Here is a 115,343-nt window from a genome sequence, read left to right as displayed (position 1 = left end):
CAGTTCAGATTATGAAGTGTCCAAGTTAACTCTTGTGGAATCAAATGTTGTAAAACAGGTTGCAGTGCCTCAGCATTATTACCGCTGACATAACATTCAATACGTGCAACATTCTGACCTATTTGGTCACATAATAACTCATTTTTTATTAAAATACGGGCTGTTTGTCGGGCAACTGCCAATCCAGAATCAACCAGTGTGAATTGGTTATCAAAAAGATGATGAATTGCTTGATTTAAGAAAGGATAATGCGTGCAACCGAGCACTAAATAATCTGCACCTTGCTCAGCGGCAGGCTGTAAAACCTCTTTTAATGCCGTTAAACACGCCTCTCCCATTTGCTGTCCCGCCTCTACACAAGGAACAAGTTCAAGGCTGGTTAAGGTCATCACTTTAACACCCGCCGGAACAGCAAACTTCTCGACAACATCTTTAATGAGTTGGCCACGAAAAGTAGCAGGCGTCGCCAATACAGCAACCACTTTAGAACGAGTCTGTAATACAGCAGGTTTTAATGCTGGAACCAATCCAACAATTGGAAAGTGTTCACCATAATGCTCACGCAAATGATCAAGGCTAAATGCGGAAGCCGTATTGCAGGCTACGACTGCAATTTTACAACCTTGACGATATAGCCAATCAACAGCACGAGCCGTGAGTTCCCTGATTTCTTCATCCGAGCGTGGTCCATAAGGAACGTAGGCAGTATCGGCATAATACACAATACGTTCATTTGGTAAATATTTGGCAATTTCTGCTGCAACTGACATCCCTCCAATTCCCGAATCAAAAATACCAATTGGGGCATCTGCTGATGCTTTAGGCATAGGTTCTAGCTCGGAAAATAAAGGTTGTATGGCGGTCATAGCTGTACTGAAGTGTCAGAAAATTTCACTCCCTAAAGCTTAAACCTCAAGTGCCTAATTGCAAGAGCAAATTACCACTTTTTAGCTCTAAAATGGTTTCACCTTTATCGTTTTCAATCAGTGTTCCATAGTTCACCAAATGATAGAAAGCCTGACGTTGAATCAGCGCATTAATCCCAAAACGGACATGCACATAAGGACGCAACTCTCCTGCATATTCACGCATAAAAATAGGATGTTCTGCATCAACCAAAATTACATCTTGGTTGGTGGTGGTCAGTTGTAAAAACTGCTCACCTGAAATTTCGACCTGATCTGCCTGATTGACTAATAAAGGTTCATCTTCAACTTCGATTTCAATTTGTTCTACAGGGGTTTTCAGGTAGAATTTGCCTTCTTCTTTCCATAGGACTTTGGTAAACAGATCTAATAGAGCTTGGCGCTTGATTAATTGACCTTCGTGCCACCATTCTCCATTGGATTTCACCGTCAAATCCATTTTGCCGCAATGCTTTGGATGCCACTGCTCTAAAGGTGGAATTGACCTTTTGTGACTTTGCTGTACACCTTTTAAGTATTGTGCAATGTTCATTAAGTTTTTATCATCAGATAACGGTATTTTTCCCATATCCGATGGTGAATTATTTTGATTTACCATAGTTTATGCCTTGCTGACGAAAAAATGTTACGACTCAGCCAATTGGCTAGATCATGGTTTAAAACTATACTAGCCCAAACGATAAAAGGCACAATAGCATATTTGCGCCTATGGATTAAAACACTCACGGCAGCACCGAATTATCTGAATATGACGGTTGCCACCTTTAAGTATTGAGGAGTCCTACATGGAACACATCGAACGTGAATCGATGGAGTTTGACGTTGTCATCGTAGGTGCAGGACCTGCAGGTCTATCTGCTGCGATTAAGATCCGTCAATTAGCGATTGAAAAAAACTTACCCGATCTTTCTGTTTGTGTAGTTGAAAAAGGCTCTGAAGTAGGTGCGCATATCTTGTCTGGTGCTGTGCTTGAGCCACGTGCCATCAATGAACTTTTCCCGAACTGGAAAGAAGAAGGCGCGCCTCTTAATGTCCCTGTAACTGAAGACAAAACTTTCTTCTTACTCTCAGACACCACTTCTAAAGAAGTACCTCACTGGATGGTTCCTAAAACCATGCATAACGATGGTAACTATGTGATCTCTTTAGGTAACGTAGTTCGCTGGTTAGGGCAAAAAGCTGAAGAGCTAGAAGTTTCTATCTTCCCTGGCTTTGCTGCATCTGAAGTACTTTACCATGAAGACGGTACTGTAAAAGGTATTCAAACTGGTGACATGGGTATTGGTAAAGATGGCGAACCAACGCATAACTTTACTCCAGGTTATGAGCTTCACGCTAAATATACCCTCTTCGCAGAAGGTTGCCGTGGTCACTTAGGAAAACGCCTAATTGCGAAATACAACCTTGATAAAGATGCTGATCCTCAGCACTACGGTATCGGGATTAAAGAGCTTTGGGAAATTGACCCAGCAAAACACAAACCGGGCTTAGTCATGCACGGTGCAGGTTGGCCTTTAGCGGAAACAGCTTCTTCAGGTGGCTGGTGGTTATACCACGCTGAAAACAACCAAGTGACTTTGGGCATGATCGTGGACTTGTCTTATGAAAATCCACATATGTATCCATTTATGGAAATGCAGCGCTGGAAAACTCACCCACTGATTAAACAGTATTTAGAAGGTGGTAAACGTATTTCTTACGGCGCACGTGCTGTAGTGAAAGGCGGTTTCAACTCTCTGCCTAAATTAACTTTCCCGGGCGGTTGCTTGATTGGTGATGATGCAGGTTTCTTAAACTTTGCAAAAATCAAAGGCTCACACACTGCCATGAAATCAGGCATGTTATGTGGTGAAGCTGTATTTGAAGCGATTGCTGCGGGTGTAGAAAAAGGCGGTGATCTTGCGATTGCACGTGTTACTGAAGGCGAAGATTTATTCGTTAAAGAATTAACTTCATACACTGATAAATTTAACAACAGCTGGTTAAAAGAAGAGCTTTATAACTCTCGTAACTTTGGCCCAGCGATGCATAAATTTGGTCAATGGATGGGTGGTGCATTTAACTTTATCGACCAGAATGTCTTTAAAGTACCATTCACTTTACATGACTTGAAGCAAGACTTTGCTGCATTGAAAACTGTTGATGCAACAAGCTTTAAGCCAAACTATCCAAAACCGGATGGCAAACTTACATTTGACCGTTTATCTTCAGTGTTTATTTCAAACACTGTACATGAAGAAAACCAACCAGCTCACTTGAAGCTTACAGACCCTTCAATTCCAGTGAATGTGAACTTACCGAAATGGGATGAGCCTGCACAGCGCTATTGCCCTGCTGGTGTTTACGAAATCATGGAAAATGATGATGGTTCTAAACGCTTCCAGATTAACGCAGCGAACTGTGTTCACTGTAAGACCTGTGATATTAAAGACCCATCTCAAAACATTACGTGGGTAACGCCTGAAGGCGGCGGTGGTCCAAACTACCCTAATATGTAATAAAAAAGCCCCGATTGTTCGGGGCTTTTTTATTAGTATCCACTTATTGAAAAGGCGGTATTTTTGCTACGTTTAAATTAAAATTCTTTTTATAGAAAATAAATGTGCCTAATAAAAATAAGCCAAGAAAACCAAAGTTTCGCGCTAAATCGTAGTACCAAACCGATTTACCAAATAATAAATCAAGAATTAACATCAGTCCGATAAACCTTGTATGCAAGATCAAACTCATCTTTATCTTTGGTTCAGGAGCAAAAGATGTATTTCTATAACCGAGGAGAATAGAACCTAAAACGATGAGAATACATATAATAATGATAGCAACAGTTTCAGATAACCAAGAGATCTCTAAATGTAATAAACCAGCAATAGTGAAAAACCAAAGACAGATTAATAAGCTTCGTTTCACAAAATAATCATTCATTTTTATACGTCATTTATATACTTAATTTTATAAATTATATAACGATTCTTATTTGTAAAAAATTATCATTTCAAATTAAAGTTAAATTATTCATGGCTTCTAATCGTCTTTATTAGAAGCCTTATTATCCTATTAACCTTTCTTCACTAAATAATGAAATTCTTTATGACCATTTTCATCTAAGCGTTCTTCTTGTAACAACAACTCATGGCCTAAATGCATACAAAATTTAGGAATATCCCAAGAGGTCGAATTATCTGTTGCAAAGACTTCAACCACATCCCCTGACTTAGATTTGCGGATGGCTTGATGCAACATCATGACAGGTTCCGGACAACGTAAACCACGCGTATTGAGTTGTACAGTAGGTGAAATGGGTTGCTCTGACATAACAAACTCGAACAAATAGAATTTTCACATTTTAGCATAAACAAATTACTGAGCTGTTAACTGTAACTGGCTTTTACATAACAATATACGTTTTGTCTTTTAGCTTGTTTTATAGATGCATAAGCATCTTTTCTTCGGTATGATCTGTGTATTCATTTGATACATTGAGTCTTTAGGAAAGATCATGCAAGAGGAACCAAGTCCGTCGTGGGGAATGCGAGGCTTACGAAAATGGTTAGGTACAGCGCCAGAAACCCGTGATGAATTATTAAAATTAGTCCAAAATTCACGCCGCTTTTTAGAACCAGATACTGTTGCTATGCTTGAAGGCGTTCTTGACCTTCCAGCTACAAAAATTCGTGAAGTCATGACGCCACGAACAGCAATGATCAGTTTGCAAGAAGATGATCAATTACTTGATATTCTTGATGTACTGGTTGAGTCTGCTCACTCACGCTTTCCAGTCTTCTCTGCCGATCAGCCTGACAATGTTGTCGGGATTTTGCTCGCAAAAGATTTGTTGCCGTTTCTAACTGAACCGAATACCAAAGTTGATATTCGAGTTCTTATGCGCCAACCATTATTTGTTCCTGAAAGTGCACGTTCCGATCAGGTACTGCGCATGTTAAAACATACTCAGACTCACATTGCGATTGTGATTGATGAATATGGTTCAACAGCCGGTCTTGTTACGCTTGAAGATATTCTTGAAGAGATCGTTGGCGAAATTGAAGATGAGCACGACACGGTCGATGAAGATGCTCAGTACATTGTTCCTGACAATGACCATACGGTAGCAAATGCGTGGATGGTGCAAGCACTTACACCAATCGAACATTTCAATACTGTTTTAGATGCTGATTTTTCTGACGATGAAGTAGAAACTGTCGGCGGTTTATTGCTTCAAGAGATTGGTCTGGTAAGTGATTTACAAGGTCAAACTGTTGAGCTTGGAAATTGGTTATTTACAATCGTTGAAGCAGATGCCCGCACTATTCATCTGATTCGAGCTGTACGTCAATGAGAGCATACTTTGAAAAGCTGTTAGATTCTTCGCAACAACAAAAACAGCTTCCTTTAATTTTTCCTTTACTCATTGCTTTATTTTCAGGTGCCGTGTTCAGTTTTTCACTGGCACCTTATTATTGGTGGTGGTTGGCAATTTTATCTCCAGCCCTACTCTATGCAACATTACATAAGCGCTCAGCTAAACAAGCCTTTGCTATTGGTTGGAGCTATGGCTTTGGTTTATGGTTTGTAGGTGCTTTCTGGCTCTATACTTCCATCCATGTATATGGCGATACCAATGCATTTCTAAGCGTGTGTATGATTGCTGTTATGGCCTTTGTGATGGGTTTATTTACAGCATTTCAGACATGGGTTTACCGACGATTCTTCCCTGAAACACCACTTACTTTTGCCCCGCTCTGGATTGTTTTCGAATGGGCAAAAACTTGGGTATTTACAGGTTTCCCATGGTTGTTTGTAGGTTACGCTTTTACTGAACGTTTACTCGATGGTTATGCACCGCTATTTGGTATTTATGCAATTTCCTTCGTCGTCATTGTATTAGCATGTGCTTTAGTTGAAGTTCTGCGTAAACGTATTTTTTGGGTTATCCCTTCTGCCCTATTGGTTTTGGGTGCTTGGGGAGCATCATATATTCAGTTTGTAAAACCTAAAGCTGCTAAGCCGCTTAGCGTTTCACTCATTCAAGGTAACATTCCACAAGATTTAAAATGGCTAACCGAATATCAAGTTAGAACATTAGAAATTTATGCTGGTTTGACTCAATCTGAATGGGGTCGTGACTTAATTGTATGGCCTGAGTCTTCAATTCCGCTTTTCCAAACCGATATTGAACCGTTTTTGGATGCAATGGATGCACAAGCGAAAAAGAACCATACGGCTTGGGTAACTGGCATTCCTTATTGGGATGTTGCGAAATCACATCAAGTTGGTAGCCCGCTGTATTACAACAGTATTATGGCTTCTGGCAGTGATTCAAGCGGACTCTATAAAAAGCAGCGTCTTGTTCCATTTGGTGAATATATCCCTCTTTCAGGTTTACTCTCTTGGGTATTACCAGCCATGCAAAATGATATCAGCATGAGCGGTTTTACACGTGGTGAGAGTGACCAAAAACCACTTTTAATTAAAGGGCATGCGCTTGCTGCTGCAATTTGTTATGAAGTGGCTTACCCGAACCTGACAAGACGTAATGCAGAAGACAGCGACTTCTTGGTTACTGTATCGAATGATGCTTGGTTTACGGGTACTGCTGGGCCGTGGCAACATTTACAAATGGTGCAGATGCGCGCGAAAGAAAATGGCCGCTGGTTTATTCGTGCAACCAACACAGGTGTAACAGCGTTTATTGATCAAAATGGTCATATCACTGAACAAGCACCAATCGATAAAGAGTTTGTCTTGAGAGGTGATTTACCTGCTATGCAAGGTCAAACTCTTTATAACCGTTTAGGTGATTATCCAATTTTAGGATTTGCGGTCTTACTGCTGATTTTAGGTTGGGTTTATCGTCCGCGTAAAGTTGACGTTTCTTTTAAATCTCGTCGCTAAATCATAATAACTTTGTACCCAGAGGAACTTCAAACTCTGGGATACAAAGTGCGACATCACCATCTGCGTTATGAAACCCTGTCACCAAACATTCTGACTGGATAGGTCCGATTTGTTTTTTAGGGAAATTTACTACGGCAACAACTAATTTACCCACCAAATCTTGTGGCTGATAAAGCTTAGTAATTTGTGCACTTGATTTACGCACACCCAATTCTTCACCAAAATCTACATGTAAAATATAGGCAGGTTTACGCGCTTTTTCAAAAACCTCGGCTTGAATAATTTTACCAACACGCAGCTCTACTTTTAAAAAATCATTCCACTCGATTTGTTCCATTTCATATTTCTCATTTTCTTAAATTGCTGATTTGAAGCATATAATATGTACAAATGAAGAAACACCCTGTTTTTAAGTCCAGTTAAAAAATAAAACATAGATGTTTAGTCTACGTTTTATCTAAAATTTGGTTTTAAAATATTATTAAAAAGTGATCGATAATTGCAAAGATAAATAAGCAACTAAACTCGATAAAAAAACCATGGGTACATAACGGTAAGCTTTAAAAAGGAATTGCTCATATTGAGTAGAGATTTGTTTAGCTTGCCAGACGCTCGCTTTTAATGCAGTAAAGAAGCTCACCATTAACCATGCGCTCACAATACTTAATGCGAAGAAACCAATCATGATTTGGCTACTTCCCTCTGTACTCAGCCATAACTTTAATGAAACCTCAGCAATCGGCAATAAACCCAAAATCAATAGGACAGACTTGAGCATTACCCAATGAAACTGAGTCAGTTCATCTAATATGAGAAATGCTTTCATTTAATCTCTCCTTTTAATTGAATAAAGTGCTTTTTATTTATTATGCAAAGCTTTTATTTAAATATATAGCTTATTTTTCTCTACATTTTAACTTTCTTGTAACTATTAAATATGGGAATAATTCTTATTATAAATCTCAAACATTAATATTAACTTTAATTTATATTTTTCAGTTAGTTATTATATTTTTCTGATTGAGAGAGATTATCAATTCGTATTTATCATTTTAACTTTTCAACTGAATTGATAATCTCCATTACATTTTAATTAAGGTTGATAATAAATATCTGCATCATTACCTTCACCGCCTTCTTTGCCATCCGCTCCAAATGAGTACAAGTCAAAAGCTCGACCATCTGCCCCAGGAATGACATATTGAATATCATTTTTCCAGCTGTCTTTAGGATAACCACCTTTTACATAACCACCTGGCATCCAGTTTTTCGCTGTAGCAGGCTGGTTAACCAAAGCATCTAATCCACCTTCTTGCATGGTTGGGAAATGGCCATTATCAAGCTTGTACTGATCTAAAGCACCCGCTACCCCCTTTAATGCAATTTGAGTCGTATCAATTTTAGCTTTTTCACTACGCCCCATGACATTTGGTACGATTAAAGCTGCTAACACACCTAAAATTACAATCACGACCATGACTTCAATGAGGGTAAAGCCTGAGGCACGCTTCATTCGAGCACCGCTCGAACGTGCCGCAAGTCCGAAAGCTACGCTTGAGTTTTTTTGAGCATCCTTAACGTGCTCTTTTTGTTTCATGACCATCTTCATCATTATCTCTAATATCAAAGTTATTAAATCATATTGTTCATATTTACGATTGGCAGCATAACCGCGATTACAATAACCAGTACAATGCTTGCCATTAAAACCAGCATAAGCGGTTCAAGTAATGCCAGTAAGGTTGAAATAAATGTCGTCACCTCACGGTCTTGCATGGTCGATGCTCGTTCTAACATCCTGTCAAGCTCGCCTGATGCCTCTCCACTTCGAATCATTTGTACCATCATTGGTGGGAAATAACCACTGCGCTCCAGTTGCGTACCTAAGTTCCCCCCCTCTGTCACTCGCTCAGCCGCATGAGCAATTGAATCGCGGATAACCCAGTTGTTAGTCACTGCTGCACCAATTTTTAAGGCATCCACCAAAGGGACACCTGAACGGGTCAAAATAGATAAGGTACTGGCAAAGCGCGCAGCATTAATACCACGTGATAGTTTACCGAATAATGGCAATTTGAGTGTTAATCGATCAAAAGCATAATGTCCAGCAGTGGTTTTTAAAAACCGTATGAATGCGATAACACCCACCACTGCAAAAAGAATAATAAACACCCACGCATGTCGAATAAAATCGCTGACTTTCATTAAAGCGACTGTAATCCACGGGAGAGCATCTTTATTTTGATCAAAAGTTTTTACAATCTCTGGCACAACATAAGTCATTAAACCCATCACAATACCAAAAGACATCAGCATTAAAATGATTGGATAAATCATGGCACCCTGAACTTTCTTTTGCATGGCAAAGCGGTTTTCAGTGTAATCCGAAAGCTGATCTAAAATGAGATCTAAATGTCCCGAGCGCTCGCCAGCCGCCACCGTTGCAATATAAAGGTCTGGGAAACGTCCAGACTGCTGCATGCCTTGTGCAAGTGAATGCCCTTCTAAGACTCGAGAACGAACAGATAATAAAAGATTTTGTACATGTGTTTTTTCACTTTGCCTACTCACGGCGCGCAAAGCTTCTTCAAGTGGAATAGCAGCGGCAACCAAGACCGAAAGTTGTCTGGTCATGAGCGCTAAATCGTAAGCACTGAACTTTTTTTGGAATAACCCCTGACTCTGATGTTTATCTTTTTGTTCAACAGGGTCAACACTAATTGGTGTCCATGCTTTATCGCGTAATTGTTGGCGAATCTGGCGCGCTGAGTCTCCCTCAAGCACCCCTTTTTGCTGCTTCCCTGAAGCATCAATGGCAGTAAATTGATATGCAGGCATGGTAATGTTCTAATTTTCCAAAAATAATAGTCGCTGCTGTTGCATCTATGCTACGCAATCATTCATATTCGTTCTATAGCCTGTGTAGAATACCCAAGTCCTCTTCACGACGCTATGCCGTTTTTTAAAATTGACGAAATGAGCCTCTATGACCATAACGCCAAAGCCTGATTCAGTTGTTTATCGTGTGCGTGTAGCCGTACCTGTACATCTGTACGACACTTTTGACTATACACTCACCCAAGCACAATATGAACGGGCTCATGTAGGCTCACGCGTCGCTATTTCATTTGGGCGCCAAAATCTGATTGGCATCATTACTGAAAAAGTTGATCCAAGTGAATCATTTACAGGCACCTTTCAGCTTAAAGCCATTTCTGACCTTTTAGACAAACAACCTATTTTAGATGAACAAGTTTTAAGTTTATTGACATGGTCAGCTCAGTATTACCAATTTCCAATTGGTGAGGTCATGCAAACTGCCCTACCCGCGTTATTGCGTCAGGGCAAACCGATGGATGTTTTGTTCCATCTTTGGAAAATCACACCATGTGATAATGTTGAAGCACTTCTTAAACGCTCTGTTAAGCAACAAGACGCGTATCAAATTTTAAAATTACACCCTGCCGGAACTACAGAGAATATTCTTAATTTAAGTGGTGTAGAAACGGCTACGCTTAAAGCACTTCAAAAGAAAGGACTGGTTGACTGTACGCTTGAACCGCACGACTTTAGCCCATCGCCTGTTGAATTGGCACAAATGCCGCTCACGCTAAATGAAGACCAAAAGAAAGCAACCCAGCACGTCGTAAACGCACAGCATCAATACCAAGCCTTTTTATTAGATGGTTTAACAGGAAGTGGTAAAACTGAAGTTTATCTGCACATCATGCATGAAGTGCTAAAGCAAGGTAAGCAAGTACTGGTGTTAGTCCCTGAAATTGGTCTAACCCCTCAAACGATTTCTCGTTTTAAATCACGTTTTAACTGTGATATTGCTCTATTACACTCGGGCTTAAATGACTCCAAACGCTTGCAGGCATGGCAACAGGCCCAGACTGGCAAAGCATCTATTATTTTAGGAACGCGCTCTGCCATCTATACGCCACTGCCACGTTTGGGCCTCATCATCTTAGATGAAGAACATGATCTGTCTTATAAGCAACAAGAAGGCTTCCGCTACCATGCACGTGATGTCGCTCTTTATCGAGGCCACTTACAAAACTGCCCTGTTATTTTAGGTTCAGCAACACCGAGCATAGATAGTTATTATTTGGTCGAAACTGGTAAATTAACTTCACTGCAACTTAATCAACGTGCAGGCCATGCGCTTTTACCTAAAATGCATTTGATTGACCTTAAAATTGTCAAAAAACAGCATGGAATTAGCCAGCCTTTAATCGAACAGATTAAAAATACCCTAGCTAGAAAAGAACAGGTTTTAATCTTTTTAAACCGTCGTGGCTATGCACCTGTACTGGTCTGTGAAAGTTGTGGATGGCAAGCAAATTGTCCGCATTGTGATGCGCATTTTACGTTGCACACTCAGCCTTATTCTTATTTACACTGCCACCACTGCGGTACTGTTCATCGCTTGCCAGACCATTGCCCTGAATGCCAGCAAAAAAGCTTAAAAACCTTAGGGGCAGGAACTGCCAAGGTTGAAGAGCACTTACAAGAACTATTTCCAGACTATGATGTGATTCGGGTTGACCGTGACAGCACCAGTCGTGTCGGTAGCTGGCAAAAAATCTATGATCGGATTCATCAAAACAAACCAACAATTTTGCTTGGCACTCAAATGCTGGCAAAAGGTCATCATTTCCCACACGTGACTTTGGTTGCCATTTTAGATATTGATGCGGGGTTACTTAGTGTCGACATTCGCGCGCCAGAACGTACTGCGCAGTTAATTGTACAAGTCGCTGGACGTGCAGGCCGTGGTGAACATAAAGGCCATGTTTATTTACAAACCCTAAGACCAGATCACCCTTTACTAACCACACTCATCGAAAAAGATTATCGGGCGGTTGCTAAACAGACTCTTGCGGAACGTAAAGTCGCATTGCTGCCACCTTATCGTTATGCAGTACTGATACGTGCAGAATCTAAAGATCGTGACTATACCTTACATTTTTTAAATGAAGCGGCGGAACAATTACGCCAAATTGCAGGTGAAATTGTTGATATTTGGGGTCCGATTCCAGCCCCTATGGAGCGTAAAGCTGGGCGCTACCGCGCCCACATGGTGATTTTATCTGCTGACCGTGCTCGCCTACACTTTTACTTAAGGCAATGGTGGTCACAATTGGTTCATGCACCACGGCAGCATCAACTTCGGCTATCAATTGATGTTGATCCGCAAGAATTTAATTAGATGATTTGAATATCATGGTGTGAAGAAGCCTTTTTGGCTTTACACTTAAAAGAGACTAATACATTCGAGGCAATGAATGTCATTCTTACTGCAAGCAACAATTTTTCTTGGAGCTTCTCTGATTTTAGTCCCTCTTGGCAAGCGCCTAGGGATAGCAACAGTTTTAGGTTATTTATTTACAGGAATACTTCTGGGCCCTAGTGTTTTAAATATTGCACATGACCCTGAAGCGATTATGGAACTAGCCGAATTCGGCGTTATCTTATTAATGTTCCTGATTGGTTTAGAGTTGCGCCCACAACGTTTATGGGAAATGCGTAACTCTATTTTTGTAATGGGAAGTCTGCAAGTCCTCATTAGTGGGACCATTCTTATGCTGATCGTACTATTACTGTTTCAACAGCAGCTTTCTGTCAGCTTTGTGATTGGTTTTGCCCTTGCGCTGTCTTCCACCGCTTTTGTATTACAACTTCTGACCGAAAAGCAGCAACTCAATACGACTTATGGTCAGCAGTCTTTTTCCATTTTACTTTTCCAAGATATAGCGGCTATTCCTTTACTTGCCATTATTCCATTATTGGCAGGAACAGAATCAACCCATCATGGGGTAGCTTATTTTGCGGCTATCATTGCAACCTTTACTGGTCTATTTCTGTTTAGTCGCTATGTGATGCGTCCATTCTTCCGCTTTGTTGCCAAAAGTGGAGCGACTGAACTTATTACAGCAGTAGGATTATTTATTATTCTTGCTGTTGTCTTACTTATGGACACTTTAGGAATTAGCACCACATTAGGTGCATTCCTCACAGGTGTATTATTAGCAGATTCAGAATTTCGCCATGAAGTTGAAGCGAGTATTGCACCATTTAAAGGTTTATTGCTTGGCTTATTCTTTATGACCGTTGGCATGACCACACAGCTGTCACTGCTCATTGAAATGCCTTTGCTTATTATTGGTGGTGCAGTCGGCTTATTGCTCATCAAAACGCTGATATTGACCGCCATCGCCCGCTATAAAAAATATAGTTGGAATAACAGCTTGCTTTTAGGTACATGCTTGGCACAAGGCGGAGAATTTGCTTTTGTAATTTTAAGCCTTGCAAAAAGTGAGAAAGTTTTAACTCAAGCTATATTAGAACCAGTGACCCTGATCGTAACGTTGTCGATGGTACTTACTCCAGTAATTTACTGGATTATGGCAACTCAGATTATTCCTTTGTTTAATAAAGAACGTCCACCTGAGTATGATGAAATTCCACAGCAGGATAATCCGATTATCATTGCTGGCTTTGGTCGATTTGGACAAATCATCGCGCGTATTGCTCGCCTACAACATTTAGGCTTTACTGCAATCGACAACAATCTTCATCAAGTGGACTTTGTTCGTCGCTACGGCGGCAAACTCTATTATGGCGATGTGACCCAACCCGATTTACTGCGTTCTGCCGGTATTGAAAAAGCCAAAGTATTTATTTTAGCAATCGATGATGTTGAAGACTCTATGAATGTCGCGCGTCATCTCAGATTAAACTATCCAAACTTAAAGCTGTTGGCTCGTGCCCGTGACCGCCACCATGTCCATCTTTTAAGAGATTTAGGTGTTGAATATATTTGGCGTGAAACGTATTTATCTTCATTAGGTATGGCTTATCGCGCTTTACGAGAACTTGGAATCTCTGATGAACAAGCCTATAACAATATCGAAATCTTTCGGGATTATGATGAGAAATTACTCATACAGCAGCAAAGTATTTATACTGATGAACAGAAGATTTTTGAAACACATCGTAATGCCTTAGCCGAACTTGAACATTTGTTTGAAAGTGATGCGCAGCAACAGGCTACATCAAAACATGATGTTAATTTAAAGCGTCATTTACAACCAAATCGCATCGACATTACAAGAGATCATCTAGAATAACTTGAGATTTCAGAAAATGGCTATATTAAGGACTTATTCACATTGCCTAAATAATTGGACAATGGGCACAAAGCTGCCCCTGTCCGGCTTGCGGCTTAGCTGCATTTCCTGAGCTTGATTAAAACGAAATAGTTATACTCTGCTTAGGGCCCTGGAGAATATTATGTCTGATTTACGCCAACGCTTTTATATAGAGAACTTTCCAGTACGTGGAGAAGTAGTTCATCTAGAAGAAGCCCTACAAACTATATTAGCTCAACGTGACTATATGCCTGCGGTTAAAATTCTGCTAGGTGAAATGTTGAGTGCGACTGCATTACTTGCAAGTACATTAAAAATCAAAGGCCGTATCAGCTTGCAAATCCAGGCTAGCGGCACCTTCAAATGGGCGATGGCTGAATGTAACCATTTAGGAGAGGTTCGTGCTTTAGCGGACTATGAAACCGACCCTCGCTTTGTTGAAGCAACAGACAGCAGCACAGTTCTTGGCGCTTTAGTTAATCCGGTTTTATTTATTAATATTGAACCGGAATTTGGCGAACGTTATCAAGGGATCGTGCCGCTTGATCAAGTGACTTTAGCGGGTTGCTTAATGCAATATTATGATTTATCTGCACAAATTCCAACTCGTATTGTGTTGGCAAGTACAGATAAGCGTTCTGGCGGTTTACTGATTCAACTCTTACCACGTCATGATGAAGAAGAGCAAAACTTGGTCGATGAAGATTTATGGCCACGTTTGACGATGTTGACCGAAACATTAAAAGCTGAAGAACTTACCAATTTAGATGCAAATGAAATCTTATATCGTTTATATAACGAAGAAGAAGTTCGTTTACCAGAAATTGAAGCATTAAAATTTGGCTGTACATGTTCAAAAGAACGCTGTGCAAATGCCCTGATTCAAATTGGTGTAGACGCTGTTCATGAAACTCTAGAACAGCAGAACCCGATTCGTATGGACTGTCAGTTCTGTAATACGCAATATACCTTTACCGCTGAAGAAGCTTTAGCGTTATTTGGTGAACATTTAAGTTAATATTTTAACTTTATAAAAAGGCGGTTATACCGCCTTTTTATTTACCTGTATTTTTTGATGATAATTTTCAACATGTTAATTTAAATAGGATAATATAAGGCTACTTTATAGCCTAATAAATAAGATGCCTAAATACCATGAATTATTTTGATTATTTTCTCTTTATTTTTAGCGTAGTTATCATGATCGCAACCCCTGGCCCTGTCATGATTTTAGTTGCAAGCGCTGGACTTAAAGGGGGCTATAAAAAAGCACTGGAAACCATTTTTGGTACAAACCTAGCATCCCTTGTTTTAATTTTTATTTCAGTACTGGTTTTAAAAGGAGTACTGAGTGTTAATGATAGTTACCTCAATATCATTCGTATTTTAGGCTGCCTATATATTGGTTATTTGGGTTTTAGTATTCTCAAAGAAGTGATTCAGGCACCTCACCCAGAAGCGATACAAACAGTTTCAGCACAAAATGGTGGCTTTAAAAAGGGCTTTCTTGTCGGTATTTCAAACCCAAAAGATATTATCTTTTTCTCTGCTTTCTTTCCGCAATTTGTCTCTATTACCCCTCAGTTAAATTTAAGTTTAACCCTACTTACTCTGACATGGATTGTTTTAGACTTCCTCACACTATCTTTGGTTTATATCTTTTTCCGCCGCCTTTCTAACAGTCATTTATATCCAAAAATATTAGGCCTCTGCGGTTTATTACTTCTACTTATTGCTCTGTACGGCTTATATCAGAGTTTCATCTAATTCATTAGAGGTATAGTCTAATTTTTCTATACCTCTTTATTTCGTAATAGAACAACTCTTATACAATCTAGCTTATTGAAAACTCTAAAAGTCGTTTCATAATGAAATAAACAACACCATCGTGATAAAACATTATGGCAAAAAATTATTATGAAGAATTAGGGGTTACACGCAAAGCCTCTGCTGATGAAATTAAAAAAGCTTATCGAAAATTAGCCCGTAAATATCATCCCGACATCAGCAAAGAAAAAGATGCAGAAGAAAAAATGCAGGCCATTAATGTTGCCTATGACACATTAAGCAATGCAGATAAAAAAGCCGAATATGACCAAATGTTAGATCATCCTCAAGGTTTTAATAACTTTGGTCAAGGTGCTGCACAAGGTGGTTTTGATGGAGCACAGTTTTATCGTCAAGGCTTTACAGGCGGTGAACAAGCAGACTTTAGCGGTTTTGAAGATTTATTTGGTCGCTTTGGTGCAGGCTTTGGCGGTGGCCAACAACAATATCAAAGACAACAACGTAGTTATCGCGGTGAAGATCAACATGCCAGCATAGAGGTTGATCTTGATATTGCCTATCATGGTTCAACCCAGCAAATTACTCTGCAAATTCCAACCATGAATGCTTATGGTGAGCCTGAAGTTCAACGTAAAACTTTACAGGTAAAAATACCAAAAGGCATGAAAGAAGGTCAGCAAATCCGCTTAAGCGGGCAAGGCCAAAGTGGGATTAATGGTGGTGCTAACGGCGATCTTTATATTGAAATCCAGTATAAAGATACAGACCGTGTTCATGTCGAAGGCAGTGACGTATATCTGACTGTAGATGTAGCTCCATGGGAAGCAGCATTAGGCCAAGGTATTGAAGTAAAAACACCAGCAGGGCCTTTAAATGTTAATTTACCTAAAAATGCAAAACAAGGACAACAGCTACGTTTAAAAGACAAAGGGATACCAAATAAAACGCCAGGGCATCTGTATTTAATTTTAAATATTGTATTCCCCCCTGCAAATTCTGAAAAAGAAAAAGAAGCGTATCAGCAATTGGCAGAAGCCTTTGCTTCATTCGAACCTCGTTCATCTCATTAGGGAGCAAGATCATGACAACCATTCACTATCGAGAAATTGTATATGACGGCCATACCTTTAGTGCAGAGGTCGTTGATGAACAATCGACATTTGATTTACAACAATTTGCCCAAGCTTGCGGCCAAAGTCCTGACTGGATTCTTCAGTTAATTGAATATGATATTTTATCAGTCGAGAACACACCTGAAGCACACCAGTTTATGGGCGAAGATGTCGCACGCGCACGTAAAGCGTATCGTTTACAACGTGACTTTGACGCAAGTTTGGCGGCAGTTGCTGTGATGTTAGATTTGATTGATGAAGTGCAACAACTTAGAAAACAGTTGAAGCATTTTCATTGAGATTTTTTCTTCTAAATAACCATTCAAGCAGGCATGAACTAAGGTGATGGGCGGCAGGGATGCCGCCTTTTGGACTGCGGTAACATGGATGTACCGTCAGTCCAATAAAGGGTTTTGTTACTTTTGCCCAGTCAAAAGTAAGGACAAGCCTATATAAAAAATATCTAATTAAACCCTATAGTCGAGGCAATGCTAACCAAACAATTTTGCCATTTTTGGAAGTCTTTATTACTTTAATCGAGTAATCTTTTCCACTTCCTTCAAAGTTTGTTTAATCGGTTCATATTCCAAAAACCAGAACAAATTCATCCGATCTTGGCGATGTTGTTGAGCCAATAAATCAATCACACTTTTTTCACCGCGGCCGACCAAATGTTGTCGATAAAAATAATACAGCAATAAAACAGTACTGAGCAGCATGACACCCAGCATAATCCAGAAACCTACTGGTGATTTAAGCCCTGGAATGAATTCAAAGTTCATTCCATAAATACCCGTTAAAAGCGTAAGTGGTGCAAAGACAGCAGTAATAATGGCAAGAATACGCATATTCTCATTGGTCTGGTTTGCAATTGCCGAGAAATGCAAATCAATCGCCGACTGAATGGCACTACGTAAACGTAAAGTATGTTTTTGAATACGTTCGACATGACTCATTAAATCATTCAAACGAACCAACAGAAGATCTTGAGAACTATGTGTCTTCTCACCAATAACATGATGATAGTTTTCTACAATTTCATCTCGAAACTCTTGTAAAGTTTCAATTTGCTCTTCGCATAAATTTTCAACCTGCTGAAAGGCCATGTTTTCATGAAACAGCTGATGCCATTGTTTAAAACGGCGATTACCTTGCAGCAATTGCTGTTGCCAATGCTCGACCCTTCTAGTCAAAGGTGAACGGATATCAAGGTAGCCATCCACCATACTATTAAGCAGTCGTAAACATAAATCTACAGGTGAATTAGGAAGCTTACGGGTTTTGTTTTGTTCTTCCAAAGTTTTACATAAAATATTTTCGAGACGTTGAATATAGTTTTCAATCGACTTATTGCCCTGCTCACGAACACTAATCAGAACTTTAGGAGTAAAAATAAAGCTAATCGGCGTGGTTGCTAGGCCAAATACACTCTCATGGGATTCCCCATTTTTAATTTCATCATCAGGTGTAACGAGCTTTCTAAAAATAAGCAGGTCATATTCTTCAAGCGTATCAAATGCACAAGGATGCTCAATATTCGCAATATCTCGCATATGAAATTCATTAATCACCACGCCTGAAAGCTGCTGAATCTTTTGTTGCCATTCTTCGTTATGGTTCACCACATCAGCTCTGACACTATCAATCCAGAAAAACTCCAGAATGTGTTCATTATGCTGTTCACGGCTTAAAAAGACATAACCGTCAGCTTGATGGCGATAAAAGTAATAAACCTGCATACCACAATGATCTGTTTTTGTATTACTTGCATCATGCCATAAAAAAAGTCCGCATCAAGCGGACTTTTTCATGTCACTAGAACAATTATGCTTGTTCAATGTCTTTCATAGTCAATTTAATACGACCACGATTATCAACATCAGCAACTTGTACTTTCACTTCCTGACCTTCTTTAAGAACATCAGTTACGTTCGCAATACGTTCATTTGAAATTTGCGAAATGTGAAGAAGACCATCAGTACCCGGCATGATGTTTACAAACGCACCGAATTCTACGATACGGATTACTTTACCGTCATAGATCTTACCTGGTTCAACTTCAGCAGTAATTGCTTGAATCTTAGCAATTGCAGCTTTAGCAGCAGCTTTAGTTTCACCAAATACGCGAACAGTACCGTTGTCTTCGATATCAATTGCAGCTTTAGTTTCTTCAGTAATTTGACGGATAGTTGCACCGCCTTTACCAATAACATCACGGATCTTGTCTGGGTTAATGTTAATAACTTCAAACGTCGGAGCATGAGCACTGATTTCAGCACGAGCACGTGAAATGACTTTATTCATTTCGTTTAGAATGTGCATACGACCAGCAAATGCTTGGTTTAATGCAACTTCCATGATTTCTTCAGTAATACCTTCAATCTTGATGTCCATTTGAAGCGCAGTAATACCGTTTGCAGAACCTGCTACTTTAAAGTCCATATCACCTAAGTGATCTTCATCACCCAAGATGTCAGAAAGTACTGCGAAACGCTCGCCTTCTTTCACTAAGCCCATTGCGATACCCGCAACTGGTGCTTTAAGCGGAACACCTGCATCCATAAGTGATAATGAAGCACCACATACAGAAGCCATTGAAGATGAACCGTTAGATTCAGTAATGTCAGATACAATACGAATTACATACGGGAAGCGGTCAGCAGCAGGAAGAACTGCTTGAACACCACGACGTGCTAAACGACCGTGACCAATTTCACGACGCTTAGGACCAGATTCGCGGCCTGTTTCACCTACAGAGTATGCAGGGAAGTTGTAGTGCAACATGAAGTTGTCAGTTTTAGTACCAGCAAGGGTATCAACCATTAATGCATCACGAGTATTACCCAAAGTTGTTGTTACCAACGCCTGAGTTTCACCACGTGTAAATAATGCAGAACCGTGTGCACGATCTAATACGCCAACTTGAACGTCGATAGCACGAACAGTTTTAGTATCACGGCCATCAATACGTGGCTTACCTGACAAGATGTTGTCACGTACTGTACGGTATTTAAGGTCTTCGAATAATTCGTTTACTTCATCAGCAATACCAGTTTCGTCATTTTCTGGAACGAACTGAGCTACAGCTTCTGCATAAAGTGCATCAAGTGCTGCATAACGATCTTGTTTAACCGCAATTGTATATGCTTCAGAAATTTTAGCTTCGAAAGCTGCTTTTAATTGCTCAAGAAGAGCTTCGTTTTTAGTTGGAGCAACCCAAGTTGATTCAACAGCACCAGCAGCGGCAGCAAATTCTTTGATCGCTTGAATTGCGATTTGCATTTCATCATGACCGAAAAGAACAGCACCCAGCATTTGGTCTTCTGAAAGTTCTTTCGCTTCAGATTCAACCATCAATACAGCAGATTCTGTACCTGCAACCACAAGGTCAAGGTCACTTTCTTTCAACTGTTCGAAGTTCGGGTTAAGAACATATTCACCGTTGATTAAACCAACACGTGCGCCACCAATTGGACCACGGAAAGGAGTACCAGCAATAGACAATGCTGCTGATGTACCAAGCATTGCTGCAATGTCAGCATCCATAGTTTTGTCAGAAGAAACAACAGTTGCTGTTACTTGGATTTCGTTGAAGTAACCTTCTGGGAACAACGGACGAATTGGACGGTCAATAAGACGTGAAATTAAAGTTTCAGCTTCAGAAGCACGACCTTCACGCTTACCGTAACCACCAGGGATACGACCAGCTGCATATTGTTTTTCTTGATAGTTCACTGTTAACGGGAAGAAGTCTTGACCCGCTTTTGCTTTAGGTTGAGCAACAACTGCAACTAAAACAGTTACGCCACCCATAGTGATTAAAACTGTGTTTGCTTGACGTGCAACGCGACCCGTTTCTAAAACGACTTGATGTTGACCGAATTGGAATTCTTTACGAACGATATTAAACATTGACATGTATTGTATTTTCCTAATTTTATTCTAGTGAGACCCCTAAGGTTTGGCATTCAGACTACACCGATTGGTAGATAAATGACAAAGCTTAGAAGCCATCACACTAGATCAATTATTTAAAATAAGTTAAACGCAAAGAAGGAGCGCACAAGCGCCCCTTCTAAAAATCACTTAACCTAACATTAAGTGAAACTCTCTTTTCAGCGATAAAGCATTGCGACATGCGAAATAGCGAAAACAAAGTAAAAATCGAATTAACGACGTAAACCTAAAGCACCGATCAAAGCAGTGTAACGACCGTGGTCTTTACCATTTAAGTAGTCGAGCAATTTACGACGTTGGTTAACCATACGGATCAAACCACGACGGCTATGGTGGTCGTGTTTGTGAGCTTTGAAGTGACCTTGTAAATCATTGATTTGAGCAGTCAATAAAGCTACTTGTACTTCTGGTGAACCAGTGTCATTTTCAGCGCGAGCAAATTTAGCAATGATCTCTGCGCGGTCTGCATTAGTTAAAGCCATTCGATTTCTCCGAGATGCTTAAAAAAGTAAACGATATGAATCAGTTGAGGCAACTGACTGCCGTGCATCACTACAGCAAGTCGCCTATTTTAAGGTATCTATAGGTGGATTGCAAAATAGTTTTCAGTAACTTGTCATTTTAGACACTGACATGAAGACCTTAACCCTGCACACTAGCCTCGAATAAAAAGAAAGAAGCGCGAGGGACGTGTGAAAATTTTTTCAACCAACACTTGTCCAGTACCGGACAATATTGAGCAAGTCATTCGACAAAAAGATGAAGTTGCTGCTGAACAGGGTGGAATGAGTGATCACCAGATTCAAAAAATCTGGAAAAGTATAGAAGGACTATATAAAACCGGAAACTATCCACTCATTACCTTTTGTTTACGCAGACAAGGTAAAATTTTACTCAATCGAAGCATTGGATATGCTCAAGGGAACTCTCCAGCAGGCCTTCAAGAAAATGCCCTGATTGCAACACCTGACACACCTGTTTGCCTATTTTCAGCATCAAAGATGATTACAGCCATGTTGATTCATCTATTAGATGAAAAAGGCGAAATCAACTTGCTTGATCCCGTGAGCTATTATGTTCCTGAATATGGGGTAAATGGTAAGCGTCGTGCAACGATCTTTCATTTATTAGCACATCGTGGCGGCATTCCTTATATTGATGGCGATGTCACACCAGATTTATTATTTGATAAAGACGAAATTTTAAAACGTTTATATGCTGCCCGACCTGTGTCTCCTGCTGGCAATCACCTTGCCTATCATGCTGTTACGGCAGGTTATATTTTAGGAGAAGTCATTGAACGGGTGACTGGGCAGGATTTACGTGAATTTGTACATCAAACTATCGAAAAACCAATGGGGATGCCTTATTTCAATTATGGCTTAAAACCAGAATACCGTTCAGAAGTCGCCTTAAACTGTGCAACAGGTCTGCACCCACGCCTTGGTACCGATCACTACCTGAATCATGTGTTAGGTGGCGGTTTACAACTTGCAGTTGATGTGACTAACGATAGTCGTTTTATGGACACCATTTGCCCAGCTGGAAACATCTATACCAGTGCAGAACAAGCCGGCCGCTTCTTTGAAATGCTTTTAAGTGGAGGAAGCTACGGCGGTCAGCAAATCTTTAGTGAGAAAACAATTTTCAGAGCAACACTGCCAACCACAGGCGTTAACATTGACCGTACTTTGCTGATTCCAATGCGCTATGCTCTGGGGCCAATGTTAGGTAGCAATCCTGTAGGTCTTTTTGGCCCAATGACAGGACAAGCATTTGGTCATTTAGGATTCTCTAACATTTTATGTTGGGCCGACCCTGAAAGAGATATCAGTGTTTCCTTATTAACAACTGGTAAATCTGTAGTGGGTACTCACCTACCTGCTTTAGCTAAAGTGCTCTATCAAATCTCAACCCAATGTCCACGTATACCGAGAGATCAACGCCGTTCGTTATTTGGTAGTGATTCTCATGAAACTGACTTAGTGTAGAAACAAATAAAAAACCCAAGCATTTCTGCTTGGGTTTTTTGCGCTGTAGTTTTTGTTTATCGTGTTATTACTGTTTTTATTGTCGTTGGTGAGATGCTAGTCACATCCTTCTTGTTGTTTTAACTCACTTCCGATGTTTTCGTTTCTATTTCCTTATGTGATGTATTGTGACATATCCAATTATGAAGAAAAGTAGTATTTTTCTTATCATCATGTAAGTGAAAACGTACAGGTCTGTATAATATTTGGTAAATAGCCATTTTTTACCTTTAACGTACAGTTCTGTATAACATATAACTTAACAATTCACAGGAAAAATGCCTGTTTTGAAATCATATTATAGATAAATATATTGATATTATTGATTTAAATCTTTAGACAAAAACAGAGTGAAGATAGTGTTAAAAACGAAACGTTCGAATGCTTTTTGAAACATGGTGAAAAGTAGAATATAAAAAAGCCCTGTAGTCTCTCCCAAAACTACAAGGCTTAGCGGCTGTAAGTTTCCTCTTTATACACCTACTTCATTGTAAGTTCGCAGTCTCTCGACTTAAGTTATTATTATTGTGCGATTTTGCCCGACATTCCGTGCCAAGCTCGTTGTGCGTTTATAATCTCAAAAACACAGGGTGTACTCTAGCAGCAAATATCTCGAATCTATGTAAGCTTTTTCTTACAAGGGTAAAAATATTAAGTTTGTCTTAACGAACTAACCGATTAACTTTTTGAACTAAACCGCTTTTTCGTGTAGTACGAACTGTAAATGCTTGTAATAAAGCCTCTTGATGCACTAAAAGACTGACTACTTTCTTAGCTCGTGTAATCGCAGTGTAAATAAGTTCTTGGCTTAATAAGTTCTTGGCAGCCTGATCTAAAACGACAGCAGTATGAGTAAATTCAGACCCTTGCGATTTATGAATTGTTAAGGCGAATGCACTTTGAATACTTTTAGGTAATCGATTTGCAGCAACCCATTTGTTCAAACTTGGAAAATATACTTCAAACTGCTGTGGCTGAGTTCTGTGCTCAAAACACAAACCAATGTCACCATTTGAAATACCGAGCTGATAGTCGTTATAAGTCATCATTACCGGACGACCGACATACCATCCCCCTGCTGTCACTATTGAAAGTTGTTGGTGTATCCAACGCTGCGCATATTGATTTAACTGCTGCAACCCAAACGGACCATGACGAACAGCCGTTAAAATACGGTAGTCATCAAATGCTTTTACTACGTTTGGGACCTGTTCAATCGAGCGTTCTTCTTTTAAATAATTTTTTAGGCTTTTTACATATCCTTGGAAACCGAGCATGAGCTTCTGATAATAAATTTCAACTTCTGCGTGATTTCCTTCTGGTAAATATTCAAGCTGAACAACATCAGGCATATCTGTTTGTAAAAGTATGGGCTTTAATTCTGAAACCTGAACAATATCAATTTCAAATCTCTGCAAAACTTCTACATGATCTTGTTGATGAGTTTGCGCCTGAATAAATTTAGCAACTTGCCCAATCAGTGCCCCTTCAGCAAAACGGCGACTGGTTTGTAATTGTACTCGGTTATCAGCCAACGCCTGTATTTGCTGCAAATCTGCAAGAACCGCCCCGACATCAACGGAAGCAAGCTGATTTGCATCTCCTAATAAAATAATTCGACAAGACTCAGGCACAGCTTCAAATAAAAGAGTAGCCAGATTTAAATCCAGCATGGAAGCTTCATCCACGACAATCACGTCATAAGGCAAAGGCTGTTTTTGATTAAACCGTGGTGTCTGGCTATGTCCCATGCCCAACAAACGGTGAATCGTTTGTGTTCCCTGATTTCTGAGCTCTTCACTCACTAATCCGGACTCAAGCAATTTAGGGTCATTAAACGAGTTCTGTAAAGCCTCTTGCATTCGCTGTGCTGCTTTACCTGTTGGAGCAGCCATCGCCACACGAATATGTGGAATTGCTTGACTCAGCACAGCAATAATACGTGCCAGCGTATAAGTCTTACCTGTACCCGGCCCACCCGTAATAATACTCAGGCTCTGCCGAGCAACCATTTGTAAAGCTGCCTGTTGATGAGGATCGGTAAGCAGGTCTAAATAGTCATCACAAGAGACAGGTTGAATTAATTGTTGCTTTAATCGACAAATTTGTTCTGCAAGTCGTTGCTCTAGGTGCCAATATCGGTATAATGCCAACCCCTGCTCATCGTAGACGCACGGCGCAACTTTTAAGGTTGCTTGATCGGCAGATATAGCAAGCTGACCAAGTGCTGCAATTTGCTCTGAACTGATATCAATACAACTATCGCCTTGTAAGCTCGCTTCAATAAGCTGCCGCAAGTAAGAAGTGGCTTCTGACACTTGCGATTGCTCAGTAAATGGAGCCTGATTTAAGAAGTTACTCCACGTTGTTAACCAGCTTAAATCGGCCTGTTCAGAGCTATTTAGATTGTCCACACACTTATCCACCTAGTTTTCCACACGCTTGTCCACATGGTTATAGACAGGCTTATCCACATGCCAAGTATTTGTTAATCTTCAGATTACGCATTTTATCAGCATTTTTCATGCTATTTTATCCTCAGCAAAATACCCCAAAATGGCATCAAGACGAAGAATAAACTCGACGCTAGGTTCCCAATAATAGTACCCCTGCTCTGCTTCACCATTCATGCCACGTAAATAAAGATAAGTTGCCCCACCTAAGTGTTGCTCAATCTGGTAATCCTGCATTTTGACTTGCAAATAGCGATGTAACGCAACGAGATATAAACCTGCTTGTAGCCAGTAACTTGCCAAAGACATGCTTTGAGCAATGCTATCACTACGATAATCTGCAAGATCATCCCCTAAGTAATTACTTTTATAATCGGCAATGTGGTAACGCTGACCATCAAAATAAACCAAATCGATAGAACCATTAAGGTAACGCGCTGAACGAGCCTCAAGTAACTCCGGCATATTCAACCCATACTCAGCGAAGAGCTGCTGAATACGTGTCATTGCTAAAACCCGATCTGAGAGTGCCAAATAAAAAGGAAACTCTGACAAATACTGATCTTGTTGGAGCTGGTTTAATCGAAAGCCTTGAGAAAGCGGTGTTCGCAAAATATCTTTTAACCACTCTGCAACTGACTGGTAAAGCAGATTTTCTGCATCTTCCTCTTCTGGGAAACTCTCGTTATATTTATTAAGTAAATCTTGCCAAAGGCTGCTATAGTCATTTTTAAAACGACGACGTATTTCTATGACCCAGTCATCTGAACATTGAAAATCAATATGCTCAAAGATTTCATGTAAGAAATTACCGGCAAGCGTTCCTCGCGGAAAGTTACTCTTTATCCAGCCAATCGGCTGAGCACTGCTTACTTCAGCAGTGTTGATTAAATCCAGCTCATCTTCAGCTAATACAGCATCATTACTCTGACTCGCCAATAAATCTGTGCCTGCCTTATGTTTTAAATGCTGTGCCAAGTAACTGAAACTGGTTTTACCTCTTGAATAAAAACGTTGTTCCGGAAACCGTTGTGCTTGTATTTCAATAATACTGGTTTGTTTGGCTAAATGAATTGCTTGTGGAATCTGTTCCAAAACCATTTCATCCGTACAGCAACGATGTTGAAAGGGTTCAGTTCTATTTTTCCAAAATGCGAGACCTGATACTGACTTGCCATCTACATCTTGTAAAAGTGCATAGACGCGGTGGCTTGCTCGCGTTAAAGCGACATACCAAAGTCGATTCTGTTCAGCGAGCGCTCGTTCTTCGTGCTGCTTAAGTTCAATCTCATTCAAATAAGTCTTGTCAGCAATCGCAACGACACGTTGAGTCAAGGTCTGGCTTGAGTCCGGTTTGATAATATCTTGGGTCGAAAAATTGAGTGTTTTATTATTTTCGCGAAAGGGCTTGTCTGCACCTAATAAAAATACAATCTTAAATTCCAGCCCTTTTGACTGGTGAATGGTCATGAGCTGAACACCAGCTTCGCTCGATAATTTACGCTCTAACTCCCAATCACGGTCAAGAGGAGAGCGCAACTGTTTGAGATACCAGTGATAGAGGTTTTGCACACCTGAGTATTTCTCGCTGTGCTGACTCAAAATTTCAGTTAAATGACGCAAGTTCACCACAACCCGTTCATTATCTTTACTTTGGGCAGCGACCAAATTTTGCCATATATCAAACTGGATTAAGCATTGTTGCCATGCCACTAAAAAGCCTTGAGCGGACCACAACTCTCTAATAGTGTCAAAACCAGTCATAAACTGGCTTAACCCTTCGGCTGTCTGCTCAAGCTGCAAGAGTTGTTTTAAATCCATAGCAAATAGACGGCTAATTAAAGCTCGCTTCACTTTTGCCTCATCATAAGGATGAAGTATGGCAGTCAACAAAGCACCAACGTCTTGAGCAACTGCGCAATCGAAAACACTTCGTTTTGAAGGCCTGTTAACTCGTATTCCTAAACGTTCTAGCTCAAATTGAACTTTATCAAGTCCATCATGATTACGAGACAATACCGCAATATCATCTTCGTTTAAGACTTGAGTCTGAGCATCTTTTTGAAAATATAGTTGTCCAGCATGTGACTGGTTAAGTAGATCTCGAATCTTCCATGCAACTTGCTGAGCCTCTGTTTCTTTATCTTTGAGCATTAACCAGCGTAAAGGGTGAGGATTATGATTATTCTGCTCAATCAGTACAGGATGAGGCCGAGTGCCTGCTCGAATTGGGTCATATTGAACTTCTTCACCAAAATCAATTTGTCGTTGAAATAAGGCGTCGACCACATCAACCAGATCAGCAACAGAACGATGGTTATGAATTAACTTATATTCACGACCATGTTTGGCTTGAATATCTTTATAGGCATTTAAGAAGGTGAGCATATCCCCACCGCGGAAACCGTAAATTGCCTGTTTACGGTCACCTACCATAATCATGCAGCCTTTGTGGTAGCGCTCTGGATGGCGCCAAATGCTCGCCAGCATGTCGTCTTGATCTTGGTTGGTATCCTGAAATTCATCGACCAAAATTAAGGGATAACGCGCCTGCACAAACACAGCGAAACGCTGTCCCTGTTCACCTTTTAAAGCTTCAGAAAGTGTTCGAATTTGCTGAGAAAAAGTAGTTTCACCTTTATTTTGTAAAACTTGTGGTAAACGTTTTTTAACCTCAACACATAAATAGGCTTTTAAAAAAATATGAAGCTGGTCGAACTGCTCAGCGTAGTTTTTCAGCACACCAAATAGCTGTTGAATCTGTTGAATACAAGGATGTTGATAGAATCTATCTGAAATTTCAGCAGGACATTTCTTGAAAACTTTCTGATCGGCAAGTTGACCTAAAAACTTAAAAACAAGCTCACGTTGTGCAGTCAAAGACCCATCAAAAACCAAAATGCTGTCGCTTTGCTTTAAAACTTGTAGAAGCTGTGGCAAACATTCACTAAATAGTTTATTAAATGCCCCATTACGAAATATTGTGCCGCTCACATGTTTATAGTGCTCTCCATCAAGCAAGTAATATGCTTCTAAAAGACTGATATCAATTTCTGTCGCTAATTGTTTGAGCTGCGTAAGTTCTTCAAATTGAATGGTTGGTTTTTCAGGAAGTTTAAAATGAGCAGAACTAAAGTTAAGTGAGTCTTCAACAAGTTTGACAAAACTATCGACACTTTTTAACTCACCTGCCAGATACAACGCATCAATCACGGTCTGAGGTTGAGACTGTATCCATTCACGCAAAACATCATGAATCAGTTGTCGACTATAAGTTTTAGCATCATCGGTAATTTGAGCGCGTTCAATTTTGCCACTCTCAAAGGCAAACTCACGTAATAGTTTTTGGCTAAAGCTATCGAGTGTTCCGACAAATAACTCGTCTAACTGATCTATAACCAATTTTAAACGTTCACACGCATAGGCAATACGCGTCGCAAAATGCTTTAGAATATGCTGGAGTAATAAGTCAGGTTCTTGCTCTGCCTGCGTAAGTAATTCTTGTTCTGTAAAACTACGCTTGGCATCTAAATAACGGTACGTTTCAACCAAACGTGCACGAATACGGCTTTTTAACTCGGCAGCAGCAGCACGGGTAAACGTGGTCGCAATGACTTGTCTAGGCAAATATTTTTCAAGAAAGATACGGACCATCAAACTTGATAAGGTATAGGTTTTTCCTGTACCTGCCGAAGCTTCAATTAAGTGCAAGCCACTAAATTCAATATCAATAATAGGTTGATAAGACACCTGTACTCTTGAGTTCATGCCTTACTCCGAATGTTGAAATTGAAAAACCGGATGATATAGATCATACGCAAACTCATCACAAGCATGTTGAAGCAAAGCCTGTGCATCTTGTTCTTGTAAAATAAAGCTCCAGTCTTGATGCAACTTACAAGCTTCATTTTGAGTCATATCCATCGTGGTAAATGACCCTGTTTCATTCCAGTATTTTAGCAGCTCAGCATAGCTCTTCTCATCCAGTTTTGCTTTTTCTGTCTGATTTGTTGTTTCCCACTGATATGCTTTAGCTTTTTCTAATGGCTTTAATAATAAGGCTGCTGGTAAAACCAATGGTTGTTGCTGTGCATGGCGCCAGATTTTAAACCATGGTTGTAAATATTGCCGAGCTTGCTCAGAACTAATCCCACTACAAATCACAGTTTGATCGCTAAAAACCACAATACGGCGCTTTTCAGCTCCTGCACTACCCTCATTCAAATAAGCTAACCAGAGCAGATATTCTAACCAGACTTTAGCACGTCTTTTTGCGCGAGCGCTTGAAGGTTCCATACTCACCCAGTCCCGAGTTTCAGACTTCGGAACGGTAATATTCATATGAAGCTGTTTAGCAATTCGCCAAATACGCTGAGTTGTTTGTGTCACTGCTGGTGCATAATGGTGAAGGCGTTCAAGCAAACATTCTTGCTCAAACACACCTTGTTGCCATGCACTATATTTGACTTTACCGACAGGTAACTGATCAATTAATACTTCAGGTTGTGCTTGCTGTTCAGATTGTTGTAAAAAATATCGAATCGCATAGCGCCCTAAACCATCTAATAATAAAGGTTCATTTTGGTCGAGCACTCCGACACTTCCTAAGTTTTCTACCCCTAAAGTTTTTAAATATAACCGTGCAGGGAATGTCACATCCTGTATCCATTGCTGGCTATCTAAAACCAACATGTCAGGCGCTTGTAGCGGATAGGTCGTATTCACCCAAGGTTGGCGACTTCCTGAAATTTGCTGAATTTGTGAAGCGACCTTAAACCAGTGATCTTGGTAGCGAATAACACTTTTTTCTACAGTAAAACCTTTCGGGTCGAAGGGCTGTAAATCATGTAAGTGATAGAGTTGTTTTAACTGTGATGGAATTTCAATCCCTTCAATAACGACACTTTCAGGTACATCGTTTTCAGCTTTCACAATCAAGGCAAGATGTTCACGGAACTCCTGAAGAATACTGGAAGGTTCGCGTACCTCGCCATCGTTCACATCAAAGCCGTTATAAAACAGCCATAAATTTTCTTGGGCTAATAATAAAGCATCTAAAAAAGCACCTTGATCATCTTCAAGTCGAGAGCGGTCACCTAACTGTTGACGCAGTGCATCCATTAAATCAAATGGAACGTGTGTATCACGGTTTGGAAATTGTCCGGCATCAAGATTTAGCATGACCATTAAACGATAAGGTAACGGTCGAATGTGTCCAATTTGAGCAAAGGTAATTTGCCCTGTCGGTTCAGCTTGTGCACTTTGGCTTTCTAATGTCCGTTGAATTTCTTCAATAATATAAGGCAGAGGCAAGGTAATTTTGCGCAAAGTTTCAGTTTCTGTCTCGGCGTAATAACTTGCGAGCGTTAACATTCGTTCTTGTTTTTTAACAATTTCCCGCACAGCTTTTAAAGCAGCAACACCGACCTGCTCAAATTCAACAATATCTTTGCCCAGTACCTGAAGCCAATATTCAACCGTATAGACTTTTCCTTGTTCATGCAGAGTCAGCCAATCACGGCGCTCATTCAAATCTTGATAAATCTGAATGAGTGTACCAATCAGCTCGAAATCGCTCGGCTGAACTTTGGCATAACTCAACACCTGATTAAACGTCGCATGTACAGGTACGGCAATACCAAGAGCCAATCGCTCTAAGGCAAATTTAAAACTATATCGATAATCATCATCACCGTCACATAAACTTCGCTTGAGATGCTCTGCATCTAGCCCTCGTTTAAAGCCCGCATCGGCAAGTAAATTTAAAATTCGCTCGACCTGAACATATTCAAGTTCGTAACGTTGCTGGGTCGCATGCAAGCTTAACCAATCAGCAAAATCATCAAAGCTAAAACGGCCCTGCATCAGTTGAATACGCCCAATTACGGCACGCCAAGCATTAAGTGCATCAAGTGATGCAACACCTGCAATTTTCACTGGCAAATGTACACCTTGCTCAGTGGCAGTAGCGGGAAATACACTTCGAATTAAAGGCTCTATATCAGCCAAATTAGGAACTAGAACTAAAATATCGTTTGGACGGCGCGGCTGTTCATGCGGTTTAGCCAACCAACCAATCAATTGCTCTTTTAGTACTTCAAGCTGACGTAAAGTCGAATGACAAACATGAATCTGAATAGAGTCATCGTCTGGAGCGAGTTCATATTGCTTAGCTTGCGGTTCTACCAAATGCAAAATATCTGACTGAACTTTACCGAGTAAACTTTCTGGGAAATCATCTACAAAAGCATCAACCCACTTACCTTCCTCACCTGTAGATAAATTCGATAATAAAGAAAAGTGGTCGCGGGCTTGTTTACCCAATCTGGTTAAAAGCGGATGTCTAGACTCACGCGCTTCAGCATTAAAATTGAGTGTGAATTTATTAAAGAAATCGCTAATTTCAGCATCAGTAGCCTTTGGATTTTTCGCAATAAAACGCTCTTTTACCCCTAAGTCATAACGCTGTTTCCAGAGTGGATCGACACTATCGGCCCAATATTCTTGTGAAGGGTTATAGTGCAAAATCAGCACATCAACGTATTGCCCTAAACGGCGCAAAAACTGTAATTGGCTTGGTGGTAAATCTAACAACGTAAAGATCACCACTTGATTAGGTAATCTTGAAATAGCACGCTTACTGCGGTCTGGATGATCTAACTCTTGCCAAAACAATGCATCAATTTGCTGCATCTGCAAAAAGTCATCATGAAAATGTTGTTGCCATAACCAACGCTGCCAACGTTCTAGCTCCTCAGTTTGATGTAATGCAAAAGCAGTCACTTCTTCATCTTTTTGCACAATATATTTTTCAATATCTAGTGCTCGGCCCTGCCCCCAAGCAGACAACCAGTTTTCCGGACAGGTACAACTATTTTCACAACCACGCTGACACTGCCCACGATAAATCATATAGTTACTAAATAGATCGGCAACCTGCTCAGCGACCCAGTACAGCATTTTTTGTTTTTTTAATTGTTTATCTATGCCTTGTTCGAGTCGATCTGCGCTGTCATAAATACGCTGAACAATAGAATGTAAAGGATGCGACGTATCGATGCTTATCGTGTCAGGTTGAATAAATTCGTGCAAAGCCTGATGCACCCGCCATTTAAAAATCAAACGCGGGATGTTCGCTTTACGAACCTGCTCTTTATGCGCAGTTAAAACTTGCTGATAGGCAAACCATTGGAAACCTCGTACACGTTGGTGAAACTGGTAATTGGCACTCATGCCTTGCTGTTCTGCAAGTTTTTGTATCAGCCACTGCTCGACCGCAGGACTTGGAACAATAAAATGTTGGGTTTTCAAAACCTGTAATGGATGCGTTGAAGCTTGAGATGTAGACGCCAATACACCTTGCAACAACACATCAATACGTTGACTTTGAATAACATGGATCCCCATTTATTTCATTTCCTGCTTGCATAATTTATGCACAAAATCATAAACATTCATTACTATACAACTGAATCTGACTATGTCACGTTGGTTTAAACACAGCATAATTTAACTTAAGGTGTCACTTACACTTGGTTTGAATGACGCCATCAAGAACTTATACAGGTAGACATTATGAAAATTGACAAGATTCCTGACTATATTGATCCTAGCCTAAATCTGGAACAAATTCGCGATGAGTGCCATGATCTCATCAAAAAAAGAGCTTACGTCTCAGCCGGAGCGGCAATTGTACCGATTCCTTTTTTTGACGTGGCGGTAGATTTGGGAATTTTGTCGCACCTGATTCCAGATATCAATTCCCGTTTCGGTTTAGCACCTGAGCACGTGAGCGTTTACGACCCAAAAACTAAAACAATTCATTGGGATGAGTTACGTAAACGCGGTTTTGAATTTTCAGGTTTTGTAGTCGCACGTACTACCGTTAAAAAAACATTTAACGGCTTTTTAGGCAAAATCGTAACAAAACAGGTGACTAAATTTATACCGCTAGGCGGACAAATTGTAGCAGCAAGTTTAGGCTATTTCATGATGAAAAAAATAGCAGAAACTCATCTGAATGACAGTTATAACCTTGCAAAACGTATTCAGCAAAAAAGCCGTAGCACCATTGTAAATTAATGTTTGCCTTGTAGCTGAGAGCTTAGTCTGCTCTCAGCTGTTTTAAAATGGCCTTCAACACCTCCAGACGGGCCGTATATTTATCATCAGTTGCAACGATATACCAAGGTGCATATTCAGTACTGGTTCGCTCAAACATATCGGCTGCTGCTTTTAAATAATCATCCCACTTATCACGATTACGCCAATCTTCCGCAGTGATTTTAAAGCGTTTATGCGGTGTTTCTTCTCTGGCCTTAAAACGCTGCTCTTGCTCATCTTTACTAATCGCTAGCCAAATTTTTACCACAATCGTTTGACTATCAAATAAATCTTTTTCAAAGCGATTTATTTCATCATAGGCACGCTGCCATTCTAAAGGCGAAGCAAAACCTTCGACACGTTCAACGAGTACGCGCCCATACCATGTCCGATCAAAAATCGTGATTTTTTCAGCTTCATTAATGCGGTTCCAAAAGCGCCATAAGTAAGGATGTCGAGCTTCAAAGCGTTCAGGTGCACCAATACAATGAATATCATATTCACGCGGGTCTAAGTTTTTAACGATTCTCTTAATGGCCCCACCTTTACCAGCAGCATCCATGCCTTCAAAAGCAATCACGACATTGCGTTTATCAAAACGCATGGCATCGGCAATTTTTTTACTCAGTTTATCGAGCTCTTTTTTATATTCAGCTTTTTCAAGTGGTTCATTAGAAGGTTTTAATAAACTCTCTGGAATTTTAGCTTGCTGCCATTTTCCTTTAACTTCAGTTTCATGCTCTGGAAGTTGACGCATGTGTTGTAAAAGATATTGAGCAAAAAACTGATCACGCTGCTTTTCATCTTCGCCATCAATAATGTACCAATCATCGGTAAAACGACGGCGTAACTTTTGCAAAGTGTCATATTGTTTTTTATTACGCCAGTCTAGACCATGCAGCTTATGCCAGTGTTGCTCTGACGGATCTATTTTATCTAAACGTTTTTGCAGCGATTTCCATGATAGATCGAACCAGACTTTAACCACATCGACATAGTTATTTTTTAAATCTTGCTCAAATGCCCGCATATTTTCAACGTATTCATCAAAACGCGAATCATCTAAAGGCTCGGAAACATGCGTTGCGGTGACGAGCAAATCGCTATACCAGTTGCCAAACATCACCACAATTTGTCCTTCAGTCGGAATAAACTCCGAGTAAGATTGCCAAAATGCTTCTGTATCTGTCAGCACACGTGGCGCGTCTGCTTTGACTCGTAAATATCGTGGATCTAGCCATTCACGAAGTTGTTTAACGGCCTCGCCTTTTCCAGCCAGTTCAATACCACTCATTAATATCAGTGTGCTTTTAGCGTTAGGTTTGCCCCGACTTTCTTTTAACGCATATTGTGCTTCAATCAAATCGACTGAAAGCTGTTCTTCATCACGAATCTCAAATTTTGGTTGTTGTTCACTCATAGTCCACGACTCTAATCTTTTATTGTTTAATTTCGATGATCTTTAACTTATGCGGTTAAATGATGAATTGCTATACAAATTATGTCATTGCAATAAAATTCTGTTTAAAAATTGACGCATGAATCATTTTTTTTACATCTACTCGCCATAGTACAAGGTTACAATGCCTTTTATGATTTTTTGCAAATAGCCCAATATTAGAGCCTTAAATGTCTAAACTCGCTGCTTTTGATGATCTTTTACAACAATATAAAACATTTAATTATCACGATAATCCTGTGCTTGCCCAACGTTTGCAAGATGTACAAACATGGTTAAAAGAGCGGATGAAAGATACGCATCATGACTTTTTTAATCTGCCAGCGCACAAGCTCATGTCAGAGTACTTTTTAAATCGTTTATATGGTGGCCCAGAATTTGATGCTCTTGCAGCTCAAATCGAACGCTTATTGAAATATGCGCATAAAGCAGAAAAAGTCTTACCTGAGAATGCAATTAAAACAGGTACTAAATCAGTAAGTTTGGCTGTACTTGCAACCCAACTTGATGAGCAAGTAGCAATGCAACTTCTTGAGGACTATCCGGCAGATACAGTACTCACTGATGAGATTATGCGTTTAACCTTAATCAAGCTCGATCAAGCAGAAGTGCGTTATCAACAGCTTGCCCTTCTTGATGATTTAGGAGCAGCGCTCGATAAATACATGCGCTCATTTATGATGTTTACTGCTTTTAAAATGTGTAAAGGTATTGCCCAAAAATATCACTTCGAATTGATGTATGATTTCATTCAAGATGGTTTTAGTGCGATGAAACCGTTAAAATCAGCCGAGATCTTTATCAAGACTTTTACTGAAAAAGAACGCCAGATTATTGAAAATGTACATTCAGGGCATCCGAATCCGTTTAGAGTGTGATAAGGTCGGCACATAGAAAAACTCAACCTCACGAAGTTGAGATTTTATTCATTATATTTGCATGATGATGCCTGTAAAAATAGACAAAATCTGTCATCATGCAGAACTTATTCCGTTTCACTTGAGTTTGAGTCTAGGAGAGACAATATGTCTAACGAAAACCAAAAGCCAACATCTCCAACTGAGCAGGCACAAAGTTCAGACAAAGTTAGCCCATTCCTAAGCTCACCTTTACCGCAAGGTACCCCTCAAGGGCAACAACAAACTTTACAGCAAACCTTAACAGACACGCCTGTGAATGGTTCTGTACCGAAATACAATTTACCTCGTGGTGCTGGTAATACTGGCAACGTTGGTGAAACCACACACTTTGGTTACTCAACTGTTAGAACTGAAGATAAAGCACAAAAAGTTGCAGAAGTTTTCCATTCAGTTGCAAGCAAATATGACTTGATGAATGACTTGATGTCATTTGGTATTCACCGTTTGTGGAAACGTTTTGCAATTAACATGTCTGGTGTTCGCCGTGGTCAACACGTGTTAGACATTGCGGGTGGTACAGGCGACTTAGCAAAAGTATTTAGCCGTGAAGTTGGTCCGCAAGGTCATGTTGTACTTTCAGACATTAACGAATCTATGCTCAATGTGGGTCGTGACCGTCTAATTGATGCAGGCTGTACCAATGTTGACTTCGTTCTTGCCAATGCAGAAACATTAGAACCTTTTGCAGACAACAGCTTTGACCTTGTAACAATCAGCTTTGGTTTACGTAACGTGACAGATAAAGACGCAGCACTTGCATCTATGTTCCGTGTGTTAAAACCAGGTGGCCGTTTACTGATTCTTGAATTTTCTAAACCTGTATTTGAGCCATTCTCAAAACTTTATGACCTCTATTCATTCACTGCTTTACCGATTATGGGTAAATTAGTTGCAAATGACTCAGAAAGCTATAAGTATTTGGCTGAATCAATCCGTATGCACCCAGACCAACGTACTTTAAAAGGTATGATGGAAAATGCTGGCTTCCAGAACTGTGACTATCACAACCTTACTGCTGGTATCGTTGCCGTTCACCGTGGCTTCAAACTGTAAGGGATAACGATATGTGGTCGATTCTGGCACTCGGTGCAGTCGAACGTATCATTCATCATCTGATCGATCTGGATGCGGTTACTCGTATTCAGCTTAATCAGTTACAGGGCAAAATGTTGCGTGTTGTGATTGATAGCCCGCAGCTTTCTGTCGATGTATTCTTTGACCAAGAAAAAGTACGTCTTGAACCTACTGCAACAGGGCACAGTGAAAAACCTTCTATTTTTGAACAACGCCCTTTTGATGCGCAATTCAGAATTTCTGAAGCAACTGCAACTTTGCATGTTAAAGATGTCATTGAACTGATTAAATTATTGGTCAGCGATCCAGACCAGATTGGCAATATCCCATTGCAAGGTGATTACCACCTCCTACAGGATATTCAAAAGATTATGCAGCAAGCTGAACCAGATTTAGCTGCGCATTTATCAAGATGGGTGGGTCCTCAACTCGCTCATGAAATTGGCAAGATTCAACTTGCACCAAAACATTTAAAACGCTCCGTGCAAAGCCATCTGTTTTTTGCTGAAGACGCATTAAAAGAAGATAGCGGCCTATTTGCCCCTCGCTGGGAAATGGACGACTTAACTCAAGCAACGCGCAAGCTTAATCAAGACATTGACCGTCTTGAAGCAAGATTGCAGCAACTCAATGCACAACTACAACCCTCTCAAGACTAGGTAAGACTGTATATGATTCCGCACGTTTCACGTTTACTCGAACTTTGGCGTATTGCAGCGCACTATAGACTCGATACGTTGTTCCCTGCGGATGAATTACCAGTTAAAGCTCAGCATGCATTAAATATTATTAAAATGCACCCTGCTGCATGGTCGAGTCGTGAACGTAAAAATCCTTTAAAGCTCAAAGAAGCTTTAGAAGATATGGGACCACTTGCAATCAAGCTCGGTCAATTACTGTCTACTCGTCGTGACTTGATTCCACCTGAGGTGCTCGCTCAGCTGGTTTTACTTCAAGATCAAGTAAAACCTTTTGATGGAGATGTTGCTAAACAACGTATTCAAGATTCGTTAAAAGCTGACGTTAATACATTATTTGCTCGCTTTGATGACCAGCCATTAGCTGCCGCATCAATTGCCCAAGTGCATACTGCTGCATTGCATGATGGTCGCGAAGTCGTTGTTAAAGTCACTCGCCCTGACATTCGCAATCAAATCTTACAAGATTTTGAAATTTTGGCATGGTTAGGCAATACGCTAGAAAGCCGCCTTGAAGCTGCCCGTGCGTTGCATCTCACCGAAATTATTCAAGACTATCGCCAGATCATTTTAAATGAACTGGACTTGAGTATTGAGGCAGATAACACCCGCCGTATGCGCCATTACTTTACTGGCTCAACCATGATGTATGTGCCAGAAGTCTACATGGACACCAAAGATGTCATGGTGGCTGAGCGCATTACTGGTGTGCCTATTTCAGACACGGCAACCTTTGACCGTCTAGGTATGGACCGCGCACAACTTGCAGAAAAAGGTTTAACCATTTTCTTTACGCAAGTCTTCCGCGATAACTTTTTCCATGCAGACATGCATCCCGGTAATGTCTTTGTAGAAACCATTAATCCAAGCAATCCACGCTTTATTGCACTGGACTGTGCGATTATGGGTGAGCTATCTAAACACGACCAGATGACGGTTGCCCGCATGTTGCTTGCTGTCATGAACAGCAACTTTATGCAGCTTATTCAAATTGTGCATCAAGCTGGCTGGATTCCACCGGGTACTGACCAAGATGCTTTAGCACGTGAAATGCGCCGCACTGTTGGGCCAATGGTGTCTAAACCAATGGATCAACTTGATTTTGCGGGTATCTTAATTCAAGTCATGGATATTGCTCGACGCTTCCATCTTGAGATACCACCACAGCTCATGCTGCTACTCAAAACTTTAGTGCATGTAGAAGGCTTAGGTACTGATCTTTATCCGCAGCTCGACATCTGGAAATTGGCAAAACCAATTTTGACGGAATGGGTCAAATCCAACATGAACCCAGTCAAAAATGTAAAAGAGCTTGGCCAGCAATTACCTGACCTGCTTTTAGGCGCTCAAGATTTCCCAAGCTTAATTATTGATAGCTTAAATGGTTTAAAAAATCAGTCGGCTTGGCAAGACCGTCAGTTACGCGAAATTCAGCAACTTCGTTTGCAAATGGAACACCAACAACGCCGCAGTTGGATGTTCGGTAGTACCATGCTGATTTTGCTGACTATTGCAATTATTAGCCCTTGGTTTGTTTCGATTATTCTAATTGTGCTGAGTAGTTTACTAGCGCTTTGGCGTGTATTGAAATAAGTTCAAAATCCCTTGCCAGTGCAAGGGATTTTTTATGATAAAAATTTAATATTTTAAAAAATTTATAGATCAGCTATTCGTTCATTGCTAAATTGAACCCATAAATGCTTCAAAAGAACAAACAATGAAAACACCTCATTTTGCCATTATCGGTGCTGGTACAGCAGGTTTAGCCACAGCGATTTTACTCGCCAACCAAGGCAATAACGTTACTATTTTTGAACAAGTTGATGAGTTATCTCCAGTAGGTGCCGGTTTATTACTACAACCTGCGGGCTTAGCTGTATTTGAACACTTAGGTGTGCTCGACAAAGCTTTAACATTAGGTGCAAGAGTCACAGGTCTAGAAGGACAACTTCCAGACAAGCGTCTTTTAGTTAACAGTCACTATCACGAAGCATCAGCAAATCTTTATGGCCTAGGTATACACCGAGCTACTTTATGTCATGTGCTCACTCAAAAGCTTAGTGAATATTCAAGCCAAATTACTTGGCGTATGAACCACTCTGTTGAAAGCTTCGAAGAACATAACAATGAAGTTCAGCTATTCGGAAGTCATCAAAATCAAAATTTTGATGCTTGCTTTGATGCTTTACTTATTGCCAATGGTGCTCGTAGCCAATTACGTCCCAAAGCATGGGTAAAGGTTGACCAAGCCTACCCTTGGGGTGCGGCGTGGAGTATTGTGCCTGAATGCCAAGTTCTCGATTCTGAAATTTTGCATCAATTTTATGATCGCTCGAAAATTATGATGGGAATTCTTCCTACAGGAGCCATTCCAACAGAACCTCAACAACGCCTTTCAAGTGTTTTTTGGAGTTTACCTACACCACAACTACAAAGCTTTTTACAAGATGAGCAGGCTAAACAAGCTTGGTTAAAGCAAGTCTCTGAGCGTTGGCCCAAAGTTGCAGAATGGCTGAAAGAAATTTTGTATAACAGTCAAACTCAGCCCAAATGGTTATCTGCAAACTACCGTGATGTCGTTATGACTCAATTTGGTCAAGGTCGAATTGGGGTCATTGGCGATGCAGCTCATGCAATGAGTCCACAGTTAGGTCAAGGTGCAAATATGGCATTATTGGATGCTTGGGCTTTCTCTCAATCATTGCAACATGCTCAAAAGAACCAGAATATTGACTGGTCCTTGCTCTGGCAGCACTACCACCAGCTTCGCCGTTCATCCACCCAGTTTTATCAATTTCTTAGTCGCTTATTAACACCACTTTATCAATCTGATCATTGGTGGGCTGGAGGTTTAAGAGATTTAGTTTTTCAGTGGATGTATCAAATCCCTTATTTTCGAAAAGAAATGGCAATTACGATTTCAGGCTTAAAGATTGGTCCATTCCAGCAACTTGACTATGATCAGGTAGCTCAATTACCTAAAGAAAACAGTGTTTTTAATTTAAAAAGCGAATCTCTGTCTGACTATTAACCCCACCAAATAATAGTGATAACACATGAAAATCAGCCATCTTGATCATCTTGTTTTAACTGTCTCAAATATTGAATCTACCTGTCATTTCTATCAAACCGTATTGGGGTTTGAAATCATCACGTTTAAAGATGATAGGAAGGCTCTAAAGTTTGGAAATCAAAAGATAAATTTACACCAGCAAGGCAACGAGTTTGAACCGAAGGCATTACAGCCGACTCCCGGATCTGCCGACTTGTGTTTTATTTCAGACACTCCCATTTCAGAAGTGGTTGCGCATCTTAATCAGTTAAATATTCAAATTGAAGAAGGTCCGATTGAACGTACTGGTGCAATGCATCCTATTCTTTCAGTTTATATTCGCGATCCAGACCAAAATTTGATTGAGATTTCAAATATCCTCACGCCTTAGTCATTTGAATAGGATACAGATTGGTAAGTGTTACAAGCTATTCATTACGCTAGCAAAGACAAAAAGGACAAAGAATTTTTCCGCAAAGCGACGTTGATGCCGTACACTATACAAGCTATTTTTTAGCATCAGATTGAAATCAATTTATAGTTCATATTTCTTTGGTGATTCCTCATGAATAACACGCAATGGCTCGATGAAGTAAAATTTAACGAACAAGGTCTTATCCCTGCCATTGCTCAACATCATCAAACCGGACGTATTTTGATGGTGGCGTGGATGAACCGTGAATCACTTGCACTTACAGCAGAAAAAAATCAGGCGGTGTATTTCTCTCGCTCTCGCCAAAAACTTTGGCACAAGGGTGAAGAATCAGGTCATTTCCAAACAGTTTATGAAATTCGTTTAGACTGCGACGGCGATGTAATCATATTACAAGTTGAGCAACACGGCGGTATTGCATGCCACACAGGTCGTGAGTCTTGTTTCTACCGTAAACTTACCCCACAGGGCTGGGAAATTGTCGATGCACAATTAAAAGACCCTACTGCAATTTATGGTGACAAAGCCAAAACTGAAAGCCACGATCATGCTCACACAATTGAACAAGTTGATGTACTTGCTCACTTAGGGCAATTGATGCAAGAGCGTAAGCAAGCTGAAGCGGATACGTCATATGTTGCAAGCCTCTACAAAAAAGGCATCAATAAAATCCTGGAAAAAGTCGGCGAAGAAAGCGTAGAAACTATTATTGCTGCGAAAGACTACGCTGCTCAAAATACAGAAAGCAATTTAAATGACTTGATTTATGAAACTGCCGATTTGTGGTTCCATAGCATTGTCATGTTGGGTTATTTCGATCTTAATCCACAACTTATTATTGACGAATTAGCTCGTCGTCAGGGTTTATCTGGTTTAGTTGAAAAAGCTAACCGCAACAAGGTTTAAAATCACTCAGTGTCGAATATCGAAAAACCTAAAGCCACCTATGAGCAAGCTATTGCCATAGATAACGGACGTCTTGGGCAATCATTTAAAGTGATTGCCTATGCGGGTACAGGTAAAACTACTACGTTACAAATGATTAGTGATGCCATGCCTGAACGGCGCGGTATGTATTTGGCTTTTAACAAAGCCATTGCTGGTGAAGCACAAAACAAATTTCATCGTAATGTAGACTGCCGGACTTTTCACTCACTCGCGTTTCGCAGTGTGCCACGAGGTGTGACTGATAAATTACGCTTACCTCGCTTAAGTCCAAGCTTTATCGCAAAAGAATATCGACTAGAACCGATTACCTTACGGCGCATGATGGGTGGACGTTATGAAAAATACGTCTTGATGCCAAGTCGCCTAGCGAGCCTTGTCGCCAATGCTGTCAGCTATTTTTGCTCGACCAGCTCGCAATACCCTGCTCCTCGACATATTCAGGCACCCAACTGGTTACATCCAGACGATATTACCGAGCTACAAACTCATCTTTACTCTGCTGTTGAACGCCGCTGGTTAGAGTCGATCGACCTAAATCATCAAGCAGGAATTGGTCACGATATTTACCTCAAACTTTGGGCTTTGTCTGAACCGAACATCCCAGCCGATTATGTCTTATTTGATGAAGCACAAGATGCTGATCCTTTAATGCTGGGTATTTTACTTCGCCAAAAAAGTACGCAGGTCATCTATGTAGGCGATGCACATCAGCAAATCTATGCGTGGCGTGGAGCAATTAATGCCATGCAGCAATTACCGTTGCCAGAGTCTCGCCTCACCACTTCTTTCCGTTTTGGTGAAACGATTGCCGACGTTGCCAATGCATTGCTGGGCGGATTAAATGAAACTGTTCCTCTGCTTGGTAATCCAAACCAGAAATCAAGTGTAGTTAATAAGCCGCATACCAAAATGCGTGATGCGATTTTATGCCGTACCAATGCTCGGGCCATGGAACTTTTACTGGCAGGTTTAGTTCACGGCGATAAAGTGAGTTTGCAAGCTGATCATCAAAAACTAAACCGTTTTGTAGATGCTGCAAGCCTCTTAAAGCAAGGAAAACGGGTTACTGATGTTCCTGAATTAGCATGGTTCAATTCATGGCATGATGTCCATGAATACTGTGAAACCAATGAAGGCAGTGATATTAAACCATTGGTTAAATTGGTGGATGATCACGGCACTGACCCACTAAAAAAAGCGCTTGCAAAGATTACACCACTTGAGCAAGCTGACTATGTCATCTCTACAGCCCATAAAGCGAAAGGCTTAGAATGGAACCGTGTTCATATTGAAGATGACTATCAATTTAAAATTAATGGGTTAGAACACAAGATTACTGATGAAGAGTTAAGACTACTGTACGTTGCCTGTACTCGTGCTAAAGTAAGTCTAAATATCCATCATCTTTATGATCTGATACAACAATTAAAACTAAGGGCGCCTTTAAGTCTTCGTCAGTCGGTTGGTTGAAGCGCTCATATTTAGGTGAGCCTATGAAACTTGAATCTGTCCAATTTAAACATATTGCTCTGTTTCACGACCTTAAAATACACTTTCACTATGAAAAACAGCCAATCACCTTAATTTTAGGTGAACAGGCAACTGGTAAAAGTATGTTACTCAAACATACTTACCATGCTTTAACTTGGCTCCCTGCTCGCCTTAAAGATTTGCGTAGTCCCGGTATTGTCATGCCTGATCAAGACATTACTCAGTCGCGTCTACAATCAAAAATTGAAGTGACTATTCAAATTCCTTCTGAAATTGGTCATCTGCCAGAAAGTACCTCTGCTCAGCAGGTAGACTCTTCACTATGTAGCTGGAAACTTTTTAAAACCTTAAATGCAAGTGGGATTGGAGTAAGCCAAGTTGAAACTCAGCAACTTGACCAAACCATGGCTCTTTATCAACAAGTCATAAAAAAAGATCCATTACAGGGGCTTCCCTTAATCGCTTACTACCCAGCCGAACGCTTTGTAAATGATATTAATCTGCTTAATAAAAATTTACCTGGCATTACTCAAGCCATTTCAGCCTATGATATTAGCCCACTACCGTTTACAACTTTTACACGCTTTTTTGAATGGCTACGAGAAATCAGTGATATTGAGAATGCTCAAGCTGCATATCTAGTACAACGGATTAGATCGAAACAATCAGATCAACAAGATCAAACAGAATTATTAAATGAGCTTCAAAAAGAGTTATCAGGGCAACCTAAACAGCTCACTTCACCCAATCTATATGCTCTTAAGAATGCATTGAATATAGTTTTGCCTGAGCTTAAAGATCTATATCTACAATATCAGCCTCGACTGCAACTCATGGTCAACTATGAAGATCAAACCTTACCTTTTCAGCAGCTTTCAAATACAACCAAAACTTGGATTGCTTTAGTAGGCGATATAGCCCGCCGACTCTGTTTACTCAATCCTTTGAGCTTAAACCCTTGTCTTGAGGGAGATGGCGTTTTACTCATTGACCAGATTGATGCACAGCTCGACTCAACACATTGCTCCGAAATCTTAAATCGGCTTCATCAAGCATTCCCACGCCTACAAATTATTGCAACAGGAAGTCGTGAAGAGCTACTTGAACATGCCTCGACCTATCAATGTCTAAAATTAGAGTCTGGTAAAATTAGCCATCTTGACCTTAATACGACCAAGCAACAGCTTGAACATATCTATACCTTACTTCAAAGAAGCGAACCTTTAACACCATCTATAGAAGCACAGCCTTTGAGTTTAATAGATCCGACGCCAACACCAGCACAGATTGAGGTTTTATTTCAGCAGATTCAGGGTTTAACTGAACAACAAAAAAATGAATTATTAAGGATGATTCATGCGGGAGACGCACCGGAAGAAAGCCCTTCGGTTTGAGTTTTATAATCAAAAAACCACACTCACAAAATATATGGTGGAGTACGGTTTTTTAGGCACTAAAATAACTAGATGTTGTTACTACATGTAATAACATCAGATTTTCAATGCTTTTTTAGTGTACAATAAATTTCATTTTGCGTTTTTATTCTTCAAGTTGCGCAATACAACTTGTTTCTCGCTTTATTTTCTAATTTGGTTGGGTTTTCGGAATAATAAGCTTTGGAACTCTCTTTGAATTCCTATCTATTCTGAAATTAAAATTTCACCTTTAGGTTTCGGCCTAAATCACATATGGATACGAGTGTGCTACCGATAATTATCTTATTACCGTTAATATTAGGCACCACCCTTGTTTCATTGCTTCAACGGTTCTCGCGTGGAGTAACGGCTTTAGGGGCAATTGGAGTCAGTTTAACCAGTTTTGGTTTATTACTGACTCAAGCTAAAACTGTGCTTGGTGGTGCAAGCATTCAACAAAGCTGGGATTGGCTACCTCAATTAGGGATCAATCTGAGCTTCAGACTCGATGCTCTTGGTTTATTATTCTCTTTACTTATTACCGGTATCGGTACACTCATTTATATATACGCCTATTATTATTTAGGCCCTAAAAATTCATTAAGTAAACTCTATACGTTACTCATGCTGTTTATGGCAGCAATGCTGGGTATTTCGCTCTCTAATAATCTTATTATTTTATTAGTCTTTTGGGAGCTCACCAGTATTTCATCTTTCTTGTTAGTGGGTTATTGGAGTCATTATGAAGCTGCTCAACGTGGCTCTCGGATGGCGCTCACAATTACAGGGATGGGCGGTTTAGCAATGCTAGGTGGATTTGTTCTATTGGGGCAAATCACTGGAACCTATGAAATTAGCGAAATCATGGGCATGAAAGATGCGATCCAAGCCCACGCTCTTTTTATTCCAATGTTATTGCTTATTTTGCTTGGCGCATTTACAAAGAGTGCTCAGTTTCCATTTCATTTTTGGTTACCTAACGCAATGGCGGCACCAACACCAGTGTCCGCTTACCTGCACTCTGCGACCATGGTAAAAGCCGGGATTTTTCTACTTGCCCGCTTACTTCCAATCTTTATAGGCGCTGCGATTTATCATAATATCGTTACGTTTGTCGGCCTATTTACGCTCTGTATGGCAGCGTGTTTTGCTATTTTCAAAGAAGATTTAAAAGGACTGTTAGCCTATTCAACCATTAGTCATTTAGGGCTTATTGTTTGTTTACTCGGTATCGGTTCTCCTTTAGCAGTTGCCGCTGCTATTTTCCATATTATTAACCATGCAACATTTAAAGCAGCGCTGTTTATGCTTGCAGGGATTATTGATCATGAAACCGGCACACGTGATCTTCGAAAACTCAGTGGTATTTGGCAATTACTTCCTTTCACTGCCACACTCACCATGATCACCGCTGCTTCTATGGCAGGTGTACCACTTACCAATGGCTTTATTTCAAAAGAGATGTTCTTTACCGAGCTATTGGCAAATCTTTCAGGCTCAACGGTTATCTTTGCCAGCATCATTGCAACTCTGGCTGGTATCTTCGCAGTAAGTTATTCAATCCGCTTAGTGCATGGTGTTTTCTTTGACGGTCCAATTGGTAAACAAGTTCCAAATAAAGATGCACATGAACCACCAATCGGGATGCGTGCTCCAGCCATTCTTCTTGCTGTGCTCTGTATCTTGGTCGGCGTTCTGCCTTCCTTATTGGTAGAACCACTGGTCAATAGCGTAACTAGAGCAAGCTTAATGCAACCAGAATTTGCGGGTACACACCTTGCAATTTGGCATGGATTCAACGCTCCTCTTGTGATGAGTATTATTGCTTTAGTGGGCGGTACGCTGTTCTACTTTGCCTTAGCAAAAGACGGCATGATTCGTAAAATTGACCTTGACCCACGTCTAGGCAGATTACAAGGCCGCATCTTATTTGATTTATTTTTAAAACATCTGCTGCTTACAAGCCGAAAAATCAAACAAAAAACTGAAAATGGTTCATTACAAAGTTATTTGTTCTGGATCATTGCTTTTAGCATCATCATGGTCACTCTGCCTTTACTCAATCAAGGGCTGAGCACAGGTACACGTGAACTCACCCATGCTCCATGGATTGCTATAGTTCTTTGGCTGACGTTGTTCTCAGGCTGTTGGATGATGCTCTGGTTCCACCATGAGCGCATTAAAGCAGTACTTATTAGTGGTGCAATTGGTCTAGTGGTAACGATGGTCTTCGTCACCATGTCAGCACCAGATTTAGCGCTGACTCAAATTACAGTAGACGTTGTAACGACTGTTCTTTTATTAATGAGCTTATCTTTACTTCCACAGCTCACGCCGTATGAATCTCGTCGTTCTAGACGTTTGAGAGATGCTGCCTTAGCAATTATTGGAGGTTTAGGAATTGGCTGGATTACGTGGCTCATTTTAACCCGTGATCATAATTCAATTTCTTGGTTCTTTGCCCAACAGTCTTTACCACTTGGTGGTGGCTCAAATATTGTAAATGTCATTTTAGTTGACTTCCGTGGCTTCGATACCTTCGGTGAAATTACGGTATTAGGAATCGCTGCGATTGGTGCACTATGTTTAATGGATGGTATGCGTGTACACGGCACCACCATGACGCAAGGTCTCACCTATCGTTTCAATCCATCTCCGCTTATGTTCCGTATTACGGCCTCTTGGGTACTACCTCTAGCGCTTGTCGTCAGTGTTTATATCTTTTTGCGAGGACATAACTATCCAGGCGGTGGCTTCATTGCAGGTCTAATCACCTCAATGGCGCTAATCATTCAATATATTGCACTAGGTCAAGATCAAGCAGAACAGCTGTTAAAAGCGAAGTCTGGCCGCCTTTACGAAGTCTGGATTGGCACAGGATTAACGATTGCAGGTCTGACTGGTATAGCAGCATGGTTCTGGTTACGTCCGTTCCTCACGAGTGCTCATGTCTATGTTGAATTACCAATTCTAGGAAAACTACATCTAGCTTCAGCTGCAAGTTTTGACTTGGGTGTTTATATCACCGTTGTAGGCGCGACAATGTTGCTCATCTCTGTATTAGGCGACTCTCGTCATTCGAGTATGTCCGGTCCTGTACCACATCGGGAGGAATCATCATGATCAGTTTAGAATTCTTACTGGCTTCTGCTATTGGTTTACTTGTTGCCACAGGTATTTATCTGATTTTACGTGCTCGTACTTTCCCTGTTGTGCTCGGATTGGCTGTAATCGGTTATGCAGTAAACCTATTTTTATTTGCTATGGGTCGATTACAAATCAGCTCACCAGCAATTTTAACTGAAACCACAAAAATAACCGATCCACTTCCTCAAGCGTTGGTGTTAACCGCCATCGTGATCGGTTTTGCAACTACAGCGTTTATTGTACAACTTGCGCTACGTAGCCGTTATGAATCAGGTAGTGATCATGTTGATGCTAAAGAAGATGCTTCCCCAACATACGACCCACGTGAGGATGAGCCGTGATGTTTGATTTTTTATCTTTTTGGCAACAACACACGCCTATTTTTAGCATTCTCATCCCAGCATTTACTGCTTTTATCTTATTACTGTTAGGCAACCCTGGGGCGGGTGCTTTAAAAGATGACTGGCGTCAGCCATGGCGCCGTGGCATTAGCCTTGTCTCAGCAATTGCCGGATTAATTACCGCTATTGTTTATCTTAGTTACGCCAGTACGGGTCAAATTACTGTTTACCAATTAAGTGAATGGTCAGCGCCATTTGGTATTGTGCTTGTACTCGATCGCCTTTCAGCTTTTATGCTGGCACTAACTTACGCATTAGCAGTACCAGTTTTATGGTATGCAAGTGATAACTGGGATACGCGTGGTCGCTATTTCCATGCCATGGTACATTTCCTATTAATGGGAATCTGTGGAGCATTTCTAACAGGCGACTTATTTAACCTTTTCGTCTTTTTTGAAATCCTGTTGATGGCTTCGTATGTATTGCTCTTACATGGACAAGGCAAACCTCGTTTTCAGCTTGGCGTTCACTATGTCATTATCAATCTTTTAGCCTCTGCCCTCTTCTTAATTGGGCTTGGTATGATTTATGGCAGTGTGGGTAGCCTCAACATGGCGGATGTCTCACGTCTTATACCGACACTTGAAGCAGATCAACACAAATTAGCAGTCGCTGGTTCGTTACTTCTTTTTGTCGTTTTCGGTATTAAAGCAGCAATGCTTCCTGTCGGTTTTTGGCTACCAAAAACCTATGCTGTTGCAAGTACGCCTGTAGCTGCAATTTTCACTATCATGACTAAAGTCGGGATCTATTCTATTTTACGTGTAAATGGAACAGTATTTGACGATGCGCTTAGTCAAGAAATCTTAAAAAGCTGGTTACTTCCTATTGGCTTAATTACTTCACTCTATGGTGTGATTGCCGCAATTGGAGCAGATCGTTTACGTCGCTTTGTGGGCTTTATGGTCCTTTCTTCAATTGGCACCTTGCTTACAGCAATTGCCATGTCTAATACGCAGGCATGGTCTGGTGCTTTATATTACTTAGTGCACAGTACATTGATCGGCGCAGCTTTTTATCTATTTTGTGGATGGATCACTTCACAACGTGGAGATTTTAAAGATCATTTAAAAGTTGCCCCAAGAATCAAACAAGAAAAAGCAGCTATGCTGACTTATTTCTTGATTGCGATGATGATGGCTGGATTACCACCTTTTAGTGGTTTTCTTGGAAAAGTATTCATTTTACAAGCGACAGTTGAAGCTAGCTATCAAGGCTGGATTATTGGTGTTGTGCTTGTTGTGAGCCTATTAAGTATTATTGCACTCACACGTGTTGGTTTTATCTTATTTTGGCGCGCATCTGCTCCAGAAGAAGATCCAATCCATCCAGCTTATATTCTTTATCGTGCTTTGCCAGAACGTGCACCACCACGTAACGATCAAGTCATTTATCTATTATTGGCTGGTTTAATTGCTTATGTTGTCTTTGCTTCACCAATTCAGCATTACACCTTAAGCACCGCACAACAGATCCAAGACCATGCGCTTTACCAACACTCTATTCTTAAAGTAGATCAAAACGGTGAAGTCATCAGTGTGCAACCATATGACCCAGCTTACTTACCAGAAACCAAGTACGGCGGTGAGGTTGAAGATCATAATGCTTATCTTGTTCCAGATATTATTTCGAAAGATACGTTCAATGGCGAACATATTTCTGAATATAAACAACGACAAATTCAGCAACAGGACAAACTCCAAACGCCTACCATTGTTGATGAAAGTCAATTGAAACCTATGGAGCCATAACAATGCAGTTAACTCATTTGCTTGAACGCTGGTTTCCACATCCATTTGTTTCGGTTCTCATCGTTTTATTTTGGTTGATGCTGGCGCATAGTCTGGATGCGAGTGATCTTTTGACTGCGATGCTTTTGGGCTTAATCATCCCTCGTTTAGTCAAACCGTTTATTACGCGCACACCGCATATTCACTGGAAACCTGCTGTTAAACTATGTTTTGTGGTTCTTTGGGATATTATTATTTCTAACTTTAAGGTCGCAAAACTTGTTTTGGGACCTACTAAGAAATTACATCCTAAATGGTATCGCGTACCTTTAGAGACAGAACATGAGCAGGTCAACACCTTACTGGCAATGATCATTACCACAACACCAGGTACGGTTTCTGCGGGCATCGATCAGGAACGCGGGGATATTCTGGTTCATGCTTTGAGCACAGATAATACCGAATCTGATATTCAAGACATCAAACAACGTTATGAAATTCCTCTTATGGAAATTTTTGATGTGAAAAGTAAAACGGAGGCAAGTGCATGACAATCCTACCCTATGCTCTAGGTATTAGCTTGATTGCCGTTACAATCTCGATGCTACTTTGCCTTTTTAGACTGGTTATGGGTCCATCAATTGTAGATCGCCTTTTAGCGCTCGATACACTTTTCCTCAATGCAACTTGCCTCATTGTTGTGTTAGGCATTTATTGGATGACGACCTCTCTATTTGAAGGAGCACTATTGGTTGCGATGTTAGGTTTCGTATCTACAGCCGCCTTAGCACGTTACTTCACAACCGGTCATGTTATCGATTAAGGAGAGGTCAATGCAATTTACAATGGAAATTATTGTTTCGGTCTTTCTGGTTTTTGGCGCCTTCTTCATGTTAGTTGGCTCAATCGGTATGGTCCGTTTACCCGACTTATTCATGCGCTTACACGCGCCAACTAAATCGAGTACGCTTGGCTTAGGAAGCTTTCTGATCGCTTCAATGATCTTTTTTGCTTTCCAAGGGCGATTCGGTTTTGCTGAGCTACTCATTACCCTTTTAGCTTTCATTACCGCACCGGTTTCAGCCAATTTGATTGCTCAAGCTGCGCTACATTTACGTTTACGCTCATTGAGTGGTGAAGTACCTGAAGCCATTGAACGTCCTCTACCTTGGGACCGTTACAAAATTGGTCAACGCTTTTCACAAAACAAACCACCAATGGAACCTCCTAAAGAATAAGAAATTGAATCAATAAAAAAGCCACCCGAAGGTGGCTTTTTTATTTTGAGTTTTAATTACTCTTGGTCATCTGACTTACGTTCTGGCAAATCTTGTACCGCTTTTTCGATTAGACCAAACATATAGTTACCATATGCATTCGTCTTATCGTAATGGAAACGTAAGCGAGGCGTAATACGAGTCTTAATGCGACGGCTCAATTCATGACGCAAGAAACCAGAAGCTTTATTTAATACATCTAAAGTTTCTTTATTTGCTGCTTCACTTTGCTCATCGCCGAGTTCACGTCCCATAACGGTGACATAAACTTCAGCATAACCCATATCCGCACTGACTTTCACCGCAGAGATGGTCACTAGACCACCTAAGCGAGGATCTTTAAGCTCTTGACGGATCAGCTCAGACAACTCACGTTGTACTGAATCCGCCATGCGCTTTAAGCGTTGGCTACCCGCCATTAAAGACTCCGTTTAATCAATTGAACATCATACACTTCGATCTTATCTTGTGGTTTGATGTCTTTATAACCTTTCACCGCAAGGCCACATTCCATACCGGCACGAACTTCATCAACAACGTCTTTATAACGACGAAGAGATTCAAGCTCACCTTGGAAAATTACAACATCATCACGTAATACGCGAATCGGTTTATTACGATGTAATGTGCCTTCAAGTACCATACAGCCTGCTGCTGCACCAAACTTACTTGAGTGGAATACTTCACGTACTTCCGCAACACCCAAGATTGTTTCACGATGTTCAGGAGCAAGTTTACCGCTCATGGCATCTTTCACGTCATCAATTAATTCATAGATGATGCTATAGTAACGAATATCAATACCGTCTTGGTCACTTCGTTGACGAGCAGTCGTATCGGCACGGACGTTAAAGCCTAATAATACAGCTTCTGAAGATTCAGCAAGAATTACATCAGACTCAGTAATCGCACCAACACCTGAGCTAATTACACGAACTTTTACTTCGTCAGTAGATAATTCATGTAGAGCAGCATTCAATGCTTCTAAAGTACCACGTACGTCTGTTTTCAAAACAACGTTCACTGTAGGAACATCTTTTTTGCCCATTGACGACATGATATTTTCAAGGCGCATAGCACTTTGACGATCAATACGTTTTTGACGCTCACGGTCAGCACGAGCATCGGCAACTTCACGCGCTTTCTTCTCGTCATTTACAACAAGAACTTCATCACCCGCCATTGGAGCATCTGGAAGACCCAGAATTTCTACTGGAATAGAAGGTCCTGCTGATTTAATCGGCTTACCGTTTTCATCAGACATTGCACGGACACGACCATAAGATGAACCTGCAAGAACAAGGTCACCAATGTTTAATGTACCGTTTTGAACAAGAATCGAAGTTACTGCACCACGGCCTTTATCTACACGTGCTTCAATAACAACACCTTGCGCAGCACCTTCAGCAGATGCTTTTAATTCCATCAATTCTGATTGAATAAGAATTAAATCAAGGAGTTCATCAATACCTTGTCCGCTGTGTGCAGAAACTTTAGCAATCGGAACATCACCACCCCATTCTTCTGGAACGATTTGTTTCGTTGTTAATTCATTTAACACACGGTCTGGATCAGCAGATTCTTTATCCATTTTGTTGATTGCAACAATAATTGGAGTACCGGCTGCACGAGCATGGTCAATTGCTTCTGCAGTTTGTGGCATTACACCGTCATCTGCAGCAACAACTAATACAACGATATCTGTTGCTTTAGCGCCACGTGCACGCATTGAAGTAAATGCCGCATGTCCCGGGGTATCAAGGAATGTAATAATTCCTTTGTCTGTTTCAACGTGATATGCACCAATATGCTGGGTAATACCACCTGCTTCTCCAGCCGCCACTTTCGAACGACGGATACGGTCAAGCAATGATGTTTTACCATGGTCAACGTGACCCATAATGGTAACAACTGGCGGACGAGTTGTTTGCTCACCACGAGCTTCTTCAGCTGCTTCAAGCAAGTTATCTTCCGCTTGTGTATCAGAAACTAAAACAGGGTTGTGGCCCATTTCTTCTACAACAAGTGCCGCTGTGTCTTGATCAATAGCTTGATCTTGATTAACCAATTCACCCATTTTCATAAGTGTTTTGATAACTTCACGTACTTTAATCGCCATTTTTTGAGCAAGATCGGCAACAACAATGCTTGAACCGATTTCTACATCATAAACTTGCTTTTTAACTGGCTTTTCAAATCCATGCTTATTCGCTTGGCTTGATTTTAAACCACGTTTGTTATGGTTAACAAAGCTTTGCTCTTCTTGACCACGACGACCACCTTTCTTCCCAGCACGTGGGTTAGTGGTTGCGCCACCGCGTTTAATTTCACGGTCTTCTTGCTTAAATGAATCTTCATAAGCTTGGCCAACTAGACCTGAAGCAAGTGGAGAATCATCAATCACACGAATTGTCGTAGTAGCATCGTCATTTGAATACTTAGACGCCATTTTGCGCATTTGTTCAAGTGTACGTTGCTGAGCTTCTTCAGCTGCTTTACGACGTGCAGCTTCTTCAGTTGCTTTTAACTGAGCTGACTGCTCTTCACGAGCTCTTTTCTGTTCTGGAGTTTCAGCTGGTTTTGGTGCAGGTTTAACTGTACCACCACCACGCTTTTTCACTACAACAGCAGCTTTTGGAGCTGTCTGTGCAGCACTATCTTGTTGATGAGCAGCACGCATCGCATCTAAAGTTGCTTTAGCTTTTTGCTCTGTTTGAAGACGCGCTTTTTGCTCGGCAGTTTCACGCGTTTGCTGTTCTACACGTGCTTTTGCTTCAGCTTCTGCACGTGCTTTTGCTTCAGCTGCAATTTGTTCAGGGTTTGGTTTAGCAAAAACCTGCTTTTTACGTACTTCTACGTTAATCGTTTTTGCTTTACCTGAAGTACTTGCAACTTTAGCGGTACTGGTTGTTTTACGTTTCAACGCAATTTTTCCTGTGTTACCACTTTCCTGACCATGAACTTTTTTCAAGTGATTGACCAAAGTATCCTGTTGTTCAGTGGTAATAATGTCGTCTGCTGTACGTTGAGGCAAACCTGCTTCACGAGCCTGTTCTAGGAGCTTCTCAACAGGACGTCCTACACTGAGAGCTAACTCTTTAATCGACTTGTCCGTCATATTTCATCTCCTAGTTAAACCATGATTCGCGAGCTTTCATGATCAATTGACCTGCTTTTTCATGACCAAGTCCTTCAATATCAGAGATATCGTCAGTAGCTTGATCTGCCAAATCGTCGACAGTAATAATACCGCGAGCGGCAAGCGAGTAAGCGATCTCAGAAGTCATGCCTTCCATAGTGAGAAGGTCTGCGCTCGGTTCTTGAATATTTTCTTGCTGTTTCAAAGCATCAGTAAGGGCTGCTTCTTTTGCACGACTTTGCAACAACTCAACCAATTCAGCATCAAGCTCAATTTCGTCAAAAGTCTCAGCAGGAACATAAGCAATCTCTTCTAAAGAAGTGAAGCCCATTTCCACCAATGCCATTGCTAAATCTTCTTCAATATCGAGACGTGATACAAACATATCAAGATATTGCTGAGCTTCATTTTGCTGACGAGCACGATACTCTTCTTCAAGCATCATGTCGAGTTTGTAGCCAGTTAAATCAGAAGCTAAACGAACATTTTGACCTTGAGAGCCAATCGCACGAGCTAATTGATCGCTGGTTGCAAAAATAATGTCGGCACTTCTTGCATCTTCATCAAGCACGATGCCTGAAACATCAGCTGGTTCTAATGCACTAGCAATGTATTGAGCCGGATCATCAGACCAGACCACTACATCAATACGTTCACCATTTAACTCTTGTTGTACAGCTTGAATACGCGTACCACGCATACCAATACATGCACCTACAGGGTCAATACGGTGATCATTTGTTTTCACTGCAATTTTAGCACGAACGCCCGGTTGACGTGCCGCTGCTTTAATTTCAATAATTTCTTCAGAAATTTCAGGAATTTCTTTTTTCATTAAAGCAATTAACATTTCAGGCTTAGCGCGTGATAACAACAACTGAGCGCCACGACCTTCACGGTTAACATTATATAAAATAGCGTTTACACGTTGTTTTGGACGAAGAATTTCTTTTGGAATCATCTCTTCGCGTGCAAGATAAGCTTCTGCATTGTCGCCTAAGTCGATAATGAAGCCATCTTTGGTTTGTTTTTTCACTTCACCGTAAATTAACTCACCAACTTTAGACTCGTATGCATCAGCAACTAAAGCACGCTCAGCTTCACGAATTTTTTGTACAATAACTTGTTTTGCAATTTGTGCAGCAATACGACCAAACTCAATAGACTCTACTTCGAGTTCACGCACGTCACCAATTGACCATTTAGCTGGATCAACGTCAGAAATTGCATCTTGGCAAGCTGGCATTTCATGATCTTCATCTGCCACAACAGTCCATTGACGGAACGTACGGTAATCACCAGTTTTACGATCAATTTCTACACGAAGCTGAGCTTCTTCAGCATGCGTACCTTCGTAAAATCTTTTCTTCGTTGCAGCAACTAGAGCTTGTTCCAAAGCTTCGAAGATCGCTTCACGACTAACACCTTTTTCATTACTAACCGTTTCAACAACGGTAAGAATTTCGCGGCCCATAAGTCACCTACCGATTTCTTATAAAATTTAAATAAATTTAATCTTGATAGATCAAGTTTGCTTTATCGATATTGTTGCTGTCGATCACAAGCACATGCTTCCCATCAACTTCAACCTGAATTTCTTCATTTTCAAGGTCTACTGCGATAAGTTTTGCTTGAAATTTACGACGGTTTTCTACTGCTGCAATTAAACGCAAAGCAATTTGTTGTCCGATGTAGCCTTGTAACTGTTCTAGTTGAAAAAATGGACGATCCCAACCCGGTGAAGAAACTTCTAATGAATACTCACCTGAAATTGGATCATGAACATCCAACATTGCGCCAACTTGTTGTGTTACACGCACACAATCTTGTACACCAATACCACGGCCTAGTTCTACTTCACCATCTTCATTAATTACAGGCTCAGCATCTTCACTTACCGCTTTATCGATATAAATACGCAATAATGAACGTTTACCTTGTGGGAGAAACTCGATCCCCCAAAGGTCGACACCACATGCTTCCACTGCAGGAACAATTAAGTCATGCAATGCTTGGGATTTATTTGATAATTTCATTTACTCTCGTCATTCTCGTGCGATTCAATCGGTTGTTTTAACCGACACAGACCTACTATAGTGAAGCATGACTATTTGACCAATTGATGTCGACACTACACGATAGCGATACGATAACCAATAAAAAAGGGCGTTAATCGCCCCTATTTAGCACAGAAAACAATAGTCCACTGTGCAAAAAGGCCCACCTGTCTGTGAGCCTCTTTTAAGAAACTTGGTAGCGGGAGCTGGATTTGAACCAACGACCTTCGGGTTATGAGCCCGACGAGCTACCAGACTGCTCCATCCCGCATCAACGTGCAAAAATTATATACAAATATCGAAAAAAGTCAATGTAAACTTATCTAATATTCGCTTGATTAAGTTGCACCTTAATCAAATTGGTAGCGGGAGCTGGATTTGAACCAACGACCTTCGGGTTATGAGCCCGACGAGCTACCAGACTGCTCCATCCCGCATCAAAAAACTGCTTGCACTCAACTTTCTGGTTCAAAGTTGGTGCGGAAGGGGGGACTTGAACCCCCACGCCCGAAGGCACTACCACCTCAAGGTAGCGTGTCTACCAATTCCACCACCACCGCAGCTTGTGGGACGCATTCTAGTCCTTCCCACTGCAAAAGGAAAGCCCTATTTCGAATTATTGACTCGATTTTGGTGCATTTGGTGAAGTTTCAGGCGATGTCGTTTGAACTGGCGCTGTAGTTTGTACAGTTTTCAAACTATATGCATCAGTAGTCTGTTTTTTCGCAAAAACAGCTAGAGTTAAACTCGTCACAAAAAACAACGCTGTTAAGATAGCAGTAAGTCGAGTAAGGAAGTTACCTGAACCTGATGCACCAAATACAGTTGCTGCTCCGCCACCGCCGAAAGAAGCACCGGCATCAGCACCTTTACCGTGTTGCACTAGAATCAAGGCAATCATCAGTACCGCTAAAATAATATGTACGATCAGTACAAAAGAGTGCATACCCTATCCTCGTTATTTACTTTGTGCAAAGGCTTGTACGATTTGATAAAAAGATGCTGCATTTAATGAAGCACCGCCTACCAACGCACCATTAATATCTGGACATGCCGCCAATTCGACCGCATTTTCAGCTTTTACACTACCGCCATATAAAATCGCAATGTCTGAACCCGCTGGGGTAATCTGACTTAAACCTTCACGAATCTTAGCATGCATTGCCTGTGCATCTTGTGGAGAAGCAGTTTTACCTGTCCCAATTGCCCAGATTGGCTCATAGGCAATTACAATTTGCTTTTGCCACTGCTCAGCAGTCACTACAGGAGCAATATCACAAATTTGTTGCAATACAACTTGCTCTGCCAAACCTTGTTCACGTTGTTCAAGGCTTTCACCAACACAATAAATGACAGTCAAGCCCGCATTTAATGCATTTTGGAGTTTAGCTTTCAAAATTTCAACGTTATCGCCAAAAATATCACGGCGCTCAGAATGCCCAACCAGTACAAAATTAATTTGACTATCTTTTAATAGTTCTGCGCTGACTTCGCCAGTATACGCACCAGTACCCGCTACACGTGATACATCTTGTGCAACTGTATATACTGTTCTTGCAGCATCTTGCAATTGTGTTTGTACCATTGCAAGTGCAATAGAAACCGGAGCAACCCCTACATGACAGCTTTCATCTGCAATTTGGTTTTGTTGCAATAGTTGTTTAAATTCTTCTATAAGTTGTTTGGCATTGGCACGCATTGGGTTCATTTTCCAGTTGCCAACTACCCAAGGCGTAATCGTCGAACCCGACATACGGCTCACCTTTCATCAAAAATGCAGCACATTCTACACGCATTTATACAAATTTCAGATACTTTTCTTTAACGGCTTTGCTCATATCTTTTCTACTAATTGAAAACAGTTATAAAACTTTATTGAGTCTAAAGAATCGTCTTTTAAAAATTAATGAATAAAAACTTCGACTAGTTCAAGCTTTGGCGAGTGGATCAAGACCAGAGCATCATTTTCTCAGGTAGTAATTTTAGATAACAAAAGTATAATTTTTTATATACCAATTATAAACATATGAGCACAGGTAGGCAGATGTCAGTCATACATACATCTCCAAAATTTTCGGGGTTTTTTCGACGATTAGTCGAAGAAAAACATGTGTCGGCAGCGACCATGCAAACAGCATTAGATGCAGCAAAGAGAGCTAAACGGGATACAGTTGCGTACCTGATTGAAGAGGTTAATCTCTCCCCTTCTTTATTAGCTGAAACAATTTCTATTGAATTTGCTGAACCATATTTTGATCTGGATGTTTACGATACCAGCCAAATTCCCAAAGATTTGGTCGATCAGAAACTGGTTTTAAAACATCGGGTCTTACCTCTCATACAAAGAGGACAAATTTTATATGTCGCGACCAGCAACCCAAGTAATATTGAAGCGATCGATGCCATTCGCTTTAATAGTAAGCTCATGGTTGAACCAGTTATTGTCGAGCACCATAAGCTTGAGAAAATTCTGACGCAGCAATTTACCGAAGAAAGCAACTTCGAGTTTAGTGATGAAGAGTTTGATCTTGATGTAGACCTTGAAGCTCCATCTTCACAAGAAGAGGAGGAAGAAACGCCTCAAGGCGATGAAGCACCTATTGTTAAATATATTAATAAATTACTCATCGATGCGATTCGTATGGGAGCTTCAGACTTGCATTTTGAACCCTATGAGAAATCATATCGGGTTCGTTACCGAGTCGATGGTGTATTGCGCCAGATTGCAAATCCGCCTTTACAGTTGGCTAACCGTTTAGCTTCACGTTTAAAAGTCATGTCCCAAATGGATATTTCCGAAAAGCGAGTCCCTCAAGATGGTCGTATCAAGCTTAAGTTATCAAAAACTAAAGCCATCGATTTTCGTGTGAACTCTCTTCCAACCTTGTTTGGTGAAAAACTGGTTCTGCGTATTCTCGATCCATCTAGCGCAATGCTCGGAATTGATGCTTTAGGATATGAAGAAGATCAGAAAGCTCTTTTTTTAGAAGCACTCGATAAACCACAAGGTATGCTTTTAATTACAGGTCCTACCGGTTCTGGTAAAACGGTATCTTTATATACTGGCTTAAATATTTTAAATACTGAAAGCTCTAATATTTCCACTGCCGAAGATCCAGTCGAAATTAACCTTGAAGGTATTAATCAGGTTAACGTTAACCCAAAAGTAGGTCTTACTTTTTCGGCCGCACTGAAATCATTTTTACGTCAAGACCCTGACATTATTATGGTCGGTGAGATTCGTGACTTAGAAACGGCTGAAATTGCGATTAAAGCTGCACAAACCGGTCACATGGTCATGTCCACACTGCATACCAATAGTGCGCCTGAAACACTTACTCGCCTACGTAATATGGGTGTTCCATCCTTTAATATCGCAACGTCTGTCAATCTGGTGATTGCTCAACGTTTGGCGCGTCGGTTATGCCCACAGTGTAAAACACCTGCCGACATTCCTAAACAGAGCCTATTAGAAATGGGCTTTACCGACCAAGATTTAACCCATCCCGATTTTCAAGTTTTTCAACCTGTGGGTTGTACTGAGTGTCGTGAAGGCTACAAAGGTCGAGTAGGTATTTACGAGGTGATGAAAGTTACACCTGAAATTTCCAAGATTATTATGGAAGATGGCAATGCTTTAGAAATCGCTGCTGCTTCTGAAAAACTGGGGTTTAATAATCTGCGTCGTTCAGGGTTAAAGAAAGTCATGCAAGGTGTAACTTCCTTACAAGAAGTTAACCGCGTGACCAGTGAATAAAAGACAATTTAAAATAAGGATAATTCATGACTGTCAAAAAGGCACAAATGATGCCGACTTTTGCTTATGAAGGGGTTGACCGTAAGGGCGTAAAAATTAAGGGCGAACTTCCAGCTAAGAATATGGCCTTAGCCAAAGTCACCCTACGCAAACAAGGTGTAACTGTCCGTAATATTCGGGAAAAGCGTAAAAATATTCTTGAGGGTTTGTTCAAGAAGAAAGTATCAACACTCGATATCACAATTTTTACTAGGCAACTTGCAACAATGATGAAAGCAGGTGTGCCACTGGTACAAGGCTTTGAAATTGTAGCGGAGGGTCTGGAAAACCCAGCCATGCGCGAGGTGGTACTCGGGATTAAAGGTGAAGTTGAAGGTGGTAGTACCTTTGCTTCAGCTTTAAGGAAGTATCCTCAACACTTCGATAACTTGTTTTGTTCTCTTGTAGAGTCTGGCGAACAATCTGGTGCGCTTGAAACCATGTTGGACCGTGTGGCAATTTACAAAGAAAAAAGTGAATTGCTTAAGCAGAAAATTAAGAAAGCTATGAAATATCCAGCAACGGTCATCGTGGTTGCTGTGGTTGTTACTATTATTTTGATGGTTAAAGTAGTGCCTGTTTTCCAAGATCTGTTTTCTTCTTTTGGTGCAGATTTACCTGCATTCACCCAAATGGTCGTGAATATGTCGAAATGGATGCAGGAATACTGGTTCATTATGATTATTGTGATTGGAGCAGTGATTGCTGCCTTTCTGGAAGCCAAGAAGCGCAGTAAAAAATTCCGTGATGGATTAGATAAACTTACACTGAAACTACCTATCTTTGGCGATCTGGTTTATAAGGCGATTATTGCCCGTTATAGCCGTACTTTAGCCACCACGTTTGCCGCTGGTGTTCCGCTCATTGATGCGCTTGAGTCAACGGCTGGTGCAACCAACAATGTCATTTATGAAGAAGCAGTCATGAAAATTCGTGAAGATGTAGCTACAGGCCAACAACTTCAATTTGCAATGCGTGTTTCAAATCGTTTTCCATCTATGGCTATACAAATGGTCGCAATTGGTGAAGAATCTGGTGCACTAGACAGCATGCTCGATAAAGTTGCTACTTATTATGAAAATGAAGTTGATAATGCCGTTGATGGTTTAACTTCAATGATGGAACCTTTAATCATGGCAATTTTAGGGGTGCTCGTAGGTGGTCTAGTGATTGCTATGTATCTTCCAATTTTCCAAATGGGCTCAGTCATATAATGCAAGAAATTATTGCTTATTTTATTCAAAACTTAACTGCACTTTATATTGCAGTCGCACTATTGAGCCTATGTATTGGTAGCTTTTTGAATGTGGTAATTTATCGCACCCCCAAAATGATGGAACAAGATTGGCAGCAGGAATGTCAAATGTTGCTTAATCCCGAACTACCCATCATTGAGCATGAAAAGCTGACATTAAGTAAACCTGCTTCATCATGTCCTGCATGTCAGCAACCGATCCGTTGGTATCAAAATATTCCAGTTATAAGCTGGTTAATGTTAAGAGGAAAATGTGGCCATTGCCAACATCCTATTAGCATTCGTTATCCAGCGATTGAATTACTCACGATGCTATGTTCATTAGTAGTCGTCATGGTTTTTGGTCCAACCCTACAAATGCTTTGGGGGCTAGTGCTCACTTGGATTTTGATTGCTTTAACATTTATAGACTTTGATACTCAGCTACTACCTGACCGTTTCACCCTACCTTTGGCTGCTCTCGGCTTAGGTATTAATACCTTTAATATTTACACCTCGCCTAACTCAGCCATTTGGGGATATTTAATCGGCTTTTTATGTCTTTGGATTGTGTATTACTTATTTAAAGTGATTACAGGCAAAGAAGGTATGGGCTACGGCGACTTTAAATTGCTTGCCGCATTAGGCGCGTGGATGGGACCATTGATGCTGCCATTAATTGTGCTATTGTCATCTTTACTCGGTGCAATTATTGGCATCATTTTACTAAAATTACGTAATGATAATCAGCCCTTTGCGTTTGGGCCATATATTGCCATTGCGGGTTGGGTTGCCTTTTTATGGGGTGACCAAATTATGAAAATTTATTTGGGAGGTTAAGATGGCTTTTATTCTGGGAGTCACAGGTGGTATTGGCAGTGGGAAATCTGCTGCAACACAATGGTTTGAATCCCAAGGAATCCAAGTCGTCGATGCTGATATTGTTGCTCGCGAAGTGGTTGAAAAAGGCCAACCTGCTCTCCAAAAAATCCAACAAACTTTTGGAGATTGGGTGCTTCAACCCGACGGCAATCTAGATCGTCGTGCACTACGTGAATATATTTTTAAAAACCCTGAAGCAAGACAAACGCTTGAGAAAATCACGCATCCAGTCATTCGCCAATCTATTATTCAACAGCTACAAAACCCAAAAAGTCCTTATGTGATTTTAGTTTCACCCCTACTTTTTGAAACCAACCAGCATGAATTGGTTAATCACACTCTATTAGTTGATGCGAGTGAACAAACTCAAATTCAGCGTGCAAGCCAGCGAGATGGGCAAAACCAAGAACAAATCCAGAAAATTATTGCAGCACAAATGCCACGCGAGCGTAAACGTGAACTTGCCAATGACATTGTGTTTAATGACGGATTACTCGAACATTTATATCAGCAATTAGAGCCTTTACATCAAAGCTATTTGAAGCGCGCCAACTAATCTTGCTTATTTTGCTGCTGAATCTTTTGTGCCAAGCTATCTTGTCGAAACCAGCGCCAAGGTTGTAAGGCACCGATTCCCATTCCCACCAAGCCCACAACAATTGATGGACTTAATGACTCACCAAGTAAAGGTACAGCTAAAATGGCAGCAATAAACGGCGCCAAAGTAACAATACTTCCCGTTTTAAAAGCACCAAGTCGCTGAATCGCTGCTACATAAGTCAAAGTTGCGATAATAACAACAAACACACCGTGGAAAATGCCCTGTATCGCTAGATGAACAGGACTGACTTCCATGAAATGTTTAGGCAAAAATAAAGCATAGATGGGTAAGTAAATAATTGCAGACCAAATCGCAACACTCGCCATAGAGTGCCATGCGGAAAGTTTCCACTGTTTAAGTAATACAGTGAAAATGCCCCACCAAATCGCACTAATAAAAAGAAGTAAATCCCCCATGCCAAAAGCAGAAGCATTACCTTGCAACATCAACACACTAATGAGAGCCAAGGCAGTGATCATAATTGCAAGACTCACCCATGTATGCTTATCAAATGGTTGTCTAAATAAAATGTATGCTGCAATTGCAGTACAAATAGGAATACAACCATTTAAAAAAATGGCAGCATGTGCAGCGGGAGCATAGAGAAACGCGGTATAGACGGTAAGACAATAAATAACTCCGCCAATGAGTGCCAAAATAACAGCGTGCTTACTCCATAAAAAAGCGAGATCTTTCTTATAGATCAGAATCGGCATCAAAATCAGGAAGGCGATAGCAAAGCGTAGTGCAGCAATGTCCCAAGCACTGATGTGCCATTGTGCATTTAAACGGGCAAAAAGTGTAAACCCGCCCCAAATGCACATGGTCACCAATACAAAAAAATAACCTTGCTTACGGGGAGACATATCAAGACTGCTTACAAACTAGAAAGGCAGCTAGATTATACCTCAGAACGCTGACGGCAAGCCTCATAAAGTGCCATACCTGTTGCCACGCTCACATTTAGACTCTGTAAATTTCCAGACATCGGAATATAAACTTTATGATCACACTGTGCCTGTGTAATTGGGCGTAAACCCGTATCTTCTGCTCCCATCACAATTACGACTGGGCCAGAGAAATCACATTTTTGAATTGGCATTGCACTTTCATCAAGCATAGTGCCAATCACACGTGTATGAGTCGTTTCTTTCAAATGGGCTAATGTACGAGCCAAATTTGTTACTTGAATGAATTTAACTTTTTCAGCTCCTCCCGCCGCAACTTTACGAGCTGTTGGGGTTAAACTTGCCGAACGATCACGAGGTACAATCACTGCTTGCACGCCCATTGCAGCAGCGGTACGGATGCAAGCCCCTAAGTTATGCGGGTCTGTCACCTGATCTAATGCCAGCAATAAAGCATCGGGGGTTTCAGCCAAGATCTGATCTAGATCTTTTTCATTTAAAGTCGGATGTGGACGTACTGCTGCAACCACGCCTTGATGAAACGGTAGACCTGCAAGCTTTTCGAGACTATCACGGCTTGCTTTTTGTACACTAATTCCAAAAGGCTCTGCCAATTGCAAAATCTTTTGCAAACGCTGGTCATCCCGTCCTTTTAAAGTAAACAGGGTTAGCACACGTTCCGGTTCAAGTTCTAACAATGACTCCACTGAATGAACGCCATAATAATATTCCGGTTTTGCCATGCATGACCTCTAACAACGTTTGAGCAAAAAAATAAAAATCCTGCAAAGCCAACTTCACAGGATTTCTTTGGGCATAGTGTACCCGATTTGAATAGGAATTTCTTAGCCTTCTAAATGGCACACGTAATCGAGCACTTCATCAGTTTCGATTTTAAAAAGACTATTACCAGGCACATAAAATGATTGGCCTGCACGGAACAACTCACTTTCATTACTGTCCGCGATTGTTACACGGCATTCACCTGAAATAATTTCCATACGCTCAGGAACATGGGTTTCAAAAGTTAAAGCTTGCTCAGTCGGCAAAATAACACCTAGTGTTTTTTTTGTTCCATCTTCAAATTGCACGGTATGGCTGATACATGCTCCACCAAAATAAACGTTTGATTTTTTGATGACCGTTACATGATCAAATTGGGTTGAACTCATGCACACTCTCCAGATAATGCCGTATTTATATAAATTATGATGAATGTAGTTTAATTGTGCCTAAATAACTAATCAATCAGTTTTCATACGGATAGACTTGTAATTTCCACTGCTGTGCCTGAATTTTTTTGGCAAAAGCATAAGGTAAGTTAATCTCAATATTTCGACTATTCGACACAATTGCATCGTATCTGCAAACTTCGACCTGATTTTCATCTAGAAGTACCCAACACACTCTCTGTGCAGTTGGATGGGCAACTGCTGTAGCAACTACCGGTGAACCGTCATTCATTCCTACATGAAAATTTTCGCTGTCGTTTTGCATTAACGCCAGATCATAAGCTGGAAAATCGATAGCATCTGAATCGAATTGCTGGCTATCGTGTATAAGCACACTTTGTTTTAAAGTCGGCCAAATACAGTAGCGTAAATAATGCTGATCCATCACCCGATTATCCAGATAACGTCCGGTAGCAACATAATTCCTGATATGTGCTTCAATATTATGAAAAATCCCCGTACATCCACCCCACATTCCCGCCAAAATTAACTCGGTATGAGAATAATTGTCTCGCATTAAGTGAAACCATTTATCACTCCTGAGCCAAGCATCGACAGCTGCTTTTTCGCGGTGCGAGACAATGGAGTCGGCATCACGTATCAGAAAACGCTTAATTGTCGGATCATCCATTACAAAAAAGCGCCAAAACAAACCAGATAGCTGTTTTTGAGAATCTGTAACTTGAATAACTTGCGCGCCCTTCTCTTTTAAACGCTGTTGCACCAGTACTGGCACAGTATCATCGACATAAAAGCGACACGTCCATTCTGGATAAATTTGTTTGGCTAGCTGAATATTTAAAATAGAGGTTTCACAATAGCGAGGATTTGCCCCAAACAATGAAAAAGCAATAATATTTTCTTGAGGGTTTGCACTAAATGCCGATGGTACCTGATCTGGAATCGCCAAAACAGGTTCGCTCTTCGCTAGTTCTTTTTTGGTTGCAATTGCCAAACGCCCAAATTTGATTGTTTCTTCTTTTTTCTTTAAATGATGACAAACTTCTGTGAGCCCATCATATAAGTTTGTATTTACATTAGCTCCACTTGCTTGAATCGCTTGTAAATAATGTTGATAGGCATCGTTATAACGGCCTAAGCGTAATTCGGTATAAGCTAAATCTGATAAGGCGCCAGCATGCTTGGGAACCAAATTAACAGCTTGTTTAACATGTTGATAAGCTTTGGCATAATCCCCTTGTGCTGCTGCCTGTTTAAATGCATTAAAATGCTGATTTAGAATTTTATTCATTTCCGCAGGATTGTTTTTTTTATGGCGGTTGATCATCCCTATTGGTGGTTTCGGTAAGCTTAATGTTTTTTTCATTGTAAATATCCGCAATCTTGCTGTTCTATAATTTCAGTTAGAATAATAGATCACTTGTAGCAAATTCAAAACTTCTCTATCTTTAACCCATAATTTGGCGCGTTGGATGCGTTTATGCTCACACATTTAACTTTAATTAATTTTGCATTAGCTGATCATTTGGCTATTGATATAGAACAAGGATTTAATGTTCTAACAGGCGAAACAGGTGCCGGAAAATCATTATTACTGGATGCACTCTCTGCCTGCCTAGGGGAACGTACAGATACAAATTATGTCCGTTATGGTTCGGACAAAGCGGATATTACCGCTGTTTTTACCTATCAAAATAATAGTCCTGAAGCAAAATGGCTCCAAGATCACGAGCTAGATGATGATTCTGGGGAAATTCATTTACGTCGTGTTATTTTTGCAACTGGCCGTAGTAAAGCATGGGTTAATGGTCGCCCAAGTAGTCTATCTGAACTCAAAGAATTAGGCCGTTTGCTGGTTCAGCTCTATAGTCAGCACAGCCAGCAGCAGCTGCTTGAACCACCTTATCCAAAGCATTGGCTAGATCGTTATAACAATTTTTATGCTGAAGCAAATGATGTACGTGAAGCCTATAGCACATGGCAACGTACCATTCGTTTGCATCAAGCAGCCTTAGATGCACAAGCAACCCGCCTACAACGTATTGGTACTTTAGAGCATCAAATTGAAGAGCTCGAAGAGGTCATTCAAACTGACTATAAAGAAATTGAGCAAGAGTTCGATCGCCTTAGTCATCATGAACATATCATGCAAGATTGTAGCTATAGCCTAAATGTGCTTGATGAAGCTGAGCAAAACATTACTCAAGAAATGTCTTCGATTATTCGCAGATTAGAATCCCACGCGGGCCGTAGCGAACAACTTTCCGAGATCTATAATTCTTTACTGAATGCTCAAAGTGAAATAGATGATGCAACGGCAAACTTGCGTCAATTTATTGATCGTCAAAGTTTTGATCCAGAGCGAATGGAAGAACTAAATTCCAAGTTGGAAGTTTTCCACCGTCTGGCACGTAAATACCGCACTCAACCAGAAATACTTAAAGAAGAATATGAAGCTTGGCAAAGTGAGCTTGAGCAATTACATCAACTTGAAGACCCAGAAACATTGGCAGAACAAGTTGAAAAGTCGCATGAGGAGTTCTTAGAAAAAGCTCAGCATTTAGACCATATTCGTCGTGAAGCTGCTGCCCCACTTGCTAAACAATTAACCGAACAAGTGAAGCCTTTAGCGTTACCAGAGGCACACTTTGAGTTTAAGTTTGAACCATTAGAGCAACCTACCGCTGAAGGTTTGAGTTTTATTCAACTATTATTTACTGCCAATAAAGGTATTCCTCCTCAACCATTAGCACGAGTAGCCTCAGGTGGTGAACTTTCACGTATTGCGTTAGTTATGCAAGTCATGAACGCTGAAAAAACCGAAGCAGAAGTGTTAGTGTTTGATGAAATTGATGTCGGGATTAGTGGTGGAACCGCAGAAGTTGTGGGACGTTTACTTGCCGACTTAGCCCAACATGTTCAACTTTTATGTATTACCCATCAGGCACAAGTTGCTGCACAATCAGATCAGCATTTATTAGTGAAGAAACAACAAACTGATCCAGCCAGTAGTACCATTGTACAACTTGATGAAAATCAAATTATTTCTGAGTTAGCACGCATGTCAGGCGGTGTTGAAATTAATGAAACAACCTTGCAACACGCAAAACAATTACGCCAACTTAAATTTCAGGCTTCTTCAAATTAATAAAGAAAATGAGAGAAAAAGATTGGCGAAATCCGATTAACTCTTGTATGTTGATAAAAAGAACCTATATAGATAAAAGGGTCGAGAGACCCTCTAGTGACATTTTTTGAGGGAGAACCGCTTAGGTGACCAAACAATATCTGACTCACCGTTGTCTGATTGCCCCGCCAGAAATGGCAGATGACTTTTTCGCAAACACTGTAATTTATCTTGCCCGTCATGATGAAGAAGGTGCTCAAGGCATTATTATTAACCGCCCTTCCGGCATTCAAATTAAAGAATTACTCAATGATCTCGACATTGAAGCAGACAATGTAAATCCACATGTGGTTTTACAAGGTGGGCCATTACGTCCCGAGGCTGGATTCGTTCTTCATACTGGACAACCGACATGGCATTCATCTATTGCTGTAGGTGAAAATGTTTGTATTACTACCAGTAAAGATATTCTTGATGCGATTGCCCACAATGAAGGTGTTGGTCGATATCAAATTGCTTTAGGTTATGCGAGCTGGGGTAAAAACCAGTTAGAAGATGAAATTACGCGCGGTGACTGGCTCATTTGTGATGCCGATATGGATCTGATTTTTAACCTGCCTTATGACGATCGTTGGGATGCAGCCTATAAAAAAATCGGTGTAGATCGTGCATGGTTAGCATCTGAAATCGGACATGCTTAATGACCGAAACACAATCAAAATCGATTATGGCTTTTGACTTTGGTACTCAAAAAATGGGAATGGCGATTGGTCAGTCTTCAATTGAAAGTGCCAATCCCCTCCCTCTATTTGTGATGAAAGATGGTATTCCAAACTGGGATCAGCTCTTAAAAATCGTGAAAGAATGGCAACCTGATCTATTTTTGGTTGGTTTGCCTTTGAATATGGATGATAGCGAGTCAGAACTTTCTACACGTGCCCGCAAATTTGCGAGACGTTTACGCCATCAAACCAATATTGAAACATTAATGGTAGATGAGCGTCTAACTACACGTGAAGCACGAGAAGAACTCGGTTTCTACCAAGAGCAAGGTCGAGCAAAAAAACTTTCTGCAGATAGTTTTGCAGCCGCCTTACTCATTCAGAGTTGGTATCGAAATCCGGTCGGTTTAACCCCGTAATATTAAAAAGGAAGGCTAAAGCCTTCCTTTTTTAGTTCTCGTTTTATTTCTCGATAATATGCACAGTTGCCGTACGTCCAGAGACAAAAGCAAGCTGGTTCTTTGGTGTTTCATCCAATACGATTTTTACAGGCACACGCTGCGCTAAACGAACCCAACTAAACGTTGGATTTACATTGGCAAGAAGTTTAGAGCTGCTTGAGCGTTCACGATCTTCGATACCTGATGCAATACCTTGTACATGGCCTTTAATTTTTTGGCTATCACCCATTAACTGTACACTGGCCTGATCGCCGACATGAATACGGTTTAATTTAGTCTCTTCAAAATAGCCCACAACATAGAGTTGTTTACGGTCAAGTAGTGCTGCAACAGCCTGACCAACTTGAACATAGTTACCTGGGCGCATATCAAAGTTAGATAAAGTACCATCAGCTGGAGCAATCACCGCAGCACGATGCATATTAAGCTCGGCCAAATGCAAGTTGCTCGTTGCCGCCTCAATCAGAGCCTGTTGTTGCTTAACAGTTGCTTCCGCTTGTTGAATAGCAGCTTGGAGTTGCTCATGTTCAGCATGAGATTGATCACGTGTTGCGAAAACTTGATCTTGTTCTTGTTTAGAGATAGCGCCATCCATAAGGTTTGAATAGCGGCTTGCGTTTTTCTCGGCTAACTTAATATTCGTATCCGATTTAATCAGGTTCGCTTTTGCTTGTGCTAAACCAGCTTGCGCTTGGGCAAATGCTGCATTTGCTTTTGCTAAATCAGATTTTGCCTGCTCTACATCTAAAGCTCGGCGAGAAACATCAATTTTAAAGAGCACCTGACCTTTTTTTACAGTCTGGTTATCTTGAACCAATACTTCTGTCACAAGCCCCGCGACATCTGAAGATACTTGAATAACGTCACCACGAACTCGACCATCACGCGTCCACGGCGCTGCATTATAGTAATTCCATAAATGCACAATGGTATAGACCGCCACCATTAATGCGACAATCAAAATTACTGGACGGATGACTTTTTTCAAATCCACCTGATTCATTTCACTCACCTAACTCAATCTTTAATTTCGCAAACATCTCTACGCACCGACCCCAACAAAAATTTGATGTATTACCAAAAGTAATAAGAGGTAAAAACACAAATTAAAAATACTAGGTAATGCAATCCAGCCTTGTGCAATCAACTTATTTGTTAAAGGACTTAACCCACGGAAACAGATATATGCCAAGAGTGCTTGAACGAGCAAAGAAGGCACATAAATACCATAAACATTAAACTCACCCATTTGCTGTGGCTCCTCTCAGGGTGCTGTTTTCATTCATTTGCTCTGATGAAACGTGGCACATGCTATAAGCAATATTGTTCAGTGAAATGAGTAGTCTTTGTCGCATAGTCATATCTTCAACATTTGAAGCAAGCTGTTTTAATTCAAATAACGCTCGGTAGATTCGCTCTACTAAAGCGGTCGTATCATTTTCATCGTTTTCTTTAGCTCTAAACAACTCATCCAGATTTTGTTGCAAATCGCCAATATGCTGAGTGAGTTCGGATGTTTGAGGAAACTGATTGGCTAACTCTTGCAATCGGCTTAAATCAACAATACTACTCGACTCAATCAGAGCCTGATGAATTGAAGTTTTAATCTCATCTGATTGCACCATTTTGCTGTTTAGAATCCCAATCCGATCTAGCATACTGCGTAGATGAACTTTAAAATCAAGACCATATGGTAGATAGATCGCTTGTCGCATGGCGCGATAATGCAAGGCTAAAATACGGCTTGCACTTGTATCTGGTGACATGGCGCGAACAACATCAATGACAATCAAAGATACTAAAACACCTAAGATCATGGCAAATGAACTATCAAGATAAGACACTGCATCCATGCTATAAGCATTGTGCAGGTTTAATCCCATCATGGTATTAATACCCAACACCATACCTACTGGCATCAGCATCTGGTTAGCCATCATAGACACTGCGAATAAGAACATCGGTAACAAAACCAGACCAAGTTCCCAAAAAGTGGTGACATGCGGGAAAATACCAAATGCATAAACAAAGACTAAAACTGCGGAAGCTATACTGCCCCAGATAAAAATACGCAGAACCGGAACAGGGTTGTCTAAGGCTGTTAAAATACAGGCGGTTACTGCGCCCATCTGTGCCATCATAAATCCAGCTTTCCACCCCGAAACAATCCAGACTCCAGTCACAATAAATGTAATAAGGACTGCACTAATACCGCCTCGTATCGCCACACCATGGTCACGGTGCAAACTTGGATATTTGGTGGTCATTGGGGTAATGTTGTCAGGAATTTCTTTATTACCTTGCTGAATTCGCTGCCACAAAACTTTAACCGCTAAAACATTGCTAATGAAATGACGCACATCCATTTTCATGGCTGCAACTAAAACTTGTTGATGTGTAGAAGCCGACTCCATCAAACTTGCAAAATCGCTTTCAAACTCATCAGGCAACTGCAAAATATTTTCATCAATAATCAGATCTTTTTGCTCTAAAAACTGTACAACATGAGCTGAAAGCTGTTGCAGTTTTTCTGCATGAGTCTCGATAAACCGAAGTTCTTTAAGCTGCTTAATACGCTCAGATAAAGCGACTAGATTAGCCACCACCATTGAGATTTGATGAAGCATTTCCTGCAAGGGTTTGGTCATACCATGCAGTTCGCCCTTTTCATAGCTCAAATGTACTGCCAAAGCATGAATATCTGTGGTGTCGCGAGTAATGGCAGCCAAGAGCTGAGTATTGTTCTGCTGCGAATCTGTATTTAATAAATTAGCAAACAGATTTTCTGTATCTTTTAGGGTTTTTATCACCCGCTGTTTAATTGCCGAGCCAATATGCATTGGAAGAATCGTGGCAGAAACCACTGCACTTGAAATCACGCCAATTGAGATTTCTATGACTCGAGCTAAAGCAATATCAAATATATTGTATTGATCAATATAGGTAATCGCATTGAAGACGATCATGGCTGTCGAGTAGCCCGCCAGCATAAAAGCATAACTACGCGGAGTACGATCGAGTAACGACACATAAAGCGCAAAACCCACCCACAACGACAACACCACGGTAAATATCCAAGGTGTATTAATTAGATGGGGCGTTAGGGTTAGGGCAATCACAGCTCCGCCAATTGTCCCTACCACTCGATAGACACATTTAGAGGACACCATTCCTGAATATGGATTGGCAATAATCAGGACCGTACCAATCGACCACATCGGGTTAATCAGATCTAACTCAAACGAAACAAATAGTGCCAACATTCCGGCAATAAATGTTTTTAAGGCAAAGATCAGATCAAGCCTACTCGGGCGAAACGCCAGTATTTGCTTTAATAACATGAACTCATCTCAAATACAGATTTGAACTGATGAGCATGCCCTTCAATATTTGATTGTCTTTCTAAAGACAACACAACTTTGCCATTTGCCTCAAAGCAAATGATATGAGGAGCATCCTTCAATACAATGATTTTTCCACATCTCGCCTGATTGGCAGAGATGATTTCAGTTTGGGCGCCATTTAAACGGCCAAGCTTTGGAAAGAAGAGGTATCAAGAAATCAATCTAGAACCGACCAATTTCTCGATTAGATATTTTGTTTGGTAATTTTTTCAAAATAAAGCGATTTAGTCAACTAAAATATCTCTATTTGATAATTTGATATATTTTTTAATTATCGTATATGATGTATAAGCCGAGAGAACTTTTCTCTTTGTCAGAGTAAAATACTCAAATCAGGCATTTATTTTAGAATTGAGACAAATCTTCTTTTTTTCTGTTATAAAAACTCAAAGATGACTCGTTGTTAAAGGATACGAACAAGACATTATGGCAATTTCAAGTTTTGGCAAAATTTTAACCGTACTGGACCTATTTTCAGTTTCGCGTCCAATCATTAATGTCGATATTATTTGCGAAGAACTTGGCTTGTCCAAACCAACGAGTTACCGTTACCTCAAAGAGCTAGTATCAGCTGATCTATTAAAACGCATTAATGGAACCTCTGGCGATTATACCTTAGGCTCAAAAATTGCAGTTCTTGACTATATATCTAGAACAACCGACCCACTGGTTCAAATCAGCACGCCATTTATGCGAAATATTGTAGAGCGTACCGAGCTGTGCTGTTTGCTTACCTATTTAAATGATGATTATTGCATTGACATACATCATGAAATATTTAAAGACACTGAGCTACTTTCATATGGCCGAGGCTGCCCAAGACCGATTTACGTTGGATCATCTCCAAAAACAATGGTTTCGCATTTAAGTAAACAGCGCATGCAGGACTACTACCACCGTTACCAGCAAGAATTAAAACAATCAGGTTTTGCTGAAGATGAACCGAGCTTTATTCAGCGTATGCGTAAAATTAAAAAACAAGGGTTCTATTTCTCACAAGGTGAGATTGACCCAAATGTTTCAGGTCTAGCTGTTCCTGTTCGTTTTTCAAACAAAGAAGTACCTTTAGCTTTGACCTTAGTTGCCTCTAAAAATCGTTTTGATTTTTTAAACGTTGAAAAGCTTATCGAAATTTTGCAAGAAAATGCGGCACTTATTGAACAACGTTTTATGGAATTATCTGAAAAAGGTGAAATCTAAAACTCCACCTTATGATAATTTAAAGTTTTCTTACACTTTAAAACATTGAATATATCACAATATTCTCATATTATGATTTTAGCTCCTATTGATGATTCTTTTCATCAGCAGCTCATCAGTAGAAGCATCCCCCTCAGAGGAATAAGCTCATGCTGCCATCATGGGCTTTTTTCTTGTCTTATTTTTATAAAAACTTAAATTGCCGAAAAGTAAGATTAATACGTGGTTGTAAAATCTTTGTTGAGCGATTTAAACGGTGTTGCCAATATTGTTGAGTCTCACCACGCATCACAATGAGTTGGCCTGGTTGTAGCCACAATTCAACTTTCTCTTTACTTTGAATATGTCTAAAAGAAAATTTACGAGTAGCACCAAAGCTTAAAGAGGCGATTGTTGTCGTTCTTGCCAAAGAAACATCCGAGTCACTGTGCCAAGCCATTCCTTGGGTTCCATCTTCATAAAGATTTGCCAAACAAGAATTAAATTTTTCTGAAAGTATTTTTTCTACCTGTTGTTTTAGTTTGGCGAGTGCTTTGTCCCAAGGTAAAGAATCACGTGCGACACCCGAATATTTATATTGATAGTAATCATCTCCATACCATGCAACTTTTCGAGCTGTAATAAAGTGCTTGCCATACAACTTAGCCTCGTCATGTTTCCATGCGAGGTGTTGATAAAGATAATGAAAATATTGTTCAGCTTCTTCAAGGCTTAAAATACAACCATAGTCCTGAACTTCACCATCGTAGGGTAATAAATTCTCACAAGGATCTGGAGAAAATAAATCCAAGGTCATACGGTCTCTCCATGTTGCTTTGACATCTCCCAAGCTAACAATGCCAATTTACGCCCCTTTTGCCAATGATATTCTCCGACCATCCCTGTGGCACGGATCACTCGATGGCAAGGAATCAGATATGCAATCGGATTTTGTCCAATTGCAGTAGCAACGGCTCTGACTGCTTTAGGCTTCCCAATTTGCTCTGCAATGTCTTGATAAGTACGCAATTGACCTTCTGGAATGGTGAGCAAGGCTTCCCATACTTGTAGCTGAAATGGGGTTCCAGCCAAATTAAGAGGAAGTTTCTGCTGTAAGTGTTCTGAAAAATCCTGTTCAAACCACTTTGCAATTTGTTGATGCCAAATCGGTGACTGATTTTTCAATTGAGCTTTCGGAAAGTACTGTTTAATTAGTTGTTCAATATTGTCGTGAGTTTCGATAAACCGTATAGAACATATTCCTTTTTCACTACTGACCACCAACAACTCACCGAAGGGACTTGTCTCAACCGAATAATTAAGGATAACGCCTTCGCCTTGTTGTTTATATTCACCAGGCGTCATCCCTTCGAGCTGAATAAACAGATCGTGTAAACGTCCTGTGCCAGATAAACCCGTATTTAAAGCAGTTTCCAATAAACTCCGCTGTTGCAACAGATAATATTTAGCCTGTTGCAAACTCATATATTGCACAAATTTTTTCGGGCTAATCCCTACCCATTCTTGAAACTGGCGTTGAATATAACCTGAACTTAAATTCATATGGCTTGCAACATCATCCAGACTGGGTTGCTGGTCCAGATGTTCATATAAATATTCAATCACAGTGGCAATTACAGCAAATTGCCGAGAAGAAAGCATTTGCATGTGTCACCTCCTTAGCACTTATATCTTACATTAAAGTAGCCAAAGCCCTATGACGACCCGATTCTTGCACTCTTCAAAAATAAAAAAGCCTTTCATTGTAGAAAGGCTTAATCATTCAATATGCACTTAAGGCTGCTTTAAATAAGGCCAAGCTGCTTTAAGATAAATAAACATTGACCATAAAGTTAAAATGACCGCTGTATATAACAAAGCATAGGCAAGCATTTCTAAAGGCTGCCAATTAAGTAAGAACACACTAATGGCAATCATCTGAAAGGCTGTTTTATATTTACCTACAGTCGATACTGCCACACTGGTTCGTGCGCCAAGTTCTGCCATCCATTCACGTAAAGCAGAAACTGTAATTTCCCGTGAAATAATCACAATTGCCGCAAAAGCCATTGAAATGGTTGGATTCCACTGCACTAAAACAATCAGTGCAGCCGCCACCATGAGCTTATCTGCAACTGGATCTAAAAAACGGCCAAATGCTGAAGTCTGGTTTAAAGTTCGTGCTAAATAGCCATCAAACCAATCGGTAATAGCAGCAAACACAAAAATAGCCGTCAAGATAATATGACGACTCATACTACCTTCATGCTCACCAATACCCATTGCAGGCGGCCAATACGCGATCACCAAAAATACAGGAATAAGCGCAATACGCGCTAATGTTAGGATATTTGGGATATTCAGGATTCGCCCTGTGGTCATAAACACCGCCAATTAAGTCTTCATGCATCTTGTAACAGACAAAAATACTTTCTTCAATATTGTATCTATCTGTAACAGCCACTTTATACGAAATATATGAATCGAGGAAGTGGACTGCTTAGGTAAATACCGTAACAGTTTGCCGTAAAATTGCAATTAAATGATCATTTTGGTCCCAAAGATGGGCATATTCTGTGGAATAACCTTCACCTGCATATTCAGTTACCACTTTATATTTAAACCAGTCACACAATTGATGTTGGAACGGATGGACATAGGTAATGTGCCAAGTTAAAGAACTTGCAGGAGCAACTTGCTTAAACATCGGCAATACACCAGGCGGCCAAATATCCATCAAAACAATTAAATCTGGCAAAGTCATTTGACGATTTTCATGCTTATCGGGATTAAACCTTGACCATCCTCCAAAGTCAGCATACTGACTTCCTGTAACAGGATAATGACCTTCCGCCCAGCATACATCAAAATGTTGATAGCATTCTGGCATTTGTCTAGCAAAAGGAATAGGTTGTAACTCTTCAGGTTGCCTATAAACTGGAACGATAGGCTCATGTCGCACTTCAATATTCGACGCACGCGGCACACCAAAGCTTGCCACCAAAATCGTTTGTACCGCACCATCTTGCCATAAACGGGTTTCAAGTGTAGTGACCGACTTTCCTTCTCTTAAAATTTCAATAGTCAATTGAGCAGGTCCCTGCTGTACAGGCCCCACAAAAGTAATACTACAACTTAATAATCTTTTATTTGGATCTTGAATATTGCAGCAGGCTTTTTGCATGAGTAGTCCAGCAACAAGACCACCAAAAACAGTTCGCCCTTGTAGCCACCCTTCAGGTATTTCAATCCATTCCTTTTGTTTTATTTCTTCAAATAATTGCAGTAATGACATTCACTTCCCTAAAGCACTCTGACTCTTGATGAAACATCTTTCATCATTTTAAAGGGAATGTGAATGATCATTCTTGTACTTATATACCAACTATTTGGTCATTCAGCATAGAAACTTATCTTTATTCATGCAGAATTTTATAAATCGTTCTTGCCATCATTTCACCAAAACCGGGCACAAGAGTAAGCTCTTTTTCAGATGCTTTTAAAACGCCTTGGATTCCACCAAAATGAGTTAATAAATCTCGACGGCGCTTTGGACCCAACCCAGGAATCGCCTCTAAAACTGAGGTACTTCGGCGTTTATCACGTTTAGCACGATGTTTGGTAATCGCAAAACGATGGGCCTCATCACGTACCTGCTGAATCAAATGCAATGCCTTATGGTCTTCCGGTAACTGGATTTTTGTGCCGTCGGTAAAATGCAGGGTTTCAAGTCCGGGTTTACGCCCTTCACCTTTAGATACACCCACCATAAAAGCGTCTAGCCCAAGCTCTTGCATGACCTCCATCGCCATATGGAGCTGGCCTTTACCACCATCAATCAACAGTAAATCAGGCAATATGGCTTTTTTATAACGACGTGTTAAAGCTTGACGCATAGCAGCATAATCATCGCCTGCTGTAATGTCTTGAATCGCAAATTGGCGGTAGTCACGTTTACGCGCCCCGCCTTGGTCAAACACGACACATGAGGCAATTGGAGCTTCACCCATGGTATGACTAATATCAAAACACTCAATACGATCAACGGGTCTTCCCACCACTTGCTCTAACTGATGGAAACGTTCATTAAGCTCTAAATGATTACTCAACTGCCCCTTAATGGCATGTTGAACGTTCATTTCGGCTAGTTCCAGCCACTCGGCACGAGTTTCTCGAACATTACTCTTAATCTGAACCTTTTTGCCAAACTGCTGTGCCAACGCTTCTTCTAATTCTTTACAGTCAGGCAAAGCAATATTTACGATGAGCTCATTGGGAACTTCATCGGCAACCTGAAAGTAAAAGTTCGCCATAAAGTCACTCAGCATTTGCCCAAGATCATCACCGAGCATGTCTGGGAAATAACTTTTTCCACCCAGCATTCGCCCATTGCGTACATACATAATTTGCACGCATGTCACGCCTGCCTGATATGCAATTGCCAGAATATCCGCTTCGCCTTTGACTTTAAATACGGCTTGTTGGGCTTGTACTTCACGCAATAAAGATAAACGATCACGGTAAAAAACAGCTTTTTCAAATTCAAGCTCAGCCGCTGCTTGTTCCATTTTGGCAATGAGCTCTTGATTAAGCTCTTTGGTATCACCTTGCAAAAAGCGAATACTATTATTAACGTCTTCTTTATAATCTTCGGGCGAAATCAGACCTACACAAGGGGCTGAACACCGCTTGATTTGATATTGCAAACATGGACGCTTGCGCTGTGAGAAATAGCTATTTTCGCACTGACGCACATTAAAAAGTTTTTGCAAAACCAGTAATGTATCGCGTGCACTATAGGCACTTGGGTACGGTCCAAAGAACTTACCAATTTGGTGCTTACCTTTACCACGCCCACTGGCAAGCCGAGGATAAGGCTTGTCAGCCGAAACAAAAATATAGACATAAGACTTATCGTCCCGCAGCATAATGTTATAAGGCGGACGATGTTGTTTAATTAAATTTTGTTCTAAGAGTAAAGCTTCAGTTTCTGAACGAGTAACCAAAGTTTCGATATCATAAATTCGTGCAACTAAAGCTTGTGTTTTAGGATGCTCAATTGTTTTAACAAAATAACTCGACACCCGATTTTTTAGGTTTTTTGCTTTGCCGACATATAACAATTCACCCTCCTTCCCTAGCATTTTATAAACACCTGGAAGCTGGGTCATGTTGGCTAAAATTTTTTCAATATGAGGACGAGCGTTTTGATTCACTATTGGCATGCATGGCTTAATACTGAATACCTAATGTGATGTTTTCACTCCTACTTTTCAAGTGCTTTACTGTGCCAGAACATAAATTTGGAAAGAGATTTAGATATGGTCCGACAGATTGTGTCGTACTTGCTTAAGAATCTAGACGATAGTAACTATATTTAACGTCTTTTTCTTTGTAGACCGCATAGGTTTTTTGACGAAAATCCGAGAACCAACCATTGCCCGTATAGCCTGCAATATGACCATAGGTGTGACCACTTGTTCGCTCAATAATGTAAATGTCACCTTCTTGTGGACGGTTGAAAGCAGGTTTAATTTTCTTATAACCATTCTTTTCTAACGTTTGCCCCCAATCAGAAGCAGCTACAGGATGCTTTGATACATCTGCTCCAGCCGCTTGTAGAGCAATACGGATATTTTTGGCGCATTTCTCTTTACTATGGTTGGCAGAGATACTTTCGAGCTTACTTGAGAACTTATGCAAATTAATATTTTGGTCTTCAGTTTTATGATTTTTAGTTCTAGATCGCTTAGATTTTTCAGTCTTCGAAGCTGCTTGTCTTAACATCACTTTTGTTTTTAAATCGCCTTGAGAACTTTCTTCTTTTCTCTCTTCGATATGATGAACATGTGCATGAGCTGCGTGATGAGCATGAGCCATTTTAAAACCTACTTCCGCTGACCAGTCTTCGAAAAAACCGCGCCATTGTAGAATCAAAATTGCCTATTGGCTTTTAATAGTTGTAACAAATTACCAGCACCGTGAAATGAGTCACAAAATCCATTAAATACTGTAGAGCATAAAAAAACGCCCTTTCGGGCGCTTTAATATTTGTATAAATATACATTACAAATGAAATTCAATTACTGAGCTTAACCCTCCTACTTGTAAAAGTAGAGTATTTGCCCGTAATTGGTTAATCGCATTCCTTTCAATACGACTGGCCAAGCATTTATAAAGAGTTTTAGGATTAATTTAAATTATTTAAATAAACCGTTCGCTCTATCGTTTTTTGAGTAAAGCACTGTGTATATTGCATGTCTTGGTTTTGCTTACGCATGTCAGCAGTCCAATAATCGGATTGCTTTTGGTAAGTTTCTAAGTCTTTTTCAGGAATTTCATCTACAGTCTTTTGTGCAAGCACCTTACATTCAACATCACGTTTTTTAAACCAATCCGATTGATCTTGTTTAAATTGAGTTTTTTTCTCAGCACTCAATTTGTCCCAAGTCTGATTTAAGCGTTCCACTTGCTTCGCTTTGTCACTATCCAGTTCTTTTTTACGAACATCCATAGCTTCCTGAGCCAAAGCAGTCTGCTCTTCATTATTTTGTTCAGATATTTGCTGATTTTCTTCAATATTTTCTTCAATCAACTCATTTTCTTTAACATAGGCTGCATATTGCACAGCTTTAGTGGCAACAAAAACCAATCCTTCAATCACACTATTTTGAGTTGGCAAGTCAAACACCAAACCCTCTTTATCTGTTTTTGTGATGTTATAGAAAAAGTCACCTTTCAATTGGTCATTTTCAAGAGTCAAAGATGATTCATTATCCGAAAAATAGTCATTGAGCGTCTGTGATTCTTCATCAGAATGACGCAGCTCTTCAATATATGCTTTTTCCGCACGTTTTTGTAAACCTTTCGGCAGTGAAATGACCAATTGGCTTTCACAACTTAATTGTGTATTTTTTTGGCTTTCGTCTTCTAATGGTAAAGTGCGGATATTTTTAATTTCAAACTTCAAACCTTGATTAATTTTATTAAGAATATCTGCATCAACCTGATATTGACTTTGTCTTAAGCTACGCTCAATTTGCTTTAAATATTCTTTTTTCAAAGAAGTTTGAATCTGATTTAAATTCTCAGGGTGTGTACAACTCCAATCCGAAACTACCTCAACTTTTTCTGTTTTTGATTTTGGCTCTGGCTTAGATTTACCACATCCAGTCAATATTACTGCTGCACTGAATGTAGTTATTACTAAAGCTTGTTTCATCACCGTATTCATTTATATTCCACGCAAATTTTTAAATTTATTAAGTACAAGAAAGGTATATATTTACCAGTTGTATTATCATCCCAATAATTAATATAAAATTCACCTAAAATTTTAAATAAAGTACTATTCATGCCAATAATCTTTTTTTAAATGTATAAAATAAATGCAAATTATTTAAATAATCAAAATAAAAAACGCCCTTTCGGGCGCTTTAATTAAAATACATATGGTCGAACAAAAATCAGGAAGAAAATCCCAAGCATCAAGAACCATTTTAAGAAGTAATACAACTTACGGTTCTTAGCTTTTAAAGCCTTAGCTTTAATACGAATTTGATAGACATAACCAAAAGCTTTATTTAGGCCACCTGTTTGGTCGCCTGTTTCATTCGGTGAACTTGCCGCAGTCATCACATTACGACCAAACCAATGGTTGAAACGCTCCATCCATTTTACTTTCATTGGACGTTCAACGTCTGCAAAGAAAATAATACGGTTTTGATCAGTCTTATTTTCAGCATAGTGAATATAAGTTTCATCAAACACGACACTTTGACCATCACGCCAAGAATATCTTTCACCATCGACATCAATAAAACACCGATCATCATTCGGCGTAATCAAACCCAAGTGATAACGTAATGAACCTGCATACGGATCACGGTGTCTTACCAAACGGCTGTCAGGTGCAAGTTCAGTAAACATTGCGGCTTTAATTGTCGGCAATGTTTTAAGAAGTGCTGTGGTTTTTGGACAAAGCTCAGCAGCAGATGGATGACTCGATTCATACCATTTGAGGTAAAAACGCTTCCAACCTGTTTTAAAGAATGAGTTAAAACCTAAGTCATTATAGGTACTTGAAGCTTTAATCCCACCTTGGTCATATAACGCCTTCGCTTCATCACGAATCATTTCCCAATTTTCATCCAGCACTTTTAAATCTTTAAAATGCTGTGTATCGATATAAGGTTGATTCGGCACCTTTGAAAAGATGTACATTAAAAAGTTAATCGGTGCGAGCAAGGTTGAATGGTCAAAAAATTGACGATAAAACGAGTGACGCACTTTGCCGCGATGCTGGATATACAATGCTGATATCACAAAAATCGCTAATATGATCCACTTAATCATATTGCTACTCTTTCAAAAGATTAGGGGCAACTTCACCTTATATTTAAGGAGAGAGAAACCGGAAGTTTATTTAATTGGCGCAAATTTTAACAAAATTGACTTAGAAAAAGCGAATGTAAAAAAATTAAGTCAAATAATAGACAGCGCTGTTGTAATAAAAATTTTAAATATAGTGTATTTTTCCATAAATTTAAGGAAGTTAAAATTTATTACTATTATTACTATTATTACTGTTATTTACAGATGATCCCACTAACAATTGACATTTTTGACAAAAAATTAACTTTTAAAACTTATTCGTTTTTATATAAAAAATTGATAATTCCTATGCTTTATCAAGAAAAAGTTAAATTAAAACAAATGTCTTTCGTTATTAGCTATCTTTATGATTTCTTTTATGCATTTCATATAGATGAATTGAATAATAAATAAGATGACCCTTGCGTCACGGCTTGATACAACTTGTCAGGTTTTTTTTAGATATAGTTATCGTAAGATTAGCGAAGCATAAATGTGTACCTAAGATGTGCACACGCTTCATAACATCAACTTAGAAGTCCTCCAAAACCAAGGAGATCAGGCATGATCCACGCTGGCAATGCCATTACCGTCCAAATGCTTTCGGACGGAATTGCAGAATTCCGCTTTGACTTACAAGGTGAGTCGGTCAATAAATTTAACCGTGCAACAATTGAAGATTTCCAAGCTGCTATTGCTGCGTTAAAAGCAAATAACGATATTAAAGGCTTAGTTGTTACGTCGGGCAAATCAACATTTATTGTTGGGGCAGACATTACCGAATTTGGTGAAAACTTCGCTCAAGGCGAAAAAGCGATTGTTGACTGGCTTATGCCTGTTCACGAAATCTTCAATAGCTTTGAAGATTTAGAAATTCCAAAAGTTGTTGCTATTAACGGTATGGCGTTAGGCGGCGGTTTTGAAATGTGTTTAGTGTGTGACTATCGTGTGATGTCAGAAGCTGCACAAGTGGGCTTACCAGAAATTAAACTTGGTATTTACCCAGGTTTTGGCGGTAGCGTACGTTTAAGCCGTCTTATTGGTATCGACAACGCGGTTGAATGGATGGCAATGGCTGCTCCTAAAAAACCGGCTGCTGCCCTTAAAGATGGTGCTGTAGATGCGGTTGTAGCTGCTGATAAATTACTTGAAGCTGCAACTGACTTAGTTAAGCAAGCAATTTCTGGTCGTTTGAACTGGAAAGCTAAACGCCAAGAAAAACTTGACGCTGTAAAATTGAACCCACTTGAACAGATGATGGCGTTCAACACAGCAAAAGGTGCTGTACTTGCTAAAGCAAATCCTGCTCAATACCCTGCTCCAAAATTATTACTTGATTCATTACAAGCAGGTGCAAGCCTTGCGCGTGACGAAGCATTAAAAGCAGAAGCTGAAGGTTTTGCAAAAGCTGCGATTACTCCACAAGCTGGTGCATTGATTGGTTTATTCCTCAATGACCAAGTTGTTAAGAAAACTGCTAAAAAACATGAAAAAGGTGCACATCCTGTAAACCAAGCAGCTGTACTTGGCGCTGGTATCATGGGTGGTGGTATTGCTTACCAAGCAGCAAGCAAAGGTACACCAATTATTATGAAAGATATTGGTAACCCACAACTTGCTTTAGGTATGAAAGAAGCGAATAGCTTGTTAACTAAACAAGTTGAACGCAAGAAAATGAAACCTGCGCAAATGGGTGAAACGCTTGCACGTATCCGTCCTACTTTAAGCTACGATGAGTTTAAAGAAGTTGATATCGTGATCGAAGCAGTTACAGAAAATCCAAAAGTAAAAGAAATGGTACTTGCGGATACTGAGAAGAATGTTCGTGAAAATACGATTATTGCTTCTAATACTTCTACGATTTCAATCACGCGTTTAGCAAAAGCATTACAACGTCCTGAAAACTTCGTTGGTATGCACTTCTTCAACCCAGTTCACATGATGCCGCTTGTAGAAGTGATTCGTGGTGAAAAGACTTCTGAAGAAGCGATTGCAACTACTGTTGTTCTTGCTCAAAAAATGGGTAAAACACCGATCGTTGTAAACGACTGCCCAGGATTCTTGGTTAACCGTGTATTGTTCCCTTACTTTGGTGCGTTCGACCTTCTTGTAAAAGATGGCGCAGACTTCCAACAAGTTGACAATGTAATGTCTAAGTTTGGCTGGCCAATGGGTCCTGCTTACCTCATCGATGTTGTTGGTATCGACACAGGTGTACATGGTGCAGAAGTCATGGCTGAAGGTTTCCCAGACCGCATGAAGCCAGACTACAAAGGTTCAATCCAAGCAATGTACGAAGCTAAACGCCTTGGTCAAAAGAATGACGTTGGTTTCTACAAATACGAACTCGATAAGAAAGGCAAAAAAGCAAAAACTGTTGATCCAACAGCGTATGAAATCATTGCTCCTTTCGTAACGGGTGAGAAACGCGAGTTTGATAACCAAGAAATCATTGACCGCATGATGCTTGCTTTCTGTAACGAAACAGTTCGTTGCTTAGAAGACAACATCGTTGCAACTGCTGCTGAAGCAGACATGGCAATGATTATGGGTGTAGGTTTCCCTCCATTCCGTGGTGGTCCATGTCGTTATATCGACCAGACTGGTGTTGCTGAATACGTTGCACTTTGCGACAAATATGCACACTTAGGTAAGGCTTATGAAGCGCCACAAATGTTGCGCGACATGGCTGCTAACAACAAAAAATTCTACGGTTAAGGAGCAACGTGAATGGCTACTTTAAATCCACGTGACGTTGTCATCGTTGATGGCGTACGTTCTGCAATGGGTAAAACCAAAAACGGTATGTTCCGTAATGTACGTGCTGACAGCTTATCTGCTGAATTGGTTCGTGCACTCGTTGCCCGTAACCAGTTTGATGTAAACGAAGTTGAAGACCTGATCTGGGGCTGTGTAAACCAGACTCTAGAACAAGGTATGAACATTGGCCGTAACATCGGCTTATTGGCTGACTTACCAAAAACTGTTGCTGGTCAAACAGTAAACCGTCTTTGTGGTTCTTCTATGCAAGCGCTTCATACTGCTGCTGCACAGATTGCAACTAACCAAGGTGATATCTTCATTATTGGTGGTGTTGAGCACATGGGCCACGTAGGTATGATGCATGGCATCGACCTAAACCCAGAAGCATCTAAACACTATGCAAAAGCATCTAACATGATGGGCTTAACTGCTGAAATGTTAGGTCGCATGAATGGCATTAGCCGTGAAGAGCAAGACGCTTTTGGTGTTGAATCTCACCGCCGTGCTTGGGCTGCAACTCAAGAAGGTCGTTTCAAAAACGAAATCGTTGGTGTTGAAGGCCACGATGCTAATGGCTTTAAAATCCTTTGCGACATCGACGAAGTAATTCGTCCAGATGCAAACCTTGAAGCGTTCAAAGCATTACGTCCTGTATTTGACCCGAAAGGCGGTACTGTAACTGCGGCTACATCTTCAGCTTTATCTGACGGTGCTTCTGCAATGTTACTTATGTCTGCTGAACGCGCACAAGCGTTAGGTTTAAAACCACGCGCTGTAATTCGCTCTATGGCAGTTGCAGGTTGTGACGCAGCAATCATGGGTTACGGTCCAGTTCCAGCAACTCAAAAAGCGCTTAAACGTGCTGGTTTAACGATGGCTGATATTCAAACTATCGAGTTAAACGAAGCATTTGCTGCTCAAGGCTTATCAGTAATGAAAGGCTTAGGTATTTATGACAAGCAAGACATCATTAACTTAAATGGTGGTGCGATTGCTTTGGGTCACCCACTAGGCTGTTCTGGTGCACGTATCACAACTACTTTGTTGAACGTAATGGAACAACAAGATACTCAAATCGGTCTTGCGACCATGTGTATCGGCCTTGGTCAAGGTATTGCAACAGTGATCGAACGTGTTTAATTAACACCAAGATAAAAAAATCCCCGCTCAATGCGGGGATTTTTATTATTCATAACTAGAAAATTCTTCATCATTAAAGGCATTAAAATTTTCTGGCCATGGTGCTTTTAATTCGCATAAAACCTTAAACTGCGAGGGTGCATCTAGATTTACCTTTAGTACTTTAATTTGAATATCATCTTCATTTAAATAATTAAGTAATTTTTTCAAGTCTTTACATAAATAATGTGGCAAGTACCCAACCCTAACATTATCTTCTTTCAATAAAATTGTTGCATCTACATCAACCAAATTATTTTCATCAAATTGATATTTGAGTCGATCATTAGGTCGCAGAGATGTAATACTAGTTTTCTCAATCTCATTCAAATAATTGATACTACTAATAAAAAACTTGATTCGATAAAAACCATCTTCATTTTTAGGTAAATTAACGATTCGAAAATGATCAGTTTTCTTTTCACCTCCTGAAATTGCAAGTAACTCTAAATAATCTTTAGAATCACTAGATAAACCAGACCACTCAAACATATTGTCATGCTCAGGGCGGCTCTCAGGAATTAACCTATTTCTAAAGAAACTAAATAATCTATCAGAAGTATAGCTTTTAGAAATATCCTGCATATTAGGAAAAAATGAAAACTTTTCGTGCTGAGCACCTTTTGTGTAGCTCAGAACATATCTACAAGAATTTTGTTGAGTTAATTTAGCAACAGGATGCCACATTCGTGTACCTGTAGAATCTTGCCACATAACAAAAACACTTTTCATGCTGACAATTCCTCACTTACAAATCACGTTTTATTGCTAATAGATTAGCTTTATTACATAAAATTAATTCATATGTAAAATCTTTTGAGGTAGAAGACATAAGAGTCTCAGGAACCCTATCTATAATTAATCTTACATCATCATCTTTAACCTTATTCAATATCTCTAACCAACTCTTTGCAGCGACTCTTTCCATTAAAGCATAACGCCGAAAAGCATCTAATAGTTTCAGCCTTTTCTTTTTACCAGCTATTTCCTTTTCTAAAAACCATGATTTTGCTTTTAGAACAAAGGTTGGTATTTGCTGCCCTTTATCCTTTGAAGTCATTCGTATTCTTTTTTCTTCATCACTAACATTTCTTGCTAAACTCGCTCCATGGTCATAGCTTGGTGCAAGATGTTTCACACCTTTAACAGTAATGATAGTTCCCCAATTTTCATTATGCCTATCTTGTCTTGATTTGCAATTAAGGCATCAAACATCAAATAACCAACAAAAAAATCACTAGCAGATTTAATATTAGCTAGACTACTAAATCCAATTGGCTTATTGATGATAGTGTTTCGCATAATTTTATATACATCTTCAATAAATTGTATGTTTGGGTTACCTTCTTCAGCAGAGGATACAAGACCTTCAAGAAGTTCATTACCAAGCATTAGTTGCTCTCCTCGCTCAGAAATAAAATTCTTGGTTATAACACCACGTACTCCTTTGTGTATCGCCAATTCATAATGTGCATGTGGTAATTCTAACAAAGCGGCTAATTCACAAGAGATTTTTTCAGCCCAATCATCACCTAATCGCTCTCCTGTATTAGATTGCACACTTTTAAAAAGAAACTCTTCACCTTCAGACAAATACCAGAATTTACTTTTTGTACCTAATTGCTCTAAAAGATCAGACTCTACATGAGAGATATCAAAGATATTGTAACTACTATTTAACTTATCCATAGTATCCCAAATGCATTAATAAAACTTATGAAAAAAACTATAAGCGACAAAATGTGTCGCCCAATACTTAATAATATAAATATTTATAATGGTAAATAAAATAATATGTAATTTCAAACAATTATAAAATCAATAAAACATAATTTTAATCTTTTCTAAAAATGCGGAGATTTTTATTTTAACGTCCTTTTAAACCATCTTGAATTTGCTGTTGTAATTTTATGAGATCACTAAGGTTAACTTTCATCGTACCTTCACGATAAGCATCGACATTACTTCGGTTAATGTTCAAAGGTCTTAATATTTCAAAAATACCGTTGGTTGGATCAGAAGACTGTATTCCACCCGCTACCGCTAAAATGTATTGTTGTAAGAATGGAGAAAGTTGAGACAAATCAGGCTGTGCCATGACTGGCTGATAATCTACTGTCGTCATGCCTTCAGGGACTAAAGCATTTTGTATATCGTAATGTGTTTTATACTCATGATGTTGCAGCGCCTGGCGCACTTTTTTATCTTCTTGGAAAGGTACAAAACCCACCTCTTCACGTAACTCAGATTCAGCCATAACGCGAATTGTTGGTAAAGTCGCTACTTCCTCTGCTTGAACAGTCGGTAAACCCATAAAAGCAAATGCAGCAATGAAAGCTGATTGTTTTAGAAAGTTCATAACTTGCTCCAAAAATCATTCACCCTATTCAAATTAAAAAGATGATGATTAAATTAAAAGTATCTATAAATAGGCTACAACAAAGTCGAATTTGATTCAGTAAGACTCAGATAAACGGTAAATATAATTAAAATTTTTAATGTAATAGTAAGGGACTTTCTAAAATATTTTAGAAATTAGTCTGAGTATAACTAAGTCAGATCATACTACTAGATTTAAATATTAAGATCTTTTGTTTATAGTCAGACTTTTATAAATCCATTGAATTCAACAGAAATAATGAACTTTAAAGTATTAAATCAGAATATTCTTATGAGCTGCCTACTCGTCAGTTTCTTTCTCACTGGTTGTGCGAGTAACCGAATTATTGGTGAAAACACGCGAGAGCTATTTACAAAATATGACTCAGGCCATGAATGGATCACTTTAATTGAAGATGATGTAATTGCATTTGGTAAACCATCAGTATCTCTCCCTAATGAACCAGAGGACAGTGTTGTCATCGCAGGGAAAAAATATAGTTATGTCATTAGTAAAGGCGGTAACGATTTCATTCAATTAATTAATCAATTAAATCCACAATATATTCAAATAAGTAATGAGCTAGATTTTAATGCTCCAGTTCCGGATAGTAATCATTTTTACGGGCATATTAGATTTTCTTACACCCCACCTAATGGGAAATTGAACGAGAAAGAATCAGCTTTATTTAAACTATATGGTGTAGTTCCATGTGGCTGTGCAAAGACATCAGAACCACATAAATTTGATTTAAATATTAAAGGAACTGTTTATCCTCCTGTAAAAAATCTTAAAACAATAACCCCTTTATCTAAGCCATATCAAGTTAAAATCCAATATCTTCACGATAAAAGTGGAAAAGTGCCCTTATCAACTAAAGAGAAGCTAGCAAGTTTACCACTGCTTCCGTTTACCTTAACTTTCGATATTATCGCTTTACCTGCGAAAGTCATGGGTATCATTTACCAGCCCTAATAGGCTACGAAAAAAAATTACAAACTTTCAGTAAAGATAAAAAATCCCCGCTTACTACGGGGATTTTTATTAATCATTTAACATCTCTTTTAAAGAATCAACTAATTGCGGAAATTTCGTATAACCTTCTCTACCCAAAAAATGCCCACCATTAGGAACGGTAATGTGCGGCGCATCAATTTCTTTCGCCAATTCAATAGTCAGTTTGGGCGGAACCAAATCATCATTATCCGATAAATACACCAGCTTTTTCTTTATGTCCTTAAAGTAATTTGTATCGACTTTACTCTTCGTTATATAACTATTAAGAACAGAAGAATCTGAAATGTAACCAGAAAATCCGGATACTAAAATCATTCCTCCAATATTTTGATAGTCATGTCTTTGCAAAAAGTGCAGTAACGTAATCACCCCTAAACTGTGCGCAACAAAATAGGTATTTTCATCCACCTTAGGGATCTGTTGATCTAAAACTTTCTGCCATGCATCTACGTCTGGATTCTCAGAATCTGGAAATGGAATTAAAGTAACCGTTGTATTTTCATTTTCTATTTGATGTTTTAAATCTAGAAACCAATGATCATCGATAGAAGCAGAGTAACCGTGAAGCACAAATATTTGACGCATGTTCTTCTCCTGCAGTTCAAGTGTTTTGGCATTTGCAACAAATGACATTAATCCGAATAACACCAATAAAATGAGTTTTCTGATCATTGAACAAGTACCATTTTGAAAGATAAAAACATGCTAAACTATGACACCACTGTTAAGGTCAACCCCGTTTTATGAACTTAGCTAAAGTTGCCGAGCTTACAAAAGTAAGTCCTCGTATGCTGCGTTATTACGAGAGCTTAGGGCTTATACAGCCTCTTCGAGCGAGTAATAACTATCGAAGTTATACGCAAAAAGATATTGAAAATATTAAGAAAATTAAAATATTAAATGATGCAGGCATGCACCTAAAAGATATTCAGGTTTTGCTGCCTTGTTTTGATTTAGATGAACGAGTATTTACACTATGCTCAGTGGTTCAAGAAAAACTGCAAACTGAACTCATGCATGTGTCTGAGCAGTTAAACAAACTGCAAACTTCTCAAAGTTTATTACAATCTTTTTTAACCAAAGGGAAAGTCGAGAGCACCAAATCATAATATTTGATGCTCATGCTTTGCTTATTCTTTTAAATCTCCTTCGAGTGCAGCTACATTCTTTTTCTTAATTTTTTCAATTTTTGCATTTAGCTTTAGAACATCTTGATAAAGCCCGTTAAATTTTTTGACCTGAGCATTTTCATGAAAAAGAATCATCTGATCTTTCTTTTGCCACTCATAATTTTTTAGAAGCTTAAACATTTCTTCTGCTTTATCTAAAATTTGTAGCTCAATCATAAAAATTGCATGATCTTGATCTGCTTTTTGCTGAGTTCCCAATTTCATTTCAAGAAGTTGCCTCATCTCTGCATCAACAGATAACTCTTGAACCTTTGCTAAGAAAGTCTTATGAATCTTTTCATATTCACTCTGATACTGATCCGAAGCTTTACGGACATCGGCTAGCATCTTTTCGGTTTCTGCAAATTTTTGTTTTTTATCAAGATCTAAACGGTCCACATTTAAAAAAGTATCCCATTTGGCTGCTTTGAGTTCTCTTAAATATGCATTACGTGCATTAATATTTTGAATCCAATAACTTAAAAGGAATTCTGAAATTTGCTTATAGTGTCCTGCCAAACGCTTATCGTGGATATCGAGCTGGACGGGTTTAGACCAGTCTTGTGCTTGGTCATAAAGCTGATTCATTTTTTCAGTCATGACGACATCAAACATTTGACTACTGTCTTTGGCTTGCTGTTGTTTGATATGCTGATAGGTGAAAAAAACAATGCTTGTGATAACAATCAGACTTGCAATCGCAATCAAAACTCGGCGCATACACACCTCCTATTTCCCTTCTTATAGTTTTGCTCTTTATAGTTATAAAATAGAGCTTATTCTTCTTTATATGCCATTTATTTCACAATACGCAACACTGTATTCGCTACTCAAAGCTTTAAATCCTGATCCATCATCCCTATTATGATGGGTAATTAAAATTTATGAGATTCTCCCATGCGTGTAGATGTCTGGTCTGATGTAGTTTGCCCTTTTTGTTATATCGGCAAAAAACGCCTTGAGCATGTAGCTGCTGAAGCAGGTATTGATCTTGAAATTCACTGGCATAGTTTTGAATTAGATCCTGATGCACCAGCAAAACATGACACTTCGAATACTGAGCGCTTAGCTAAAAAATATGGCCGTACCTATGAAGAGATGGAAGAAATGGAGCGCAATATTGCGGCCATGGCTGCTTCTGAAGGTATTGATTTCCAATGGCAAAAGGCGAACTCAGGCAATAGTTTCAATGCACACCGTATTATTCACCTTGCGCAAAGCAAAGGTTTAGGTAATGAAGCTAAAGAAGCTTTTTTCCATGCTTATATGACCGAAGGTCTCGCAATTGGCGAACGTGAAGTTGTAGAAGAAATTGCATCTCGTATTGGTTTAGACAATGCTGAAGTTGAATACGTACTAGATACCAACGAACTATCTGACTTTGTCCGCCATGATGAAAAAATTGCACGTGAGCAGCTTAATGTAACTGGCGTGCCATTTTTTGTATTCGACCAAAGAATCGCTCTTGCTGGCGCTCAACCACGTGAAGTCTTTTTACAAGTTTTGGAAAAAGCACAAATCAAAGCAAATACTGAAGCAGTCGAGCAAGATGATGCGGCTGTTTGTACCGATGAAACTTGTGATGTTCCAAAGAAATAAATGAACACAATTAAAACGTGATCAAATCGTATGTTTTATCATCATTTTAGCAATAGAGCGTTCTAAAAAAAGAACTATCTAATTGCTAAAAATCAGTTTATTATTGCCGCTTAGAATATTCGCGCTGTAATGTTCTGTTTTTTATGTGTATAATGATCGGAATTTGAAGTTTCCTTGATCTATCATCCCCCTTCACTGGGGGATTTTTTTGGCTAAAAATAATCGCTAATAGCTTAAACTTTTTCATTTATTTCAAATATGTAAAAAAAGTTAAATTTACTTAACTTTTGTGTCCTCCTCTTGATTTTATTAGAAAAATCAACAAAAGTGGAAACAACAACAAAACATAAAGATAGATATGAAAACATTTCATGTAATGCCGTACCGGCAGCTTTTTGCACTTTTAACGATTGGATTTGGTTCAGTATGCATCGCTCATGCAGAGACCGCCTCTTCTTCTGCAAACCAACAAGTAGGAAGTACATCATCTGGAGTACAAACTGAAGTCACCACAGACGAAAATCTCTTAGATCAAATTCCGCGTTGGGTAGACGCAACCCCAACTATTTTTCCAGAACAGTCTAATGAGCCTATTGTTCCGCCTACCGAACAAACCGAAGATCAAACCTGGGTTGATCGTAAGCAAAAGAAAATTCGTAATTGGGCCGATCGTACTTCTGAAAAAATTGATAATTGGTTTGGTGAAGTTGATCCACAAAAACCAGCTACTGCAACCATTCGGGTTATGGTCGACAACTATTGGAATGAATATGACAACTTTGAAATTAAGCCCAGAATTCGCGGTAAGATTAAGCTCCCTACGCTAGAAAAACGTTTAAGCGTGGTATTTGGTGATGACTCTTTAGATAATGAATTTAATAACAGCCCAGCCAATATTAACCAAAACCCAAATCAAGATTCTAATAAGAAGTTAGATGGTAAACAAACTCGAGATGACAACAGCTCAATTGCTTTACGTTGGTCAAATTTCTCGAAAAAATTGCCTTTTGAAACCGATGCCGACTTAGGTATTCGTTCTGGAGACGATATTTATGTTCGTTTAAAAGCATCGAGAGATTGGCAACTTCGTAATGATTTTAAGTTTTATGCTGAACAAATTTATCGTTACGGCATAGACAGCGAAAACTACTTACGTACTAATCTTGAACTTACTCATGCTCGACCGAATCAGCCGATTTTATCCAATCAGTTCAGCCTAACCTATGCCGATGATCAGGATGATGATCTAGCTTGGGAAAACCGAACATTCCGCGAGCACAGTTTCTTTGCAAACAACCGTTTTAACTATGGTATTTATACAAGTGGTTATTACAACGACAATGACTTGCGTTTAAATAGTTGGGGACCGTTTGTTTCATGGCGCCAACCCGTTTTACGTGAATGGTTCTTTGTACAAGGCGATGTAAATTACTTTAATGACCACCGCGAAGACCGTAATCATTTTGTCAGCACCTTCTTACGTTTAGAAGCACTTTTCTAAGCTAGCAAACATCACCTTGGAACCTTATCCAAGGTGATGAATAACAAAATACTTTTAAATAAAATTTTAAGATTAGCCTTTTAAAGTATTGTTCTAATTTTATTTTTGATTCCTTATCTTTCAAAATGAATCAATTTTCTTCTCCATTTCAAAATAAATCGACAGTCTTCATTTGTATTTATAGTTTAGGTTTATTAGCTTTACTTCCACATACTCAATTTTTTTATAACTCTTTAAAACACCAACGGTCACGGCGTTATCCCTATACTTCTACGAGTTTCGCTAAAGTAAAAAGACAATCACTTTCACGCTCGCCTTGTGAAGTAGAAGCAAACAATGCTTTAGCTGATGCTGGTTTAATTCAAGAGCTTATGGCTGTATTTGGAAATGATACGTTATGGAAACGTGCGACTCAGCCTGAACAAACTTATAAAGCCTTTGGTAAGAAAAAGAAGAAAAACTCATCGGCACAGGTTTCGGCTACTAATCCACTGAGTGCAAGCTGGGCCACCATTTCAACATGGATGCCTTTTGAAAATAACCTTGATTTAGGCTCTAACTCTGAGAGTGATGTGTATGTCCAGTTTCTGGCAAAAAAGAAATGGAATTTGAGACATAACATTAGCTTTGATACAGAGCAGATATTTCGCTACGGCTCTACTAGCCGAAACTACACTGAAACCACGCTAAACCTAACGCAAAAAATGCAAGATAACACATTATTTTCTAATAAATTTAATGTAAATAAGAGCGAAAATGAAGATTACAACTGGGGCAACTGGACTTTTCAACAATTTGAGTTTGTAAAAGATAATAGTCTAACTTACGGTATTTATAGCGGTGGCGTATATACCAAAAATGATATTCGACTAAATAGCTGGGGTCCTTATATTTCATGGCGCCAACCGATATGGAGAGATTGGATTTTTATGCAAAATGATCTTAATTTTTTTAACCATATTGATGATGATCCGAAACACCAACTCAGCGTTCAAATAAATCTAGAAGCTAATTTTTAATCATAAATTCCCAAATTGTGGATAACTCTTTCTTTATCCACAAAAAAAAGCCCCTGATAGTCCAGAGGCTTTTTTATATCATAAAATTATTTCAACAATAAGCTATTAATACGTTTCACATAAGCTGCTGGGTCTTCTGGCAAACCACCTTCTGCAATTACAGCCTGATCGAAAATCACGTTTGCCAAATCATCAAACTGTTCTGAACCTTCAAGTTTTTTCACTAAAGGATGTTCAGGGTTAATTTCTAAAATAGGTTTGATTTCTGGCACTGCTTGTCCAGCTTGTTTTAGCATGCGAATAAGTTGAGGAGACAATTCACCTTCACTTGTCACTAAACACGCTGGAGAATCAACTAGACGTGTAGTTACACGTACTTCTTTAGTTTTAGCCTTTAATGAGTCACTTAGTTTCTCAACAACAGGCTTAAACTGTTCAGCTGCTTGCTCAAGTGCTTTCTTCTCTTCAGCATCTTGCAAATCGCCTAAATCAACAGCCCCTTTCGACACATTCTTTAATGGCGTACCGTCAAACTCTTGAACAAAATTCATTGCCCATTCGTCAACACGCTCTGCCATTAATAACACTTCAATGCCTTTTTTCTTAAACAACTCAAGCTGCGGCGAGTTTTTCGCTGCTGCTAGACTGTCAGCAGTCACATAATAGATGGCTTTTTGGCCTTCTTTCATACGTGCCTTATAGTCAGCAAAAGAAGTCGTTACTTCATCATTTGTTGAAGTCGCATAACGTAATAATTTTAAAATACGTTCACGGTTACCAAAGTCTTCGCCCAAGCCTTCTTTAAGTACTGAACCAAACTCACTATAGAAGGTTTTGAATTTTTCTTGGTCTTTTTCATCTTCCGATTTAGCCAAACCATCAAGTACAGTTAATACACGGCGTGCATTACCTTCACGAATCGTTTTGACGTCACGGCTTTCTTGCAACAACTCACGGCTAACATTAAGTGGTAAATCCGCACTGTCCACGACACCTTGAACAAAACGTAAATAGTTTGGAATTAAATTATCCGCATCATCCATGATGAACACACGTTTTACATATAGCTTAATTCCCGCTTTTGCTTCACGTGTAAAAATGTCATGTGGTGCTTTACTTGGAATATAAAGTAATTGGGTATATTCCGTACTACCTTCAACACGGTTATGTGCCCAAGCCAGTGGTGCTTCAAAGTCATGAGTTAAGTTTTTATAGAACTCAATATATTGCTCTTCAGTCACTTCGCTTTTATTACGTGTCCATAAAGCACTTGCCGAGTTAATCGCTTCCCACTCGTCAGTTTTGACCATTTGGCCGCCTTTAGGCTCTTCACCTTCAGCAACCTCTTCTTCTTGCCAAACTTCTTTTTGCATTTCAATTGGCAAGCTAATGTGGTCAGAGTATTTATTAACGATTTGCTTAACTTTATAAGATTCTAAATAATCAAGCGCATCATCACGTAAGTGAAGAATAATGTCAGTACCACGGGAAGCCTTATCAATTTGCTGAACTTCAAACTCGCCTGTACCACCACTAATCCAGCGCACCCCTTCAGATGTATCTAGACCCGCACGGCGTGATTCAACCGTAATCTTGTCTGCAACAATAAAACCTGAATAAAAACCCACACCAAATTGGCCAATCAACTGAGCATCTGCTTTTTGATCGCCAGTCAATTTTGACATGAAATCTTTAGTACCTGACTTCGCAATCGTACCTAAGTTATCAATCGCTTCTTGCTGGCTTAAACCAATACCGTTATCAGAGATCGTTAAGGTTTTATCTTCTTTATTTAAGCTGATTCGTACATGTAAGTCTGGATCATTTTCATAATATTCAGGATGATTAATTCCTTCAAAACGTAACTTATCACATGCATCTGATGCATTAGAGATAAGCTCACGTAAGAAAATCTCAGGGTTAGAATAGAGAGAATGCGTCACTAAATGTAAAAGCTGGGCAACTTCTGCTTGGAAACTATAATTTTGTGATGCTTGTTCACTCATAAATCACTCCTTAAATTTTGAAGCTGTTTGTTCTCGAATGCTTTATGAATGGAGTACTTCTAGAATTTTTCAATCCTGAATATTAAAAATTTTTACTCTAATTAAAATGGGCCGTGGCTTAACACCCTATCTTGCAATATCGTATCTAACTGCTTTTGACGTTGTTGGTAAGCTTTGCTAATACAACTGACATTGGCAGCACAAGCATTTCTTTTTTTCAGCCATTGCTGCTGAGTATCTTTCTGGTTATCTCGCCCACCCATAGGTAAAGCATGTAAAACGATTTGATACGTCGTTGCCATTTTTACATCTGCATCATTTAAAGAACGGTTTTTACAAATACTTTTTTCCGTTTTCGTTTTTGCAGCATCGCACGAAAAACTTGCAGCTTGTAAATTTTGAGTAAAAGCAATACCGCTCAAAAGTGCTAAACAAATCGCTAATTTGTTATTCATGTTTTTATTCCCATGCTTGTAATGAATAGAAATTAGTTTAGAAAAAAACTTGCAGAAAATATGTATAAAACTGTCTGTTTTATGCTTTTTTTAGTGCAAATAAAATCCATAAAAAAACCTCACATAAAATATATGTGAGGTGCCTGAGTCTAGGTTTATTATTATATTTTTCTATTTATTATTATGCTTAAAATTTATAGCTATAACCTAAAGTGTAAACAAACGGATTAATATCTAGATCAAATTTAGCACCATTTGTTAAGGTAACTTCTGGGCTTAAATCAGCATAACGTACATCTACAAATACACCCCAGTTTTTAGCATCAGCAGGTTGGAAATTAAAACCAACTTGTCCTGCCACACCAAAGTCTTCTTTTACTTTGTCAGCAACGCCTTGCTCGTCCCAAGGAATAAATGCTGTAGCACCAATACCAATATACGGTGTGAAACGTGTAGAGTTTTTAAAATGATATTTTGCTGTAATTGTTGGTGGTAACTGTTTAATACGCGCTACATTTTTACCATCTAGCAATACATCATGATTAACCGGTGCTGCTAATAATAATTCTGCCGAAAATGGAGATTGACCAAAAAAGTATTCTACCGATGGTGTAAATGCATATTCATGATCTGCTTTTACCACGCCTAAAGGTGTTGTTGTATCTTCAGATGGAGCAATAACACTACCACCAAATTTCACTTGCCAGTTACCAGCAAAAGTAAAAGAAGACATCCCCATTAATGCAATAACCAAAGCTTTTTTAAACACTTTAATATCTCCAACCTTATTTATATTTATAATAAACATTTATTTTAAAACCATGCAATACTCATTATAAAATTATTTTATAGTTTATTTTTAAATTACTGTTTTAAATAAAATTATATATTATCCAACTATTTCAATAGGTTTTTATTCCAACCTTATTAATCAAGATTATTTTATATTACCAACCATTTCAATATACTTTTAAATTCCGAGTGTTTTAATATAATTTATTTTGAATACATGTTTTATTTAGACAATAAAAAACCTTCTTAATTTAAATCTAAAGATCATTATTAAGAAGGTTTACACTTTAATATTTTATAAAAACTTTATAAAACCATTGCAGCGATCCAGCCAAAAATTAATAGCGGAATATTAAAGTGAATAAAGGTAGGTACGACTGTATCCCAAATATGATCGTGTTGCCCATCTACCCCTAAACCAGCTGTTGGCCCTAAGGTTGAGTCAGAGGCTGGCGATCCAGCATCACCTAATGCTGCTGCTGTACCAATAAGTGCAATTGTTGCTAATGGTGAGAAACCAAACTGCACACATAAAGGCACATAAATAACAGCTAATACAGGAACACTTGAGAAAGATGAACCAATACCAATTGTCACAAATAAGCCAATACAAAGCATTAGGAAAGCAGCAAGCGCGCGGTTATCTCCAATAATCTCGACTACCCCATTTACTAACTGATTAATATCACCTGTATGGGTCATGACCGAGGCGAAACCGGCAGCAGAAATCATAATGAAGCCTACTAAAGCCATCATTCGCATGCCTTGTACAAAGACATCATCTGCATCTTGCCATTTAAAAATTCCGGCAGTAGATAGAACAGCAAAACCGACTAAGCCACCCAAAATCATCGAACCTGAATATAGCTGCGCAGCGAGCGTTAAGCCAATTGCGAGTAGTGCCATCAAGATTGTTTTCTTTGCAATAACTGGTGCTTGCTCTGCTTCATGCTTTAACTCTTCAGCATCTGCTTTTAAGTCGGCTGTTTCAACTTGAGTAGTTGCACGAATAGGTTTATCTAAATCAATCGTAGTCACAGGCGTAATCGCACGATCAGCATAAATTCTTGGCTTACGGTAGCTAATAAATACAGCAACCAAGGTGCCTAATACCATACCTAAAACAGGAATGGCCATGCCAATTGGCATCATTGCCCGATCAACATGTAAGCCGTACGCTGCCCCAATTTTGTTGATATTTCCCATTAGAATCTGTTCAAGGAAAATTGCACCAAATCCAACTGGAAGAAAAATATAAGTACCAACCAAACCTAGCGTAAGTACACAGGCTGCGGCGCGGCGGTCTAATTTTAAATGGTTCATTACCCGTAGTAGTGGCGGAACCAGTACAGGAATAAAGGCAATATGAACTGGAATAAGGTTTTGAGAGAAAATAGCAGAAATTAATAAAATACCTAAGAGGAGATATTTCACTTTAGTCTGACGGCTTTTCCCAGCTTCCATTCCCAATAAACCAATCAGCTTATGAGCAAGTAAATCAGGTAAACCAGATTTTGATAGAGCCAGAGCAAATGCCCCTAACACTGCATAGGCAAGTGCAACTTCAGCACCATCGCCAAGACCAGCGTTAAAAGCTTCAACGGTTTGAGAAAGGCTTAAACCTGCTACGAGGCCGCCCACAATGGCAGAAACCACTAAAGTCAGTACGACAGAAACGCGCGCCAGTGATAATAAGAACATCACTGCAATCGCAATAACGACAGCATTCATGAATAAGTTCAGAGCAAAACAAAAGGCGATATTCTAGCAGATTCATATCTATGAAGCCGAAAATATCGCCTAATTAACAGTTTTATGCAGTTATTTCACTGTTAAGCTTGAGATTTAATAAACTCACGAATATGAGTTGCTATTTTCTCTGGCTCACTCAGAATTGCCCAGTGATTTGCATTAAGCTCTACATATTCAAATTTTTCAACCCACTTTGGCATAGCCTCAGTGATGTATTCAGGACTCACAAAAGTATCATATTTTAAAATAACAGCCTTAACTGGACACTGTGCATAACGTTGACGTGGGCCAGTTAAGCGAGGAATAAAATTGGCACGATATAAATTAATGCCATATTTACCATCAGCATTAATATTATTATTTAAAGGTAAATTACTTTTCCTTTCCAACTGAGTAAGAACTTTACCCCATTTTTCAGGACTAAATAGAGACCATACAGTTGGTGCTAATAACGGAAGATGAAATGCCCCGATATACCAAGATTTGGTTAATATTTTTAAGATTTGAGTTGGTGAAGATTTAAATTTATCACGTAAAAATAAAGCGGCATGATCAAGACATGGTCCAGAAATGGTGGTGTATGATAATAAACGACCTTTGAACTTAGGCTCAGTGACCGACTCCCAAGACTGAATCGAACCCCAATCATGTGCAGCCATATGGAATTGACGATTTGGCAATAACTCATCAACAACTTCTTGAAGGTCTAGAGATAAACGCTCTAAACGGTAATCACGTATACGTTTTGGTATAGATGATAAACCAGCTCCACGTACATCGTAAGTAACAATGTAGAAGTCATTAATCAAATGCTCAATGATTGATTCCCATACTTCTTGATTATCTGGATAGCCATGTACTAAAACCAAGGGAGTATTTTTTTCGTCACCCCATGTTTTAGCACAAAGCGTTTGTTGATCACTTGTTGTTACTGTATGAACTTTTGGCTGCATAATCATTTCCTATCTTGTTTTTCAATCGATCATGTCGTTAGTCGGATAGAGCATTGCCATCAATATAAAAAAGATGATACTTATCTAGTATGAATACTGTTGCAATAAAAAAAATTGACTATTATGGCTATTTTAAGAAGACTTCAGAACAATCCTACGATTTCAAAATTTCTATTTAATCACTATCCCCCTTATCGTGGCGCAGGGATTTATATTGAAATCATGAATTTAGAACTTTGCCATGTGCGTGTAAAAATGCCACTGACTTGGAAAAACCAAAATTTAGTCGGTACACATTTTGGTGGAAGCCTTTATTCAATGGTTGACCCATTTTATATGATGATTCTTATGCATCATCTCGGATCAAAATATATTGTTTGGGACAAAGCTGCCGAAATCAATTTTCTTTCTCCAGGACGCAGTACTGTACATGCAGATATTCGAGTTGATTTAGCTGAAATAGAACAAATTCGTGAACTTGCCGAGAACTATGAACCTGTTTTAAGAACTTATCATCTAAACATTTTTGATGAATCTGGGGTAAGAATTGCAGAGGTTCAGAAAACGCTTTATATCAGACGTAAAAAAGCGAAACCTTTTCCTCAATAAAAAAATAAGCGCTAAAAGCGCTTATTTTTTTATTTGTTAATTTTTTATCTTTTCTCTTCAATTGCAGCACCAGCACCACCACCGATCGCACCGCCAATTGCAGCACCAGAGTCACCACCAATCAGTGCTTTACCTACGACTGAACCGATACCAGCACCAATCGCACTCTTAGTCGTTGTCTGTTTACTGCCGCCTTGGGTATTAGAACCTACGCCTGCACCTACCGCTGCGCCTAAGCCTGCACCAATACCTCCACCTACATGGTTACCTAAACCACCACCAAGTGCTCCACCTGCTGCTGCTGCACCAATACGTTGGTCAGATGGGCTCATATTTTGGCAGCCTGTGAACATAAGTGTAGACAACATTAAAGCAGAAACTAATCCAATTGTTTTTTTCATGACCGTTCTCACAATGATCTGTTCTAGAGAAAAGAATAATCCCCTTTTATGAGGAATTTGATCAGATTGTGTTATCTGTCTGTCCTAATCGATTGATATTTTGTAAAGCTCTGCCTTTTATATTTATTAAGCAAAATTTTAATTATAAAAAAGAAGTCTTTAATCACATAAAGACTTCTATGGTTTAACAATTATTAAGGATATTTTTAGTACTTCCCTTTCTTCTCTTCATAGGCTGCACCAGCACTACCACCCAATGCTCCACCTGTAGCAGCACCAGCATCGCCACCAATAATTGCTCCACCTAATACAGCGCCGACACCAGCACCAATTGCACTATTACGTATGGTTTTACTGCTAGACCCTTTTGCATTAGCCGCAACACCTGCACCGAGTGCCGCTCCTAGACCTGCACCGATATTACCGCCCACATGTTTTCCTACCGCACCACCTGCGCCACCACCAATAGCAGCTGAACCAATACGTTGACTTTCTGGGCTTGCATTCTGACAACCAACAAACAAAGTTGTAGACATCAGGCCAACACTAACAATCATCATCATTTTTTTCATTAGATTTACTCCAGTCTTCATAAGCAGGTAGCCTAATGTGTTTTTGTGGAGTCTTTATCCCGCTTAAGTAATAAAATAATGGCTCTTTAATATGTTTATGTAATTACAATTTAAAATTGTTATAAATAAATGTATATAAAAAAGGCACCCTAAGGTGCCTTTTTTAGTGCCAGTCTAAACTTAGAATTGTTCAGAGTTTAATGCTTGGCTAAATGCTTGGTCTACTTCGCTGAAGTCATTATGAAGCTCATGCTCTGCAGCTTCTGCTTCTTGACGACGACGCTCTAAGTGGTATGCAAGACCAGTACCTGCTGGAATCAAACGACCTACTACAACGTTTTCTTTCAAGCCACGTAAATCATCTTCTTTACCTGTTACAGCCGCTTCAGTTAACACACGAGTTGTTTCCTGGAACGATGCAGCAGAGATGAACGAGTCAGTAGAAAGCGATGCTTTCGTAATACCCATCAATTGACGTTCAAACTTCGCAGGGAACTTGTTCTGAGCCAAGACAGCTTGGTTCTCTTGAACAACGCGGATGTAATCCACTTGCTCGCCTTTAATAAAGCTTGTATCACCGCCATCAGTGATATCAACTTTACGCAACATTTGACGTACGATAACTTCAATGTGCTTATCGTTGATTTTTACACCTTGGAGACGGTAAACGTCTTGAACTTCGTTCACGATGTAGTTAGTTAATGCAACTTCACCTTTCAAACGCAAGATGTCATGTGGGTTTTGTGGACCATCAGAAATAGTCTCACCACGGTTCACATGCTCGCCCTCGAATACGTTGATTTGACGCCATTTTGGAATCAATTCTTCGTAAATCTCAGAACCATCATCAGGAGTAATTACCAAACGGTTTTTACCCTTAGTCTCTTTACCGAAGCTTACAACACCTGATACTTCAGCAAGAATTGCATGCTCTTTTGGCTTACGCGCTTCGAACAAGTCAGCTACACGCGGAAGACCACCGGTAATATCACGAGTACGTGATGTTTCTTGTGGTACACGACCAATAACGTCACCCACACCAATCGTTTCGCCATCACGGACAGTTACGATTGTATTTTGTGGCAAGAAGTAGAACTGTTCGCCGCCATCTGTTGTATCCAACACGATTGCAGGACGTAAATCCTTACCAGAAGCAGGACGAGCTGTTACAGGCAAGATTTCAACAGTAGTCATACCAGTTGCATCATCAGTTTTCGATGTTGCAGTTACGCCATCAGCGATTTGGCTGAAGCGCGCTTTACCAGCAACTTCTGTTACCAATGGATGTGTATGCGGATCCCAAGTCGCTACGATACCGCCAGCTTCTACAGCTTCACCATCTTTCAACAAGATGCTTGCACCGTAAGGAAGTTTATAACGCTCGCGCTCACGACCTAAATCATCGGCAATACCAATTTCACCTGAACGTGAAACTGAAACCAAGTGGCCTTTTGCATGTTGTACAGTTTTCACGTTATGGAAACGTACAGTACCTTTGTTACGTACTTGAACACTGTTCGCAGCAGAAGTTCGGCTCGCAGCACCACCAACGTGGAACGTACGCATCGTTAACTGTGTACCTGGCTCACCGATTGACTGTGCAGCCATTACACCAACTGATTCACCTGGGTTCACCAAGTGACCACGTGCAAGGTCACGACCATAACAACGAGCACATACACCGAATGTTGATTCACATGCGATTACTGAGCGTACTTTAACTTCATCGACACCAGCTTCTTCAAGCTGAGCTGCGATTTTCTCGTCAATTAACGTACCGCGAGGTAATACAACTTCATCATCAGATGCACGACGTACATCTTCAGCAGTTACACGACCTAAAACGCGGTCACGTAATGGCTCGATGACATCACCACCCTGAATGAATGGAGTCATTACTAAACCACCCGCTGTACCACAGTCAGGTTCAGTAATTACCAAGTCTTGCGCTACGTCTACAAGACGACGAGTCAAGTAACCAGAGTTCGCAGTTTTCAATGCTGTATCGGCCAAACCTTTACGCGCACCGTGTGTTGAAATAAAGTACTGAAGTACTGTTAAACCTTCACGGAAGTTCGCTTTAATCGGAGTCTCAATAATCGAGCCATCCGGTTTTGCCATCAAACCACGCATACCAGCAAGCTGACGAATCTGCGCCGCACTACCACGGGCACCAGAGTCAGACATCATATAGATGCTGTTGAATGATTTTTGTTTCTCATCTTCACCTTGTTTGTTTTTAACAAGTGTATAAGACAAGTTATCCATCATTGCTTTAGCAACTTGGTCGTTTGTACGCGCCCAGATATCGACAACTTTGTTATAACGCTCACCAGCAGTTACGAAACCTTGTTCGAACTGTTGTTCGATTTCACGAACTTCTGTTTCTGCTTTATCAATAATTGTGTGCTTAGTAGGTGGAATGAGCATGTCTTCCATACCTACAGATACACCTGAACGAGTCGCTTGACGGAAGCCCAAGTACATTAATTGGTCAGCAAAGATAACTGTATCTTTCAAACCAAGTTTACGGTAGCAAGAGTTGATCAATTTAGAGATGTTCTTTTTAGTCATCTCAAGGTTGATCATGTCAAAGCTTAAGCCTTGTGGAACAATTTCCCAAAGCAAACAACGACCAGGTGTTGTATCAACAATAATAGTTTGGTGTTCACGTTCACCATTTTCATTGATAACAGTTTGGTGTACACGTACTTTAACACGCGCATGGATAGCAACCTGTCCAGTAGCAAGTGCACGGTTTACCTCATGAGTATCCGCAAACACCATGCCTTCACCTTTGGCATTTACAGCATCACGTGTGATGTAGTAAAGACCCAAGACAACGTCCTGAGAAGGAACAATGATTGGCTCACCGTTTGCTGGTGACAAGATGTTGTTTGTTGACATCATCAATGCACGAGCTTCTAACTGTGCTTCAAGTGTCAATGGAACGTGTACCGCCATTTGGTCACCATCGAAGTCGGCGTTAAACGCAGCACAAACGAGTGGGTGAAGACGGATTGCCTTACCTTCAATAAGAATAGGTTCAAATGCTTGAAGACCTAAACGGTGAAGTGTTGGCGCACGGTTCAACATTACTGGGTGTTGACGAATTACAGAAGCAAGAACGTCCCAAACTTCCGGAGTCTCACGCTCAACCATTTTCTTCGCAGCTTTAATGGTAGTTGCCTGACCTGAAGCTTGTAGTTTCGCGAAAATGAATGGCTTGAATAATTCAAGTGCCATTTTCTTCGGAAGACCACATTGGTGAAGACGTAAAGTAGGACCTACAGTAATTACCGAACGACCAGAATAGTCAACACGCTTACCTAATAAGTTCTGACGGAAACGACCTTGTTTACCTTTGATCATATCTGCCAAAGATTTTAATGGACGCTTGTTAGAACCAGTAATTGCACGACCACGACGACCGTTATCAAGCAATGCATCTACAGACTCTTGTAACATACGTTTTTCGTTACGTACGATGATATCTGGAGCAGCAAGGTCAAGAAGACGCTTCAAACGGTTGTTACGGTTAATGACACGACGGTATAAATCGTTCAAGTCAGAAGTCGCGAAACGACCACCTTCAAGTGGAACTAATGGACGTAAATCAGGTGGAAGTACCGGAAGTACATTCATCACCATCCATTCTGGCTTGTTGTTTGAATCTTTGAATGCTTCCATCAATTTCAAGCGTTTAGACGCTTTTTTCAACTTCGTTTCAGAAGTTGTTTGAGGAATTTCTTCACGTAAACGTGCGATTTCAGCTTCAAGATCGATATCTTTCAACAAGTCCTGAACCGCTTCTGCACCCATTTTCGCAGTGAATTCATCACCGTGTTCTTCAAGTGCATTGAAGTATTCTTCGTCTGTTAAAAGTTGATACTTTTCAAACGGAGTCATACCTGGGTCAGTTACAACGTATGATTCGAAATACAATACACGTTCGATATCACGAAGTGTCATATCTAATAATAAACCGATACGGCTCGGTAACGATTTTAAGAACCAGATATGTGCAACTGGAGAAGCAAGTTCAATGTGACCCATACGTTCACGACGAACTTTCGCTGTAGTTACTTCAACGCCACATTTTTCACAAATGACGCCTTTGTATTTCATACGCTTGTATTTACCACACAAGCATTCGTAATCTTTTACTGGACCAAAAATTTTGGCACAGAACAAACCGTCACGTTCAGGTTTAAAAGTACGGTAGTTAATTGTCTCAGGTTTTTTAACTTCACCATGAGACCATGACTTAATCATTTCTGGTGACGCAAGACCAATACGGATACGGTCAAACTCAATTGGTGCATGACCATCTGAGTCCGTTTTCTTACGCATGATATCGAGCAAGTCTTTCAATTTTTTTCTCCGTGTGTCGGGAAGCAACGCTTACCCGACTGGGTCACAAATATTGTTTTTACCTAAAAAATCGTGAGTCTTACGACTTAATCACCATTTTTCAGTTCAATGTTGATACCTAAAGAACGGATCTCTTTGGTCAATACGTTGAACGATTCAGGCATACCCGGATCCATATAATGGTTACCATCTACAATATTCTTATAGATGCGTGTACGACCTTCAACGTCATCCGACTTAACAGTTAACATCTCTTGGAGAGTATATGCTGCGCCGTAAGCTTCGAGTGCCCAGACCTCCATCTCACCGAAACGCTGACCACCGAATTGTGCTTTACCACCAAGCGGTTGCTGTGTAACAAGAGAGTAAGAACCAGTTGAACGCGCATGCATCTTGTCATCAACCAAGTGGTTCAATTTGAGCATGTACATGTAACCTACAGTTACAGGACGATCAAACTGTTCACCAGTACGGCCATCAAACAATACTGTTTGACCTGTACGAGAGATACCAGCTAACTCAAGCAAGTCTTTAATTTGGCTTTCTTCAGCACCATCGAATACAGGAGTAGCCAAAGGTACACCTGCACGTAAGTTGCCTGAAAGTGCCAAGACTTCAGCATCAGTTAAGCTATCAAGATCTTCTTGCTCACCACCGACTTTGTTATAAATCTTGTCTAAGAATTCACGCAGTTCTAAAACTGTACGCTGTTCTTTCAACATTTTCTCGATTTTATCACCAAGCCCTTTAGCCGCCATACCTAAGTGAGTCTCAAGAATCTGACCCACGTTCATACGAGATGGTACGCCCAACGGGTTCAATACGATATCTACTGGTACACCGTTAGCATCGTGTGGCATGTCTTCAACAGGTAAGATGTTAGATACAACACCCTTGTTACCGTGACGACCAGCCATCTTATCACCAGGCTGAATACGACGTTTAACAGCTAAGTAAACTTTAACAACTTTCAATACGCCAGTTGTTAATTCATCACCTGTTGCAAGCTTACGTTTCTTCTCAGCGAATTTCTCGTCAATTTCTGCGCTCTTTTCTTTTAAGAACACTTGAATTTGAGTTAAACGCTCAGCGATTGCTTCATCTGCCGGTTGAATTTCAAGTAAATCAACAAGCTCTAAACCAGATAACACTTCTTCAACGAGTTTGTCACCACGTTTAGTTGAACCACCGCCATTAGACTCTTGGCCTTTAAGCAAACGAATTACACGCTCACGAGCTGCTTCTTCAAAGATCTTGTATTCTTCTTTCAAGTCTTTACGGTAAGCATCAAGTTGTGCTTTTTCGATCGCCAATGCACGGTCATCTTTCTCTAAGCCATCACGAGTGAAGACTTGAACATCGATAACTGTACCTTTTGTACCAGATGGAACACGTAAAGATGAATCTTTAACGTCAGCTGCTTTCTCACCAAAGATTGCACGAAGCAATTTTTCTTCAGGAGTTAACTGTGTTTCACCTTTAGGCGTTACTTTACCAACGAGGATGTCACCTGCTGTAACTTCAGCACCGATATAAACAATACCTGATTCATCAAGTTTAGAAAGTGCAGCTTCACCAACGTTAGGAATATCAGCAGTAATTTCTTCTGCACCTAACTTAGTATCACGCGCTACACAAGATAATTCTTGAATATGAATAGAAGTTAAACGGTCTTCTTGAAGTACACGCTCAGATAATAAGATCGAGTCTTCATAGTTGTAACCATTCCAAGTCATGAACGCAACGCGCATGTTTTGACCAAGCGCAAGCTCACCCATATCTGTAGACGGGCCATCTGCCAAGATATCACCGCGAGCAACTTTGTCGCCCAAATTCACGATAATATTTTGGTTGATACAAGTGTTCTGGTTAGAACGCGTATATTTAATGAGGTTGTAGATATCTACACCTGCCTCACCAGCGATCATTTCATCTTCGTTTACACGAATAACGATACGAGAAGCATCTACGTATTCAATTGCACCACCACGGTTTGCGATTACACACACACCTGAGTCACGTGCAACGTTCGCTTCCATACCTGTACCTACAAGCGGTTTATCCGCACGTAGAGTAGGAACTGCCTGACGTTGCATGTTTGAACCCATAAGTGCACGGTTCGCGTCATCGTGTTCAAGGAACGGAATAAGTGATGCAGCAACAGATACGACCTGCTGAGCAGAAACGTCCATATGCGTCACTTTTTCTGGTGGCATACGTACGAATTCACCTTGATGACGAACAGAAACAAACTCTTCTGTTAAGTTGCCATCTTTATCTACTGCAGAATCGGCCTGTGCAATAACAGTACCTACTTCTTCAATCGCAGAAAGGTATTCAACTGCATCAGTTACTCGACCATCTACCACTTTACGGTAAGGTGTTTCCAAGAAACCAAAGTCATTTGCTTTTGCATATACTGAAAGCGAGTTGATCAAACCAATGTTTGGACCTTCCGGCGTTTCAATTGGACATACACGACCATAGTGAGTTTGATGTACGTCACGTACTTCAAAGCCCGCACGTTCACGTGTTAAACCACCAGGCCCAAGCGCTGATACACGACGCTTATGCGTAATCTCAGATAATGGGTTGTTTTGGTCCATGAACTGAGATAATTGGCTTGAACCAAAGAATTCTTTGATTGCAGCTGCAACTGGTTTAGCGTTAATTAGATCTTGTGGAGACAAGTTATCTGTTTCTGCTTGGCTTAAACGTTCTTTAACTGCACGTTCAACACGAACTAAACCAACACGGAATTGGTTTTCAGTCATTTCACCAACAGAACGTACACGACGGTTACCCAAGTGATCGATATCATCGACTTCACCTTTACCGTTACGGATTTCAACTAATGTACGTAATACATCAATGATATCTTCGTGCGATAAAATACCTTCTACTTCACGTGACTTCTGGTCAGTACCAACTTCGTATGGACGACCCAAACGACGGTTGAACTTCATACGACCTACTGGAGATAAGTCATAACGCTCAGAAGAGAAGAATAAGTTATTGAATAAGTTTTCAGCAGCTTCTTTTGTTGGCGGCTCGCCTGGACGCATTACTTTATAAATTTCAACTAATGCTTCTTCACGACCAGCTGTTGTATCTGCACGTAAAGTGTCAGCAACAAACGAACCACGGTCAATATCGTTCGTAAACAAGATATTGAACTGTTTAACACCACCTTCTGCCAACTTCACCATAACTTCATGGCTTAACAAAGTATTCGCAGCAATTACTTCACCATCACGCAAAGTAATATTTTCAGCAGTGATACGCTCATATAAGTATTCATCAGGAACTGAAAGTTTTGTTAAACCAGCAGCTTCCATTTGACGTACGTGACGAGCATTAATACGTTTACCTTGCTCAACAATAACTTTACCGTCATTGTCAGCAATATCAAATTGAGCCATTTCCCCACGTAAACGTTCAGGGACTAGGTCAATCTGGTAACTGCCCATATCAAGATACACAGGTACTTTTTCATAGAACAAATTCAAGATTTGTTCGTTGTTATAACCTAGTGCACGTAACACAACAGTAGCAAGTAATTTACGACGACGGTCAATACGTACGTAAACTAAGTCTTTTGCATCAAATTCAAAGTCTAACCATGAACCACGGTAAGGAATGATACGTGCTGAATACAACACTTTACCACTTGAGTGGGTTTTACCTTTATCGTGATCAAAGAAAACGCCTGGTGAACGATGTAATTGAGATACGATTACACGCTCAGTACCATTAATGACGAATGTACCATTTTCAGTCATGAGTGGGATTTCACCCATATAGACTTCTTGTTCTCTTACGTCTTTAATTGATTTAGTTTCGCGATCTTTAATAATCAAACGAATTTTAACGCGCATTGGTGCCGCATAAGTCGAACCACGAAGAATACATTCGCGTACATCGAACTCAGGTTTACCAAGGCTATACTCAACAAATTCTAAAGCAGCATTGCCAGAATAACTTTCGATAGGAAAAACTGAACGAAATGCGGCTTGGAGACCGATATCTTCGCGGTTTTTTGGAGTTTTGCCATCTTGCAAGAATGTTCTGTACGAATCGACCTGAATCGAAAGTAAGTACGGTGCATCCATTACTTGGGGCAATTTACCAAAATTCTTACGGATCCGTTTCTTTTCGGTATATGAGTATGCCATCTGGAGTCCTCGGAAAGTAAACTAAGCCCGCCTGCAGAACGGGCTCAGAAGGAATTACGCAGGCCGATATGGCCACCACTGTTTACAAATGCTGCAATTTTTAGTGGTATAAAAACGCTTAACAATATTTTTAAAAAAGAAAAATATTGGTAAACATTTGAAATTACTTGTCTTATTTTGATTTTCTCAAAAATCAAACAAAACTAACAAAAATCGAGCCGATTATTGTAACGCAAAAAGGCTGATGACCCAAGAGCCATCAGCCATTTTATGGAGCCGATTTAAAAACCGACTCCTTTTACAATTACTTAAGTGTAACTGTAGCACCAGCTTCTTCAAGTTTCTTCTTAAGTTCTTCGCCTTCTTCTTTAGAAACGCCTTCTTTAAGAACTTGAGGAGCACCTTCAACTAGGTCTTTAGCTTCTTTAAGACCAAGGCCAGTTGCTTCACGAACTGCTTTAATTACAGCTACTTTGTTAGCACCGAAAGAAGTCAACTCAACGTTGAATTCAGATTGTTCTTCAGCAGCAGCAGCAGCGCCACCAGCTGGAGCAGCAACAGCAACAGCTGCAGCTGAAACGTTGAATTTCTCTTCGAAAGCAGAAATTAATTCAACAAGTTCAAGAACAGTTTTTTCAGCAACTGCGTTTAAGATTTCTTCGTTAGTTAAAGCCATGAGAATAACTCCAAATGGATATTGAATGGTGTGTAAAATTGATTAAGCAGCTTCTGACTCGTTTTTCTCTTTGAGCGCTGTAATAAGGCGACCCAATTTCGAAATAGGAGCTTGAAGGACAGAGGCAAGCATAGTAAGAGCTTTCTCTTGGTTCGGAAGGTTTGCAATTACGCTAACGTCAGCACCTTGATAAACTTTGCCGTCAAATGCAGCAGCTTTTAATTCAAATGCTTTGTTAGTTTTAGCAAAATCTTCGAACAAACGTGCAGCTGCACCCATGTCATCTTCAGAAGTTGAAAAACCTAGAATTGTTGGACCAACAAGGTTGTCGTTCAAGATATTGAATTGAGTATCTTGAAGTGCGCGTTTAGCTAAAGTGTTACGTACAATACGTGTAGAAACACCTAACTTACGAGCTTCAACACGAAGTGTTGTTAATTGCTCTACGCTTAAACCTTGGTAGTCAGCAACAACGGCTGCAAACGCCTTAGAAGCAACTTCACTTACTTCCGCAACGATCTGTTTTTTGTCTTCAATAAGAAGAGCCATTGTAAAACCTCCTAAGGTGATTTATGTACCCAATGGGCACACTCCCAATTCGTAAGCCTTTCGACTTACACGCGGAGGAGGAACAAATCACACCACCGCGTCTACGCAGGCTGGTTTATTAAGAAAAGTGCTATTCGAAAATGACATCTTTTCGCCTGAGGTCTTTGACGCTGATAAATTCTCATTTATCAATTCAAAGTCCGCCTGATGAGTAAGGGATAAAGCTTTGCCCTACCCAACCAAATAGAAAAATATTTCTATTTAAGTTCTGTCCCCAATCAGGACTTTAAAATTCTTTACTAAGTCTAAACTTAGTTAGAAACGTTGTTTACATCAACAGTAAGACCAGGACCCATAGTTGAGCTCAAAGTGATCTTTTTGATGTATACACCTTTAGAAGTTGCAGGTTTTAACTTTTTCAAGTCAGCAACTAAAGTTTCAACGTTTTGACGGATAGCAGCAGCATCAAAGCCTACTTGACCGATCGCAGCATGGATAATACCCGCTTTGTCTACACGGTAACGAGCCTGACCAGATTTAGCGTTTTTAACAGCATTCGCTACGTCAGGAGTTACAGTACCAACTTTAGGGTTTGGCATTAAACCACGTGGACCAAGAATTGTACCGAGCTTACCAACAACACGCATAGCGTCAGGAGCAGCGATTACAACATCAAAGTCAAGGTTTCCACCTTGGATGCTTTCAGCAAGGTCATCAAAACCTACAACATCAGCACCAGCTTCTTTAGCAGCTTCTGCTTGCGCGCCTTGAGCAAATACAGCTACACGTACAGTTTTACCAGTACCTGCAGGTAATGTAGTTGCACCACGAACAACCTGGTCAGATTTACGTGGGTCTACACCAAGATTTACAGCCACATCCAAAGATTCTTTGAACTTTGCAGCAGGTAGGCTGTTAAGAACTTGTACTGCTTCTTCCAAAGTGTAAACTTTGTTTGCTTCAACAGCAGCAGCAATGGCTTTTTGACGTTTAGTTAACTTTGCCATGTCTTATAGCTCCACTTCCAAGCCCATAGAACGTGCAGAACCAGCGATGGTACGAACACGTGCGTCTAAATCAGCACCAGTTAAATCCGGTTCTTTAGTAGTCGCAATTTCTTCTAACTGAGCACGAGTCAACTTACCAACTTTAGTTTTGTTTGGTACAGATGAACCCTTTTGAATACCAGCAGCTTTCTTAAGAAGAATAGAAGCTGGAGGAGTTTTCATGATGAATGTGAACGACTTGTCGTTGTACACAGTAATCACTACAGGAATTGGAAGACCTGGTTCAACTTTTTGTGTAGCAGCATTGAATTCTTTACAGAATGCCATGATGTTTACACCACGTTGACCTAACGCAGGACCAATTGGTGGAGATGGATTTGCTTTACCAGCTGGAACTTGCAGCTTGATATAGCCGTCAATCTTCTTAGCCATTTTAAAATACCTCTGGGTACAAACGCCGCTAGGCTCCCCAATCTTTACGCAACACTACTGTTACAACAACAATGCCCGATAAAATCGGGCGCTTTTCAACCAATTGAGATTAAATCGTTTTTTCGACTTGGCGAAACTCGAGTTCAACCTGAGTTGGTCGATTAAATACATTAATCGTCAACGTTAAACGTGACTTATCGTATTGAACCTCTTCCACCACACCTTTAAAGTCTGTGAATGGACCGTCAATAACAAGTAATTCTTCACCTGGCTCAAACATCGTTTTAGGACGTGGCGCTTCACCAGTATTACGTACACGCGCAAGAATCGCATCTGCTTCACGTTGAGTGATTGGTGCTGGTTTTTCAGGTGTGCCACCAATAAAACCTAGAACCTTTGGACATTCTTTAACGATATGCCAAGTATCATCATTCATTTCCATTTCGACTAACACATAGCCAGGAAAGAATTTACGCTCAGATTTACGTTTCTTACCATCCTTCATTTCCACCACTTCTTCGGTAGGAACAAGGACATCACCAAAGCTATCGGCAACAGCGCTACGCTGGATTCGTTCTGTAAGTGAACGCATCACTTGTTTTTCATAGCCAGAGTAGGCATGAATAATGTACCAACGTTTCATAGCTCTTTTACCCGATAATCAACTTAATTAACCAACCCAAACCATAGTCAAAGCACCATAAAACCAATGATGCGACAACTACAACCAATAGAACCTGCCACGATGTAGTGACTGTTTCTTGTTTTGTTGGCCAAGTTACTCGACGCAATTCGACTCGCGCATCTTTTAGCAAGCGAACGAAGCCTTTACCTTGATGGGTGGCGTATAATAAACCTAAAGCCACAACGATACAAGCAAAAATTGCCCCAACGCACACCCAAACATTATTTGCAGGTGCCCAATACGCTGGCAAATGTTGATTCACCATGGTAGCTAAAAGCAACAATGCTATTGCAATCACCCATAGAACAATATCTAAAGGCGAACCAGAACGAACAACTTCAGCAGAATTATTTCTTTGAGGAATTGGCGCGTCGCTCAATGCGTCACGCGATTTATCATTCGACATTTTTGTACTCGTCGTAGAACTCGCGACTTATTATATGAACAACTAAGCCAGCATCAAGCTTTTTATTTCAAAATATGGCAGGTCAGGAGGGACTCGAACCCCCAACATTCGGTTTTGGAGACCGACGCTCTACCAATTGAACTACTGACCTATAATGCAAGTTGAGAGCCAAAGCCCTCAACCTGAGACGTAATCCGTCACTATAATATGCTTATGCAGTTACTTTCGCAACAACACCAGCACCTACAGTACGACCACCTTCACGGATCGCAAAACGTAGACCTGGGTCCATTGCGATTGGGTGGATTAATTCTACTGACATTTCAACGT

General features: G+C 39.9%; 102 protein-coding genes, 4 tRNA genes and 1 pseudogene (1 of these 107 running past the window's edge). 43 read left to right on the top strand and 64 right to left on the bottom strand.

The features are described 5' to 3' along the window. Together murI and ACTJJH_RS07000 are read right to left on the bottom strand one after the other, a co-directional pair. Positions 1–866, bottom strand: partial view of a glutamate racemase gene (gene murI, locus ACTJJH_RS07005; RefSeq protein WP_440600924.1) — the 5' portion only. It extends 1 nt beyond the left edge of the window; the window shows 866 of its 867 coding nt (coding positions 1–866); the start codon lies at positions 864–866; its stop codon straddles the left edge of the window (only 2 of its three bases are visible, at positions 1–2). A 46-nt stretch (positions 867–912) separates the two neighbouring features. After that, positions 913–1,524 (bottom strand): DUF1285 domain-containing protein, encoded by a 612-nt coding sequence (locus ACTJJH_RS07000; protein WP_002114653.1) that lies wholly within the window; start codon positions 1,522–1,524, stop codon positions 913–915. A 187-nt stretch (positions 1,525–1,711) separates the two neighbouring features. On the opposite strand from ACTJJH_RS07000, the gene ACTJJH_RS06995 reads away from it, so the two are divergent. After that, the gene (locus tag ACTJJH_RS06995) at positions 1,712–3,424 is read left to right on the top strand and encodes an electron transfer flavoprotein-ubiquinone oxidoreductase (protein ID WP_005065953.1); all 1,713 of its coding nucleotides are present in this window, start codon (positions 1,712–1,714) and stop codon (positions 3,422–3,424) included. A gap of 43 nt (positions 3,425–3,467) precedes the next feature. Here the strand turns inward: ACTJJH_RS06995 and ACTJJH_RS06990 are convergent, their stop codons facing one another. Continuing rightward, positions 3,468–3,848 carry a hypothetical protein gene (locus tag ACTJJH_RS06990; RefSeq protein WP_065184539.1) on the bottom strand — a complete coding sequence of 127 codons (381 nt, stop codon included), beginning with the start codon at positions 3,846–3,848 and terminating at the stop codon, positions 3,468–3,470. Between the two features lie 132 nt (positions 3,849–3,980). After that, a complete protein-coding gene (gene tusA / locus ACTJJH_RS06985; protein WP_002053527.1) occupies positions 3,981–4,238 on the bottom strand; it encodes a sulfurtransferase TusA in 258 nt (85 codons plus the stop codon). A gap of 184 nt (positions 4,239–4,422) precedes the next feature. Here tusA and ACTJJH_RS06980 point away from each other — a divergent pair, with 184 nt between their 5' ends. Then, on the top strand, positions 4,423–5,262 hold the full coding sequence (locus ACTJJH_RS06980) for an HlyC/CorC family transporter (protein ID WP_002114976.1): 840 nt from the start codon (positions 4,423–4,425) through the stop codon (positions 5,260–5,262). Next, entirely contained in the window at positions 5,259–6,818 is a 1,560-nt protein-coding gene (gene lnt, locus ACTJJH_RS06975; RefSeq protein WP_086611609.1) for an apolipoprotein N-acyltransferase, read from the top strand. The genes ACTJJH_RS06980 and lnt overlap by 4 nt, the downstream gene beginning before the upstream one ends. Position 6,819: 1 nt before the next feature. Here lnt and ACTJJH_RS06970 read toward each other — a convergent pair whose 3' ends face one another. From ACTJJH_RS06970 to gspF, 4 genes are all read right to left on the bottom strand, one after another. Next, the gene (locus ACTJJH_RS06970; protein ID WP_002114937.1) at positions 6,820–7,158 is read right to left on the bottom strand and encodes a tRNA-binding protein; all 339 of its coding nucleotides are present in this window, start codon (positions 7,156–7,158) and stop codon (positions 6,820–6,822) included. Positions 7,159–7,302: 144 nt separating this feature from the next. Continuing rightward, positions 7,303–7,647, bottom strand: a complete 345-nt coding sequence (locus tag ACTJJH_RS06965; RefSeq protein WP_017398750.1) for a hypothetical protein — start codon at positions 7,645–7,647, stop codon at positions 7,303–7,305. A gap of 267 nt (positions 7,648–7,914) precedes the next feature. Next, positions 7,915–8,430, bottom strand: a complete 516-nt coding sequence (gene gspG, locus ACTJJH_RS06960; RefSeq protein ID WP_017402575.1) for a type II secretion system major pseudopilin GspG — start codon at positions 8,428–8,430, stop codon at positions 7,915–7,917. A 23-nt stretch (positions 8,431–8,453) separates the two neighbouring features. Next, a complete protein-coding gene (gspF, locus tag ACTJJH_RS06955; protein ID WP_262762543.1) occupies positions 8,454–9,659 on the bottom strand; it encodes a type II secretion system inner membrane protein GspF in 1,206 nt (401 codons plus the stop codon). Positions 9,660–9,807: 148 nt separating this feature from the next. Here gspF and ACTJJH_RS06950 point away from each other — a divergent pair, with 148 nt between their 5' ends. The 6 genes from ACTJJH_RS06950 (at position 9,808) to ACTJJH_RS06925 (ending at position 17,177) form a co-directional block, all read left to right on the top strand. Next, positions 9,808–12,036 (top strand): primosomal protein N', encoded by a 2,229-nt coding sequence (locus ACTJJH_RS06950; RefSeq protein ID WP_440600923.1) that lies wholly within the window; start codon positions 9,808–9,810, stop codon positions 12,034–12,036. Between the two features lie 76 nt (positions 12,037–12,112). Further along, positions 12,113–13,957 carry a monovalent cation:proton antiporter-2 (CPA2) family protein gene (locus ACTJJH_RS06945; protein ID WP_440600922.1) on the top strand — a complete coding sequence of 615 codons (1,845 nt, stop codon included), beginning with the start codon at positions 12,113–12,115 and terminating at the stop codon, positions 13,955–13,957. A 163-nt stretch (positions 13,958–14,120) separates the two neighbouring features. Beyond that, a complete protein-coding gene (gene hslO, locus ACTJJH_RS06940) occupies positions 14,121–14,996 on the top strand; it encodes an Hsp33 family molecular chaperone HslO (protein WP_002114728.1) in 876 nt (291 codons plus the stop codon). A gap of 137 nt (positions 14,997–15,133) precedes the next feature. Beyond that, on the top strand, positions 15,134–15,745 hold the full coding sequence (locus ACTJJH_RS06935; RefSeq protein ID WP_002115157.1) for a LysE family translocator: 612 nt from the start codon (positions 15,134–15,136) through the stop codon (positions 15,743–15,745). Positions 15,746–15,879: 134 nt separating this feature from the next. Beyond that, a complete protein-coding gene (locus tag ACTJJH_RS06930; protein WP_017398747.1) occupies positions 15,880–16,836 on the top strand; it encodes a DnaJ C-terminal domain-containing protein in 957 nt (318 codons plus the stop codon). Between the two features lie 11 nt (positions 16,837–16,847). After that, positions 16,848–17,177, top strand: a complete 330-nt coding sequence (locus ACTJJH_RS06925) for a chaperone modulator CbpM (protein WP_002114963.1) — start codon at positions 16,848–16,850, stop codon at positions 17,175–17,177. 228 nt (positions 17,178–17,405) lie between these two features. On the opposite strand, the gene ACTJJH_RS06920 is transcribed toward ACTJJH_RS06925, so the two are convergent. The 3 genes from ACTJJH_RS06920 to rpsO form a co-directional block, all read right to left on the bottom strand. Continuing rightward, complete coding sequence (locus ACTJJH_RS06920; protein WP_014208248.1) at positions 17,406–18,617, bottom strand: magnesium transporter CorA family protein; 1,212 nt, start codon at positions 18,615–18,617, stop codon at positions 17,406–17,408. Positions 18,618–18,702: 85 nt separating this feature from the next. Continuing rightward, on the bottom strand, positions 18,703–20,790 hold the full coding sequence (pnp, locus tag ACTJJH_RS06915) for a polyribonucleotide nucleotidyltransferase (protein WP_170814194.1): 2,088 nt from the start codon (positions 20,788–20,790) through the stop codon (positions 18,703–18,705). A gap of 257 nt (positions 20,791–21,047) precedes the next feature. Continuing rightward, positions 21,048–21,317 carry a 30S ribosomal protein S15 gene (gene rpsO / locus ACTJJH_RS06910; protein ID WP_002114951.1) on the bottom strand — a complete coding sequence of 90 codons (270 nt, stop codon included), beginning with the start codon at positions 21,315–21,317 and terminating at the stop codon, positions 21,048–21,050. A gap of 210 nt (positions 21,318–21,527) precedes the next feature. Between rpsO and ACTJJH_RS06905 the strand changes: the two genes are divergently transcribed. Further along, the gene (locus tag ACTJJH_RS06905; RefSeq protein WP_017385387.1) at positions 21,528–22,826 is read left to right on the top strand and encodes an EstA family serine hydrolase; all 1,299 of its coding nucleotides are present in this window, start codon (positions 21,528–21,530) and stop codon (positions 22,824–22,826) included. Between the two features lie 701 nt (positions 22,827–23,527). On the opposite strand, the gene recD is transcribed toward ACTJJH_RS06905, so the two are convergent. From recD to ACTJJH_RS06890, 3 genes are all read right to left on the bottom strand, one after another. Next, complete coding sequence (gene recD, locus ACTJJH_RS06900; RefSeq protein ID WP_440600921.1) at positions 23,528–25,279, bottom strand: exodeoxyribonuclease V subunit alpha; 1,752 nt, start codon at positions 25,277–25,279, stop codon at positions 23,528–23,530. A 108-nt stretch (positions 25,280–25,387) separates the two neighbouring features. Beyond that, complete coding sequence (locus ACTJJH_RS06895) at positions 25,388–29,086, bottom strand: UvrD-helicase domain-containing protein (protein WP_440600920.1); 3,699 nt, start codon at positions 29,084–29,086, stop codon at positions 25,388–25,390. Between the two features lie 3 nt (positions 29,087–29,089). After that, complete coding sequence (locus ACTJJH_RS06890) at positions 29,090–32,725, bottom strand: exodeoxyribonuclease V subunit gamma (RefSeq protein WP_440600919.1); 3,636 nt, start codon at positions 32,723–32,725, stop codon at positions 29,090–29,092. 168 nt (positions 32,726–32,893) lie between these two features. On the opposite strand from ACTJJH_RS06890, the gene ACTJJH_RS06885 reads away from it, so the two are divergent. Further along, positions 32,894–33,400 (top strand): hypothetical protein, encoded by a 507-nt coding sequence (locus ACTJJH_RS06885; RefSeq protein ID WP_005065913.1) that lies wholly within the window; start codon positions 32,894–32,896, stop codon positions 33,398–33,400. A 22-nt stretch (positions 33,401–33,422) separates the two neighbouring features. Here ACTJJH_RS06885 and pap read toward each other — a convergent pair whose 3' ends face one another. Beyond that, the gene (pap, locus tag ACTJJH_RS06880; protein ID WP_005065911.1) at positions 33,423–34,841 is read right to left on the bottom strand and encodes a polyphosphate:AMP phosphotransferase; all 1,419 of its coding nucleotides are present in this window, start codon (positions 34,839–34,841) and stop codon (positions 33,423–33,425) included. Positions 34,842–35,050: 209 nt separating this feature from the next. Between pap and ACTJJH_RS06875 the strand changes: the two genes are divergently transcribed. The 15 genes from ACTJJH_RS06875 to ACTJJH_RS06805 all read left to right on the top strand — a co-directional run bounded on the left by ACTJJH_RS06875 (position 35,051) and on the right by ACTJJH_RS06805 (position 51,427). Further along, positions 35,051–35,758, top strand: a complete 708-nt coding sequence (locus tag ACTJJH_RS06875) for an FFLEELY motif protein (protein ID WP_032035428.1) — start codon at positions 35,051–35,053, stop codon at positions 35,756–35,758. Between the two features lie 147 nt (positions 35,759–35,905). After that, positions 35,906–36,853, top strand: coding sequence for a bifunctional demethylmenaquinone methyltransferase/2-methoxy-6-polyprenyl-1,4-benzoquinol methylase UbiE (gene ubiE, locus ACTJJH_RS06870; RefSeq protein WP_002114829.1), 948 nt, complete (start codon positions 35,906–35,908; stop codon positions 36,851–36,853). Positions 36,854–36,864: 11 nt separating this feature from the next. Further along, on the top strand, positions 36,865–37,533 hold the full coding sequence (locus ACTJJH_RS06865; protein ID WP_032005102.1) for a ubiquinone biosynthesis accessory factor UbiJ: 669 nt from the start codon (positions 36,865–36,867) through the stop codon (positions 37,531–37,533). Between the two features lie 12 nt (positions 37,534–37,545). Then, positions 37,546–39,165, top strand: a complete 1,620-nt coding sequence (locus ACTJJH_RS06860; RefSeq protein ID WP_262520304.1) for an ABC1 kinase family protein — start codon at positions 37,546–37,548, stop codon at positions 39,163–39,165. Positions 39,166–39,289: 124 nt separating this feature from the next. Further along, entirely contained in the window at positions 39,290–40,603 is a 1,314-nt protein-coding gene (locus ACTJJH_RS06855) for an FAD-dependent oxidoreductase (RefSeq protein WP_440600918.1), read from the top strand. A 25-nt stretch (positions 40,604–40,628) separates the two neighbouring features. Then, entirely contained in the window at positions 40,629–41,015 is a 387-nt protein-coding gene (locus ACTJJH_RS06850) for a VOC family protein (protein WP_032038041.1), read from the top strand. Between the two features lie 174 nt (positions 41,016–41,189). Further along, entirely contained in the window at positions 41,190–41,963 is a 774-nt protein-coding gene (gene hisIE / locus ACTJJH_RS06845) for a bifunctional phosphoribosyl-AMP cyclohydrolase/phosphoribosyl-ATP diphosphatase HisIE (protein ID WP_075383401.1), read from the top strand. Positions 41,964–41,972: 9 nt separating this feature from the next. Next, the gene (locus ACTJJH_RS06840) at positions 41,973–43,475 is read left to right on the top strand and encodes a UvrD-helicase domain-containing protein (RefSeq protein ID WP_440600917.1); all 1,503 of its coding nucleotides are present in this window, start codon (positions 41,973–41,975) and stop codon (positions 43,473–43,475) included. A 23-nt stretch (positions 43,476–43,498) separates the two neighbouring features. Then, positions 43,499–44,890 carry an AAA family ATPase gene (locus ACTJJH_RS06835; RefSeq protein ID WP_346525338.1) on the top strand — a complete coding sequence of 464 codons (1,392 nt, stop codon included), beginning with the start codon at positions 43,499–43,501 and terminating at the stop codon, positions 44,888–44,890. Positions 44,891–45,184: 294 nt separating this feature from the next. Next, positions 45,185–48,034 (top strand): monovalent cation/H+ antiporter subunit A, encoded by a 2,850-nt coding sequence (locus tag ACTJJH_RS06830; protein ID WP_440600916.1) that lies wholly within the window; start codon positions 45,185–45,187, stop codon positions 48,032–48,034. Further along, a complete protein-coding gene (locus ACTJJH_RS06825; protein WP_002115033.1) occupies positions 48,031–48,399 on the top strand; it encodes a Na+/H+ antiporter subunit C in 369 nt (122 codons plus the stop codon). Before ACTJJH_RS06830 ends, ACTJJH_RS06825 begins: the two co-directional genes overlap by 4 nt. Beyond that, on the top strand, positions 48,399–50,210 hold the full coding sequence (locus ACTJJH_RS06820) for a monovalent cation/H+ antiporter subunit D (RefSeq protein ID WP_440600915.1): 1,812 nt from the start codon (positions 48,399–48,401) through the stop codon (positions 50,208–50,210). Before ACTJJH_RS06825 ends, ACTJJH_RS06820 begins: the two co-directional genes overlap by 1 nt. 2 nt (positions 50,211–50,212) lie before the next feature. After that, positions 50,213–50,740, top strand: a complete 528-nt coding sequence (locus ACTJJH_RS06815) for a Na+/H+ antiporter subunit E (RefSeq protein ID WP_304594970.1) — start codon at positions 50,213–50,215, stop codon at positions 50,738–50,740. Then, entirely contained in the window at positions 50,737–51,012 is a 276-nt protein-coding gene (locus ACTJJH_RS06810) for a monovalent cation/H+ antiporter subunit F (RefSeq protein WP_005065886.1), read from the top strand. The genes ACTJJH_RS06815 and ACTJJH_RS06810 overlap by 4 nt, the downstream gene beginning before the upstream one ends. Positions 51,013–51,022: 10 nt before the next feature. Further along, positions 51,023–51,427 carry a Na+/H+ antiporter subunit G gene (locus tag ACTJJH_RS06805; protein ID WP_005065884.1) on the top strand — a complete coding sequence of 135 codons (405 nt, stop codon included), beginning with the start codon at positions 51,023–51,025 and terminating at the stop codon, positions 51,425–51,427. A 56-nt stretch (positions 51,428–51,483) separates the two neighbouring features. Here ACTJJH_RS06805 and ACTJJH_RS06800 read toward each other — a convergent pair whose 3' ends face one another. From ACTJJH_RS06800 to tpiA, 9 genes are all read right to left on the bottom strand, one after another. Next, positions 51,484–51,885 (bottom strand): ribosome-binding factor A, encoded by a 402-nt coding sequence (locus tag ACTJJH_RS06800; protein WP_002114836.1) that lies wholly within the window; start codon positions 51,883–51,885, stop codon positions 51,484–51,486. After that, the gene (infB, locus tag ACTJJH_RS06795) at positions 51,885–54,584 is read right to left on the bottom strand and encodes a translation initiation factor IF-2 (protein WP_002114697.1); all 2,700 of its coding nucleotides are present in this window, start codon (positions 54,582–54,584) and stop codon (positions 51,885–51,887) included. Before infB ends, ACTJJH_RS06800 begins: the two co-directional genes overlap by 1 nt. A gap of 10 nt (positions 54,585–54,594) precedes the next feature. Further along, positions 54,595–56,079, bottom strand: coding sequence for a transcription termination factor NusA (gene nusA / locus ACTJJH_RS06790; protein ID WP_002115134.1), 1,485 nt, complete (start codon positions 56,077–56,079; stop codon positions 54,595–54,597). 37 nt (positions 56,080–56,116) lie between these two features. After that, entirely contained in the window at positions 56,117–56,641 is a 525-nt protein-coding gene (rimP, locus tag ACTJJH_RS06785) for a ribosome maturation factor RimP (protein ID WP_002114922.1), read from the bottom strand. Between the two features lie 215 nt (positions 56,642–56,856). After that, positions 56,857–56,933: transfer RNA gene (locus ACTJJH_RS06780), tRNA-Met, on the bottom strand. 89 nt (positions 56,934–57,022) lie between these two features. Next, positions 57,023–57,099 (bottom strand) — tRNA-Met (locus ACTJJH_RS06775). Between the two features lie 38 nt (positions 57,100–57,137). Further along, positions 57,138–57,222: transfer RNA gene (locus ACTJJH_RS06770), tRNA-Leu, on the bottom strand. A 56-nt stretch (positions 57,223–57,278) separates the two neighbouring features. Continuing rightward, positions 57,279–57,608 carry a preprotein translocase subunit SecG gene (gene secG / locus ACTJJH_RS06765; protein ID WP_002115012.1) on the bottom strand — a complete coding sequence of 110 codons (330 nt, stop codon included), beginning with the start codon at positions 57,606–57,608 and terminating at the stop codon, positions 57,279–57,281. A 12-nt stretch (positions 57,609–57,620) separates the two neighbouring features. Continuing rightward, positions 57,621–58,415 (bottom strand): triose-phosphate isomerase, encoded by a 795-nt coding sequence (tpiA, locus tag ACTJJH_RS06760; RefSeq protein WP_046812055.1) that lies wholly within the window; start codon positions 58,413–58,415, stop codon positions 57,621–57,623. Between the two features lie 291 nt (positions 58,416–58,706). On the opposite strand from tpiA, the gene pilB reads away from it, so the two are divergent. The 4 genes from pilB to coaE are packed head-to-tail and all read left to right on the top strand — an operon-like array spanning position 58,707 to position 63,130. Next, the gene (gene pilB / locus ACTJJH_RS06755; protein WP_415871636.1) at positions 58,707–60,419 is read left to right on the top strand and encodes a type IV-A pilus assembly ATPase PilB; all 1,713 of its coding nucleotides are present in this window, start codon (positions 58,707–58,709) and stop codon (positions 60,417–60,419) included. A gap of 26 nt (positions 60,420–60,445) precedes the next feature. Continuing rightward, the gene (locus ACTJJH_RS06750; RefSeq protein ID WP_005079343.1) at positions 60,446–61,672 is read left to right on the top strand and encodes a type II secretion system F family protein; all 1,227 of its coding nucleotides are present in this window, start codon (positions 60,446–60,448) and stop codon (positions 61,670–61,672) included. After that, complete coding sequence (locus tag ACTJJH_RS06745; protein WP_002114758.1) at positions 61,672–62,532, top strand: prepilin peptidase; 861 nt, start codon at positions 61,672–61,674, stop codon at positions 62,530–62,532. Before ACTJJH_RS06750 ends, ACTJJH_RS06745 begins: the two co-directional genes overlap by 1 nt. 1 nt (position 62,533) lies before the next feature. Next, positions 62,534–63,130: a dephospho-CoA kinase gene (coaE, locus tag ACTJJH_RS06740; protein ID WP_440600914.1), complete on the top strand. Its 597-nt coding sequence runs from the start codon at positions 62,534–62,536 to the stop codon at positions 63,128–63,130. Here the strand turns inward: coaE and ACTJJH_RS06735 are convergent. From ACTJJH_RS06735 to ACTJJH_RS06720, 4 genes are all read right to left on the bottom strand, one after another. Then, positions 63,127–64,041, bottom strand: a complete 915-nt coding sequence (locus ACTJJH_RS06735) for a DMT family transporter (protein WP_440600913.1) — start codon at positions 64,039–64,041, stop codon at positions 63,127–63,129. The two genes, coaE and ACTJJH_RS06735, sit on opposite strands and share 4 nt — an antisense overlap. A 35-nt stretch (positions 64,042–64,076) precedes the next feature. Then, complete coding sequence (gene rlmB, locus ACTJJH_RS06730) at positions 64,077–64,826, bottom strand: 23S rRNA (guanosine(2251)-2'-O)-methyltransferase RlmB (protein WP_005079348.1); 750 nt, start codon at positions 64,824–64,826, stop codon at positions 64,077–64,079. A gap of 102 nt (positions 64,827–64,928) precedes the next feature. Further along, entirely contained in the window at positions 64,929–65,255 is a 327-nt protein-coding gene (locus tag ACTJJH_RS06725) for a pyrimidine/purine nucleoside phosphorylase (protein WP_002115102.1), read from the bottom strand. Positions 65,256–65,331: 76 nt separating this feature from the next. Next, positions 65,332–66,642 carry a tetratricopeptide repeat protein gene (locus ACTJJH_RS06720; protein WP_440600912.1) on the bottom strand — a complete coding sequence of 437 codons (1,311 nt, stop codon included), beginning with the start codon at positions 66,640–66,642 and terminating at the stop codon, positions 65,332–65,334. Positions 66,643–66,756: 114 nt separating this feature from the next. Between ACTJJH_RS06720 and recN the strand changes: the two genes are divergently transcribed. The 3 genes from recN (at position 66,757) to ruvX (ending at position 69,544) form a co-directional block, all read left to right on the top strand. After that, a complete protein-coding gene (gene recN, locus ACTJJH_RS06715) occupies positions 66,757–68,424 on the top strand; it encodes a DNA repair protein RecN (protein WP_284088167.1) in 1,668 nt (555 codons plus the stop codon). A gap of 125 nt (positions 68,425–68,549) precedes the next feature. After that, positions 68,550–69,104 (top strand): YqgE/AlgH family protein, encoded by a 555-nt coding sequence (locus ACTJJH_RS06710; protein ID WP_002114753.1) that lies wholly within the window; start codon positions 68,550–68,552, stop codon positions 69,102–69,104. Further along, positions 69,104–69,544 (top strand): Holliday junction resolvase RuvX, encoded by a 441-nt coding sequence (ruvX, locus tag ACTJJH_RS06705; RefSeq protein ID WP_002115066.1) that lies wholly within the window; start codon positions 69,104–69,106, stop codon positions 69,542–69,544. Before ACTJJH_RS06710 ends, ruvX begins: the two co-directional genes overlap by 1 nt. 43 nt (positions 69,545–69,587) lie before the next feature. On the opposite strand, the gene ACTJJH_RS06700 is transcribed toward ruvX, so the two are convergent. Genes ACTJJH_RS06700 through ACTJJH_RS06685 form a run of 4 tightly spaced genes read right to left on the bottom strand, consistent with a single transcriptional unit; the run spans position 69,588 to position 73,049 of the window. After that, a complete protein-coding gene (locus ACTJJH_RS06700; RefSeq protein ID WP_002114928.1) occupies positions 69,588–70,589 on the bottom strand; it encodes an HlyD family secretion protein in 1,002 nt (333 codons plus the stop codon). A 39-nt stretch (positions 70,590–70,628) separates the two neighbouring features. After that, the gene (locus tag ACTJJH_RS06695) at positions 70,629–70,835 is read right to left on the bottom strand and encodes a DUF1656 domain-containing protein (RefSeq protein WP_002115096.1); all 207 of its coding nucleotides are present in this window, start codon (positions 70,833–70,835) and stop codon (positions 70,629–70,631) included. Next, positions 70,828–72,927 carry an FUSC family protein gene (locus ACTJJH_RS06690; RefSeq protein WP_017402598.1) on the bottom strand — a complete coding sequence of 700 codons (2,100 nt, stop codon included), beginning with the start codon at positions 72,925–72,927 and terminating at the stop codon, positions 70,828–70,830. Before ACTJJH_RS06690 ends, ACTJJH_RS06695 begins: the two co-directional genes overlap by 8 nt. Further along, positions 72,918–73,049 (bottom strand): hypothetical protein, encoded by a 132-nt coding sequence (locus ACTJJH_RS06685; RefSeq protein ID WP_002115031.1) that lies wholly within the window; start codon positions 73,047–73,049, stop codon positions 72,918–72,920. Before ACTJJH_RS06685 ends, ACTJJH_RS06690 begins: the two co-directional genes overlap by 10 nt. A gap of 367 nt (positions 73,050–73,416) precedes the next feature. Here ACTJJH_RS06685 and ACTJJH_RS06680 point away from each other — a divergent pair, with 367 nt between their 5' ends. After that, complete coding sequence (locus ACTJJH_RS06680) at positions 73,417–74,190, top strand: IclR family transcriptional regulator (RefSeq protein WP_002114686.1); 774 nt, start codon at positions 73,417–73,419, stop codon at positions 74,188–74,190. Positions 74,191–74,374: 184 nt separating this feature from the next. Here the strand turns inward: ACTJJH_RS06680 and ACTJJH_RS06675 are convergent, their stop codons facing one another. The 9 genes from ACTJJH_RS06675 to lpxO all read right to left on the bottom strand — a co-directional run bounded on the left by ACTJJH_RS06675 (position 74,375) and on the right by lpxO (position 82,524). Then, the gene (locus tag ACTJJH_RS06675; RefSeq protein ID WP_213688960.1) at positions 74,375–74,986 is read right to left on the bottom strand and encodes an alpha-ketoglutarate-dependent dioxygenase AlkB family protein; all 612 of its coding nucleotides are present in this window, start codon (positions 74,984–74,986) and stop codon (positions 74,375–74,377) included. After that, complete coding sequence (locus ACTJJH_RS06670) at positions 74,983–75,837, bottom strand: methylated-DNA--[protein]-cysteine S-methyltransferase (RefSeq protein ID WP_057075914.1); 855 nt, start codon at positions 75,835–75,837, stop codon at positions 74,983–74,985. The genes ACTJJH_RS06675 and ACTJJH_RS06670 overlap by 4 nt, the downstream gene beginning before the upstream one ends. Before the next feature lie 126 nt (positions 75,838–75,963). Continuing rightward, positions 75,964–76,551 (bottom strand): CDP-diacylglycerol--glycerol-3-phosphate 3-phosphatidyltransferase, encoded by a 588-nt coding sequence (gene pgsA, locus ACTJJH_RS06665; protein ID WP_002114808.1) that lies wholly within the window; start codon positions 76,549–76,551, stop codon positions 75,964–75,966. A gap of 118 nt (positions 76,552–76,669) precedes the next feature. Next, positions 76,670–77,464 carry a thioesterase family protein gene (locus tag ACTJJH_RS06660; RefSeq protein WP_002115041.1) on the bottom strand — a complete coding sequence of 265 codons (795 nt, stop codon included), beginning with the start codon at positions 77,462–77,464 and terminating at the stop codon, positions 76,670–76,672. Between the two features lie 121 nt (positions 77,465–77,585). Further along, positions 77,586–79,385 carry an excinuclease ABC subunit UvrC gene (gene uvrC / locus ACTJJH_RS06655; protein WP_002114749.1) on the bottom strand — a complete coding sequence of 600 codons (1,800 nt, stop codon included), beginning with the start codon at positions 79,383–79,385 and terminating at the stop codon, positions 77,586–77,588. Between the two features lie 133 nt (positions 79,386–79,518). Then, a complete protein-coding gene (locus tag ACTJJH_RS06650; protein WP_440600911.1) occupies positions 79,519–80,049 on the bottom strand; it encodes a CHAP domain-containing protein in 531 nt (176 codons plus the stop codon). 310 nt (positions 80,050–80,359) lie between these two features. Next, positions 80,360–81,403 (bottom strand): DUF1311 domain-containing protein, encoded by a 1,044-nt coding sequence (locus ACTJJH_RS06645; protein ID WP_081313827.1) that lies wholly within the window; start codon positions 81,401–81,403, stop codon positions 80,360–80,362. Further along, complete coding sequence (locus ACTJJH_RS06640; protein WP_014208213.1) at positions 81,400–81,525, bottom strand: hypothetical protein; 126 nt, start codon at positions 81,523–81,525, stop codon at positions 81,400–81,402. The genes ACTJJH_RS06645 and ACTJJH_RS06640 overlap by 4 nt, the downstream gene beginning before the upstream one ends. Positions 81,526–81,609: 84 nt before the next feature. Beyond that, positions 81,610–82,524, bottom strand: coding sequence for a lipid A hydroxylase LpxO (gene lpxO / locus ACTJJH_RS06635; protein WP_000598899.1), 915 nt, complete (start codon positions 82,522–82,524; stop codon positions 81,610–81,612). Between the two features lie 315 nt (positions 82,525–82,839). On the opposite strand from lpxO, the gene ACTJJH_RS06630 reads away from it, so the two are divergent. The 3 genes from ACTJJH_RS06630 to fadA all read left to right on the top strand — a co-directional run bounded on the left by ACTJJH_RS06630 (position 82,840) and on the right by fadA (position 86,445). Then, a complete protein-coding gene (locus ACTJJH_RS06630) occupies positions 82,840–82,956 on the top strand; it encodes a hypothetical protein (protein ID WP_078210141.1) in 117 nt (38 codons plus the stop codon). Positions 82,957–83,106: 150 nt separating this feature from the next. After that, entirely contained in the window at positions 83,107–85,260 is a 2,154-nt protein-coding gene (fadB, locus tag ACTJJH_RS06625; protein ID WP_440600910.1) for a fatty acid oxidation complex subunit alpha FadB, read from the top strand. Positions 85,261–85,272: 12 nt separating this feature from the next. Then, positions 85,273–86,445: an acetyl-CoA C-acyltransferase FadA gene (gene fadA / locus ACTJJH_RS06620; protein WP_005065826.1), complete on the top strand. Its 1,173-nt coding sequence runs from the start codon at positions 85,273–85,275 to the stop codon at positions 86,443–86,445. Positions 86,446–86,490: 45 nt separating this feature from the next. Here fadA and ACTJJH_RS06615 read toward each other — a convergent pair whose 3' ends face one another. The 4 genes from ACTJJH_RS06615 to ACTJJH_RS06600 form a co-directional block, all read right to left on the bottom strand. Beyond that, entirely contained in the window at positions 86,491–87,216 is a 726-nt protein-coding gene (locus tag ACTJJH_RS06615; protein ID WP_410559676.1) for a HipA N-terminal domain-containing protein, read from the bottom strand. Positions 87,217–87,232: 16 nt separating this feature from the next. Further along, positions 87,233–87,622, bottom strand: a complete 390-nt coding sequence (locus ACTJJH_RS06610; protein ID WP_440600909.1) for a hypothetical protein — start codon at positions 87,620–87,622, stop codon at positions 87,233–87,235. After that, complete coding sequence (locus ACTJJH_RS06605) at positions 87,619–88,173, bottom strand: hypothetical protein (RefSeq protein ID WP_440600908.1); 555 nt, start codon at positions 88,171–88,173, stop codon at positions 87,619–87,621. Before ACTJJH_RS06605 ends, ACTJJH_RS06610 begins: the two co-directional genes overlap by 4 nt. 178 nt (positions 88,174–88,351) lie before the next feature. After that, positions 88,352–88,843 (bottom strand): hypothetical protein, encoded by a 492-nt coding sequence (locus ACTJJH_RS06600; RefSeq protein ID WP_032038084.1) that lies wholly within the window; start codon positions 88,841–88,843, stop codon positions 88,352–88,354. Between the two features lie 279 nt (positions 88,844–89,122). Here ACTJJH_RS06600 and ACTJJH_RS06595 point away from each other — a divergent pair, with 279 nt between their 5' ends. Next, positions 89,123–89,839, top strand: a complete 717-nt coding sequence (locus ACTJJH_RS06595; RefSeq protein WP_440600907.1) for a hypothetical protein — start codon at positions 89,123–89,125, stop codon at positions 89,837–89,839. Between the two features lie 69 nt (positions 89,840–89,908). On the opposite strand, the gene ACTJJH_RS06590 is transcribed toward ACTJJH_RS06595, so the two are convergent. Beyond that, complete coding sequence (locus ACTJJH_RS06590; protein ID WP_068906721.1) at positions 89,909–90,553, bottom strand: RBBP9/YdeN family alpha/beta hydrolase; 645 nt, start codon at positions 90,551–90,553, stop codon at positions 89,909–89,911. A gap of 71 nt (positions 90,554–90,624) precedes the next feature. On the opposite strand from ACTJJH_RS06590, the gene ACTJJH_RS06585 reads away from it, so the two are divergent. Then, positions 90,625–90,990: a MerR family transcriptional regulator gene (locus ACTJJH_RS06585; protein ID WP_002114700.1), complete on the top strand. Its 366-nt coding sequence runs from the start codon at positions 90,625–90,627 to the stop codon at positions 90,988–90,990. Between the two features lie 21 nt (positions 90,991–91,011). Here the strand turns inward: ACTJJH_RS06585 and ACTJJH_RS06580 are convergent, their stop codons facing one another. Next, a complete protein-coding gene (locus ACTJJH_RS06580; RefSeq protein WP_032038092.1) occupies positions 91,012–91,770 on the bottom strand; it encodes a hypothetical protein in 759 nt (252 codons plus the stop codon). Between the two features lie 177 nt (positions 91,771–91,947). On the opposite strand from ACTJJH_RS06580, the gene ACTJJH_RS06575 reads away from it, so the two are divergent. From ACTJJH_RS06575 to ACTJJH_RS06565, 3 genes are all read left to right on the top strand, one after another. After that, positions 91,948–92,649: a DsbA family oxidoreductase gene (locus ACTJJH_RS06575; protein WP_032038098.1), complete on the top strand. Its 702-nt coding sequence runs from the start codon at positions 91,948–91,950 to the stop codon at positions 92,647–92,649. 358 nt (positions 92,650–93,007) lie between these two features. Further along, on the top strand, positions 93,008–94,150 hold the full coding sequence (locus tag ACTJJH_RS06570; RefSeq protein ID WP_032038100.1) for a hypothetical protein: 1,143 nt from the start codon (positions 93,008–93,010) through the stop codon (positions 94,148–94,150). 125 nt (positions 94,151–94,275) lie between these two features. After that, positions 94,276–95,169 carry a selenocysteine synthase gene (locus ACTJJH_RS06565; RefSeq protein ID WP_440600906.1) on the top strand — a complete coding sequence of 298 codons (894 nt, stop codon included), beginning with the start codon at positions 94,276–94,278 and terminating at the stop codon, positions 95,167–95,169. A gap of 86 nt (positions 95,170–95,255) precedes the next feature. Here the strand turns inward: ACTJJH_RS06565 and htpG are convergent, their stop codons facing one another. The 5 genes from htpG to ACTJJH_RS06540 form a co-directional block, all read right to left on the bottom strand. Beyond that, a complete protein-coding gene (gene htpG, locus ACTJJH_RS06560; RefSeq protein WP_410559668.1) occupies positions 95,256–97,175 on the bottom strand; it encodes a molecular chaperone HtpG in 1,920 nt (639 codons plus the stop codon). A gap of 101 nt (positions 97,176–97,276) precedes the next feature. After that, positions 97,277–97,630: a lysozyme inhibitor LprI family protein gene (locus ACTJJH_RS06555; RefSeq protein WP_001060531.1), complete on the bottom strand. Its 354-nt coding sequence runs from the start codon at positions 97,628–97,630 to the stop codon at positions 97,277–97,279. A 187-nt stretch (positions 97,631–97,817) separates the two neighbouring features. Further along, a complete protein-coding gene (locus ACTJJH_RS06550; protein ID WP_014208202.1) occupies positions 97,818–98,399 on the bottom strand; it encodes an OmpW/AlkL family protein in 582 nt (193 codons plus the stop codon). Between the two features lie 329 nt (positions 98,400–98,728). Then, positions 98,729–100,153, bottom strand: coding sequence for a Na+/H+ antiporter family protein (locus tag ACTJJH_RS06545; RefSeq protein WP_002114813.1), 1,425 nt, complete (start codon positions 100,151–100,153; stop codon positions 98,729–98,731). A gap of 101 nt (positions 100,154–100,254) precedes the next feature. After that, positions 100,255–101,133: an alpha/beta fold hydrolase gene (locus tag ACTJJH_RS06540; RefSeq protein ID WP_320124062.1), complete on the bottom strand. Its 879-nt coding sequence runs from the start codon at positions 101,131–101,133 to the stop codon at positions 100,255–100,257. A gap of 117 nt (positions 101,134–101,250) precedes the next feature. On the opposite strand from ACTJJH_RS06540, the gene ACTJJH_RS06535 reads away from it, so the two are divergent. Continuing rightward, positions 101,251–101,736: a DUF4442 domain-containing protein gene (locus tag ACTJJH_RS06535; protein WP_005079397.1), complete on the top strand. Its 486-nt coding sequence runs from the start codon at positions 101,251–101,253 to the stop codon at positions 101,734–101,736. A 44-nt stretch (positions 101,737–101,780) separates the two neighbouring features. Here the strand turns inward: ACTJJH_RS06535 and ACTJJH_RS06530 are convergent, their stop codons facing one another. The 12 genes and pseudogenes from ACTJJH_RS06530 to ACTJJH_RS06475 form a co-directional block, all read right to left on the bottom strand. After that, positions 101,781–102,137: a hypothetical protein gene (locus ACTJJH_RS06530; RefSeq protein ID WP_002115127.1), complete on the bottom strand. Its 357-nt coding sequence runs from the start codon at positions 102,135–102,137 to the stop codon at positions 101,781–101,783. Positions 102,138–102,343: 206 nt separating this feature from the next. Then, positions 102,344–102,709: a hypothetical protein gene (locus ACTJJH_RS06525; RefSeq protein ID WP_025464142.1), complete on the bottom strand. Its 366-nt coding sequence runs from the start codon at positions 102,707–102,709 to the stop codon at positions 102,344–102,346. 180 nt (positions 102,710–102,889) lie between these two features. Then, on the bottom strand, positions 102,890–107,083 hold the full coding sequence (gene rpoC / locus ACTJJH_RS06520) for a DNA-directed RNA polymerase subunit beta' (protein ID WP_002114988.1): 4,194 nt from the start codon (positions 107,081–107,083) through the stop codon (positions 102,890–102,892). A gap of 86 nt (positions 107,084–107,169) precedes the next feature. Continuing rightward, positions 107,170–111,258 (bottom strand): DNA-directed RNA polymerase subunit beta, encoded by a 4,089-nt coding sequence (rpoB, locus tag ACTJJH_RS06515; protein ID WP_002114857.1) that lies wholly within the window; start codon positions 111,256–111,258, stop codon positions 107,170–107,172. A 304-nt stretch (positions 111,259–111,562) separates the two neighbouring features. After that, positions 111,563–111,934: a 50S ribosomal protein L7/L12 gene (gene rplL / locus ACTJJH_RS06510; protein ID WP_001229360.1), complete on the bottom strand. Its 372-nt coding sequence runs from the start codon at positions 111,932–111,934 to the stop codon at positions 111,563–111,565. 42 nt (positions 111,935–111,976) lie between these two features. After that, a complete protein-coding gene (gene rplJ, locus ACTJJH_RS06505; RefSeq protein ID WP_002115099.1) occupies positions 111,977–112,483 on the bottom strand; it encodes a 50S ribosomal protein L10 in 507 nt (168 codons plus the stop codon). A 311-nt stretch (positions 112,484–112,794) separates the two neighbouring features. Continuing rightward, positions 112,795–113,490 (bottom strand): 50S ribosomal protein L1, encoded by a 696-nt coding sequence (rplA, locus tag ACTJJH_RS06500; RefSeq protein WP_005804118.1) that lies wholly within the window; start codon positions 113,488–113,490, stop codon positions 112,795–112,797. 3 nt (positions 113,491–113,493) lie between these two features. Next, the gene (gene rplK, locus ACTJJH_RS06495) at positions 113,494–113,922 is read right to left on the bottom strand and encodes a 50S ribosomal protein L11 (RefSeq protein WP_001074682.1); all 429 of its coding nucleotides are present in this window, start codon (positions 113,920–113,922) and stop codon (positions 113,494–113,496) included. 109 nt (positions 113,923–114,031) lie between these two features. Beyond that, the gene (gene nusG / locus ACTJJH_RS06490) at positions 114,032–114,565 is read right to left on the bottom strand and encodes a transcription termination/antitermination protein NusG (RefSeq protein ID WP_002115092.1); all 534 of its coding nucleotides are present in this window, start codon (positions 114,563–114,565) and stop codon (positions 114,032–114,034) included. Positions 114,566–114,572: 7 nt separating this feature from the next. Next, the gene (gene secE / locus ACTJJH_RS06485; RefSeq protein ID WP_440600905.1) at positions 114,573–115,013 is read right to left on the bottom strand and encodes a preprotein translocase subunit SecE; all 441 of its coding nucleotides are present in this window, start codon (positions 115,011–115,013) and stop codon (positions 114,573–114,575) included. Between the two features lie 75 nt (positions 115,014–115,088). Then, positions 115,089–115,164: transfer RNA gene (locus ACTJJH_RS06480), tRNA-Trp, on the bottom strand. A 60-nt stretch (positions 115,165–115,224) separates the two neighbouring features. Further along, a pseudogene (locus ACTJJH_RS06475) lies at positions 115,225–115,343 on the bottom strand (hypothetical protein); the annotation flags it as partial.

Origin of the sequence: Acinetobacter sp. 22301 (assembly GCF_052045285.1) — a bacterium.
GTDB classification, from domain to species: domain Bacteria; phylum Pseudomonadota; class Gammaproteobacteria; order Pseudomonadales; family Moraxellaceae; genus Acinetobacter; species Acinetobacter pittii.
The sequence above is the reverse complement of the archived record's forward strand: the minus strand, read 5'-3'. Positions and strand labels throughout refer to the sequence as shown.

What these genes read in the sequence shown, in the direction of transcription:
- infB (WP_002114697.1), bottom strand. Translation starts at nt 54,584, where the DNA reads ATGACGGACAAGTCGATTAAAGAGTTAGCTCTCAGTGTAGGACGTCCT.
- pap (WP_005065911.1), bottom strand. Translation starts at nt 34,841, where the DNA reads ATGAGTGAACAACAACCAAAATTTGAGATTCGTGATGAAGAACAGCTT.
- ACTJJH_RS06670 (WP_057075914.1), bottom strand. Translation starts at nt 75,837, where the DNA reads ATGCAAATGCTTTCTTCTCGGCAATTTGCTGTAATTGCCACTGTGATT.
- hisIE (WP_075383401.1), top strand. Translation starts at nt 41,190, where the DNA reads ATGAATAACACGCAATGGCTCGATGAAGTAAAATTTAACGAACAAGGT.
- rplK (WP_001074682.1), bottom strand. Translation starts at nt 113,922, where the DNA reads ATGGCTAAGAAGATTGACGGCTATATCAAGCTGCAAGTTCCAGCTGGT.
- ACTJJH_RS06530 (WP_002115127.1), bottom strand. Translation starts at nt 102,137, where the DNA reads ATGAAAAAAACAATTGGATTAGTTTCTGCTTTAATGTTGTCTACACTT.
- ACTJJH_RS06640 (WP_014208213.1), bottom strand. Translation starts at nt 81,525, where the DNA reads ATGAATAGTACTTTATTTAAAATTTTAGGTGAATTTTATATTAATTAT.
- secE (WP_440600905.1), bottom strand. Translation starts at nt 115,013, where the DNA reads ATGTCGAATGATAAATCGCGTGACGCATTGAGCGACGCGCCAATTCCT.
- ACTJJH_RS06525 (WP_025464142.1), bottom strand. Translation starts at nt 102,709, where the DNA reads ATGAAAAAAATGATGATGATTGTTAGTGTTGGCCTGATGTCTACAACT.
- rpoB (WP_002114857.1), bottom strand. Translation starts at nt 111,258, where the DNA reads ATGGCATACTCATATACCGAAAAGAAACGGATCCGTAAGAATTTTGGT.
- ACTJJH_RS06810 (WP_005065886.1), top strand. Translation starts at nt 50,737, where the DNA reads ATGACAATCCTACCCTATGCTCTAGGTATTAGCTTGATTGCCGTTACA.
- ruvX (WP_002115066.1), top strand. Translation starts at nt 69,104, where the DNA reads ATGACCGAAACACAATCAAAATCGATTATGGCTTTTGACTTTGGTACT.
- ACTJJH_RS06815 (WP_304594970.1), top strand. Translation starts at nt 50,213, where the DNA reads ATGCAGTTAACTCATTTGCTTGAACGCTGGTTTCCACATCCATTTGTT.
- ACTJJH_RS06545 (WP_002114813.1), bottom strand. Translation starts at nt 100,153, where the DNA reads ATGAATGCTGTCGTTATTGCGATTGCAGTGATGTTCTTATTATCACTG.
- ACTJJH_RS06585 (WP_002114700.1), top strand. Translation starts at nt 90,625, where the DNA reads ATGAACTTAGCTAAAGTTGCCGAGCTTACAAAAGTAAGTCCTCGTATG.
- gspG (WP_017402575.1), bottom strand. Translation starts at nt 8,430, where the DNA reads ATGAAGATGGTCATGAAACAAAAAGAGCACGTTAAGGATGCTCAAAAA.
- ACTJJH_RS06820 (WP_440600915.1), top strand. Translation starts at nt 48,399, where the DNA reads ATGTTTGATTTTTTATCTTTTTGGCAACAACACACGCCTATTTTTAGC.
- ACTJJH_RS06600 (WP_032038084.1), bottom strand. Translation starts at nt 88,843, where the DNA reads ATGAACTTTCTAAAACAATCAGCTTTCATTGCTGCATTTGCTTTTATG.
- fadA (WP_005065826.1), top strand. Translation starts at nt 85,273, where the DNA reads ATGGCTACTTTAAATCCACGTGACGTTGTCATCGTTGATGGCGTACGT.
- ACTJJH_RS06745 (WP_002114758.1), top strand. Translation starts at nt 61,672, where the DNA reads ATGCAAGAAATTATTGCTTATTTTATTCAAAACTTAACTGCACTTTAT.
- ACTJJH_RS06980 (WP_002114976.1), top strand. Translation starts at nt 4,423, where the DNA reads ATGCAAGAGGAACCAAGTCCGTCGTGGGGAATGCGAGGCTTACGAAAA.
- ACTJJH_RS06920 (WP_014208248.1), bottom strand. Translation starts at nt 18,617, where the DNA reads ATGCAGGTTTATTACTTTTATCGCCATCAAGCTGACGGTTATGTCTTT.
- htpG (WP_410559668.1), bottom strand. Translation starts at nt 97,175, where the DNA reads ATGAGTGAACAAGCATCACAAAATTATAGTTTCCAAGCAGAAGTTGCC.
- ACTJJH_RS06835 (WP_346525338.1), top strand. Translation starts at nt 43,499, where the DNA reads ATGAAACTTGAATCTGTCCAATTTAAACATATTGCTCTGTTTCACGAC.
- ubiE (WP_002114829.1), top strand. Translation starts at nt 35,906, where the DNA reads ATGTCTAACGAAAACCAAAAGCCAACATCTCCAACTGAGCAGGCACAA.
- ACTJJH_RS06945 (WP_440600922.1), top strand. Translation starts at nt 12,113, where the DNA reads ATGTCATTCTTACTGCAAGCAACAATTTTTCTTGGAGCTTCTCTGATT.
- lpxO (WP_000598899.1), bottom strand. Translation starts at nt 82,524, where the DNA reads ATGATTAAGTGGATCATATTAGCGATTTTTGTGATATCAGCATTGTAT.
- ACTJJH_RS06595 (WP_440600907.1), top strand. Translation starts at nt 89,123, where the DNA reads ATGAACTTTAAAGTATTAAATCAGAATATTCTTATGAGCTGCCTACTC.
- pgsA (WP_002114808.1), bottom strand. Translation starts at nt 76,551, where the DNA reads ATGACCACAGGGCGAATCCTGAATATCCCAAATATCCTAACATTAGCG.
- coaE (WP_440600914.1), top strand. Translation starts at nt 62,534, where the DNA reads ATGGCTTTTATTCTGGGAGTCACAGGTGGTATTGGCAGTGGGAAATCT.
- ACTJJH_RS06580 (WP_032038092.1), bottom strand. Translation starts at nt 91,770, where the DNA reads ATGCGCCGAGTTTTGATTGCGATTGCAAGTCTGATTGTTATCACAAGC.
- ACTJJH_RS06590 (WP_068906721.1), bottom strand. Translation starts at nt 90,553, where the DNA reads ATGATCAGAAAACTCATTTTATTGGTGTTATTCGGATTAATGTCATTT.
- ACTJJH_RS06830 (WP_440600916.1), top strand. Translation starts at nt 45,185, where the DNA reads ATGGATACGAGTGTGCTACCGATAATTATCTTATTACCGTTAATATTA.
- ACTJJH_RS06645 (WP_081313827.1), bottom strand. Translation starts at nt 81,403, where the DNA reads ATGAATACGGTGATGAAACAAGCTTTAGTAATAACTACATTCAGTGCA.
- rimP (WP_002114922.1), bottom strand. Translation starts at nt 56,641, where the DNA reads ATGAAATTATCAAATAAATCCCAAGCATTGCATGACTTAATTGTTCCT.
- ACTJJH_RS06930 (WP_017398747.1), top strand. Translation starts at nt 15,880, where the DNA reads ATGGCAAAAAATTATTATGAAGAATTAGGGGTTACACGCAAAGCCTCT.
- nusG (WP_002115092.1), bottom strand. Translation starts at nt 114,565, where the DNA reads ATGAAACGTTGGTACATTATTCATGCCTACTCTGGCTATGAAAAACAA.
- ACTJJH_RS06650 (WP_440600911.1), bottom strand. Translation starts at nt 80,049, where the DNA reads ATGGCTCATGCTCATCACGCAGCTCATGCACATGTTCATCATATCGAA.
- ACTJJH_RS06825 (WP_002115033.1), top strand. Translation starts at nt 48,031, where the DNA reads ATGATCAGTTTAGAATTCTTACTGGCTTCTGCTATTGGTTTACTTGTT.
- ACTJJH_RS06950 (WP_440600923.1), top strand. Translation starts at nt 9,808, where the DNA reads ATGACCATAACGCCAAAGCCTGATTCAGTTGTTTATCGTGTGCGTGTA.
- fadB (WP_440600910.1), top strand. Translation starts at nt 83,107, where the DNA reads ATGATCCACGCTGGCAATGCCATTACCGTCCAAATGCTTTCGGACGGA.
- ACTJJH_RS06875 (WP_032035428.1), top strand. Translation starts at nt 35,051, where the DNA reads ATGTCTAAACTCGCTGCTTTTGATGATCTTTTACAACAATATAAAACA.
- rplJ (WP_002115099.1), bottom strand. Translation starts at nt 112,483, where the DNA reads ATGGCTCTTCTTATTGAAGACAAAAAACAGATCGTTGCGGAAGTAAGT.
- gspF (WP_262762543.1), bottom strand. Translation starts at nt 9,659, where the DNA reads ATGCCTGCATATCAATTTACTGCCATTGATGCTTCAGGGAAGCAGCAA.
- hslO (WP_002114728.1), top strand. Translation starts at nt 14,121, where the DNA reads ATGTCTGATTTACGCCAACGCTTTTATATAGAGAACTTTCCAGTACGT.
- ACTJJH_RS06990 (WP_065184539.1), bottom strand. Translation starts at nt 3,848, where the DNA reads ATGAATGATTATTTTGTGAAACGAAGCTTATTAATCTGTCTTTGGTTT.
- ACTJJH_RS06805 (WP_005065884.1), top strand. Translation starts at nt 51,023, where the DNA reads ATGCAATTTACAATGGAAATTATTGTTTCGGTCTTTCTGGTTTTTGGC.
- rplA (WP_005804118.1), bottom strand. Translation starts at nt 113,490, where the DNA reads ATGGCAAAGTTAACTAAACGTCAAAAAGCCATTGCTGCTGCTGTTGAA.
- ACTJJH_RS06800 (WP_002114836.1), bottom strand. Translation starts at nt 51,885, where the DNA reads ATGGCGGGTAGCCAACGCTTAAAGCGCATGGCGGATTCAGTACAACGT.
- ACTJJH_RS06555 (WP_001060531.1), bottom strand. Translation starts at nt 97,630, where the DNA reads ATGAATAACAAATTAGCGATTTGTTTAGCACTTTTGAGCGGTATTGCT.
- ACTJJH_RS06965 (WP_017398750.1), bottom strand. Translation starts at nt 7,647, where the DNA reads ATGAAAGCATTTCTCATATTAGATGAACTGACTCAGTTTCATTGGGTA.
- lnt (WP_086611609.1), top strand. Translation starts at nt 5,259, where the DNA reads ATGAGAGCATACTTTGAAAAGCTGTTAGATTCTTCGCAACAACAAAAA.
- ACTJJH_RS06725 (WP_002115102.1), bottom strand. Translation starts at nt 65,255, where the DNA reads ATGAGTTCAACCCAATTTGATCATGTAACGGTCATCAAAAAATCAAAC.
- recN (WP_284088167.1), top strand. Translation starts at nt 66,757, where the DNA reads ATGCTCACACATTTAACTTTAATTAATTTTGCATTAGCTGATCATTTG.
- ACTJJH_RS06605 (WP_440600908.1), bottom strand. Translation starts at nt 88,173, where the DNA reads ATGGATAAGTTAAATAGTAGTTACAATATCTTTGATATCTCTCATGTA.
- ACTJJH_RS06720 (WP_440600912.1), bottom strand. Translation starts at nt 66,642, where the DNA reads ATGAAAAAAACATTAAGCTTACCGAAACCACCAATAGGGATGATCAAC.
- ACTJJH_RS06680 (WP_002114686.1), top strand. Translation starts at nt 73,417, where the DNA reads ATGGCAATTTCAAGTTTTGGCAAAATTTTAACCGTACTGGACCTATTT.
- ACTJJH_RS06995 (WP_005065953.1), top strand. Translation starts at nt 1,712, where the DNA reads ATGGAACACATCGAACGTGAATCGATGGAGTTTGACGTTGTCATCGTA.
- ACTJJH_RS06935 (WP_002115157.1), top strand. Translation starts at nt 15,134, where the DNA reads ATGAATTATTTTGATTATTTTCTCTTTATTTTTAGCGTAGTTATCATG.
- ACTJJH_RS06570 (WP_032038100.1), top strand. Translation starts at nt 93,008, where the DNA reads ATGAAAACATTTCATGTAATGCCGTACCGGCAGCTTTTTGCACTTTTA.
- tusA (WP_002053527.1), bottom strand. Translation starts at nt 4,238, where the DNA reads ATGTCAGAGCAACCCATTTCACCTACTGTACAACTCAATACGCGTGGT.
- ACTJJH_RS06865 (WP_032005102.1), top strand. Translation starts at nt 36,865, where the DNA reads ATGTGGTCGATTCTGGCACTCGGTGCAGTCGAACGTATCATTCATCAT.
- ACTJJH_RS06675 (WP_213688960.1), bottom strand. Translation starts at nt 74,986, where the DNA reads ATGACCTTGGATTTATTTTCTCCAGATCCTTGTGAGAATTTATTACCC.
- ACTJJH_RS06565 (WP_440600906.1), top strand. Translation starts at nt 94,276, where the DNA reads ATGAATCAATTTTCTTCTCCATTTCAAAATAAATCGACAGTCTTCATT.
- ACTJJH_RS06890 (WP_440600919.1), bottom strand. Translation starts at nt 32,725, where the DNA reads ATGGGGATCCATGTTATTCAAAGTCAACGTATTGATGTGTTGTTGCAA.
- rplL (WP_001229360.1), bottom strand. Translation starts at nt 111,934, where the DNA reads ATGGCTTTAACTAACGAAGAAATCTTAAACGCAGTTGCTGAAAAAACT.
- ACTJJH_RS06695 (WP_002115096.1), bottom strand. Translation starts at nt 70,835, where the DNA reads ATGGGTGAGTTTAATGTTTATGGTATTTATGTGCCTTCTTTGCTCGTT.
- rlmB (WP_005079348.1), bottom strand. Translation starts at nt 64,826, where the DNA reads ATGGCAAAACCGGAATATTATTATGGCGTTCATTCAGTGGAGTCATTG.
- ACTJJH_RS06855 (WP_440600918.1), top strand. Translation starts at nt 39,290, where the DNA reads ATGAAAACACCTCATTTTGCCATTATCGGTGCTGGTACAGCAGGTTTA.
- ACTJJH_RS06925 (WP_002114963.1), top strand. Translation starts at nt 16,848, where the DNA reads ATGACAACCATTCACTATCGAGAAATTGTATATGACGGCCATACCTTT.
- ACTJJH_RS06750 (WP_005079343.1), top strand. Translation starts at nt 60,446, where the DNA reads ATGACTGTCAAAAAGGCACAAATGATGCCGACTTTTGCTTATGAAGGG.
- ACTJJH_RS06700 (WP_002114928.1), bottom strand. Translation starts at nt 70,589, where the DNA reads ATGAATCAGGTGGATTTGAAAAAAGTCATCCGTCCAGTAATTTTGATT.
- rpsO (WP_002114951.1), bottom strand. Translation starts at nt 21,317, where the DNA reads ATGGCTTTAACTAATGCAGACCGCGCAGAGATCATTGCTAAATTTGCT.
- tpiA (WP_046812055.1), bottom strand. Translation starts at nt 58,415, where the DNA reads ATGTCGGGTTCGACGATTACGCCTTGGGTAGTTGGCAACTGGAAAATG.
- nusA (WP_002115134.1), bottom strand. Translation starts at nt 56,079, where the DNA reads ATGGGCCGCGAAATTCTTACCGTTGTTGAAACGGTTAGTAATGAAAAA.
- ACTJJH_RS06850 (WP_032038041.1), top strand. Translation starts at nt 40,629, where the DNA reads ATGAAAATCAGCCATCTTGATCATCTTGTTTTAACTGTCTCAAATATT.
- ACTJJH_RS07000 (WP_002114653.1), bottom strand. Translation starts at nt 1,524, where the DNA reads ATGGTAAATCAAAATAATTCACCATCGGATATGGGAAAAATACCGTTA.
- ACTJJH_RS06735 (WP_440600913.1), bottom strand. Translation starts at nt 64,041, where the DNA reads ATGTCTCCCCGTAAGCAAGGTTATTTTTTTGTATTGGTGACCATGTGC.
- ACTJJH_RS06575 (WP_032038098.1), top strand. Translation starts at nt 91,948, where the DNA reads ATGCGTGTAGATGTCTGGTCTGATGTAGTTTGCCCTTTTTGTTATATC.
- ACTJJH_RS06860 (WP_262520304.1), top strand. Translation starts at nt 37,546, where the DNA reads ATGATTCCGCACGTTTCACGTTTACTCGAACTTTGGCGTATTGCAGCG.
- ACTJJH_RS06535 (WP_005079397.1), top strand. Translation starts at nt 101,251, where the DNA reads ATGGCTATTTTAAGAAGACTTCAGAACAATCCTACGATTTCAAAATTT.
- ACTJJH_RS06540 (WP_320124062.1), bottom strand. Translation starts at nt 101,133, where the DNA reads ATGATTATGCAGCCAAAAGTTCATACAGTAACAACAAGTGATCAACAA.
- ACTJJH_RS06690 (WP_017402598.1), bottom strand. Translation starts at nt 72,927, where the DNA reads ATGTTATTAAAGCAAATACTGGCGTTTCGCCCGAGTAGGCTTGATCTG.
- ACTJJH_RS06895 (WP_440600920.1), bottom strand. Translation starts at nt 29,086, where the DNA reads ATGAACTCAAGAGTACAGGTGTCTTATCAACCTATTATTGATATTGAA.
- ACTJJH_RS06615 (WP_410559676.1), bottom strand. Translation starts at nt 87,216, where the DNA reads ATGAAAAGTGTTTTTGTTATGTGGCAAGATTCTACAGGTACACGAATG.
- pnp (WP_170814194.1), bottom strand. Translation starts at nt 20,790, where the DNA reads ATGTTTAATATCGTTCGTAAAGAATTCCAATTCGGTCAACATCAAGTC.
- ACTJJH_RS06885 (WP_005065913.1), top strand. Translation starts at nt 32,894, where the DNA reads ATGAAAATTGACAAGATTCCTGACTATATTGATCCTAGCCTAAATCTG.
- pilB (WP_415871636.1), top strand. Translation starts at nt 58,707, where the DNA reads ATGTCAGTCATACATACATCTCCAAAATTTTCGGGGTTTTTTCGACGA.
- ACTJJH_RS06660 (WP_002115041.1), bottom strand. Translation starts at nt 77,464, where the DNA reads ATGTCATTACTGCAATTATTTGAAGAAATAAAACAAAAGGAATGGATT.
- ACTJJH_RS06970 (WP_002114937.1), bottom strand. Translation starts at nt 7,158, where the DNA reads ATGGAACAAATCGAGTGGAATGATTTTTTAAAAGTAGAGCTGCGTGTT.
- secG (WP_002115012.1), bottom strand. Translation starts at nt 57,608, where the DNA reads ATGCACTCTTTTGTACTGATCGTACATATTATTTTAGCGGTACTGATG.